The 110,092-nt window shown below is 44.4% G+C and carries 137 protein-coding genes, 2 tRNA genes and 2 pseudogenes (1 of these 141 cut by a window edge); 21 read left to right on the top strand and 120 right to left on the bottom strand.

What is annotated here, in order from left to right; all coding sequences use genetic code 11:
- A pseudogene (locus G590_RS21025) lies at positions 1-175 on the bottom strand (IS5/IS1182 family transposase); the annotation flags it as partial.
- Between the two features lie 183 nt (positions 176-358).
- Positions 359-1,345 carry a diaminopimelate dehydrogenase gene (locus tag G590_RS0107975; protein ID WP_022765142.1) on the bottom strand — a complete coding sequence of 329 codons (987 nt, stop codon included), beginning with the start codon at positions 1,343-1,345 and terminating at the stop codon, positions 359-361.
- A 95-nt stretch (positions 1,346-1,440) separates the two neighbouring features.
- Between G590_RS0107975 and G590_RS0107980 the strand changes: the two genes are divergently transcribed.
- The 3 genes from G590_RS0107980 (at position 1,441) to G590_RS20520 (ending at position 5,240) form a co-directional block, all read left to right on the top strand.
- A complete protein-coding gene (locus G590_RS0107980) occupies positions 1,441-2,085 on the top strand; it encodes an orotate phosphoribosyltransferase (protein ID WP_022765143.1) in 645 nt (214 codons plus the stop codon).
- A gap of 67 nt (positions 2,086-2,152) precedes the next feature.
- Complete coding sequence (locus G590_RS0107985; protein ID WP_022765144.1) at positions 2,153-2,662, top strand: helix-turn-helix domain-containing protein; 510 nt, start codon at positions 2,153-2,155, stop codon at positions 2,660-2,662.
- 91 nt (positions 2,663-2,753) lie between these two features.
- Positions 2,754-5,240, top strand: a complete 2,487-nt coding sequence (locus G590_RS20520; protein ID WP_022765145.1) for an EAL domain-containing protein — start codon at positions 2,754-2,756, stop codon at positions 5,238-5,240.
- Here G590_RS20520 and G590_RS0107995 read toward each other — a convergent pair whose 3' ends face one another.
- The 16 genes from G590_RS0107995 to G590_RS0108070 all read right to left on the bottom strand — a co-directional run bounded on the left by G590_RS0107995 (position 5,241) and on the right by G590_RS0108070 (position 20,366).
- Positions 5,241-5,903, bottom strand: a complete 663-nt coding sequence (locus G590_RS0107995; RefSeq protein ID WP_022765146.1) for a hypothetical protein — start codon at positions 5,901-5,903, stop codon at positions 5,241-5,243.
- Between the two features lie 17 nt (positions 5,904-5,920).
- Positions 5,921-6,928, bottom strand: a complete 1,008-nt coding sequence (locus G590_RS0108000) for a TRAP transporter substrate-binding protein (protein WP_026494020.1) — start codon at positions 6,926-6,928, stop codon at positions 5,921-5,923.
- Between the two features lie 5 nt (positions 6,929-6,933).
- On the bottom strand, positions 6,934-7,710 hold the full coding sequence (locus G590_RS0108005; RefSeq protein WP_022765148.1) for a response regulator transcription factor: 777 nt from the start codon (positions 7,708-7,710) through the stop codon (positions 6,934-6,936).
- Positions 7,711-7,720: 10 nt separating this feature from the next.
- On the bottom strand, positions 7,721-9,223 hold the full coding sequence (locus G590_RS0108010; RefSeq protein WP_022765149.1) for a sensor histidine kinase: 1,503 nt from the start codon (positions 9,221-9,223) through the stop codon (positions 7,721-7,723).
- Positions 9,224-9,298: 75 nt separating this feature from the next.
- On the bottom strand, positions 9,299-9,769 hold the full coding sequence (locus G590_RS0108015; RefSeq protein ID WP_022765150.1) for a YcxB family protein: 471 nt from the start codon (positions 9,767-9,769) through the stop codon (positions 9,299-9,301).
- 21 nt (positions 9,770-9,790) lie between these two features.
- Positions 9,791-11,086, bottom strand: a complete 1,296-nt coding sequence (locus G590_RS0108020; protein ID WP_022765151.1) for a TRAP transporter large permease — start codon at positions 11,084-11,086, stop codon at positions 9,791-9,793.
- Positions 11,086-11,610: a TRAP transporter small permease gene (locus tag G590_RS0108025; RefSeq protein ID WP_022765152.1), complete on the bottom strand. Its 525-nt coding sequence runs from the start codon at positions 11,608-11,610 to the stop codon at positions 11,086-11,088. The genes G590_RS0108020 and G590_RS0108025 overlap by 1 nt, the downstream gene beginning before the upstream one ends.
- A 37-nt stretch (positions 11,611-11,647) precedes the next feature.
- Entirely contained in the window at positions 11,648-12,748 is a 1,101-nt protein-coding gene (locus tag G590_RS0108030; protein ID WP_022765153.1) for a TRAP transporter substrate-binding protein, read from the bottom strand.
- A gap of 142 nt (positions 12,749-12,890) precedes the next feature.
- A complete protein-coding gene (locus tag G590_RS0108035; protein WP_022765154.1) occupies positions 12,891-13,622 on the bottom strand; it encodes a PrsW family intramembrane metalloprotease in 732 nt (243 codons plus the stop codon).
- Positions 13,623-13,654: 32 nt separating this feature from the next.
- Entirely contained in the window at positions 13,655-14,047 is a 393-nt protein-coding gene (locus G590_RS0108040) for a pyridoxamine 5'-phosphate oxidase family protein (RefSeq protein WP_022765155.1), read from the bottom strand.
- A gap of 29 nt (positions 14,048-14,076) precedes the next feature.
- A complete protein-coding gene (locus tag G590_RS0108045; protein ID WP_022765156.1) occupies positions 14,077-14,556 on the bottom strand; it encodes a methylglyoxal synthase in 480 nt (159 codons plus the stop codon).
- A gap of 18 nt (positions 14,557-14,574) precedes the next feature.
- Positions 14,575-16,473: an ABC transporter ATP-binding protein gene (locus tag G590_RS18815; protein ID WP_022765157.1), complete on the bottom strand. Its 1,899-nt coding sequence runs from the start codon at positions 16,471-16,473 to the stop codon at positions 14,575-14,577.
- A 20-nt stretch (positions 16,474-16,493) separates the two neighbouring features.
- The gene (locus tag G590_RS0108055; RefSeq protein ID WP_022765158.1) at positions 16,494-17,387 is read right to left on the bottom strand and encodes a DUF4298 domain-containing protein; all 894 of its coding nucleotides are present in this window, start codon (positions 17,385-17,387) and stop codon (positions 16,494-16,496) included.
- Between the two features lie 10 nt (positions 17,388-17,397).
- On the bottom strand, positions 17,398-18,042 hold the full coding sequence (locus tag G590_RS0108060) for an MBL fold metallo-hydrolase (RefSeq protein WP_022765159.1): 645 nt from the start codon (positions 18,040-18,042) through the stop codon (positions 17,398-17,400).
- Between the two features lie 35 nt (positions 18,043-18,077).
- Positions 18,078-19,517 (bottom strand): MFS transporter, encoded by a 1,440-nt coding sequence (locus G590_RS0108065; RefSeq protein ID WP_022765160.1) that lies wholly within the window; start codon positions 19,515-19,517, stop codon positions 18,078-18,080.
- Positions 19,518-19,538: 21 nt separating this feature from the next.
- Positions 19,539-20,366 (bottom strand): alpha/beta hydrolase, encoded by an 828-nt coding sequence (locus G590_RS0108070; protein ID WP_022765161.1) that lies wholly within the window; start codon positions 20,364-20,366, stop codon positions 19,539-19,541.
- 101 nt (positions 20,367-20,467) lie between these two features.
- Here G590_RS0108070 and G590_RS0108075 point away from each other — a divergent pair, with 101 nt between their 5' ends.
- Positions 20,468-20,758 (top strand): hypothetical protein, encoded by a 291-nt coding sequence (locus tag G590_RS0108075; RefSeq protein WP_022765162.1) that lies wholly within the window; start codon positions 20,468-20,470, stop codon positions 20,756-20,758.
- A gap of 92 nt (positions 20,759-20,850) precedes the next feature.
- On the opposite strand, the gene G590_RS0108080 is transcribed toward G590_RS0108075, so the two are convergent.
- Both G590_RS0108080 and G590_RS0108085 read right to left on the bottom strand, forming a co-directional pair.
- A complete protein-coding gene (locus G590_RS0108080; protein ID WP_022765163.1) occupies positions 20,851-21,681 on the bottom strand; it encodes a permease prefix domain 1-containing protein in 831 nt (276 codons plus the stop codon).
- A gap of 21 nt (positions 21,682-21,702) precedes the next feature.
- Complete coding sequence (locus tag G590_RS0108085) at positions 21,703-22,038, bottom strand: PadR family transcriptional regulator (RefSeq protein ID WP_022765164.1); 336 nt, start codon at positions 22,036-22,038, stop codon at positions 21,703-21,705.
- Positions 22,039-22,650: 612 nt separating this feature from the next.
- Here G590_RS0108085 and G590_RS0108095 point away from each other — a divergent pair.
- From G590_RS0108095 to G590_RS0108120, 6 genes are all read left to right on the top strand, one after another.
- On the top strand, positions 22,651-24,273 hold the full coding sequence (locus G590_RS0108095; RefSeq protein ID WP_022765166.1) for a transglutaminase domain-containing protein: 1,623 nt from the start codon (positions 22,651-22,653) through the stop codon (positions 24,271-24,273).
- 186 nt (positions 24,274-24,459) lie between these two features.
- A complete protein-coding gene (locus tag G590_RS0108100; RefSeq protein ID WP_022765167.1) occupies positions 24,460-25,020 on the top strand; it encodes an RNA polymerase sigma factor in 561 nt (186 codons plus the stop codon).
- Positions 25,017-26,477, top strand: a complete 1,461-nt coding sequence (locus G590_RS0108105; RefSeq protein ID WP_022765168.1) for a serpin family protein — start codon at positions 25,017-25,019, stop codon at positions 26,475-26,477. The genes G590_RS0108100 and G590_RS0108105 overlap by 4 nt, the downstream gene beginning before the upstream one ends.
- 110 nt (positions 26,478-26,587) lie before the next feature.
- Entirely contained in the window at positions 26,588-27,346 is a 759-nt protein-coding gene (locus G590_RS0108110) for a basic amino acid ABC transporter substrate-binding protein (protein ID WP_022765169.1), read from the top strand.
- 9 nt (positions 27,347-27,355) lie between these two features.
- On the top strand, positions 27,356-28,042 hold the full coding sequence (locus tag G590_RS0108115) for an amino acid ABC transporter permease (protein ID WP_022765170.1): 687 nt from the start codon (positions 27,356-27,358) through the stop codon (positions 28,040-28,042).
- The gene (locus G590_RS0108120; protein ID WP_022765171.1) at positions 28,029-28,766 is read left to right on the top strand and encodes an amino acid ABC transporter ATP-binding protein; all 738 of its coding nucleotides are present in this window, start codon (positions 28,029-28,031) and stop codon (positions 28,764-28,766) included. The genes G590_RS0108115 and G590_RS0108120 overlap by 14 nt, the downstream gene beginning before the upstream one ends.
- A gap of 652 nt (positions 28,767-29,418) precedes the next feature.
- Here G590_RS0108120 and G590_RS0108125 read toward each other — a convergent pair.
- From G590_RS0108125 to G590_RS0108135, 3 genes are all read right to left on the bottom strand, one after another.
- Entirely contained in the window at positions 29,419-31,017 is a 1,599-nt protein-coding gene (locus G590_RS0108125) for a putative ABC transporter permease subunit (protein WP_022765172.1), read from the bottom strand.
- Positions 31,010-31,720 (bottom strand): ABC transporter ATP-binding protein, encoded by a 711-nt coding sequence (locus G590_RS0108130; protein WP_022765173.1) that lies wholly within the window; start codon positions 31,718-31,720, stop codon positions 31,010-31,012. The genes G590_RS0108125 and G590_RS0108130 overlap by 8 nt, the downstream gene beginning before the upstream one ends.
- A gap of 125 nt (positions 31,721-31,845) precedes the next feature.
- On the bottom strand, positions 31,846-33,003 hold the full coding sequence (locus tag G590_RS0108135; RefSeq protein ID WP_022765174.1) for a hypothetical protein: 1,158 nt from the start codon (positions 33,001-33,003) through the stop codon (positions 31,846-31,848).
- Positions 33,004-33,216: 213 nt separating this feature from the next.
- On the opposite strand from G590_RS0108135, the gene G590_RS0108140 reads away from it, so the two are divergent.
- Complete coding sequence (locus G590_RS0108140; RefSeq protein WP_022765175.1) at positions 33,217-33,423, top strand: hypothetical protein; 207 nt, start codon at positions 33,217-33,219, stop codon at positions 33,421-33,423.
- Positions 33,424-33,543: 120 nt separating this feature from the next.
- Here the strand turns inward: G590_RS0108140 and G590_RS20525 are convergent, their stop codons facing one another.
- From G590_RS20525 to G590_RS0108165, 5 genes are all read right to left on the bottom strand, one after another.
- Positions 33,544-35,073: a PP2C family protein-serine/threonine phosphatase gene (locus tag G590_RS20525; protein WP_022765176.1), complete on the bottom strand. Its 1,530-nt coding sequence runs from the start codon at positions 35,071-35,073 to the stop codon at positions 33,544-33,546.
- Between the two features lie 16 nt (positions 35,074-35,089).
- Positions 35,090-35,740, bottom strand: a complete 651-nt coding sequence (locus G590_RS0108150) for an esterase (RefSeq protein WP_022765177.1) — start codon at positions 35,738-35,740, stop codon at positions 35,090-35,092.
- Positions 35,741-35,758: 18 nt separating this feature from the next.
- Positions 35,759-36,598: a putative ABC transporter permease gene (locus G590_RS18825; RefSeq protein WP_022765178.1), complete on the bottom strand. Its 840-nt coding sequence runs from the start codon at positions 36,596-36,598 to the stop codon at positions 35,759-35,761.
- A 91-nt stretch (positions 36,599-36,689) separates the two neighbouring features.
- Positions 36,690-37,661, bottom strand: a complete 972-nt coding sequence (locus tag G590_RS0108160; RefSeq protein ID WP_022765179.1) for a hypothetical protein — start codon at positions 37,659-37,661, stop codon at positions 36,690-36,692.
- A gap of 89 nt (positions 37,662-37,750) precedes the next feature.
- On the bottom strand, positions 37,751-38,443 hold the full coding sequence (locus tag G590_RS0108165; protein WP_022765180.1) for a YczE/YyaS/YitT family protein: 693 nt from the start codon (positions 38,441-38,443) through the stop codon (positions 37,751-37,753).
- A gap of 161 nt (positions 38,444-38,604) precedes the next feature.
- On the opposite strand from G590_RS0108165, the gene G590_RS0108170 reads away from it, so the two are divergent.
- Positions 38,605-39,027: a flavodoxin gene (locus G590_RS0108170; RefSeq protein ID WP_022765181.1), complete on the top strand. Its 423-nt coding sequence runs from the start codon at positions 38,605-38,607 to the stop codon at positions 39,025-39,027.
- Positions 39,028-39,133: 106 nt separating this feature from the next.
- Here G590_RS0108170 and G590_RS0108175 read toward each other — a convergent pair whose 3' ends face one another.
- Both G590_RS0108175 and G590_RS0108180 read right to left on the bottom strand, forming a co-directional pair.
- Positions 39,134-41,824 (bottom strand): FtsX-like permease family protein, encoded by a 2,691-nt coding sequence (locus G590_RS0108175; protein ID WP_022765182.1) that lies wholly within the window; start codon positions 41,822-41,824, stop codon positions 39,134-39,136.
- Positions 41,825-41,836: 12 nt separating this feature from the next.
- The gene (locus tag G590_RS0108180; RefSeq protein WP_022765183.1) at positions 41,837-42,544 is read right to left on the bottom strand and encodes an ABC transporter ATP-binding protein; all 708 of its coding nucleotides are present in this window, start codon (positions 42,542-42,544) and stop codon (positions 41,837-41,839) included.
- A 108-nt stretch (positions 42,545-42,652) separates the two neighbouring features.
- Here G590_RS0108180 and G590_RS0108185 point away from each other — a divergent pair, with 108 nt between their 5' ends.
- Together G590_RS0108185 and G590_RS0108190 are read left to right on the top strand one after the other, a co-directional pair.
- Complete coding sequence (locus tag G590_RS0108185; RefSeq protein WP_022765184.1) at positions 42,653-43,228, top strand: DUF3793 family protein; 576 nt, start codon at positions 42,653-42,655, stop codon at positions 43,226-43,228.
- Between the two features lie 12 nt (positions 43,229-43,240).
- On the top strand, positions 43,241-43,483 hold the full coding sequence (locus tag G590_RS0108190) for a Fur family transcriptional regulator (RefSeq protein ID WP_022765185.1): 243 nt from the start codon (positions 43,241-43,243) through the stop codon (positions 43,481-43,483).
- 5 nt (positions 43,484-43,488) lie between these two features.
- Here the strand turns inward: G590_RS0108190 and G590_RS0108195 are convergent, their stop codons facing one another.
- From G590_RS0108195 to G590_RS0108205, 3 genes are all read right to left on the bottom strand, one after another.
- Positions 43,489-44,307, bottom strand: a complete 819-nt coding sequence (locus G590_RS0108195; protein ID WP_022765186.1) for an MBL fold metallo-hydrolase — start codon at positions 44,305-44,307, stop codon at positions 43,489-43,491.
- 156 nt (positions 44,308-44,463) lie between these two features.
- On the bottom strand, positions 44,464-45,411 hold the full coding sequence (locus tag G590_RS0108200; RefSeq protein ID WP_022765187.1) for a helix-turn-helix domain-containing protein: 948 nt from the start codon (positions 45,409-45,411) through the stop codon (positions 44,464-44,466).
- Entirely contained in the window at positions 45,398-45,769 is a 372-nt protein-coding gene (locus tag G590_RS0108205; protein WP_022765188.1) for a heavy-metal-associated domain-containing protein, read from the bottom strand. The genes G590_RS0108200 and G590_RS0108205 overlap by 14 nt, the downstream gene beginning before the upstream one ends.
- 238 nt (positions 45,770-46,007) lie before the next feature.
- On the opposite strand from G590_RS0108205, the gene G590_RS0108210 reads away from it, so the two are divergent.
- On the top strand, positions 46,008-46,295 hold the full coding sequence (locus G590_RS0108210) for a DUF6110 family protein (RefSeq protein ID WP_026494024.1): 288 nt from the start codon (positions 46,008-46,010) through the stop codon (positions 46,293-46,295).
- A gap of 24 nt (positions 46,296-46,319) precedes the next feature.
- The gene (locus tag G590_RS0108215) at positions 46,320-48,395 is read left to right on the top strand and encodes a heavy metal translocating P-type ATPase (protein WP_022765190.1); all 2,076 of its coding nucleotides are present in this window, start codon (positions 46,320-46,322) and stop codon (positions 48,393-48,395) included.
- Here G590_RS0108215 and G590_RS18830 read toward each other — a convergent pair.
- The 12 genes from G590_RS18830 to G590_RS0108275 form a co-directional block, all read right to left on the bottom strand.
- Positions 48,384-48,650: a hypothetical protein gene (locus G590_RS18830; protein ID WP_022765191.1), complete on the bottom strand. Its 267-nt coding sequence runs from the start codon at positions 48,648-48,650 to the stop codon at positions 48,384-48,386. The two genes, G590_RS0108215 and G590_RS18830, sit on opposite strands and share 12 nt — an antisense overlap.
- A 19-nt stretch (positions 48,651-48,669) precedes the next feature.
- On the bottom strand, positions 48,670-50,688 hold the full coding sequence (feoB, locus tag G590_RS0108225; protein ID WP_022765192.1) for a ferrous iron transport protein B: 2,019 nt from the start codon (positions 50,686-50,688) through the stop codon (positions 48,670-48,672).
- A complete protein-coding gene (locus G590_RS0108230; protein ID WP_022765193.1) occupies positions 50,685-50,912 on the bottom strand; it encodes a FeoA family protein in 228 nt (75 codons plus the stop codon). The genes feoB and G590_RS0108230 overlap by 4 nt, the downstream gene beginning before the upstream one ends.
- 131 nt (positions 50,913-51,043) lie before the next feature.
- Complete coding sequence (locus G590_RS0108235; RefSeq protein WP_022765194.1) at positions 51,044-51,658, bottom strand: SOS response-associated peptidase; 615 nt, start codon at positions 51,656-51,658, stop codon at positions 51,044-51,046.
- A gap of 2 nt (positions 51,659-51,660) precedes the next feature.
- Entirely contained in the window at positions 51,661-51,945 is a 285-nt protein-coding gene (locus tag G590_RS0108240; protein WP_022765195.1) for a hypothetical protein, read from the bottom strand.
- 3 nt (positions 51,946-51,948) lie between these two features.
- Positions 51,949-52,494 (bottom strand): prolyl-tRNA synthetase associated domain-containing protein, encoded by a 546-nt coding sequence (locus G590_RS0108245; RefSeq protein WP_022765196.1) that lies wholly within the window; start codon positions 52,492-52,494, stop codon positions 51,949-51,951.
- A 59-nt stretch (positions 52,495-52,553) separates the two neighbouring features.
- Positions 52,554-52,961, bottom strand: coding sequence for a (deoxy)nucleoside triphosphate pyrophosphohydrolase (locus G590_RS0108250; RefSeq protein WP_022765197.1), 408 nt, complete (start codon positions 52,959-52,961; stop codon positions 52,554-52,556).
- A complete protein-coding gene (locus G590_RS18835) occupies positions 52,958-53,254 on the bottom strand; it encodes an HNH endonuclease (protein ID WP_022765198.1) in 297 nt (98 codons plus the stop codon). Before G590_RS18835 ends, G590_RS0108250 begins: the two co-directional genes overlap by 4 nt.
- A complete protein-coding gene (locus tag G590_RS0108260; protein ID WP_026494025.1) occupies positions 53,251-53,484 on the bottom strand; it encodes a hypothetical protein in 234 nt (77 codons plus the stop codon). Before G590_RS0108260 ends, G590_RS18835 begins: the two co-directional genes overlap by 4 nt.
- A gap of 29 nt (positions 53,485-53,513) precedes the next feature.
- Positions 53,514-54,329: a helix-turn-helix domain-containing protein gene (locus G590_RS20530; RefSeq protein WP_022765200.1), complete on the bottom strand. Its 816-nt coding sequence runs from the start codon at positions 54,327-54,329 to the stop codon at positions 53,514-53,516.
- 129 nt (positions 54,330-54,458) lie between these two features.
- A complete protein-coding gene (locus G590_RS0108270) occupies positions 54,459-56,318 on the bottom strand; it encodes a C-type lectin domain-containing protein (RefSeq protein WP_022765201.1) in 1,860 nt (619 codons plus the stop codon).
- 15 nt (positions 56,319-56,333) lie between these two features.
- Positions 56,334-57,932, bottom strand: coding sequence for a hypothetical protein (locus G590_RS0108275; protein WP_022765202.1), 1,599 nt, complete (start codon positions 57,930-57,932; stop codon positions 56,334-56,336).
- 724 nt (positions 57,933-58,656) lie between these two features.
- Between G590_RS0108275 and G590_RS0108280 the strand changes: the two genes are divergently transcribed.
- The gene (locus G590_RS0108280) at positions 58,657-59,640 is read left to right on the top strand and encodes a hypothetical protein (protein WP_022765203.1); all 984 of its coding nucleotides are present in this window, start codon (positions 58,657-58,659) and stop codon (positions 59,638-59,640) included.
- Here G590_RS0108280 and G590_RS21815 read toward each other — a convergent pair.
- From G590_RS21815 to G590_RS0108380, 19 genes are all read right to left on the bottom strand, one after another.
- Positions 59,630-60,946, bottom strand: coding sequence for an NUDIX domain-containing protein (locus G590_RS21815; protein ID WP_081641025.1), 1,317 nt, complete (start codon positions 60,944-60,946; stop codon positions 59,630-59,632). The genes G590_RS0108280 and G590_RS21815 overlap by 11 nt on opposite strands.
- Before the next feature lie 221 nt (positions 60,947-61,167).
- A complete protein-coding gene (locus G590_RS0108295) occupies positions 61,168-61,971 on the bottom strand; it encodes an ABC transporter ATP-binding protein (protein WP_022765204.1) in 804 nt (267 codons plus the stop codon).
- Positions 61,971-62,933 carry a FecCD family ABC transporter permease gene (locus G590_RS0108300; RefSeq protein WP_442852344.1) on the bottom strand — a complete coding sequence of 321 codons (963 nt, stop codon included), beginning with the start codon at positions 62,931-62,933 and terminating at the stop codon, positions 61,971-61,973. The genes G590_RS0108295 and G590_RS0108300 overlap by 1 nt, the downstream gene beginning before the upstream one ends.
- 68 nt (positions 62,934-63,001) lie before the next feature.
- Positions 63,002-64,018 carry a FecCD family ABC transporter permease gene (locus G590_RS0108305; protein ID WP_022765206.1) on the bottom strand — a complete coding sequence of 339 codons (1,017 nt, stop codon included), beginning with the start codon at positions 64,016-64,018 and terminating at the stop codon, positions 63,002-63,004.
- Positions 63,993-65,075 (bottom strand): iron-siderophore ABC transporter substrate-binding protein, encoded by a 1,083-nt coding sequence (locus G590_RS0108310; RefSeq protein WP_022765207.1) that lies wholly within the window; start codon positions 65,073-65,075, stop codon positions 63,993-63,995. The genes G590_RS0108305 and G590_RS0108310 overlap by 26 nt, the downstream gene beginning before the upstream one ends.
- A gap of 83 nt (positions 65,076-65,158) precedes the next feature.
- Entirely contained in the window at positions 65,159-65,896 is a 738-nt protein-coding gene (locus tag G590_RS18850; RefSeq protein WP_022765208.1) for an HAD family hydrolase, read from the bottom strand.
- A 3-nt stretch (positions 65,897-65,899) separates the two neighbouring features.
- Positions 65,900-66,070 carry a hypothetical protein gene (locus tag G590_RS0108320; RefSeq protein ID WP_022765209.1) on the bottom strand — a complete coding sequence of 57 codons (171 nt, stop codon included), beginning with the start codon at positions 66,068-66,070 and terminating at the stop codon, positions 65,900-65,902.
- Positions 66,071-66,081: 11 nt separating this feature from the next.
- Positions 66,082-66,621, bottom strand: coding sequence for an SGNH/GDSL hydrolase family protein (locus G590_RS18855; protein ID WP_022765210.1), 540 nt, complete (start codon positions 66,619-66,621; stop codon positions 66,082-66,084).
- Positions 66,622-66,625: 4 nt separating this feature from the next.
- Positions 66,626-67,408: a hypothetical protein gene (locus G590_RS0108330; protein ID WP_022765211.1), complete on the bottom strand. Its 783-nt coding sequence runs from the start codon at positions 67,406-67,408 to the stop codon at positions 66,626-66,628.
- A gap of 15 nt (positions 67,409-67,423) precedes the next feature.
- On the bottom strand, positions 67,424-67,987 hold the full coding sequence (locus G590_RS0108335; RefSeq protein ID WP_022765212.1) for a rhomboid family intramembrane serine protease: 564 nt from the start codon (positions 67,985-67,987) through the stop codon (positions 67,424-67,426).
- Between the two features lie 73 nt (positions 67,988-68,060).
- Complete coding sequence (locus G590_RS0108340; protein WP_022765213.1) at positions 68,061-68,471, bottom strand: acyl-CoA thioesterase; 411 nt, start codon at positions 68,469-68,471, stop codon at positions 68,061-68,063.
- Positions 68,472-68,496: 25 nt separating this feature from the next.
- Positions 68,497-69,009, bottom strand: a complete 513-nt coding sequence (locus G590_RS0108345; RefSeq protein WP_022765214.1) for a nitroreductase family protein — start codon at positions 69,007-69,009, stop codon at positions 68,497-68,499.
- A gap of 21 nt (positions 69,010-69,030) precedes the next feature.
- Positions 69,031-69,507, bottom strand: a complete 477-nt coding sequence (locus G590_RS0108350) for a YbaK/EbsC family protein (protein WP_022765215.1) — start codon at positions 69,505-69,507, stop codon at positions 69,031-69,033.
- A gap of 232 nt (positions 69,508-69,739) precedes the next feature.
- Positions 69,740-69,937: a hypothetical protein gene (locus G590_RS0108355; RefSeq protein WP_022765216.1), complete on the bottom strand. Its 198-nt coding sequence runs from the start codon at positions 69,935-69,937 to the stop codon at positions 69,740-69,742.
- A 10-nt stretch (positions 69,938-69,947) separates the two neighbouring features.
- The gene (locus tag G590_RS0108360) at positions 69,948-70,169 is read right to left on the bottom strand and encodes a hypothetical protein (protein WP_022765217.1); all 222 of its coding nucleotides are present in this window, start codon (positions 70,167-70,169) and stop codon (positions 69,948-69,950) included.
- A 109-nt stretch (positions 70,170-70,278) separates the two neighbouring features.
- Positions 70,279-70,647: a hypothetical protein gene (locus G590_RS18860; protein WP_022765218.1), complete on the bottom strand. Its 369-nt coding sequence runs from the start codon at positions 70,645-70,647 to the stop codon at positions 70,279-70,281.
- Positions 70,648-70,714: 67 nt separating this feature from the next.
- Positions 70,715-71,050 (bottom strand): hypothetical protein, encoded by a 336-nt coding sequence (locus tag G590_RS0108370; RefSeq protein WP_022765219.1) that lies wholly within the window; start codon positions 71,048-71,050, stop codon positions 70,715-70,717.
- 33 nt (positions 71,051-71,083) lie between these two features.
- Positions 71,084-71,554 (bottom strand): MazG nucleotide pyrophosphohydrolase domain-containing protein, encoded by a 471-nt coding sequence (locus G590_RS0108375; RefSeq protein ID WP_026494030.1) that lies wholly within the window; start codon positions 71,552-71,554, stop codon positions 71,084-71,086.
- 2 nt (positions 71,555-71,556) lie between these two features.
- Positions 71,557-71,898 (bottom strand): arsenate reductase family protein, encoded by a 342-nt coding sequence (locus G590_RS0108380; protein WP_022765221.1) that lies wholly within the window; start codon positions 71,896-71,898, stop codon positions 71,557-71,559.
- Between the two features lie 162 nt (positions 71,899-72,060).
- Here G590_RS0108380 and G590_RS0108385 point away from each other — a divergent pair, with 162 nt between their 5' ends.
- A complete protein-coding gene (locus tag G590_RS0108385; protein ID WP_022765222.1) occupies positions 72,061-72,249 on the top strand; it encodes a hypothetical protein in 189 nt (62 codons plus the stop codon).
- A 96-nt stretch (positions 72,250-72,345) separates the two neighbouring features.
- On the opposite strand, the gene G590_RS0108390 is transcribed toward G590_RS0108385, so the two are convergent.
- From G590_RS0108390 to G590_RS0108425, 8 genes are all read right to left on the bottom strand, one after another.
- Positions 72,346-72,618: an acylphosphatase gene (locus G590_RS0108390; RefSeq protein WP_022765223.1), complete on the bottom strand. Its 273-nt coding sequence runs from the start codon at positions 72,616-72,618 to the stop codon at positions 72,346-72,348.
- A gap of 23 nt (positions 72,619-72,641) precedes the next feature.
- Positions 72,642-72,869: a hypothetical protein gene (locus G590_RS0108395; protein ID WP_022765224.1), complete on the bottom strand. Its 228-nt coding sequence runs from the start codon at positions 72,867-72,869 to the stop codon at positions 72,642-72,644.
- Positions 72,870-72,969: 100 nt separating this feature from the next.
- A complete protein-coding gene (locus G590_RS0108400; RefSeq protein WP_022765225.1) occupies positions 72,970-73,257 on the bottom strand; it encodes a hypothetical protein in 288 nt (95 codons plus the stop codon).
- A complete protein-coding gene (locus G590_RS0108405; RefSeq protein ID WP_022765226.1) occupies positions 73,254-73,562 on the bottom strand; it encodes a hypothetical protein in 309 nt (102 codons plus the stop codon). Before G590_RS0108405 ends, G590_RS0108400 begins: the two co-directional genes overlap by 4 nt.
- Before the next feature lie 267 nt (positions 73,563-73,829).
- Complete coding sequence (locus tag G590_RS0108410; RefSeq protein WP_022765227.1) at positions 73,830-74,411, bottom strand: hypothetical protein; 582 nt, start codon at positions 74,409-74,411, stop codon at positions 73,830-73,832.
- 55 nt (positions 74,412-74,466) lie between these two features.
- The gene (locus G590_RS0108415) at positions 74,467-75,252 is read right to left on the bottom strand and encodes an ADP-ribosylglycohydrolase family protein (protein WP_022765228.1); all 786 of its coding nucleotides are present in this window, start codon (positions 75,250-75,252) and stop codon (positions 74,467-74,469) included.
- A 52-nt stretch (positions 75,253-75,304) separates the two neighbouring features.
- Positions 75,305-75,970, bottom strand: a complete 666-nt coding sequence (locus G590_RS0108420) for a vWA domain-containing protein (protein WP_026494032.1) — start codon at positions 75,968-75,970, stop codon at positions 75,305-75,307.
- A 146-nt stretch (positions 75,971-76,116) separates the two neighbouring features.
- On the bottom strand, positions 76,117-77,208 hold the full coding sequence (locus G590_RS0108425; protein ID WP_022765230.1) for a macro domain-containing protein: 1,092 nt from the start codon (positions 77,206-77,208) through the stop codon (positions 76,117-76,119).
- Between the two features lie 122 nt (positions 77,209-77,330).
- Between G590_RS0108425 and G590_RS0108430 the strand changes: the two genes are divergently transcribed.
- Positions 77,331-78,131: an FRG domain-containing protein gene (locus tag G590_RS0108430; RefSeq protein ID WP_022765231.1), complete on the top strand. Its 801-nt coding sequence runs from the start codon at positions 77,331-77,333 to the stop codon at positions 78,129-78,131.
- A 20-nt stretch (positions 78,132-78,151) separates the two neighbouring features.
- Here the strand turns inward: G590_RS0108430 and G590_RS0108435 are convergent, their stop codons facing one another.
- The 19 genes from G590_RS0108435 to G590_RS0108530 form a co-directional block, all read right to left on the bottom strand.
- Positions 78,152-79,426 (bottom strand): HipA domain-containing protein, encoded by a 1,275-nt coding sequence (locus G590_RS0108435; protein ID WP_022765232.1) that lies wholly within the window; start codon positions 79,424-79,426, stop codon positions 78,152-78,154.
- A 2-nt stretch (positions 79,427-79,428) separates the two neighbouring features.
- On the bottom strand, positions 79,429-79,641 hold the full coding sequence (locus G590_RS0108440) for a helix-turn-helix domain-containing protein (RefSeq protein ID WP_022765233.1): 213 nt from the start codon (positions 79,639-79,641) through the stop codon (positions 79,429-79,431).
- 120 nt (positions 79,642-79,761) lie between these two features.
- Positions 79,762-80,541: a DNA/RNA non-specific endonuclease gene (locus tag G590_RS18865; protein WP_022765234.1), complete on the bottom strand. Its 780-nt coding sequence runs from the start codon at positions 80,539-80,541 to the stop codon at positions 79,762-79,764.
- A complete protein-coding gene (locus G590_RS0108450) occupies positions 80,538-80,951 on the bottom strand; it encodes an EamA family transporter (protein ID WP_022765235.1) in 414 nt (137 codons plus the stop codon). The genes G590_RS18865 and G590_RS0108450 overlap by 4 nt, the downstream gene beginning before the upstream one ends.
- A gap of 24 nt (positions 80,952-80,975) precedes the next feature.
- Positions 80,976-81,437 (bottom strand): HD domain-containing protein, encoded by a 462-nt coding sequence (locus G590_RS0108455; protein WP_022765236.1) that lies wholly within the window; start codon positions 81,435-81,437, stop codon positions 80,976-80,978.
- A 13-nt stretch (positions 81,438-81,450) separates the two neighbouring features.
- Entirely contained in the window at positions 81,451-81,903 is a 453-nt protein-coding gene (locus tag G590_RS0108460; RefSeq protein ID WP_022765237.1) for a rhodanese-like domain-containing protein, read from the bottom strand.
- A 232-nt stretch (positions 81,904-82,135) separates the two neighbouring features.
- Positions 82,136-82,678, bottom strand: a complete 543-nt coding sequence (locus tag G590_RS0108470; RefSeq protein WP_022765239.1) for a TIGR00730 family Rossman fold protein — start codon at positions 82,676-82,678, stop codon at positions 82,136-82,138.
- Positions 82,679-82,690: 12 nt separating this feature from the next.
- A complete protein-coding gene (locus G590_RS0108475; protein ID WP_026494034.1) occupies positions 82,691-83,203 on the bottom strand; it encodes an O-acetyl-ADP-ribose deacetylase in 513 nt (170 codons plus the stop codon).
- Between the two features lie 20 nt (positions 83,204-83,223).
- Positions 83,224-83,982 (bottom strand): DUF4332 domain-containing protein, encoded by a 759-nt coding sequence (locus G590_RS20535; RefSeq protein WP_022765241.1) that lies wholly within the window; start codon positions 83,980-83,982, stop codon positions 83,224-83,226.
- A gap of 49 nt (positions 83,983-84,031) precedes the next feature.
- Complete coding sequence (gene thpR, locus G590_RS0108485) at positions 84,032-84,544, bottom strand: RNA 2',3'-cyclic phosphodiesterase (RefSeq protein ID WP_022765242.1); 513 nt, start codon at positions 84,542-84,544, stop codon at positions 84,032-84,034.
- Positions 84,541-85,233 (bottom strand): hypothetical protein, encoded by a 693-nt coding sequence (locus G590_RS0108490; RefSeq protein ID WP_155828738.1) that lies wholly within the window; start codon positions 85,231-85,233, stop codon positions 84,541-84,543. Before G590_RS0108490 ends, thpR begins: the two co-directional genes overlap by 4 nt.
- Positions 85,234-85,268: 35 nt before the next feature.
- Entirely contained in the window at positions 85,269-85,652 is a 384-nt protein-coding gene (locus tag G590_RS0108495; RefSeq protein ID WP_022765244.1) for a VOC family protein, read from the bottom strand.
- A complete protein-coding gene (locus tag G590_RS0108500; RefSeq protein WP_022765245.1) occupies positions 85,642-86,229 on the bottom strand; it encodes an SGNH/GDSL hydrolase family protein in 588 nt (195 codons plus the stop codon). Before G590_RS0108500 ends, G590_RS0108495 begins: the two co-directional genes overlap by 11 nt.
- A 23-nt stretch (positions 86,230-86,252) precedes the next feature.
- Positions 86,253-86,804 (bottom strand): flavin reductase family protein, encoded by a 552-nt coding sequence (locus G590_RS0108505; protein ID WP_022765246.1) that lies wholly within the window; start codon positions 86,802-86,804, stop codon positions 86,253-86,255.
- A gap of 36 nt (positions 86,805-86,840) precedes the next feature.
- Positions 86,841-87,218, bottom strand: a complete 378-nt coding sequence (locus G590_RS0108510) for a zinc ribbon domain-containing protein (protein ID WP_022765247.1) — start codon at positions 87,216-87,218, stop codon at positions 86,841-86,843.
- Positions 87,219-87,230: 12 nt separating this feature from the next.
- Positions 87,231-87,512, bottom strand: coding sequence for a hypothetical protein (locus G590_RS0108515; RefSeq protein ID WP_026494036.1), 282 nt, complete (start codon positions 87,510-87,512; stop codon positions 87,231-87,233).
- 30 nt (positions 87,513-87,542) lie between these two features.
- Positions 87,543-88,367: an AAA family ATPase gene (locus G590_RS0108520; RefSeq protein WP_334291212.1), complete on the bottom strand. Its 825-nt coding sequence runs from the start codon at positions 88,365-88,367 to the stop codon at positions 87,543-87,545.
- A gap of 36 nt (positions 88,368-88,403) precedes the next feature.
- On the bottom strand, positions 88,404-88,814 hold the full coding sequence (locus tag G590_RS0108525; protein WP_022765250.1) for a peptide deformylase: 411 nt from the start codon (positions 88,812-88,814) through the stop codon (positions 88,404-88,406).
- A 12-nt stretch (positions 88,815-88,826) separates the two neighbouring features.
- The gene (locus tag G590_RS0108530) at positions 88,827-89,138 is read right to left on the bottom strand and encodes a glutaredoxin (RefSeq protein WP_022765251.1); all 312 of its coding nucleotides are present in this window, start codon (positions 89,136-89,138) and stop codon (positions 88,827-88,829) included.
- A 141-nt stretch (positions 89,139-89,279) separates the two neighbouring features.
- Between G590_RS0108530 and G590_RS21900 the strand changes: the two are divergent.
- Positions 89,280-89,477 (top strand): annotated as a pseudogene (locus G590_RS21900) (M15 family metallopeptidase); the annotation flags it as partial.
- Positions 89,478-89,479: 2 nt separating this feature from the next.
- Here G590_RS21900 and G590_RS0108535 read toward each other — a convergent pair.
- From G590_RS0108535 to G590_RS0108555, 5 genes are all read right to left on the bottom strand, one after another.
- Positions 89,480-89,561, bottom strand: a tRNA-Tyr gene (locus G590_RS0108535).
- 48 nt (positions 89,562-89,609) lie between these two features.
- Complete coding sequence (locus tag G590_RS0108540) at positions 89,610-89,864, bottom strand: helix-turn-helix domain-containing protein (RefSeq protein ID WP_022765252.1); 255 nt, start codon at positions 89,862-89,864, stop codon at positions 89,610-89,612.
- A gap of 359 nt (positions 89,865-90,223) precedes the next feature.
- On the bottom strand, positions 90,224-91,441 hold the full coding sequence (locus G590_RS0108545; RefSeq protein WP_026494037.1) for an RNA-splicing ligase RtcB: 1,218 nt from the start codon (positions 91,439-91,441) through the stop codon (positions 90,224-90,226).
- Positions 91,442-91,491: 50 nt separating this feature from the next.
- The gene (locus tag G590_RS0108550; protein ID WP_022765254.1) at positions 91,492-92,961 is read right to left on the bottom strand and encodes a DUF2828 family protein; all 1,470 of its coding nucleotides are present in this window, start codon (positions 92,959-92,961) and stop codon (positions 91,492-91,494) included.
- A 71-nt stretch (positions 92,962-93,032) separates the two neighbouring features.
- Positions 93,033-93,095: transfer RNA gene (locus tag G590_RS0108555), tRNA-Asn, on the bottom strand.
- 165 nt (positions 93,096-93,260) lie between these two features.
- On the opposite strand from G590_RS0108555, the gene G590_RS0108560 reads away from it, so the two are divergent.
- The gene (locus G590_RS0108560) at positions 93,261-94,247 is read left to right on the top strand and encodes a WYL domain-containing protein (protein ID WP_026494038.1); all 987 of its coding nucleotides are present in this window, start codon (positions 93,261-93,263) and stop codon (positions 94,245-94,247) included.
- Between the two features lie 36 nt (positions 94,248-94,283).
- Here G590_RS0108560 and G590_RS0108565 read toward each other — a convergent pair whose 3' ends face one another.
- The 24 genes from G590_RS0108565 to G590_RS0108680 all read right to left on the bottom strand — a co-directional run.
- Positions 94,284-95,066, bottom strand: coding sequence for an FUSC family protein (locus tag G590_RS0108565; RefSeq protein WP_022765255.1), 783 nt, complete (start codon positions 95,064-95,066; stop codon positions 94,284-94,286).
- Between the two features lie 29 nt (positions 95,067-95,095).
- Entirely contained in the window at positions 95,096-95,755 is a 660-nt protein-coding gene (locus G590_RS0108570; protein ID WP_022765256.1) for a DUF3267 domain-containing protein, read from the bottom strand.
- Between the two features lie 38 nt (positions 95,756-95,793).
- Positions 95,794-95,979 (bottom strand): hypothetical protein, encoded by a 186-nt coding sequence (locus tag G590_RS0108575; protein ID WP_022765257.1) that lies wholly within the window; start codon positions 95,977-95,979, stop codon positions 95,794-95,796.
- Positions 95,980-95,984: 5 nt separating this feature from the next.
- Positions 95,985-96,404 (bottom strand): DUF523 domain-containing protein, encoded by a 420-nt coding sequence (locus G590_RS0108580; protein WP_022765258.1) that lies wholly within the window; start codon positions 96,402-96,404, stop codon positions 95,985-95,987.
- Positions 96,404-96,703: a YciI family protein gene (locus G590_RS0108585; RefSeq protein ID WP_022765259.1), complete on the bottom strand. Its 300-nt coding sequence runs from the start codon at positions 96,701-96,703 to the stop codon at positions 96,404-96,406. Before G590_RS0108585 ends, G590_RS0108580 begins: the two co-directional genes overlap by 1 nt.
- A 15-nt stretch (positions 96,704-96,718) precedes the next feature.
- A complete protein-coding gene (locus G590_RS0108590; RefSeq protein WP_026494040.1) occupies positions 96,719-97,315 on the bottom strand; it encodes a sce7726 family protein in 597 nt (198 codons plus the stop codon).
- 21 nt (positions 97,316-97,336) lie between these two features.
- Positions 97,337-97,648, bottom strand: coding sequence for a glutaredoxin (locus G590_RS0108595; protein WP_022765261.1), 312 nt, complete (start codon positions 97,646-97,648; stop codon positions 97,337-97,339).
- Positions 97,645-97,962, bottom strand: coding sequence for a rhodanese-like domain-containing protein (locus tag G590_RS0108600; protein WP_022765262.1), 318 nt, complete (start codon positions 97,960-97,962; stop codon positions 97,645-97,647). Before G590_RS0108600 ends, G590_RS0108595 begins: the two co-directional genes overlap by 4 nt.
- 89 nt (positions 97,963-98,051) lie before the next feature.
- Positions 98,052-98,549 (bottom strand): hypothetical protein, encoded by a 498-nt coding sequence (locus G590_RS20540; RefSeq protein ID WP_022765263.1) that lies wholly within the window; start codon positions 98,547-98,549, stop codon positions 98,052-98,054.
- Between the two features lie 308 nt (positions 98,550-98,857).
- A complete protein-coding gene (locus G590_RS0108610) occupies positions 98,858-99,064 on the bottom strand; it encodes a hypothetical protein (RefSeq protein WP_022765264.1) in 207 nt (68 codons plus the stop codon).
- Between the two features lie 284 nt (positions 99,065-99,348).
- Complete coding sequence (locus tag G590_RS0108615; protein ID WP_022765265.1) at positions 99,349-100,056, bottom strand: hypothetical protein; 708 nt, start codon at positions 100,054-100,056, stop codon at positions 99,349-99,351.
- Positions 100,057-100,085: 29 nt separating this feature from the next.
- On the bottom strand, positions 100,086-100,349 hold the full coding sequence (locus G590_RS0108620) for a hypothetical protein (protein ID WP_022765266.1): 264 nt from the start codon (positions 100,347-100,349) through the stop codon (positions 100,086-100,088).
- Between the two features lie 160 nt (positions 100,350-100,509).
- Positions 100,510-100,998: a hypothetical protein gene (locus G590_RS0108625; RefSeq protein WP_022765267.1), complete on the bottom strand. Its 489-nt coding sequence runs from the start codon at positions 100,996-100,998 to the stop codon at positions 100,510-100,512.
- A 52-nt stretch (positions 100,999-101,050) separates the two neighbouring features.
- Complete coding sequence (locus G590_RS0108630) at positions 101,051-101,245, bottom strand: hypothetical protein (protein ID WP_022765268.1); 195 nt, start codon at positions 101,243-101,245, stop codon at positions 101,051-101,053.
- 242 nt (positions 101,246-101,487) lie between these two features.
- On the bottom strand, positions 101,488-102,999 hold the full coding sequence (locus G590_RS0108635; RefSeq protein WP_022765269.1) for a hypothetical protein: 1,512 nt from the start codon (positions 102,997-102,999) through the stop codon (positions 101,488-101,490).
- A gap of 13 nt (positions 103,000-103,012) precedes the next feature.
- Positions 103,013-104,437 carry a hypothetical protein gene (locus G590_RS0108640; protein WP_022765270.1) on the bottom strand — a complete coding sequence of 475 codons (1,425 nt, stop codon included), beginning with the start codon at positions 104,435-104,437 and terminating at the stop codon, positions 103,013-103,015.
- Positions 104,438-104,465: 28 nt separating this feature from the next.
- Positions 104,466-105,050, bottom strand: a complete 585-nt coding sequence (locus G590_RS0108645; protein ID WP_022765271.1) for a hypothetical protein — start codon at positions 105,048-105,050, stop codon at positions 104,466-104,468.
- Between the two features lie 48 nt (positions 105,051-105,098).
- Positions 105,099-105,899 carry a DUF4253 domain-containing protein gene (locus tag G590_RS20545; RefSeq protein WP_022765272.1) on the bottom strand — a complete coding sequence of 267 codons (801 nt, stop codon included), beginning with the start codon at positions 105,897-105,899 and terminating at the stop codon, positions 105,099-105,101.
- Between the two features lie 115 nt (positions 105,900-106,014).
- Positions 106,015-106,761: a hypothetical protein gene (locus G590_RS0108655; RefSeq protein ID WP_022765273.1), complete on the bottom strand. Its 747-nt coding sequence runs from the start codon at positions 106,759-106,761 to the stop codon at positions 106,015-106,017.
- A gap of 62 nt (positions 106,762-106,823) precedes the next feature.
- A complete protein-coding gene (locus tag G590_RS0108660) occupies positions 106,824-107,492 on the bottom strand; it encodes a PIN domain-containing protein (RefSeq protein ID WP_022765274.1) in 669 nt (222 codons plus the stop codon).
- A 9-nt stretch (positions 107,493-107,501) separates the two neighbouring features.
- Positions 107,502-107,759 (bottom strand): helix-turn-helix domain-containing protein, encoded by a 258-nt coding sequence (locus G590_RS0108665; RefSeq protein ID WP_022765275.1) that lies wholly within the window; start codon positions 107,757-107,759, stop codon positions 107,502-107,504.
- Between the two features lie 414 nt (positions 107,760-108,173).
- The gene (locus G590_RS20550; protein WP_081641028.1) at positions 108,174-108,983 is read right to left on the bottom strand and encodes a helix-turn-helix transcriptional regulator; all 810 of its coding nucleotides are present in this window, start codon (positions 108,981-108,983) and stop codon (positions 108,174-108,176) included.
- A 208-nt stretch (positions 108,984-109,191) separates the two neighbouring features.
- Positions 109,192-109,845: a hypothetical protein gene (locus G590_RS0108675; protein ID WP_022765277.1), complete on the bottom strand. Its 654-nt coding sequence runs from the start codon at positions 109,843-109,845 to the stop codon at positions 109,192-109,194.
- An 8-nt stretch (positions 109,846-109,853) separates the two neighbouring features.
- Positions 109,854-110,092, bottom strand: partial view of a hypothetical protein gene (locus G590_RS0108680; protein ID WP_022765278.1) — the final stretch only. The gene runs 535 nt beyond the window's last position; 239 of the gene's 774 nt are visible here — the last part of the coding sequence; the start codon falls outside the window, past its right edge; it ends in the stop codon at positions 109,854-109,856.

Here is a 110,092-nt window from a genome sequence, read left to right on the forward strand (position 1 = left end):
GATCCATGCTGGGCCTGCCCATGTCGGATGAATACTTATCTTCAACAAGGTCATATATAAATGACCAGTCAATGGCTTTATCGATAAGACGTAGCATGTGGTCCTGGGGAACCAGGTCATCCATGCTCACAAACTGCATCTGTTCGCGTTTTCTTTCGGTATTAGAAGTCATCATAAAGGCAATCCCCATTCCCAACTTTGATACTTCTATTATACCAGAAAAAGTGCCTCAATCCCAGATAAATACTGGGTTCATGACACTTTTACAAAGAAAAATCCACGGCGAATGCCGTGGACTTTGTCTACAGTCTGAAGCGAGGCCGAAAGGCCTCGCCTGTGGTATATCTTCCCAAATGAATTACAGTAGATGTGCTCTGAGCTCTTCAGGGCTCTGGCTTGAGAGATATGCGGGTGGAATGTCGAGCATTGTCTTGCATCCCTTAGCACCCTCTGCCTGGAGCTTAAATGCTGCTCTTGCAACTGCTACAAGAACGCTGGTTGTGAACTCAGGGTTTGAATCGAGCTTTAAGCTGTACTCGATGATGTGGTTGTGCTCCTTGTCGGCGCCGGTCTTGCCGCTTCTGAATACGAAGCCGCCGTGAGCCATTCCGCTGTGGTTCTTAAGAAGCTCTTCTTCACTGATGAAGTGTACTGTTGTGTCATAATCAGCAAAGTAGTTGGGCATTTCTTTGATCTCTTTTTCTACGGCTGCTGCATCTGCGCCTTCCTCAAGAACAACAAAACACTCTCTTGTATGCTTGTCTCTTGTTGTAAGCTCAGGGTTCTTGCCGCTTCTTACTGCCTCAAGAGCGCTCTCTACAGGAATAGTGTACTGCTTGGCATTCTTGACACCCTTTACTCTTCTGATGGCATCTGAGTGTCCCTGTGATACTCCCTTACCCCAGAATGTATAGTCGTTTCCGTCAGGAAGGATAGCGTTTGAATATACTCTTGCCAGAGAGAACATTCCGGGATCCCATCCGCATGAGATAACAGCTACCTTACCTGCCTCTTTGGCTGATGCATCAACATTCGCAAAGTGCTCAGGAATCCTTGCGTGAGTGTCAAAGCTGTCTACCACGTTAAAGAGCTTTGCATACTCAGGAGTCTGAACAGGAAGGTCAGTTGCGCTTCCGCCGCACAGGATCATAACGTCAATCTTGTCCTTCCAATCAGCAGCTTCGCTTACTGAAACAACAGGAACACCGGCAGTTCTGATCTGTAGAGAAGCCGGATCTCTTCTTGTGAAAACAGCTGCAAGTTCCATGTCAGGAGCTGCTGCAACTGCAAGTTCTACGCCTTTTCCAAGGTTACCGTAACCAAGGATACCGATTCTGATACTCATTAAATTTCCTCCTCCAAACTAATAAATCTCGTGCAATTAAAGTGTATTATACATCAAAAAATGTTATACTAAAAGAAAAAAGGGGGTTTTTGGGTATGCTAAGTGAGTACACCAAGATACCAGCATCAATGAATTCGAATGTGGCCCTCAAAATAATTCCCGGCCACTATGCTACCACCCACTCTCACATAACCAATTATATGGAGATTGGTACCATGAAGACACGTTGCAGCGAAGCTCATGGTGTAGCAACAATTCTTGCCATGCATTATACGATCTCTACACCGGTAGACACGATTGTATGTGCTGACGGAACTGAAGTTATCGGAACTTATCTCGCAGAAGAACTCACAAGAGCCGGAGTTCTCAACTACAATGCACACAGAACAGTCTATGTCATTGCACCTGAGTACACAGCAAACGGACAGATCATCTTCCGTGATAATCTCCAGCTTGCTATCAGAGGTAAACATGTACTGCTTCTTATGGGCTCACTTACAACCGGAAGAACCTTAGAGCATCTTATGGAGGGCGTACGCTATTACGGAGCCAATGTATCCGGTGCCTGCGCAATCTTCAGTGCTGTCAAGGAAGTTGATGGAGTACTTGTAAATGCCGTATTCCACCCTGAGGAAATACCTAACTACCAGTCATATTCACCGGCTGAATGTCCTCTTTGCAAAGATGGCGTTCCGATCGATGCACTGGTAAACAGTTTTGGCTACAGCGAGCTAAAATAAACAGCGTATCAGACGGGGTTGGCACTGGAAGCATCAGCGCCAACCCTTTTTATATATGGAGGATGAAATGGGAAAAAAGTCTATTAAAGAGGACAAGAACATTTACTTTGTTGCCAGGGAGGAAGCAGGCCTTACCAGAGCACAGGCCAGTGAGCTCATCGGAACCATCAGTGAGAGCCGCCTTGAGAAGCTTGAAACAGGCAAGACAGCCATCGTTCCCGAAGACGTTGTTGATATGGCTCTTGCTTACAAAAAGCCCGAGCTCTGCAACTATTACTGCACGCATGAATGTCGCATAGGAAAAGACTCTGTTCCGGAAGTTAAAAATGCCAGCCTCTCAGAAATAGTTCTGGGTATGCTCGCTGCCCTTAACTCTCTTGACGACCAGAAAAACCGCCTCATCGACATCACTGCAGACGGTGTCATCTCAGATGATGAGCTTCCCGACTTTGTAAAAATCGAGAAGCAGCTGGACCTTATCGATTCCACAGTAGAGTCCCTTAAAATCTGGGTTGCAAGCACCATCGCCGACGGTAAGATTGACAAGAGCAAGCTGCAGAATCTGAGAAAACAGTAAAAGTATTAAAAAGTTTATTTTTTGTTTATGAACTCCTGCATTTTATGTGCCATGCTCAATATAGCACTAATTTGTTATGGAGATTTCGTAAATGTCATCTGGCGATCAAAACCACCCTGATACCCGTTTGATCGCGGAATACGTGATCAAAAATATCGACGCTGCCCTTGAAAACGACTGGATAAAGGTATATTATCAGCCGGTTATTCGCACGCTCACAGGGCAGCTTTGTGGTGCAGAATCCCTTGCCAGATGGATTGATCCAAAAGTCGGATTTCTTTCCCCAGACAAGTTCATAGGTGCTCTCGAAGCCAGCCGCCAGATACACAAGCTGGACTGCTGGATTGTTGAAAAGGTATGCTCAGACATCTCAGAACGTATAAAAAAAGGTCTCATTGCCGTTCCTGTATCGGTTAATTTTTCGCGTCTTGACTTTGAAGCTACGGATATGCTTAAGCTCGTAGAAGGCGCTGTCGAGAAATATGACATTCCCAGGGACTATATCCACATTGAAATAACCGAGAGCATGATCGTATCAGATGCCGATCTGATGTCCAAAGTGATCGAAAGCTTCAGAAATGCAGGCTACGAAGTATGGATGGACGACTTTGGAAGCGGCTATTCTTCGCTTACCCTTCTTAAAGATTACATTTTTGATACTCTTAAAATGGATATGAATTTCCTCAGTTCTTTTACTGAGAAATCCAAATCCATCATGACGTCTGCAATAAACATGGCAAAAGATATCAATATCATGACCCTGGCAGAGGGTGTTGAAACAGCCGAACAGATTGAATTCTTAAAGTCCATTGGATGCGGAAAGCTTCAGGGTTACTTCTATGGGCAGCCTATGCCTATAGATGAATTCTTTGACCATATTTCGGAATTCGGTATCACAATTGAAGAGAGACAATGGCGCAACTACTACCAGGTAGCAAGTTTTGCCGCAAGGTATACGGATGAGCCTCTTGAAATAATTGAAGACGATGGAACGAACTTCAGGACTCTTTTCATGAATGATGAGTATAAGCGTCAAATTCAGCTAAAGACCTCTATCCCGCTTGAACAGCTTGACAAGCTCATCTACCAGACAAAATCTCCACTGCTCAAGAAATACCGTGAGTTTGCAAACACAATAGAATCTACCAAGAATCTGGAGACCTTCTACTATACATACAACGGAAACATTTTGTCACTTCAGGCAAAAGAGATTGCGGAACATAACGGAAAGCATATCATCAGGGCATCTAACCGCAATATTTCCATGGATACCAACCTTAAAAAGCAAAATAATGTTACCAACAAGCTCAAAGAGCTTAATCATATTTTTGAGTCTGTTTTGATAGTCAATGCCGAAAAAAACACTATTACTCCACTTCTTGGGGATTTTGCCTACTCCGGCAGGGTTGTAAAAGGCTCAAATAATCTGTCAGATCACATTAAAACAATGGCTGATGATTTTCTTGCAATAACAGACAGAGCTAAATTCCTGGAATTTGCCGACTTTAAAACTGTAGGCGAGAAAATTGACAGATCCCAGAAAGGCTATATTGAAAATATTTTCAGGATCAAGCAACCTGACGGAAATTACAAATGGCGTGAAATAGCCATAATGCTTGTTCCGGGCACTCACGGAAAAGAATACATGATAAGCACCAAAGCCACTGCCGATGATGCGCAGAAATTCCTTTCCAGCAACAATAGTGCTTTCAACATAACGGATTATGGAAGCCAAAACATGGATCCTTCACTCTTTACCAAGATGTGGGAAAACATCTTAGCTAATGCTTCCATCAAATTCTTCTGGAAAGATAAAGACCGCAGATTCTTAGGCGCCAGTCAGGCTTTTCTGGACTACTATGAACTTACCATCGAAGAACTGCAGGGAAAGACTGACGAGGACATGAAATGGCACATTAATGATGCAAATTATCAGGACGATGAGTTTGATGTCATTACAAAAGGTTCCTATGTAAAAAACTCCCCGGGACAATGCATTATAAACGGCGTTGTCCACAATATTATGGCCAATAAGAGTCCCATTTATGAGAATGGTCAGATAGTTGGGCTGATGGGATATTTCATAGATGTTGATCATGAACTGGAGCGACTTGATAAGCTCTATCAGGAGCGGAATATTGATAGCGTGACCGGACTTATGAATCTCAATTCCCTGACTGATGTCTCAAAAAGCTATTCCCATAACTATCGGGAAAACGGCGTTGACTATGCCCTGCTGATACTCAGAAACGATACTCATCACCGCATACTCACCGACTTTGGTGAAGAATTTGGAAACAATCTGCTTAAAAAAATAGGGGAGACAATACTTGAAGTCACCGGCGGAAGCTGCGCCGTTGCGAAGTGCCTTGCTTCTGACTTTGCCATCCTGACAAATATAACAGGGCCCTCAGAACTTGATGATCTCAAAAACAGGCTCCTTAGTGAACTGGAAAAAATAAAAGAGCTCAGCGGCAACAGCATAACTCTTAATATCCGCATTGCCACAAAGCTCAGAAGTGATGAAGGCATAACTGATGAAAACATGTATTCAGCAGCCCTTCAGGAGTTTATGTAGTTATTTCAGATTAGCTTTTATATAATTCCACAGTTCCGTAGTCGGCTGAGGAAAATAATGGATGCCATCCTCGGGATTGGCATAAATACTTGTACTGTCACTGATGTAGGAGTAGAGATCAATGATCTTTACTCCTCTTTTATTGGCCCAGGCCACCAGCGAGTTATTATAATTTATCTGATTTGCATTAGGATAATACAGATAGTCTTTTCCATACAAAAGACATTCATCCACGGTAGGGCCAACCGTACATGCCACAATAGTCTTCCCTTTGGCAATAAGTCCGTCATAGTATGGACCATACTCACTGAAATCTCCGAAGTTATTACATCCCATCCAGGTCACCAGAGTATCAAAATTGTCCGTGCCATAGCCATCAATCCAAGTGACCATATTGTTATAATTTGCCGCATCCTGGCAGTAAACCGTCATACCGTCAATACTCTGCCCCAGTATCCTCTCTTCGGATGCCGAGAACATATCCACAGATCTTGAATCTCCAACGAAAAGGATCCTGCCGTATCCCACAGTCTGTGTTGTATCAGCCACCTGCTCTGCAGCTTTCTGCACGGGAGCTTCCTCCACCGGAAGATCAACCATTCCTCCGGTTACGGTTACAAAGCTTACAACCAATGCAATTATGATGGAATAGACTTTTTCCATAAACAGTAATCCCTTTCTCAGTACTCCATTATAGCCTTGAGCACATCCATCTGATCTCCGCAGTATCTGGTATATACAGAAGCCATTGCATTACGGAAGCGCAGCTTTTCCTCAGGAGATAGTTCAATAACGGTTATCCCGCTCTCTTCTGCCACCTCTCTGGAGCTCTTTTCTCTCTCTGCCCAAAGAGTCCTCTCATACAAAGCAGATTCTCTCGCGCATTCCTCCAGGATCTTCTGATCATCCTCTGAGAGCTTATCCCAGACAGCCTTGGAGCAGATCTGAAGCTCGGGTACTCTGGTGTGCTCATCTATCGTATAGTACCTGGCAACTATATAGTGTCTCATGGCCTCGTATGAAGGCCAGTTATTCTCAGCGCCATCCACTATTCCCTGCTCAATCGCTGAATATACTTCGGAATATACGATCTTGGAAGGATTTGCTCCAAGAGCCGATACCATGTCAGCCATCATGTCGGATTCCTGAACTCTTATATTCATGCCTTTAATGTCCTCAAGACATGTGATAGGGCTTGTGCTGTAAAAGTTTCTCGCACCGGCATCATACCAGGACAGTCCCACCAGATCATGTTCACGGGTCTTTAAAAGAAATTCATCCCCAATCTCACCGTCAAGAACCCTCCACATATGTTCAGGTCCGCTGTACAAATAAGGCATCTGAAGAACATTCATCTCGGGGATATACTCAGCCAGCTGAGACAGAGATATTCTGGCAAACGCAATGCCTCCGTACTGCATCTGCTGTATAACCTGCATCTCACTGCCAAGCTCTGCATCAGGTTTAACCAGGATCTTGATCCTTCCATCCGTTCTCTCAAAGACCAGGTCTGCAAACCTGTTAGCTCCCTGAGTTGTGGGGTAATCTGCAATCTGGTTCTCCGCGTAGAGAAAGACATATTCAGGAGCTTCCTCTTTAGCTCTTTTGTCCCTGATAAGATGAATGCCGTAAGGTACAAGAACAAGCAGCAACAAGGCAGCTACGGCTATGCAAATGTATCGCCTTATTTTATTCATATCCCTGTAACCCCGCTTCTGTACTCACTCGGCGTCTTGCCAACCATGCGCTTAAAGACTCTTGTGAAGTAGTTCGCATCTCTGTAACCTGCCAGGGCACTGATGTCCTTGATATTGATCGCAGGATTTGCCAAAAGCTCTTTTGCCTTATTCATCCTGAACTCGTTGAGGAAGGTAATAAAGTTCTTCCCAAAGTTCTGCTTGAAAAGCTTGCAGAAGTAAACGTCCGAATACCCGAAGACTCCTGCCACATCCAAAAGTGCGATGTCCTCTTTATAGTGATTTTCAATGTATTCCTGAACCTGTCCCACAAAGACATTTGGCGGAGCATCACTCTCATCCTGATTGGGCGCCTGCGTAAATGAACTCTCTCGCTCATTACCGGTCCCGGCGCCGCTCCTGTCACAGATATGGAAGGCCTCCTCCAGCACATTTACCAGATCCTCGTCAGAACCGGGCTTAAGCAGGTAATCAAGAGCCCTTATTTCGATAGCTCTTTTGGCATAATTAAACTCGTCAAAGGCAGTCAGAAAAACAACGCTGCTGTCGGGATTAAATTTCTTGATCTCAGCTGCTGCGTCAAGACCGTTCATGCCGGGCATCTCGATATCAAGAATCGCAATCTGGCAGTCTTTTTCCTTGAAGATATCAACCGCCTGTATGCCGTTTTCTGCCAAAAAAACTTCAGCCTGATCCGGGAAGAAATTCTTTATTTTCTTGTCTATGACCAGCCTTTCAATAGGCTCGTCGTCTGCAACCAGTATTCTGTACATTGCTGCTCCTTTAGTCATCGATTCTGTGAAGTGGAAGTGCCATCATGATTGTTGTTCCCTCGCCGAGAACACTGTCTATCTCAAGTCTTCCGCCCTCGTACATACCCTTTATGCGTCTGTTGATATTTCCAAGTCCGATGCCGACAATGTCTTCATCAAGAGGTGTATCCTCACCACCTTCAAGCTTTGCCCTGATCCTGCCAAGAGTCTCTTCATCCATTCCCGCTCCTGTATCAGCCACATCGATAAGAAGCTTATCTTCCTGCTGCCGAACGCGGATAGTAACCTTACCGCCCTCGACTCTCGGCGAAATACCATGAATTATGGCATTCTCCAAAAGCGGCTGGAAAGTGAATGTCGGAACAATTATCTTGTTCTCATCCACGTCACACTCAACTTCAAACTGAACTCTGTCGCCGAATCTCATCTTCTGAAGGTACATGTAGTCCCTGGAGATCTTCAGCTCCTGGGCCAGGATAGACTCTTTTGCCTGAGTCTTAAGATTATATCTGAACAGTGAACTCAGGGCTTCTATCATCTGCTCGGTGGTCTGCGCGCCCTCAAGATTGGCTGTTCCCGCGATGACATTTAAAGTGTTGAAAAGAAAATGCGGATTGATCTGACTCTTAAGAAGCTCTAAGTTCATGGTCTCCATCTGCTTCTCAATCTCAAGATTCTCAAGCTCCTGAACATGGAGCTGATCCAGCGCTTCCCTCTTTTCCTCCATAGCTTTGATGTACTCGCCCGTGGCAAACTTCATCTTGTTGAAGGCTGAGACCATCTGTCCAAGCTCATCCTTGTTGTCCACCACAACATCGTCTATAAAAAAGTCATTGTTGGCAATTCTCCTGGATGCGGTAGCAAGCTTTAAAACCGGCGCTGTAACGCTGCTGTTGAGCATCTGCGAGATCTGGATTATCGCGAAGAATAAAACCGCACTGAGACCCGCCGTTATAAAGGGAACTCTGGTGATCACAGGAAGCATTGTTCTGTAGCTTTCATTGCCCTCCTGCATTGTAAAGTCCACAAATCTCTGGGCATAAGACGATAGATATTTCTGCATGTTGTAAACATCATAGAGTTTGTCTACATATATATTCTCGGACTGATAGTCCGTTATGACCTGATTTCGCTTGCTGCAGTAAACCTCATAGGCGCTCCGAAGAGACTGAAGTACTGCAAACCTTGTATCCCCAAGATGGGTATAGTCGAGCGGAACTGCATTGATAGCAGCCTCGGTGTCCCTGACACTCTTTTCCCAGGCTTCCTGATCTGTGGAGCCGGTACCGCGGATATACTCGTCAAAGGCGTCTGTCTCACGCTTTATGGCATTGACGATCTCTCCGCCCTTCGAGTTGTCTTCCATGATGTCGTTGAAGTCCTTGGTAAAGAGTTTAACGACCCATGCGTCGAAAAGCACCGCCAGAGCCAGTGCCACAAACACGCTGATGGTGAAGACCCTTATTTTGTTTTTAATCGTGAGAGTTTCCCAGAAATTTCGTATTTTGTCCATAATCAAAAAATAAGAGACCGCGTTATAGTTATATCAATAATTATAGCGCTGCCTCTTTTAAATTACTAATTAAAACTAGCCTCTGATCTTCTTACAGATATATTGATAAAACTCCTCCTTTTGATCACCCAGGACTCTGTTGGTGAGCATGTATCCGTGGCTGTCATCTGACATTACCACGATCATATTGTTTCTCCTGATAGCGTTCTTTATTCTGTTCCAACGCAGAAGCTCGCTCTCATCCCCGACGAAGACGCGAACGCCGCCTTCATTAAAGAGAAGCTCCATATCCCTTGGCAGATTCTCCAGCTGCTTGACGCTGTTGCCGTAGATTGCAAGGGGCTGGATGATGGGAAAAAGAATGCATCCCAGCACCATAAGTACTCTGAATAGATCAGATGTCTCGGCCCAAAAACGTATTGTGAGAAGGATCATTGCTATTGTGAAGATAACGTTGACCAGTCCAACAAGTGACTTGTATGTCCTGGTCATTGCCATCTTCCAAAGATCCAAGGCCTTAACATCGCATTTAAATCTGTATTCCATAAAAAGACCTTTCGGAAACCTTTATTTGCTCAGTAAATTCGGGAGGAACATACTGATCTCAGGTATGAATGTAAGCAGCATAAGAACAACGATCATGCACAGATAGAATGGCAGTGTTGCCTTAACTACTTTCTCCATCTTAACTTTTCCAACCGCAGAACCAATGAACAGTACCGCACCTACAGGAGGTGTTAAAAGTCCGATACCACAGTTAAGTATGATCATTATACCAAACTGGATAGGGTTGATGCCAATTGATGTTGCGATAGGAAGAAGGATAGGTGTTGCAATCAGGATGATTGGCGCCATATCCATGATACAACCAAGTACAAGAAGGATCAGGTTCAAAAGAAGTGCGATAAGAACCGGGTTTCTTGTAAGGCCGATGATTGCGTTGGCAGCAAGATCCGGCACGTGCAGTGTTGTCAGGCAATATCCGAAGATACTGGAAGTTGAGATGAGGATCATGACGATTGAAAGTGTGTCTATGCACTGTTCAAGGGTCTTCCAAACGCCTTTCCAATCCAGTCCCTTATAGATAAATACACTGACAATAAGGCTGTAGATAACAGCAATAGCTGCTGACTCGGTAGCTGTAAACACACCGCCTACAACGCCCACTACAACGATAATGATAGCCGCCAGAGCCCAGAAGGAAATACTGAGCTGTTTAGCAAACTTCTTAATACTGAATGCATCTCCCTTGGGATAGTGACGTCTCTTTGAAATAATGTAAGAGCCGATCATAAGAGATGCTGCAAGGAGTGCTCCCGGGAGATATCCTGCAAGGAACAGACTTCCTACAGAAACGCCGCCGGCACTCATGGCATAGATAACCATGTTGTGGCTGGGCGGAACAAGCAGTCCCTCACAGGATGAGGTAATTGTAACCGCCGTTGAAAAATCATCATCATATCCCTGTTCAACCATCATAGGAATAAGGATACTTCCGAGAGAAGCAGTATCTGCAGCAGCAGATCCTGAAATTCCTCCGAAGAAATATGAAGCAACGATGTTAACCATCGCCATTCCACCTGTCATCCATCCTACACAGGAGTCAGCAAGGTCAATCAGCTTCTCGGATATACCACCGCTGCCCATCAGGCAACCCATTGTGATAAAGAAAGGTACAGCCATAAGACTGAATGAGCTGATGCCCTTAACCATCTGCTGACATACTGTTGTAAGGGGAAGTCCCTGGTACAAAAGGCAGAAGATAGATGAAAGTGCTACCGCATAAGCGATATGAAATCTTAGAAAGATCATTACGATAAAGCTGACCAGCAATATCGCAATGGCAGTTGAATTCACAGCCATCACTTATCCTCCCCCTTTATAAAAAATCCTTTTATATGGTTGTAAAGAGCTTCCAGCTCGAAGATGATCATAGCAAATCCCGCAATAGGAATAGGGAAATACATCCAGAACTTTGAAAGCTTCGGCAGTGATATATAGGATGCCTTGGCACCCAGTGTAGTTGCATACTGCCAACCAACAATAAGCATTACAAATGCCAGAACCATAATAAAGGCATCTGCAAGCAGATCTAATATTTTAATAAGCGTTTTGGGGAGATAAACATCAAGCGCGGTCATGCGAATGTGGGCTCCGCGTCTGATTGCCAGGGCCGCTGACAGAACTGCCATGTAAGACATAAGTGTGAGGACGATCTCCTCACTCCATGCAGGGTCCGGAACAAAAGACACGTATCTTCCAAGGACGCTCATGCTGGTGATCAGAATATCCGCCACCAGCAAGAGCTTACATATGAAAAGTACCACCTTATAAGCAACATCGTATATAGGCTTGATCTTATCTACCGCAGCAAAGAATTGTTTCATATAGCCTCTTTTCTGTGGTTTAAAATTCGAAAGTAAATTACTTCATGTCTACGATCTGCTGATAGTAATCCTCGAGACCCTTGATGTTCTCTTCGATTACAGGCTTAACTGCTTCCTGCCAAGGTGTGATGTCATCAACTTCGATGATGTGAACACCGTCAGCCTTGAGCTCTTCGAGAACCTCGTTCTCCTTCTCTTCTGAGATTGAACGGTTGTACTCTGAAGCTGCCTTGCCGGCATCTACAAGAACCTGCTGCTGCTCAGCAGAGAGCTTGTTCCATGCTTCGTCTGTGATAACTACCTGGATAGCACCAAGTGTGTGTCCGTCAAGGATCATGTAAGGTGCAACCTCAGGGAATGCATTTGACTTGTAGTTTGCGATAGGCTGCTCAGCACCATCAACAACACCGGTCTGAAGAGCTGAATAAAGCTCACCGAATGCTACAACTGTAGGAGATGCTCCAAGGCCTTCAACAAGACCATTCATGATAGGGTCGTTAGAAACACGGATCTTCTTGCCCTTGAATGAGTTGATGTCTGAAATCTCATAAGATGTGAAGAAATGACGGAAACCTTCCTCACCGTAGAAGAGACCTCTTACACCTGAACCGTTCTCTGAAGACTCTCTGAGGAATTCCTGTGCAAGATCTGATGTTGCGAAATTCCAGAAGTGATCACGGCTTGTGAAGATGTATGGAAGTGAAAGAAGCATTGACTTCTGTCCGCCGTAACTTGTAAGAGCGAAAGCTGAAATACGGGACATATCGATTGTTCCGCCGCCGCCAAGCATTGAATCAAGCACGTCGTTCTCTGATCCAAGAACACCACTAGCCTGAAGGTCGATCTGGATAGATCCGTTTGATCTTGCCTCAACCTCTTCCTTGAACTTCTGGTCTGTCATACCAACGATTGTGTCAAGAGGGTTAACCTCTGCCATAACCAGTGTGATCGCATCAGCTGCAGGCTCTGCAGGTGCTTCTGCTGCGGGTGCCTCTGTTGTTGCCTCTGCTGCAGGTGCTGCTTCTGTTGCAGCGGGTGCTTCTGTCTGTGCAGGTGCTTCAGGAGCCTGAACGCCGCAGGCTGCAAGTGAAAGAACCATAGCTGCTGTCATGATTACTGAAATAACTCTTCTTTTCATTACAAAACCTCCCTTTTCTCAAAAAAATAATGACATTATCCTGTCTTGATAATGTCATTATAAGTTAGGTTTTATTTACAAAAAATCGGACATTCTTAGCATTGACTAGCACATTCTTAACAAAAATTTTATGCTTTCTTAATTAATATATTATAGGTCTGTCCTTTTTTGCCTGCTTGCCAATGAGGATATAACTGATGACAAACATGATGATTATGAACACAATGAAGGACCAGTCATCACCCTCTACATCCATGGTTGCAATGTAATCATATGCTCCGTGCAAAAGAGCCGGTACCAGTATTGCCATGCATCTGAAGAACGATGCTCCTGAAGTATTTCTTCTGTAATCACAGCGCTTGGCTATGCCATAGAAAACACCCATGAACACGCCAAAGCACGCATGTCCCGGAATCGCTGTGACAGCTCTTATCAGCGCCGTACCGAAGCCATAGCTGATCACATAAGTGATGTTTTCAAAAAGTGCAAAGCTAAGAGATGTTATCACTGCATATACAACTCCGTCATACTGGCAGTTGAACTCAGGATTCTTCCAGGTCTTTCTGTACATGAAAAGATATTTGGAAGTCTCCTCGGCAAAGGCCACAATAACAAAGAACATGATGATGTTATAAAGCGATGATTCCACCGGCACAAAAAAGCCAAGTATCAGTGAAAGTACCGTTTCCTCTACCAGAGCAAGAAGCACCGAAAACAGTCCGGCCCAAATAAGCTTTTTGATAAGATACGGACTCTCCTTCTCAAGTCTGTCAGAACGATAAACTTTGATCATAAGAAACACTGCAGGTATAGCTGCAGCTGCAACAAGCATCCCGCTGTACATAACGGCAGGCTGCATCAAAAAGAACAACATATCCGGTTAAATCTCCTTAAATATTTTTTTGATCAGAATGTAACAGTCTCAGGTGCTTTTGTAAATGAGCTGAATGTAGCTGTAGCGTTCTTGAAGTAGAATACTTCTGTGTTTCCGTCATCAGCTTTGTACATTCCCTGAAGTGACGGATAAGCATCCAGCATGGACTGTCTTGCTTCTACTCTGTCATCCTCAACAAGCTCTCCGGCTACTCTGAGCCACTCTCCGTTGTGGAAAGCACAGATCTCAACCTTGGGATTGGCATGGATCTGTTTGGAAACGTCTTTTACCTTACCTGTCTGAATGTAAAGCTTGCCTTCAAAAATATGTGCTGTTCCAAAAGGCCTTACTCTTGGCTGATCTCCGTCAACTGTTGCAAGGTAATATGTGTTTGCTTCTTTCAAAAAATCTACTACTCTCTGCATAATCTTTCTCTCCTTTTTTTAAATTTGTTTTACATCTGTGTAGGAAGAGTTTCCGCTCTGTTAGCAATATTCTGCTTGAAATTGATAACTTCGTGGTCGTACTCCTCATCCATAAACCTGGAATTGATGAGGAAATCCGCTGTTGCCTTGTTGTTGGCAAAAGGAATGTCATAGACCTGTGCAATTCTCATAAGCGCCTTTACATCAGGGTCATGAGGAGCTGCTGTAAGCGGGTCTGAAAAAAATATTACAAAGTCAATCTTGCCCTCAACTATCTTGGCACCGATCTGCTGATCTCCTCCGAGAGGGCCTGAATTGTAGCCTCTTACCGGAAGATCTGTCGCGTCGGTTATCATGCGGGCTGTGGTACCTGTTCCGCAGAGAAAATGTCTTTTTAATATTTCTGAATTGTCCTTGCACCACTGAATAAGCTCTGCTTTCTTGCCATCGTGGGCGATAAGAGCAATGTTCTTCTGCTTGCCGATTGTAAGTGTTACTGTTTCGTTCATAATAAATCTCCTTTGTGGCTAGAAGCCGATTGTATCTTCCTCTATATTACCCCAGTAATCGGTTTTCTGCACGTCTCCCTCGCCCTCCATATCAAGGACCAGTCTGAACTGGGTTTCATAGAGTTCTTTGTATATCCCGTTAAGAGCAAGAAGTGATTCGTGAGATCCCTGCTCGGCGATGACGCCATCCTTGACTACCAGTATGGCATCTGCCTTTAGAATAGTCGAGAGTCTGTGGGCGATCACTATGCTGGTCCTGCCCTGCATCAGGAGCTCCAAAGCATCCTGTATTGCGTTCTCGGAAATTGAATCAAGGGCACTGGTGGCCTCATCTAGAATAAGTATCTTGGGGTCTTTCAGGATTACCCTCGCAATTGAGAGCCTCTGTTTCTCACCGCCCGAGAGTTTTAGTCCGCGGTTGCCCACCATGGTGTTGTAGCCTTCTGGCTGGGATGCGATAAAGTCATGGATATTGGCGTTTTTGCAGGCCTCGATCAGTTCTTCGTCGGTGGCATCTTCCTTGGCATACAGGAGGTTCTCTTTTATTGTTCCGTTGAAAAGATATGTCTCCTGAGTCACCACTCCGATATTCTCTCTAAGGTATGAGAGATCAAAGTCGCGGACATCAACGCCGCCTATCTTAACGGATCCCCCAAGCACATCATATAGCCTCGGGATCAGGTTTACAACGGTGGATTTACCGGAGCCTGACGGACCAACGATGGCATACATCTTGCCTCCCGGCACCGTGAAGTTAATATCCTTAAGGATCGGAACCTCCGGATCATAGGAGAATTTCACGTGGCTGTACTCAATATCTTTGCAGCGGACATCAGGTCTTTTGCCGTTTTCAGGTGAAACAATATTGCTCTTCATATCGAAGTAGGCAAATATCCTGGTAAAGAGCGCAAGGCTTCTTGTGAAGTCAACCTGAAGATTTAAAAGCTCCTGAACCGGGCGATAGAGTCTGTTTATCAGGGCAACCATGGCCGTGATCATGCCGACTGTAAGGCTCTCATCCATTTTGGATATGATAAGGTAGCCGCCGGCAAAGTACATAAGAAGCGGTCCTACCTGAGTGAACATCCCCATCACGACTCTGAACCAGCTTCCGCTTCGCTGCTCTTTCAGGTTTAACGCCGTGAGCTCTTCATTTGTCTTTTTAAACTTCTCAAACTCCCGCTCTTCTCTGGTAAAGAGCTTGACCAGCATGGAACCGCTGACGCTCAGTGTCTCATTTATCAGCTGATTCATCTCATCGTTCTTGGCCTGAGAATCTGTGCGGATCTTCCACTGGTTCTTACCTACTCTCTTGGTTGGAAGTATCAGAAGCGGAATGATGATAACTCCAACAATAGCCAGCTTCCAGCTCATGGCAAAGAGCGCAACCAGTGTAGTTATCAGCGTCGCTGCGTTTGAAACAACACTTGAGAGTGTTCCGGAAATCACGCTGCTGACTCCGCTTATATCAGTATTCATGCGGGTTATGATATCACCCTGTTTCTCTGTGGTAAAAAAAGAATGTGGCATGTACTGCAGATGATGATACATCTCGTTCTTCATGTCATAGATGATGCGCTGTGCGATCCATGCGTTTATGTAACGCTCCAGCACCCCTACGATCTGCGAGGCTGCAAGAGTTGCAAACGCCATGAATAGAAGGCGGATGAGCAACGCCATATCTTTGTTTATAAGGGCCTCATCCACAATCTTACCTGTGATGATTGACGGCAAAAGACCTACCACAGCGCTGATAAGTATCGCCACAAAGACAAACATAAACTGAAGCCAGTATGGCTTCATATATGAAAGAATCCTCAGCAGGAGCTTTTTGTCCACCTGCGGAAGATTCTTTTTTTCTTCATCAGTTAAAAAACCTCTCGGTCCCAATCCCCCATGAAAACCCGGTCCCGGCATTTTTCTCCTCCTGCTTGCTGTTAAAATCTGATAGAAAGTACCTCTTCAACTATATTCATTACTTCCGAAACAAGCTCTATACTTCTGTTAACATCCGGGCACTCCAGAGAGTGATTGGCATCCGGATACAAAAAGCAGTCAAACCCCAATTTATCCTTGGCCTTCTCAACAACCCTATTGTCACACCAGGGATCGGAAAGGCCGTGAAAGACAACGCTCCTATCCCCATCCAGATAATCAAAAGTCATCGGCACCGGAGTAAATACCAGATGATCGGCTCCTATTCCCAACTGCTTGTCCACCCTGGCTGCAATGGCTGTTCCGATGCTCTTGCCCACAAACAGCACTTTGGAATACTGCTCAAAATCGGTGTTCGTAAGCTGCTCAAGTGTCTGCTCCGTAAAAAGATCTATAGCCTGCGCCATCTTCTTTTCGTCGTTTTTGATCTCCGGAATTGACCAGTTCATCTTATACTGTACTTCAGTTATCTCATATCCGCTTTGAAGCGCAAGCTTTTTGGAATAGTAAAGAAGCGGCTTGTCCGAATGATAACCAAGCCCCGGGAAAATAACACAGAGCTTGGATGACTCTTTTTGCTCTTCCAGTAGATTATAAATTCCGTCCTCGGAAAGTACTCCCCTCTTTAAGTCGTCAGGAAGAAGTCCCTCTTCATCAAGGGCGAAATCTCTTTTCCAGACATGGCTCGTATAATAGGCATCAAGCGCAGTGATAAGGGCTTTCATCTGCTGCTGCGACTCTTTTTTGAGCTGCGGATTTTTCTCTGCCATCAGCTCTTTGGCCTTATCAAAAGCCATCTCCATGCGGGTGATACGCTCTACCGCTCCTGCTATATCCCTGCCGCCGTCTGCTGCTTCTTCATTGTTATCTCTCAGATTGTTATAGTTATCTTCCATCTCTTTTGCCTCAGTCAAAATACTGGATCTTGGTGACAACCTGTACCGGTTCCTTGACAAGACCGGCGAAAGTATCGGCATCATGAGGTTTACCAACCACGCTTCCATAGTGGGTCGGAATCGCAACCTCAGGTTTAATGGTGTTTATGAGATCTGCTGCCTTCTTGGCATCCATGGTGTAGGTACCGCCGATTGGCACAAGTGCGATGTCACACTTAACAATCTTGGATTCCTTAGTCAGTCCTGTGTCGCCAGCGATGTAAATGCGCTTACCGTCAACTGTCAGGATATAGCCCACCCATTCAGCTCTCCTCGGGTGGAAGGGCTTGATGTTGTTATATGCAGGAATTGCTTCCACACTAAGACCTTCGATATCAACCGCTGTACCCGGCCTTACTGCCGCAATCTCTTTTACCTTTCTCTCAATTTCCTTGGCATCGTCGATCATGCTCTCGGGAACCACTAAAATGGTATCATTTGTGGCGACCTTTAAAATGTCCTCAATGGAAAAATGGTCGTAATGCGAATGTGTGATAAAGATATAGTCAGCATCCCGGAATTCCTCTCTTATCTTAAAGGGATCGATATAAATAGTTGCAGAGTTTCCTTTTATCCTGATGCTGCTGTGTGTAAATACTTCAATTCTGTCTGTCATGCTCTCCTCCTATCTGTTTCCGGTTTCTTACTCCATTATAATTGTCTTTTGGCTATCTCCGCAACGATTCTGTCGTACTCTTTCTCATCAATCTTGTACTTTGCTCTGAGTATAAGATACGCTCCTGTCATCATCAGAAGCGGAACAAAGACCATACCGAATCTCAGCGTCAGGGTCTGGGACGGAAGGACCGTACTGATAAAGCCATCCGCCTGAACAAGAGCTGTTTCTCTGTCCATGGTACCTGCACCGACTTCCATCTCCAGTGCGCTGATATTCTGACTTACGGCATAGATTCCGCTGATTATCAGTATCAGAGAAGCCGCAGCCTGATTCAGGGCGTTGGATAATTTTACGGCAAAGGACCTGATGGCTGAGATTATACTGTCGTGGCGCTCTCCATGTTTGTACTCATCGTACTCAATGGTGTTGTTTACCATAACGATGACAGCCAGGTTATAAAGTCCCTGTGAAAAGAAAATCACAAAGCCGAGGATGTTCAGAAGAATTATATTCGCCGGAATAACATAGCCATACCCAAGGAATATCAGGTAGCATATCACGAGGCATATAAGCGCACAGGTGATGATCCTGTTTCTTGAAAACTTCCCGGACAGGATCGGATACGCGAACTGCGCAAGGAGCGTTCCAAGGCCATACATAACAGTAAATATTGTCACAAGGTTTCCGCTGGCGGAATAGCCGAACTGGAAATAAAAGAAGTTAAGCGCAAGAAGAAACAAAAGCTGCTGCCCCACGCAGAAGAGGATATATGCGATTCCCACCGCGATGAGCTGATCGTTCCTTGCAAGGATCCCAGCCATGCCCTTTAAGCTAACCTTGTTATTGTCGTCATGTCTTTTGGTCTCAGTTACTCCAAGATAGGTCAGGGTCTGGAACGCAACGAAGCCAAGGGCAACAATAAGGGCTGTGACCCTGAAGGCCATTACCGCGTTTCCTGCGATGACTATGGGTACTATTCCCGCAATCAGGAACTGTCCGACGCATACAAATATTCCCATGAGTGTAACAAGGCCATCCCTCTCCTTGGGATCGCTTGAAAGGCTTGGAAGCATACCCCAGTAGGCAATGTCGTTGACAGTGTAGGTCATTCCCCAGCACAGATAAATGAAGCTGAAGAAAAAGACAAAAGCCCAGCCCGTCGGTCTTACCGTGAACATCGTGATTATCACGACGGCATTCAGAATGGCTCCGACTATTATGAAGGGCCTGAACTTACCGCTCTTAAAGTGACAGTTTTCTATTATTGTGCTCATCAGCAGATCGTTCACCGCATCCCATACCATGCATACCACCATGGCTGCAGATATTACGGAGAACTGTGCCACTGTGAGTTTCATTGTGTACTGGACGTAAGTCAGAACAAACATGCTCACCAGTACATATGCTGCATCCCGGCCTGTGGCGCCCACGCAGTAACACCACTTGGTCCTTTTATCAATTCCGTTCCCCATACTTATTCCCCCGATTGTTTTTTACAGTGACTGGTCTGTGATCTTTACGTTTCCGCTGCCGAGGCCGTTCTGCGCCTCCTCCAAAGGAAGCCAGTCAATGAATTTCTTTATCTGACTGTCCCAGAAATCCCAGTCGTGTCCGCCTTTTTCTTCATTCCAGGTGACATCTGCTCCGTTTCTTATGAGATTGTCGCGAAGCCTTATGTTTGCGTCATATAGTCCGTCTTCCGTGCCGCATGATAAGTAAAATCTTGGCTGGGGTCTTTTTTCACTTATGAGTTCTTCAAAGGCGATGCCCGGATTTACGTTGGTCTTTTTCGCCTTATCAAGATCAGCAAAAAGAGATTCCACCATGAATCTCTCTTTATCATCTTTTTCAAAATGATGAACCGCCGATGAAAATCCGCCGATATGGCTGAAGGTGTCGGAATAAACGATTCCGTTTCTCACAGCGCCGTAGCCTCCCATGGAAAGGCCGGCGATATAGGTATCCTCTCGCTTATCCGATAACGGGAACATCATCCTGGTTACTTCAACAAGCTCTTTTCCTATAAAGGTTGCGTAGTCGTTATATCTGATATGGCTGTTGACATAAAAGGCGTTATCGCCCGAGGGCATTACAACCGCCAGATCCTTCTCCTCTGCCCAGCGCTGGATCCTGGTTCCGCTGACCCAGTCGGTGTAGTTGCCTAAAAGCCCGTGAAGAAGGTACAGGGTCTTGAATTTATATCCCGCCTTGTTTTTGTAAGAAAGTGATACAAAGTCTATCTTGTCCACAGGAAGTATCACATTGAGCGGTACCGTCCTGAAAAGAGCTTTTGATAGATAATTTACCTGTAACAGTGCCATTTTTTATCCTCCCACATTTACTGTTTTTCACAAATAAAATTATAGCAAATGTGATAGAATAATAGTGTAAATTCATTCATTAATTGGGGAGGCAATCGATCATGGTAAAGAACGAACAAGAACTTCTGGAAGCAATCAAGCACGAACACCACATCACCAAGGAAATCACTGATACACTCATCGAGCTGGATCAGTTACCGAGCACCGGAACTCAGGTTTTTCTAAATGACCTGATCGTTGCTTTGTACAAGAGGGTTGTGGATGTTAACGATGACATTGTTGTAGAGATTTTCGCAGACAAGGTGATCACTCCCAAGGAGTACACTGCCTGGGTAGAAGATAATTTCACCGAGTATTCGGCAAATCTTTTCAAGAAAACAATTGATGAATAAAAAATGGTCCCTGGGGACGGAGTCAGCGGTTCATTTTCAGAATATTCTGAAAATGAACCGCTGACTCCGTCCCCAGGGACCATTTAATTTATTTACTCTGCTGTGTTCTCATTCAGTGAAAGAAGTCTCTCATAAGCTGAAACCTTTCTCGATGAATTAAGAATAAAGAACACTCCTATTCCAACCAGCACAAAGAGCAGTGATGGTCCGACAGCACTTGCAAGAACCGCTATCTTCATCGCTCCCAGAACCGTAACGGGTATTACACTGCAGATGCAGCATCCGACGCCAAGCGCAAACATAAAGTTCTGACTCGTATTGTTCTCAGCAATTTCTCTTTTTACAAATTCCTCTGTCTCACTCTCGAGGCCGCAATTTCCTTCATCCAAAAACTCCCAGCCTTTTCTCTTGGTCCCTGAAAGAAGTATCAGCCCGACACCGATTGCAACTGAAAGGAACAGGAATGCAACGCCGAAGCTTGAAATGAAGTTTGTTATCGGGTTGCTGCCGAAGAGTTCTTCAAATCCGCTGAAGAACACAGGTCCTGCCGGTGAAAGGATGCAGAAGAATACGCCCAGGCCGAAGATAAAGGTGCAAAGAGCATTATCCATAGCATAATCATTGGCCTCATCTATGGTAAGCAAGCGCTTGCCTGTATTCTCATATGTAACGTCTTCTATTGTCGCAACTGTCGTTACAGGCTTGGGCTCTTTCCCAAAGCCAAGGGATTCCTTGAGCTCATCGATATTCCCAAACTCTGTTATTATGGTTCCGACGATGGCATTCTCAGCCATCCCCTGCGCTTTGAGCTCATTGTACTTATCTTCCATCATGGAAAGAAGCTCACTCTTAGCTCTGCGTGTTTCCTCTGTGTCCGGTAAATTCGCAAACATTGTTTCAAGATAATTCTTAATTGTTTCCATATCACTTTTCTCCCCTATACTTCAATTCTTCTCAGAAATAAATCTCTCAATTACATCCTTGGTCAGCTGCCATTCTTCACATTTTTCCCGGTAGTACTCAAGGCCCGAATCGGTTATCTGATAATAAGTTCTGCGCTTACCGTTCTCTGCCTCCTTACTGAAGGATGTGATGTAGCCGTTCTTCTCCAGTCTGGTAAATGCCGAATAGAGAGTAGTCTCTTTGATAAGATACTTGTTCTCCGACAGGGTCTTTATATTCCTGGATATCTCATATCCGTAGGAGGGTTCTTCCCTCAGGAAAAACAGAATAATGGTGTCATTGTAACCTCGGATCACATCGCTGCTGATCTCTTGCATATTCGATTCCCTATTCCTGTTTGTTATACTACGACCATCGTTACTACGACTGTCATAGTAAATATAATACGACAGTCGTAGTATGTCAATAGTCCGTATAAAAAAGTATAAAAAAAGAGCGATATGTATAATGACACATACCACTCTTTTTCCAATATTAAAAAGGCTCCTTGCCCAATTGAATCACTTATTTTTCTTCTTTTTCTTTGTCTGCTTCCATTGCCTTTATGAGCTTATCAATCTCCGTCTGTGAAAGCATAACATTTCCGTTCTCGCCCATTTATTCCTCCTACAAAAAATCCATCCACATAATTTTGCAACAGGCATACTTATATCATATTCAGGTCGGGATAGGAATACTTTTTTAACAAAAAATAAACGATTCTATATTCCGTATAAAAATATCTCTTTGCCATAAAAAATCTTTGTGACAAATATACTGAAAACAGTGAAATTATGCTGCAAAAAAGAGCATTTGGCGTTGTGTTTTTATTTCAGAAAACAGGCCAAATGGTAATAATAATGTAATGATGTCTTTATTGTTTTTTTACTTTTTAATGATAAAATACAATTGAAAAATTGTACTGTTTTTGTGGATGCACGGAGGCACAGATGAAAATAGTCGATAAGCTTTTACATTTTATTCTAGGGGTGATCGTGCTAATTGTGGCGCTCATCCTTCTTTGTGCTGCAAATCCCGGAGTGCGGGAGACAGCTTCAGGTATAGCTCAGAAAATCGGGCCTATATACGTTCCGCCACAAGAGGAAGATGAAGCTGCGACTCAGCAGGCTAATGCCGGGGATGAAAGCGAAGAAGAACCCCAGGAAACCAAATACACCGTATCAATGGATCCAAGCCTGTTCGTCTATGCAGATGAGCTTGAGCATGTCGTAATCGAGGCGACGGATGATAATACAGCACCATCATACAATGACTACAACGATAAGCGCGACCTGTCGGATACACTGGATGAGAGTGCAATATCCGATTACAACACCGGAGATGATGAATATAAGAAGCTGGTCGAAGAAGGCGATGACGGACTTTTGCAGCTTGATGACTACCTGAACCAGGCCATCAAAAAGAGCGATGCCAAGCTGGCAGAGCCTGAAGTGACCGAAATCACAGACCCCCAGGAAGCACAGACCATAACTGATACGGTTCCGCTTGGCGAGACCGGTGAAGATGCGGAGTTCGACGAGCTCTTTTACCCTTATTATCATATGCTCGGGGAGAAAGAAAAGAAGCTGTACAAGCAGATATATGCCAACGCAAATGCTCTGACCGCTGAGTTCAGACCTGTTGAAGAATGCACTCCAAAGCAGTGGATAGCTGCCTGGGACTGTGTTTTCTATGATCATCCCGAGCTCTTCTGGATGGATAACACCAAGTACTACGAGTCTGATTACAACGGATCCGTCATAAAAGTCGGCCTTAAGTTTTATGATGAAATTCCTGATGTCGACAAAGCAAAGACCAGATTTAACAGTGTTGCCAATGAGATTCTCGCCGGAGCCAACGGGCTTGAGACGGATTATGACAAAGAGAAATATATCCATGATACACTTGTAAATAAGATCACATATATGTTCAACTCCATGGACCAGAGCGCCTTCAGTTCGATTCCAAACGACTATACTGTTTGCTGCGGATACGCCAAGGCCTTCCAGTACCTGATGCAGAAGCTTGGAGTACCTACCTACTTTGTGATCGGATGGGGCGGCGAGATGCACGCCTGGAACATAATAAAGCTCGATGACGAATACTACAATGTCGATGTTACCTGGGACGACACCGACCCCATGACCTACGATTTCTTTAACGTGACCGACAGAAAGAACCTGATGCACACAAGAATGTATCAGTCAAGATACCTTCCCGCCTGCAACGGAACGACATACAGCGGACTTGAAAACGCTGCACCCGATCCCAAGAAGCTCGGTGCAGCCAATGATAAGATCTACACCGATATAGACGAATATGTTGAAGATCTTATAGGCTTGCTGGACAAAGTTTATACCTCCAAAAAGAAAACCGGAGAAGTAAAGCTTGTCATCAGCAGGGAATTGTTCCTAGAATGGTATAGCCAATTATTTGGTGACCAATATCATGATGGCGACGATAGAACTGCCTATCTTACCAGTTCCGATGGAACAAGCAGTCTCACCATGATGTTTGAACGCCTGGACAGCGGTGATTATCTCATCACCCACCACGTAGATTTTGGCGAATGATTTTGGCCCCTGGGGACGGAGTCAAGGGTTCATTATCTGAAAACGAACCGCAATGGAGACCATTGTCAGATAATGGTCCCCTGACTCCGTCCCCGGGGGTCATTTATTTTTTCAAAACTTTGTAACCATCCCGGTTCATTTGTCGCTATTTAGAGTGAAGGCCTTAAAAAGGGAGGAAAATTCGGTATGGATGATGCCGTAATTGTAGAGCTCTACATAAAAAGAGATGAATCAGCGATTTCTTTTACATCGGAAAAATACGGAAAAGGACTGAGAAAAATAGCGAATAATGTCCTGGGGAATGAGGAAACAAGCAAGGAGTGCGAGAACGATGCATACCTTGAAACCTGGAATCTCATCCCGCCCAACGAGCCAAAGACCTATCTGTTTGCCTTTGTCGGCAGGATCATAAGACATCTGGCAATCGACAGATTAAAGGCAGCGGGTGCGCAAAAGAGATCTGCCCTGTACTGCGAGCTTACAGATGAGCTTCAGGAATGCATTCCCGAACAGAGCGATGTCTTTTCCGAAATAAGTGCCATGGAGCTGACGGATATGATCAACAGCTTTCTGGAGGAATATCCGGAGGCGCAGCGAAACATCTTCGTCCGCAGGTACTGGTACTTTGATTCCGTTTCCGAAATTTGTAAGAGATACTCCCTGACTCAGAGCAATGTTAAGACCACACTCTTCAGAATGAGAGAAAAGCTGAAAGACAGATTGAACCAGGGAGGATATGAATTATGAATAAACACGATTTTCTCGATGCCGTAGGAGGCATCGATCCGAAGTATGTAGAAGAAGCCGGGAAGCCCGCGAAAAAGAGATTTAAGATAGCCCATTTTGAAAGATATGCTCTGGCTGCCGCAGGACTGATACTTCTTATTGTTGCAGGAACCGTGATCACAGTAAGGCGACCGGCCACAGTATCTGAAACAGAACCCGTCGAGACCGACGAAAGCGTAAGCACCTTGATGATGTCACCTTCAGATACCACAGCAGGCGGAATAACAACCGAAAGCGCTACCGAAGAAGCAGTAGAAGAGGCAGACAGCCTTGAAGGAGAAGCGGTTATGAGCAGTGACTTCAATCAGAGCCTCATATCCTTTATCGAAGATAGTGGCTATGAGAGCGAGAACTTCATGATATCTCCCACCTCCTACAGAGCAGCTCTGGCGCTGGCTGTAGCAGGTGCAGACGGCGAGACCAAGGACAAGCTGATAAAGGCCATGGGCTTTGAAACCATGGAGGAAGTAAATGCATGGTATGCTTCCGTGACAGAATCCGAGGATGCCTTTAACGAGTGGCTCAAGTGCGCAAAAGAAGATTTTAAGGAATACTCAGACTATTATGGTGATGATGCCAAAGAGCCTGACGGCGCCTTCGATATTCAGAATTCCATTTGGCGCAACACCAAAGCAACCGGCAAATTATCCGGCAATTACAAGAAATATGTAAAAGAAAACTTCGGCGCAACAGCTGATAACGTGGCTCCGAACAAGATCACAGAAAAAGTAAACAGCTGGATAAACAAGAGCACAAACGGCATGATCCCAAGCATCAGCAGCGACCTCTCTTATGCTGATCTGGTTCTTGTAAATACGTTGTATCTGCGCACCTCATGGACAAATGAATTCTTTGAGGGTACAACACACAAGGGAACATTCCATGCACTGAGCGGTGAAGACATCGAAAAAGATTTCATGAACAACCAGGACCACTACCTCTACTATGAAGATGATTCAAGCAAGTTCGTCGTACTTCCTATGAACGGCGGAATTCGTGCAGTATTTGTACTGGGTGATGCAGAAAACGTCATGGAGAACCTGAATAAAGCCACCTATGAAACCGTAAATGTAACAATTCCGAAATTTGAGAATGAGACATCCTTTAGCAACAACGAGCTTATAGATTATCTCAAGGCACAAGGCGCAGAAATCGCATTCACACGCGATGCCGATTTCTCACTCATGAGCGATGAGATGTCTCTGATGATAACCGATATCATCCAGAAGACCAAAATCAAAGTCGATGAGACCGGAATCGAAGCCGCTGCCGCAACTGCAATAATGATGACAGAGGGAGCCTTCCTTGAAGATCCTGAAGAGCCCAAAGAGTTCACAGCAGACGAACCCTTCAAGTACATGATCCTCACAAGCGGCGAGAATCCCGAGATGCTCTTCTACGGACAGATTGTAGAATAATTCTTGTATTATTTTTAATTTAGGACTTGATATATTTTAATATCCTTGCTATATTATACATAAATTGTGAATATTTATGCATTAAATGTATAAAAGCAGGAGGAAATATTATGAAAAAGAAAATTATAGCAGTAGCTCTTACAGCAATTGTAGCCCTTGGTTCTCTCGTTGGATGCGGAAGCAGCTCAAACGGCAGCACAGGCGATGCACTTATCGTTGGTACAAACGCAGCATTCCCACCTTTCGAGTATGTTGGAGATGACGGTAAGCCCGACGGATTCGACATTGCACTTATCAAGGCAATCGGTGAGAAGGCCGGCATGGAAGTTCAGATCCAGGATATGGAGTTTGACTCTCTCGTATCTTCAATCGGAAACAAGATCGACGTTGCCATCGCAGGTATGACTGTTACCGAAGAGAGAAAGAAGACTGTTGATTTCTCAGATTCTTACTACGAAGCTGTTCAGGATGTAATCGTTCCTAAGGGATCAGCAATTGCTACAGCCGATGACCTCAAGGGTCTCAAGATCGGTGTTCAGCTCGGAACAACAGGTGAATTCATTGCCGATGAGATTGAAGGAGCAGAAATATCCGCTTATAATAAAGCAGTAGACGCTGTAAACGACCTCAACAACGGACGTGTTGACTGTGTCATCGTCGACAAGAACCCTGCTGAAGTATTCGGCGCTCAGTTCCCTGATCAGGTTGATGTTATTCCCGGAACAAACTTCGACTTTGAGCCTGAGAACTACGCAATCGCACTTCCTAAGGGAAACACAGAGCTTGCCGAGAAGATCAACACAGCACTTAAAGAGCTCAAGGAAGACGGAACATACGACGCCCTCGTTAAAAAATACATTGAGGAGTAATACTTATAAATGACTTTATCTGAACGCTTTATTGCAGCTTTCATAACCGGCGACCGCTGGAAGCAGTATCTTGCAGGACTTGGCATAACTCTTGAAGTTGCCATATTTGCAGGAATACTCGGTATCATAATCGGAACCGTTGTGGCCCTTATGAAGCTATCAACAACTGAAGACGGAAAGCCTACGATCCTTAACTACATTGCTACGGTTTACGTGGATATTATCAGAGGAACTCCCAGTGTACTGCAGCTCCTCATCATGTGGTTTATCATCATGGCCTCTTCCAACAATGGAATACTGGTGGCATCTCTTTCCTTTGGTATCAACTCGGGAGCCTACGTTTCCGAGATTGTCCGTGGAGGAATCCTTGCAGTTGACAAGGGACAGATGGAAGCCGGCAGAAGTCTTGGACTTTCCAAGGCAGCTACCATGCGCTACATCATCCTTCCGCAGGCCATCAAGAATGTCATTCCGCCCCTGGGGAACGAGTTTATTACTCTGATAAAAGAGACTGCGATCGTAGGTTACGTTTCTCTCGCAGACCTTACCCGTGTGGCAAACCAGGTAGCTTCAAGGACCTATGATGCTTTCATGCCCCTCATAGGTGCAGCTGTTGTTTACTTTGTGATAATCAAGCTGCTGACCATACTCCTTGGAAAACTTGAAAGGAGGATGCGTAAGAGTGATAAGCGTTAAGAATCTCCATAAAGAATTCAAGAATACCGACGGATCCGTAACCAAGGTTCTCTCAGGTATCACATATGAAGTTGCAAAGGGTGAAAAGATTGTTATCGTAGGCCCTTCAGGATCAGGAAAGAGCACCTTCCTCAGATGCCTCAACCTGCTTGAGAGGCCCACATCCGGTGAGATTTACTTTGATGCTCAGGAGATCACCGATCCCAAGATCAATATAAACAAGATCAGGCAGCGTATGGGAATGGTTTTCCAGAACTTCAATCTCTTTAACAATCTCACCGTAATGGATAACATCATCCTTGCACCAGTCAAGCTTAAGATCATGAGTGAAAAAGAGGCCAGAGAAAAGGCCACAGAGCTCTTAAAGAGGGTTAATCTTCTTGATAAAGCCGATGTCTATCCGGTTTCGCTCTCCGGCGGACAGAAGCAGAGAATCGCAATCGTGCGCTCTCTGTGCATGAATCCCGAGATGATGCTCTTTGATGAGCCGACATCAGCCCTCGATCCCGAGATGGTAGGCGAAGTTCTCGACGTTATGAAACAGCTTGCCGACGAGGGAATGACCATGGTTGTCGTAACTCACGAGATGGGATTTGCAAGAGAAGTTGCCACCAAGGTCCTCTTTATGGACGAAGGCAAGATCCTTGAAGAAAACACACCCAAAGAGTTTTTCGAAAATCCGCAGAGCCAGAGGCTTAAGGATTTCCTTTCAAAAGTTCTATAATATCAGATATATCAAGGCCTCCTTAGACATTGTCTAAGGAGGCTTTCTTTAGACAATAAACAAGATTTGAACCCTCAGATGTAAAGCGTGCGCCTTGCCGTTTGCATATGTGCGTTATATTGCACGTTTGAGTCATGCAATGACGCAACAATTCTAATGCGCATGTCTCACCAATTTAGCCAAACATGCGCAAGAAGCATTTTCGCGTATAGCATGACAAAAATCTCAATAAAAATCATGCAAAAAGACCATTTTTCCTTTCCGCATGACCTCAAAGTCACGCGCTTTCTGTTTTTTCTGATCCGCATGACTTTGAAGCGCCTCAAAAGTCATGCAAAAAGAGAAAAGTTGCTCATAGCGTGACTTTAAGGCTGATGAGGTCAATATTTTTCTACATATACAGAAAAAAGTGGACTATGGGCGTAGAAAATACCGCAGCAGTTTACAGCAGTTTACATGGGCGGAAGAACCAATGCTCTGCTCATCCCCCTACCATGCCCGCCTTAGTGACCAATACTCTTGAAAAAACACCGGAGTCAAGGGACAGTACGCTGGGCGCCGCTCTTTGGCGCCCGGGCAGCCCTTGGCTCCGGTGTTTTTTCAAGATACAATATTAAGGGTGCGGGCTCGTAAACGAGTCTAAACCCATCCCCTATTTCTTAGCCAGCGCCAGCACTCTTCTATAGCTCAGTAGCGCCAGAACTGCTGCGATTGCCATAAAGACAAGTGCCAGAATTTTGTGATCTATGCGCAATCCAAGGAATACTACAAGCACCACGAGTATCATAACCACGAACATGTTAGGAAGCATGTACCATGCCACTCCGGGACCCTGCTTAATAACTTCCACTTCATTCTCCCAGTCAAGCCTCATGTGCTTTATTCCGCACACGCAGCCCCAGGCTGTAGAGAAAGCACAAAGGGCAGTTCCAAGTATCAGATAAAGTACAGTATTTATCAGAGGCACCCTGGCAGAAATGCACAGGCACAGGGTCGTAAAGGCCATCACAGGAACCGACAGACACATGTTAAAGAGCATCTTGCCCTGATAGAGCGTCTTCTTTTCAATAGGCAGGCTCTGGACTATCCAGTAGTTCTTGCCCTCAAGTGATGGGGAACAAGCTGTGGTTGCCATCATTCCCACCATAAAATACACGATCAGTGGGATAGCCGGTTGCAGAATTGCAGAATCAACCGGTGCATTCTGAGTCACAACTGCAATTAACTTATCAAATCCGATGATCAGCGTTGCCACACCCAGTATTACGGCAAGCACATCTCCCACCGCCGCATTGGTGATATAGGTCGTCGAACCGATCATCCTCCTGAATTCCTTGTACGCAATGGCGGTAACGAGACTTCTCTTTTTCTGAGTTGTCATCTTGTATGTACCGCGTGCAGCGTGAGACTTAAGAGCCGAGTTGATATTTCTGTAAGACCTTCCCACTATGTGGAACAGAATGATGAAAAGAGCTGACGACACCACTATAAGTAAAAGTCCGCAGACAATACTTCCCTTCGTCACTGCATCTGAGAACCATCCCATGGGAAGGTATACACCGGATGCCTTCTCTACTGCCCCGGACATATTCTCAAGAGTCTGCTCAGCTCTTCCGTCTCTGAACAAGCCCTCAATTATATATCTCAGTGAAAAACTGAAAATGATAAATGCAAAAGTTATTATCGTATGGATCAGATTATTCTTCTTAAATCCCGAGCTGATCCTGGCAATTATAAATCCTATGAATGATGCAGCCAGCATAGGTATAAGCGGAATAAACAGCGATAACACTATCCAGTACAGGTAGATCAAAACGCTGGGATGAGCAAATATGCCATAGCCGATGAGCATTGCAACTGATACACTCATGTACCACGGCAGTGAATTGATGTACATGTAAAGAAACTTGCATCCCGCGATAGTGCTGCTCTCAAAAGGAAGTGACATCAGCATGTCATATTCCTTAAAATTAAAGAGATATCCGTTTGTCTTGAACACAGTGAACACAAATGCAAGTGAGCTGATCACCAGTGCACACATGGCGGGAGCAGAATCAATCATTCCCATCGCTCCGTAGCCTATACACATCAGCACGCTGTAAGCCATCACCATCGCATAGAGGAAGAATAATCCCACATACGCAGCGACTATCTTATTCTTCTTCTTTTTGTCTTTTGTATGTTTAAAGACGTTCATCCTGCTGGTTGAAACAAGAAGCGCCTTTAAAAGTACCATGCTCCTCTTATCCATTGTCAGCCTCCAAAAATGCCTCTTCAAGTGATTGGCCTTCGGTTAATTCCTCCATTGTTCCGGAAGCGATGATCTTGCCTTTTTTGATAATAGCTACTTTGTTGCAGAGCTTCTCAGCGACATCAAGGACATGGGTCGAGAAAAATATGGCTGTTCCGCGGTTGCACATTTCATGCATTATCTCTTTTAACGTAAACGTCGCCTTGGGATCGAGACCAACGAAGGGTTCGTCGAGAACCAAAAGCTTCGGATCATGGATCAGAGCTGAAATTATCGCAACCTTCTGCTTCATACCATGGGAATAGGAACTGATAAGATCTCCGAGTGCATCGGTTATTTCAAAGAGATCGGCGTATTTCTTTATCTTCTCCTCTCTCTCCTGCGCACTTATGTCAAAGACATCAGAAACAAAATTCAGATACTGGATCCCTGTAAGATTCTCGTACAGATCCGGGTTATCAGGAATATAAGCTGTTACCTTCTTGCACTCCATGGGCTCATCTTTTACGGAGTGTCCGTCAATAAAGATCTCGCCTTCGGTAAAATCAAGTACTCCCACAACTGCACGGATAGTTGTTGATTTGCCTGCGCCGTTGTGACCGATAAAGCCGTATATATCTCCGCTCTCAACGGTAAGTGTCACGTTGTCAGCAGCTTTTTTCCCTCCGTCGTATGACTTAGAATAGTTTTTTATCTCCAACATTTTCTACTTCCTCCATAACAAACTCCGTATCTAACTGTATCTAATATAAAGATATCATAGCATTTACACATAAAAAAGACCGATATCACACGGATATCGGTCCATTTTACACCTGTTTTGGCGAATTACTGTACGGTATTAAACTCTATCATATTTGCAGCTTCGTAATCTGCATAGAACTGGTTAAGTATTGTGTCGTCCGCAACCTTAGCCTCAGGATCATCATTTACAGTACGAATATCAGACGTATGATAGTATGTTCCGTTTCCATCTCCGTCATACTCAACATAAGCATTCTCATCAATTACAAGAAGATCAGACTCTGTGATTATCATCTTCTTCATGCCATGATTGTTTCCGACATAGAGGAGTTTGCCGTCGCTTGCAAGAGGATAGGCTGTACCACCGCACTCTACATAACCAAGGTACAGAATATTTCCGTCTGCATCATACTCATAAACATCAGCATCGATTGCTACAAACTTCTTGCCATCGCCATCATAATCATATGTTCCTGAAGCAACCAAAAGAACATCCTTATCTCCTACAGTAACATTTGCATAACCCTGGCCTGCCTGAAGCTTATCAACGATCTGTGTGAAGGTGTCGCATCCTGTGATATCCATAGGTATGTGTGAATCTTCATCATCGGGAATACCTGCGCTTGCCTGCTTGTTTGGATCGTAGAGAGCCTCTGCGATAGCCTGGGGATCAAAGCCGTCAAGGTCCTTTGCAACGGTAGAAAGTGAGTATGCAATACCAATCTCAACATCATACCATCTTACAAGGTCTGCGCTCTCGCTCTCACCAACAAAGCGTGAAGCTGTTCCGGTCATGTTTCCTTCGCCCCAGTTTGCAAGTGTTATATCATCAGTAACTGTCCACTCATAATTCATTCCGGAAATATCCTGGTTATTATCGCCAACAACCTGCTCTCTTGCAGTAAAGTTCATTCCGTCGAGATCAAAATCAAGCTCTACAACAGGACCCGGTACTTCAAAAGATGAAGGGTCTGTGTTACCCATTGCTCGCCATACCACATTGGTTGCACCCTCCGGAGCACTAAAGCCGTTTGGTACCAGTGCAGAAGCCTCATCCTCTGTGATCTCTTTCCATGGATTTGCAAGCTCTGTACTCTCAGTAGTCTCAGTTGTCTCTGCAACCTCTGCTACTTCTGTAGTCTCTGTTGTCTCAGTCTCGGCAGGAGCTGTCTCTTTTCCGCATGCTGCCATCTGAAGTGCAAAGACACTCATCATCATTACAATTAAAATTCTCTTCTTCATAATTCCTCCTCTTTAACGCATTATTCTTCAGTCGTAAACTCACAACAGTGTCATTATAGCACCGTTACTGCACCATAAATCTTAAGCTTCTCTAAAATAGGCGTGTGACAGTTTTGTGATAAACAGTTTGATAACATACAATCAACAAAACAAACACAACACAAACACAAAATACAAAGAGAGAGAATAGAAGACATTAAGGAGGACAAACATATGACAACTATAATCGCAAAAATCTTTATTATCATGACACTGGTATTTGAGGTAATCACAATCACAACCGGATCAGCTCTTTATCCTGTATTCACAGCAGCCTGCGTTATCATCTTCGGATGCATCGCACTTCAGATCATCATCGGAAAGGTACAGAGATACAGCTTACAGCACAAGGCAATAAGAAAGATGTTCTTACTTGGATGATAATTACCTCTTATATAAAAAAACTAAATACAGGCAATACAATATAAAAGAACAGGAAGATGCCCCTCCTGTTCTTTTCTTTTATGCCATATCAATTTTAAGTGCTTCTATTAGATCTGTTTATGTCCCATTATACTGGAAAGCCAGCATTGTGATGTCATCAAACTGCTTGGCATCCCCCACGTGCTCCTTGATGCCCTGAGAAACATTCGTAAGAAGCCTTACGGGATCTGCATCAGGATCCTTGTTCAGAGCATCCAGCATCCTCTCTTCCCCAAAGAAGACGTTGTCTGCGTTGGCAGCCTCTGTAACTCCGTCTGTATATACAAAGAAAGTATCTCCCGGCTCAAGCTTAAACTCATGCTGTCTGAACTTCAGGCCTTCCATGGTGGCAACCGCAGGAGAATGTTTGTATTCAACCAGTTCAAATTTCCCGTCCTTGTGCTTGAGTACAGGATGCTCATGGCCTGCATTTACCGCAAGTCCCTCTCCTGTGGACAAAGACACTACCGCAAGCCATACTGTCACGAACAGTTCCGCTTTATTTCCTTCGCAGAGCTGATTGTTTACTTCATACAGAATCTTGGCGGGATCCTCACACAGAAGCGCTCTGTTCTTGATAAGGGTCCTTGAAACCATCATGAAAAGAGCTGCCGGAATCCCCTTACCTGATACATCAGCCATAACAAGCGCCAGGCGGTCATCATCAACCATAAAGAAATCATAGAAATCGCCGCCAACCTCTCTTGCCGGAGTCATGGTGGCATAGAGGTCAAACTCTTTTCTCTCGGGCATGTACGGGAAGATCTTGGGCAGGATGTTCTCCTGAATAGCCGAAGCCACCGCCAGATCCCTGTCTGCCGCAGCTTTCTCCCTGCCCTGATTGACATTGAGAATTCCGTAGATCAAAAGGATTATCAGCATAGTTACCGATGCGCTTGGAGAAAGGCCATACATGGTCGCCGTAAGGGCTCCTATAACCAGCGGTACAACAGCATACGCAAAGAAGGTTACTATCTGAAATCTCTGAAGCTTCTTTCTCTGATAAACAACTCCGATAAGAGCCAGGATCATAACTACATATGCGTAGATCAATGACAGAAGATACGTGGAACTTCTGTGATAAACACCGGCTGCATCCACTGTGAAATAGACCCCTGTGAAAAGATTGATGAACCTCATGCTAAGAGGTCCTATAAGTCCAAGAACAATGACTCTTCCCACAAGCCTGATATATTTGTCATCGAGCTTTAAGTAAGTCATGGTGTAGAGCCAGAAAAAGCATGCTTCCAGAGGTGCACAGAGATAGTACACCGTATTGTCCAGTATATTGGCCCATCTGAGCTGCGGGATTCCATCCACCAGCCACGCACAGGCATCAGTAAAGCAGCCTACATAGGACACGATAAGGAGCAGCATCAGATAACGCAGGTCCGATCCATTCTTCTGTACATCAATAACAAAGCACACAAAAAGCATGTATCCCATCATCATGCTGACCATGTCCATTCCGATGTTGAGCACGTACATTGGCTTTAAGTTTGCCACTCCCCTGATGAAGGTAAACTGGGCAGTCAGAAACATCATCAATAAGCAGAAAAGTGATACCCACATTACTCGTTTCATCTGTGCTTTGCTGATATACTGCATGGTATTCCTCCAAAAATTATTTTACGTTTATTGTGTCATTCTTATCTTCATTGAGCAGCCGGGCGAAAGCCTTGGCAGTTCTTAAGTCCGCTTCCCTGAAGTGATTGCCCGGGTTCCATTCAAAGGTGACCTTTGTGCCTGCGCTTTCCAGAATTTTGCAGGCATCAGCCATGCGATCCGCAACCGTTGCCATGACAGGGTTTCTGGCTTTGGCTTCCTTATCCCCCAGGCTTAAGTAGACTGCTTCACAACGGATGGAGCTCTTTTGCATATATTCGGTAAAATCCGGGAACCACATGGATGGCGATGCCGCAGCAACTCCGCTGAATGTGTCTGTCTGATAGGCTGCCCACAGCGCAAAGAGCCCAGCCAGTGAATAGCCGCCGATGTAATATGTCTTTTCCCTGTCAGAACACATGGGTAAAAGAGCTTTAAGAAAAGCCTCTGCTCCGTCGCCAAAATCTTCCCTGCCGAATACTGCCGGGGCCTTCCAGGGTGATAAGTCTTTATTCCAGCTGATAACCTTCAATGCGACAAGATAAAAATCTGTGCCGGTCATCGTCTTTATTAAACTGAATTCGCTCTCCAGAAACTCCAGGTCATGCTCATCAACGGGCTGGATGAGGACTCTTTTTGCTTCCGGATTACCAAGACAAAATGTTTCCATTCTCAATGACTCCTTCTTTTAATTATTCTTTTTTCTGCGGAGGTCTCTGACCCTGTCTTTGAGGGCTTCTGCTGCATGCATAATCGGGATATGTTCAAGGTCGGTCTCATCTATTCCTGGCTTTGGTATAAACTTCTGTATGCCGAGAAGGATTCTCTTTTGGTTGAGGGAGAGCTTTTCTGCATAGGCCTTGGCAAGCTGGTCGTGACGAGCCTCCATCTGCTCTTTTTCCTCTTTGATCTTCTGCTCAATAACCTTTGGAGCTGACGTAACCTTCTCGTAGCGCTCCTGAGCTTTCAGGTTAAACTCCTCATGCATCTTCTCAACGTCTTTGAGCAGGGCATTAAGGCTTGCTTCAGTAAGGGCAAAGTCTGCACCGAAAATCATGGCTATCACGATGGCCAGGATTTCGTAGACTATGGGGTTTACAGCAGCATGTACACCCTCTACCGCAGGAATCAGGAATTTGACTACCGCTACTCCCGCAAGGCCAAAGGCTATGCTCACCGGCACACAAATTCTTCCGTTTATGTTGAGCGGAAGCTTGCTGTAATCCCACCACCTTGCGTGGAATCTCTTTTCCAGGACCCAGGATGTGCCGTATTCTGCAATTGCGCTGCCGATATAGCAGATGATAAATATGCCCCATATCGGAAACGAGGGGTCTGAGAGGGGTTTTATAAGCGAAAACAGTATTGAAACTCCGACTACGCAGGAGCCGTATATCGGACAGATCGGTCCAAAGAGGAATCCCCTGTCCGCCCATTTCTTCTCATTGGCCGAACAGTAGATGGATTCCCAGACCCATCCTAAAAAACTGTAGAATATAAATTCAACAAAGTATTGTGCAATTAACATGATTCATATGCCTTTCTTATTTCTTAGTACCACAACAATATATTCTAGCACAAAAAAAGATGTCCGATTTCCCGGACATCTTTTGCAGATCTTACTCAAAGTCAAAAGTCAGTGAATTAAGGACACCTGTGAGGGCTGCGTGAACCTCAGTGTTCATCTCCTCATCATTTCCGTCATGCCCGTCGGTTTCAAAGATCAGTGCTCCATCCATGTAGTCCCTTGCAAAGGCTGTCATATAGGATCCGGATCCTTCCTTGTCTACAGGAACAGAAACGTTGTAACCTGTAACATCGCTTACGCCGGGGAATGGCCACTCTGTATACTCGGCCTTATCGCCGTAGGCCTTTCCAAGCTCTTTTATCGCTGCTTCTGCCTTATTGTCAACAGTATAGGTAACAGTGATAAGGTTTGATCCTGCACAATCGCCTGTGTATACGATAAATACCTGAGGCCCGCTCTGGTTGATCTCAAACTTGGTTGCGTCATACTTGACACTCCAGCCGTTGGCGTCATGATACACGCTGTTCTCAGGGCCGTTTACATAGTTCTCGGAGCTAAAGGTCTCGGGATCCTGTCCCTCTACAAGCTCAAATACCAGCTCTATTCCATCATCGAAAGAACCGGTTATAATGCCGTCCTTGCAGGATGAAACCGTAAATACTTCAGCAGGTTCCGTCGCTCCACCGAAAGTAAACGAAGCGGATCCATCATTCTGAGTTATTTCAAAAGGAAGTCCTATTCCGTCATGTTCGCCGTCCTCTGTGTGTCCGTAAGTCTCGTCATTGAACACATAGAAGTAGGTCTTTGCGGGATTCTCAGCTTCTTTTGCATAATTAACATATACGCCTTTCATAAAATACGGCGCTGCAGGAATCTCAGCTTCCGGCTGCTTGGATACTCCCAAAACTGCCGAAGATGCATTCTCAGCTGATGCACTCTCCACTGTTGTATCGTTTGCCGCCGCATTCTGCGCTGCCTTATCCGCGCATCCCATCATAAGCGTTCCGGCTATCGCGCCCGCAATCAAAAGCACCGTAAAAATCTTAATCCCATTCTTTTTCATAATCCTTCCTCCTCAAATATAACGTCACATAAAATGTTACATTACTTTTTGCACCGAAAGAATTAAAAAAGCATAAAATTTGAAATGGGTCAGGCTGCTTTGTGGGCGGAGAAGACTTTGACTGAATCAAAGAGATGCTGATGGTGGACATTCTTGGCGTCGAATTTGACGGAAGTAAAGGCCATCTGCATGATGGGGCCGGTGGCGAAGGCACAGATAAGGGTGCCGATGCCAACGGGGCCGCCGAGAAGCCAGCCAATGAAGGTAGCAAGGCTGAGAAGTGTTATGCTGACTGCGCCGATAGGTATCTTGCCGGCGCGTTTTGCAAGCGCAACAAGAAGCGTATCTCTGGGGCCACAGCCGAGAGAAGCGCTCATGTAGGTGTACTGAGTGTAAGCCATGATGACAAGTCCCAGGATCATGACAGGGATTCCGGTAACAAGGCTGTCGCACTTAGGCACAAGATTTATCCTGTTAAAGAGATCAACTGCCTTACCAACTACGAAGGCATCGATAAACATTGCTATTCCGATGGGCTCTTTTAACGCAATATCAATTCCAAGTATCGCATACGAAACCGCAACCGACGCTGTTCCGTACAGGATGCCGAAGGTCTTGGAAAGTCCCAGATTCAGGACATCCCATGGGCCGGCTCCTATATTGGCCTGGATTGTAAGATAAACCCCAAATCCGTTTATAAAAAGACTTATTGCAGCAATTACCATATTAAGCAGAATGTCTCTGCTTGTTCTGTTCTCTTTTAATCTACTGTTCTTAAACATTTCTTTTGACTTCCTAAATAAAATTATATTGTGCTCAATTCGGATTTGATTATAGCACAATTAATTCTTTTGAGATATTTTATCAACGAAACGCCTTGACTGTGGCCTCCTAAAAAGATATTGTTAGCATATGCTAACCCATTCAGCAAAAGGAGGAAAGTATGAGTAAAATAGCGGTAGTATATTGGAGCGGTACAGGTAACACACAATCAATGGCAGAAGCTGTCAAGGCAGGTGCTGAGAGCAGCGGAGCTTCAGTTGATATGTTCACACCATCAGAGTTCAGTTCATCACTTGTTTCCGGATATGATGCAATAGCTTTCGGATGCCCTGCCATGGGTGCGGAAGTTCTTGAGGAGACAGAATTCGATCCGATGTTCACATCAATCGAAGGTTCTCTTTCCGGAAAAAAGGTTGTTCTCTTCGGTTCTTACGGATGGGGAGACGGCCAGTGGATGCGCGACTGGGAGGACAGATGCAAGTCTGACAACGCAACACTTGTCACAGACAGTGTTATCGCCAACAATGCGCCTTCTAGTGATGATCTGGAGAACTGCTCAGCTCTCGGAAGAGCAATTGCATAACTTATAAAAGGCATCAAAGATTTGCACAAATCTTAAGCACAAATCATGTAAAGGGCCGGGCTTCTGATCATTCAGAAACCCGGCCCTCCTCTTTTTATACAATTCCTTATTCTATATTCTTGAGCGCCACATCCAGTGAAATTCTCTTGATCCTCGCAAAATCGATCAGCGATACAAATGCATATCCGATGAGCAGATAAACAACTGACAGCACCATGGATGACCTCTTCATATAAAAAGCAAAATAGCCGTCCATCTGCAGCATAAATGCATGGAATATCCAGACCATCAGATAGTATCCGACAACAAAGGCAACGGCTGCAAACACCACCACTACAATGGATGTCGGGATAATGTAGAGCGATCCGATCTCTCCGTTCTTAAATCCCAGGATCTTGGCCAATGAGATAGAGTGTTCATTCCTTTCAATGATAATCTTAGCCAAAAGATATATCAGCGAAGCCGACAGTACTATAAGAGCATTTTTGAATACTCCCATAAATCCGCCCATGGAGTGCATAAGCTGATTGGTGACCTTCAAAATATCTTCAGAAGTAATTACCGTAGCAATATACTGATCATCTATATCAGTGATCTCTTTTCTTGAAAAATACCCCGAGAAGTCATCGCTGTCTTTCTCAAAGGCCTTATTAAAGCTGTCTGCATCAAGAAACGCTGCAATTCCTCCATCATAGTCAATCACACCCAAAACACTGAACTCATATGACTTATTCTCATACTCCTCATGAAGCGTGATCATATCCCCCGATTTAATTCCGAATTTCTTTGAAAAAGCACTCGAGATATACAGCGCATCCTTCGAAGTGTCTTTCCCCAGAGATATATACTTGCTTCCCTCACTGATTCCGTACACTGTTACGCTCTCATCTCCGCCGCTGCCCATTCCCTCCCGGAAGGTGCTGCTCTTCTTGGGATACATGAGCTCGGTCATACTAAATCGCTCAGCAGACTCTTCGTCAGTCTCTATGATATTTCCATCGTCATCTTTACTGCCCATGAGCATGTACTGATACTCTGCAAACATCATGTCCGGAGCTTCTTTTGCGTAATGATTCAGGGAATCCGGAAGTCCAAAAGCAAAGCACATCATAAGTTCTATGAAGATTACTCCGAATATCAGAACCAGATAATTTGGTATATTCTGGAAAAGAATCCTCAATCTGAACCTTTTGAGGAACGACCACCTTGGGAGCCTCATGGCCTTGGTCCTTCGTGTCTTAACAAGGTCGTGGCGCAGGAACTTCAAAGGACTTAGCTGAAGCTTTTTCACGATCACAAAAAGGTTTATGAAAAACATCAGAAGCAGCGGTATTATTGTGGTCTTTATCAGAGCAGTGCTGCTCCATATCGTATGGCATTTGGGAAGGCTGTAGCTGTTGAAATACAGGTAGACCGCCAGATTCCTGAAAGCCGTATACCCAAGCACATTTCCGATAATCGCCCCGATCAGCGTAACAACAACCGGCATTGACATGTAATGTACCACAAGCTCTGACCTGCTGTAGCCCGAAGCCCTCAAAGTCCCGATGACCGATGCTTCTTTTTCTATGGTGTTACTGATTATGATTGCGAAAATAAATGCAATAACACCGATAAGTATATAGCAGAGGATGCTTGCACCAACCGAATCCCCTTCAATATCAGTCACAGCGAAATTGCTTGCCTGCCTCATATACTCAGGAAGATAATCCTCAATTTCATTGTCATAAACCAGCGACTGCGTGATCAGCGCCTTCATGAAATTCTCTGAGTAATCTTTCTGCTCCACCTTTGACTCGGGCGCCTTATCATACTTATAAGCATAGCTGTAATGCACCCTTGATTTCAGTTGACTGAATGCCTCAGGCGTCACCATACCGACATCAAACCCGAACGCATCAAACATCAGATCCGTGTTGGACTCGTGGAGCGTCAGATAGTTGACATATGAAAGAAGACCAACCACCTTGAACTCTTTTCCACCAACACTGATAGTATCGCCAAGAGCCACTCCAACGTTGTCAGCATGCATCCTGTCGATGGCGATCTCATTATCCGCCTCGGGAGATCGTCCTTCGTTAAAAGAGGCTTTGTCTATCTCAGAGTCACTCTTATAAATCCTGACAGTGGCATCCTCTGTGCCGTCGCCGTTGTTGTCCTCAGATTCTTCCCTGTAAAAATGCTCATATATCTTAACCGAAACCGGATTGAATTCATCATTAAGGTTGTATCTGTCTGCGACTTCATCCCACTCCTCATCAACCTTTTTTACCACTTCTTCGTGTGCTTCATCGTAGGCCTCATCTACGGCTTTCCTGTACTCTTCCGACTCCTTTGCTTCTTCGATTGCTTTGTCAAAAGAGCTTTCAACAGCCGCATCGATCTGCCCCTTTATAAGCTCTTCATCCGTGATTCCGAAAGCAGCACACTGAGCCCTGACAGCTTCCTCGATCTTTTCAGTCACCTGCTTATTCAGCTCATCTTCGACTGCCTCAGCCACCTTTTTATCGGCTTCCTTGTTACCTTTGTCGATGTAGTAGCTTCTTACATCAGCTTTTTTACCCGAACTTATACCATCAAGAAGATCCTGCGATGCCCTCTTGGACAGTTCAAAGCTTCCGTCTTCAAGATTTAAATCCTGCCTTCCTGCATAAACTGCCGCCAGCATGCTGTCATGTCCGACATACATTCCTGAGATAACTCCGATCATGATGACCATAAAAACTATGATAACGAGATACTTGTGCCAGTCTGACTTAAGCTCTCTGGGAATCCTTTTGATAAGAGGATTTTTCATAACATCCACCTCCTACCATTCCAGATCCATTGCTGAGATCTTGTTCTCGTTAATATCATTATGGCGCACCACACCATCTCTGAGCTTGATGACATGATCCGCCATGTTTCTGATTGCCTCATTGTGGGTCACCATGATCACAGTGCTTCCGAACTTGTTGTTACAATCCTCAATTAGAGCCAGTATTTCTTTTGATGTCTTGTAATCCAATGCGCCGGTAGGCTCGTCGCACATAAGGATGTCGGGATTTTTAACTACAGCTCTTCCTATCGATACCCTCTGCTGCTGTCCGCCCGATAACTGATTGGGATACTTGTACTTGTGCTTCTGAAGTCCAAGTGTCGTCAGTACCTCCTCTACATCCAACGGATTGTCGGAGAGATAAGCTCCGACCTCGATATTCTCCTTGACGTTCAGATTAGGGATAAGATTGTACATCTGAAATACATATCCCAGGTGCTTTCTCCTGTACAGGGTAAGCTCTTTTTCATTCATCTCTTCCAGCTTGTCACCGTTTATGCTGACAAATCCCTCATCAGGTGTATCAATGCCTCCGATGATGTTGAGCAGCGTTGACTTTCCGGATCCGGACGGTCCTAAAAGAACGCAGAATTCACCTTTTTTCACAGTGAAATTCATCCCTCGAAGGACATCCTGTCTGGCCTCTCCGGTGCCAAAGCTCTTTTTTAAATCTTTGATTTCCAGAAACTGTTCACTCATAATTCCTCCTCACAGCACAAAAGTTACCTATTGCTAACAGGATTATAATACGCTATAATTGCGTTAGCAATAGCTAACGTTCTAAAAATTTTTTGGGGAGTCAAGTAAATGCCTGACAATATCATCGTTGAGAACTGCTCTCCCACACTGGCTGGGATAAAAACAGGGAACATCTTTACTATAGACAGAAGTCTTATTTCCGATATAGGCGAAGAATTTCGCGAACTTAATCAGTGCTTTGCAGGCAAGGGTCTGCGCGCAATTCCTCTTAAAATTTCTGAAAAAAATGTCCTTATCTATCTCTACAGACCCGACAAACTAAGAGCAGACCTTTCCTGCAAAGAAGCCAGGGATATCCTCCTCTCAAAGGGATACAGCTGCGAATCTGTTGAGAGCGACATTGTCCATCTCATCAGGCAGATATGCAGCCAGAACACTTTCCCTCATGAGATAGGTCTTTTCCTGGGCTATCCTCCTGTGGATGTAAAAGGCTTCATGGAAGATACCAGAAAAGGCGTTAAATGTGTGGGATACTGGAAAGTCTACGGTGATAAAGAGAAGGCGGAAAAGACCTTTTCCAGCTACAAGAAATGTACAGAAGTATATAAAAAGTGCCTGTCCGGAGGCAGACACTTATCTCAGATGATCGTTAATACTACTTGTAACAGATGCGTCGCATCTTAAAGAAAGGCTGACATGAGTAACGAATACGTCATTTCCCTGCTAAAAGAGAAGGGATTCAGGATTACAAAACAAAGAAGACTTATAATAGATATTATTCTTGGCAGTGATGGTGCTTCCTGCAAAGAGATCTATCACAAAGTCATTTCAAAAGACAGCACCGTCGGCACCGCCACTGTATACCGTATGATCAGGCTCCTTGAGGATGTCGGGATCCTGAAACACGTCGACATGATCACACTTACCGGCAACTACTAAACAGATCAGAACTCCATCTGATAACCGACCTTCATCTGGTATATCTTATCTCCGAGTTCTTCTTTCAAAATGCCGAAGGCACGCCCCTTGGTGCAGTGCCCCGTGCACACATAATCAATCCCTGTGTCCATTATCTTACCGGCCACATCTCTTATCTCTTCACCTGATTTGTTGAACAGGTGGAATCCACCGATAAGCCCATATACATGCTTGTCAGGAAAAGTCTCTTTTACCTCATTTATAATATTGGCAGCTCCGCCATGTGAGCATGAATTGATGATAACAAGGCCCTTATCCGTATCAAGGACAAGGCTCTGTTCGTGTGAAAAATCATCGGGAACCCAGCGGTGATTCTCTTTTCTGTACATGAGCTCGCGCTTTCCGATCTCCGAAAGCCCCGCGGTCTTGTGAGGGATCAGGTATGCCCCTTCCATCAGTTCATAGTCGCCCGAAACCATCTCTATCCTGTCGGGATATTTCCTTAGCATGCTTCTGGGAATTCCGATATATTTCCTGAAAATCTTCATCTTGTGATAGCAGTTTGCAGCCGTACCATCCCTTAAATAAAACTTCGCCTTACTGTTATTCTCAAAGAAAGCCGGGATTCCGTTGGCGTGGTCATAGTGTGCGTGACTGAGTACGCCGTAGTCAACATCAGCTACATCAAGCCCCAGCTTTTTCATGTTCCCAAGAAACAGCTTGGAAGCTCCGGCATCCACCAGGATCTTCTTCCCCCTGAACTCTACCAGCAAGCAAAGTCCCCACTCACCGGTGATGCCTTCGTTTGAAATATTATCTACTACAACTGTAAGTTTTGTCGTCATGTCTTTTGCCTGCCTCACTCATTGATGTTTTCAAACCATACACTGATTATACCAGAGAATTTTGGTCCCTGGGGACGGGGGTAGCGGTCCATTTATTTGTCCCTGGGGACCAAAAAATGGACCGCTACCCCCGTCCCCAGGGACCAAAATTCTCGGTTAGAGCATCGCGGAGTAATTTCTTCTCTTATATTCCATGGGGAGGACTTTGTGATATTTAAAGAATGCTTTGGAAAATCTGGACTGGCTCTGGTAGCCCACCTGCTCAGCTATCTCCCCTAGGCTATCTTCGCCCTTCAGGATGAGCTCTGCAGCTTTTTTCATTCTGATCTCGGATATCATATCCTGATACCCCTTGCCAAAGACCACCCTGCAGTAGTTTTTAAGCGATGACTCACTGACGCCGAAAGAGGCAGCAAGTTCCTCAGCCGAGTGCCTCTTCGAAAGGTCTCCGGTGATGATCTCCACAGTCTTTTTGGCGATATCGACCTGAGAAGGAGTGCAGAAGGTTCTTCGTTTTTCGTCCTTAAACGGCAGGTCGTTCAGCAGAAACAAAAGCCTTACAACATCATTCATAAGGAGCTTCTCGTCAGCTCCGGAAATAATATCGTCCTTGAAATCCTCCATGCACCTTCTGATCCGCGCGTTCGATACGGTTATGAAGGGAATGCTTCTGTCGCTGAATTTATCCGTAAGGCCCGAGATCAGCTCTTTTCCCCCGTAAGGAGAAAGCTCTTTTTCCAGGGGTTTCGCAGGAATCACAATCAGCTCAACGCCCTCATACTCAGATGTCGGGTAAAAGAACGCCTTCCTCCCCTCACAGGAAGTCCCGTAGTCTACGGCAATCTCGTCCCCAACCACAAACGTTGTCGCGCCTTTATTGAGCATCACTTCGCACCTGCCGCGAAAGCAGTAATTTATCTTGATGGGCGTAATATCAGCTCCCTGTATGTAGGAAGACTCAAAGACACACTGAGGCAGATCTCTCGACCGGATATTAACATAGCCGGCATAGAGATATTGGCTTAAGATCATCCAGTTCATCTTCCCATCCTGTGCGCTGTCAGCAGCAGGAATGGTATATTCAATGCTCTTACACCTTGCCATAGCAATCAGTCACCTTGTATCCAAGGTCCTCGATCTCTTTTGTGATAACGTCATCATCTATATCCTGCTCGTAACGAACAACAGCCTCTTTTTTGCGAAGATTGACCCTGGCCGAAACTCCGTCCAGTCTGTTTATGGTGCGTTTCACTCTGTTCGAGCAGTTTTCACAGTGCATTCCGTCTATCTTGAAGACTCTGGTTTTTATTATGTGGCCGGAGAGCTTTTTATCAGGTTCCTTCTTAACGGAATCGCCGCCTCCGCAGCAACCGCCCTCGCCCTTAAGGTGTTTGATGCATCCCTTAAGAGCTATAAAAATCACCACCGCCAGTATCACAATGACAATTACATTTGAAAGCATTTAAGTTCCTCCTGTGGACTTTTTGTCCACGCTTATTTGACCGCAATATGTTAGCAATCTCTAACAATTATATCAGCCGCACCCCATTTTGAACACCTCTGATTTTATTGAGAAATCTTCTCACTTTCACAGGCTCTTACTGTATTACTTTCAAAAATCCAAAGTTTTATAATTAATAATTACCTATAAAACCAATTTATATGCACGTTGATAGGTGCGTGCGGAAAGGAAACAACAAATGATCAAATGGAATACAATCGGAAAGGTTGCCTGCGGATTTCTGCTCGGAACAACCGGCGTCAAAGTTCTTGGAAGCAAGGATGCCAAGAAGTGCTACACACATCTGACAGCTGCCGCATACCGCTGCAAAGACTCAGTGATGGAGACTTATACAACCATTAAGGAGAACTGCCAGGATATAAATGCCGATGCAAAAGAGATAAATGAGGAGCGCTACGCCAAGGAAAGAGAGCAGGAAATTGCCGATGCAAAGGCTGTTCTTGAAAGAGCAGAGGCAGAAGCTTAAGAGCTCCTGAGAGCGAGGCAACATATGAAATGTAAGATACTCCACGAATCAAAAGACAGAATGAGAGTCCATGTATACCGGTCACACATGACCCCGGCCGAGGCAGACAGGCTGGAATACTACCTGGGCTCTTTTGACTATGTAAAAAAGGCGAGCGTAAGTGAACGCACATCAAACGCCATCATATACTATGATGACAGTCACAGGGAGGATATACTCTCAGCCTTCTCTTCCTTTGACATTGTGAACACGCAGGTGTCTGTGCCGGAGCATACAGGAAGAGAGCTTCGCATAGAATACGAAGACAGAATGTTCTTCCACATTGCGCAAAAGCTCATCAGACAGCTGATCATCCCGACTCCCGTAAGACATGCGATAGTACTGTTTAAATCAATCCCGTACATTCTGAAAGGCCTAAAGACTCTTCTGGAAGGCAAGCTCGAAGTCTCGGTGCTTGATGCAACCAGCATCGCAGTTTCACTCATCCGCGGTGATTATGATACAGCCGGAAGCGTTATATTCCTTCTGAAAGTCGGCGACATCATGGAGGAGTGGACGCACAAAAAGTCCGTTGATGATCTTGCCAGAACCATGTCCCTCAACGTTGATAAGGTCTGGATGCTCAGTGATGACGGTCAGGAAGTACTGGTCAATATCTCTGATGTCAAGGAAGGTGACAACATCATTGTCCGCACCGGAAGCATGATTCCTCTGGACGGAGCTGTAATGCGCGGCGAAGCCTCAGTAAATCAGGCATCCATGACCGGTGAGTCAGCCCCAGTCCACAAGAGCACAGATGCACTTGTCTACGCCGGAACTGTTGTCGAAGAGGGCGAACTCACAATAACCGTGCAAAAGACACATGGACTTGGCAGGTATGATCGAATCGTCGCCATGATCGAAGAATCCGAGAAGCTTAAGTCAGAGACCGAAGCAAGAGCATCACACCTTGCAGACAGGCTTGTTCCCTACACCTTCGGAGCAACTCTTTTAACCTGGCTTATCACCTGGAATGCGACAAAGGCAACTTCAATCCTGATGGTGGATTTCTGCTGTGCACTCAAACTCTCAATGCCAATCGCTGTACTCTCAGCAATGCGAGAAGCCGGTGATCACAAGATTTCCGTTAAGGGCGGTAAGTTCATGGAAGCTGTGGCAGATGCAACAACAATTGTCTTTGACAAGACCGGCACTCTAACCCACGCCAATCCAAAGGTTAACGATGTGGTTACTTTCGGTGATAACGACAAAGACGAAATGCTAAGACTTGCAGCGTGCCTCGAGGAACACTACCCCCATTCGATAGCCAATGCTGTTGTAAAAGCTGCTGACGAGAAGGGACTCACGCACGAAGAGAAGCACACCAAAGCCATCTACATCGTGGCCCACGGCATTTCCAGTACCATCGACGGTCAGAAGGTCTGCATAGGCAGCCACCATTTCATATTTGAGGATGAGGGATGTACCATTCCGGAATCGGAGCAGGATAAGTTCGATAAACTGCCCGATGAGTACTCTCACCTGTACATGGCCATCGGCGGCACATTGGCTGCCGTGATACTGATAGAAGATCCAATAAGGACTGAAGCTCCTGCGGTTATTCAAAAGCTCAAGGAAGTCGGTTTTGAAAATGTGGTCATGATGACCGGCGACAGTGAAAGAACAGCAAGATCCGTAGCTGCCAAAACAGGCGTGACAAGGTACTTCTCGGAAGTACTTCCCGAAGACAAGGCAGCTTTCATCAAAGCCGAGCATGAAGCCGGCAGAAAAGTGGTAATGGTTGGTGATGGTATAAACGACTCTCCCGCTCTCTCAGAGGCCGATGCCGGCATTGCTGTCAGCACCGGTGCATCAATCGCGAGAGAAATCGCCGATATCACCATTTCATCAGAAGACCTCTCAGGTCTTATAACTTTAAAGAAATTAAGTGCAAAGCTAATGGACAGGATTGATTTCAATTACAGGACCATCATAGGTTTTAACTCACTCCTGATCCTTCTTGGCATGTTTGGAGTCCTTACTCCGACAGCCACATCTCTTTTACACAATACTTCTACGGTAGCACTGGGTATAAGAAGCATGACAGATTTACTTGAGTAATACCTCGTACATCTCGCCCATGTTCTTAAACCCGCCCTCCGGCAGGCAGGAACTGCAGCTGTTGCAGCCATCGCTGCTACAACCTCCGCAGTTTCCGCCGCAGCCGCAGGACATATCTACTTTCTTTATCACTCCGATATTGGTAAGATATTCAACCTGTCTTTTAACATCTTCCACAGAAGTTCCGAGTTCAATGGCAAGAAGCCTTACCGTCCTGGCATTGCCGTCTCTGAGAAGTTCAATAAGTTCTTTCATTTAAGCTCACCCTCATGATTTACCAGATCAGTAATCCAATGTGATATGCGATCGTAGCCAGTAAAAGAGCTGTCGCTGTGTAGTAAATTGCAATCCTTGCTGTCCACTTAACAGAAGCAGTCTCCTGATAGGTTGCTGCCAAAGCTACAACACAAGGCATGTTGAAGGTTATTGCAAATATGAAAGCAAGAGCCTCAGGCTTTGATACATTTGCAAGAAGGATCTTGCTGAGGTTAGATGCTCTGGATGCGCCGCTCATAGCTGCATCGAATGCGCCCGAGAGATTCTCTCCTGTAAAGAGTGCACTGATAACACCAATAGCTCCCTCTTTTCCGACGGACGAAGCAATAAATGCTATGAACATCTGCCATCCAAGACCAAATACTCTGGTAACGGGCTCGATTGCCTGTCCGAATCTTGTAAGGATCGGAATGCTGCCCGGTGTGAATGAATAGCTGAGCAGCCAGAACAGGCCGCAGACAAGGATTACAACGCTGCTTACTCTCTTGAAGGTATCAACGCATCTTCCGAATACATAGCGTAAAAGCGCTCCCCACTTGGGTTTGTGATATGGCGGAAGCTCCATGATCATTCCGTAGCGCTCTGACTTTTTAACGAGACGGCCGCCAAATACCAGTGAAGTAAGGTACATGTGCAGGATCATTGTAAGGAGTATCACTGCAACAACCAGTATGGCTCCGGGTCCAAAGAACATTGCAGAGAGCATTGGAACAACCGACCATGCTGCGCCACATGGAACTGCCCAGGCAAGCGCAATTGTAAGAACCTTCTGTCCCCAGTTATCGATAACTCTCGCTCCTGCTGCACCACCCATGGTACATCCAAAGCTTACAAGGAATGGCATAACTGATTTTCCCTGAAGTCCGAGCTTACCCATTGTGTTGTCAAAAACATAGGAGATTCGCGCCATGACACCGACTTCCTCCAAAAGTCCGAAAACAAGCGTAACTCCGAATACAAAGCCCAGCATCTTAAAGACATATGAGAATGACTGAATGATGACTGTGCAAATTGCGGCGATTATGACTTCAGGACATCCTATTGATGTCAAAAGAGCTGTAACAGGCCCTTTCAGTGCTGCAACGCCTTCACCCACAAACATCAGCGGCAGAGCCGGAATGAATGATGCAATAAGTCCCAAAAGAACTGTAAGAACAACTGCAGGTTTACCCCAGGTTTTGTTCAGGTATATCTTGTCGAGTTTTGATACGGAGAGCTGATTTTCTTTTGACTTAACCGAACCCTCCAGCACATCGTCGATCCATCTGAACTTGGCACTGCCCGTAGCTATGGCGCCTTCAGATCTGGCACAGATGGTTTCAATCTTCTTCATCACATCAGCCGGAAGCTTTTCCTTGAGCTGTTTCATGACTACTCTGTCATTTTCCAGAGCCTTGATAGCCATCCATGTCGATGAAAAACCGTGGACGAGATTCTCGGGGATAAGTGCCTTGAGTTCCTCGTAGCCCTCTATCTTCCTGTACTCCTCTTCGATAGCAGCGCTGCTTAAAACAGTCTTTTCCTTGACTGCACGCTCCATGATCTCATAGTACGGCTCATAATTTTTGGCGTCTGTTGCCGAGAAAAGAAGCACCGGAATGCCAAGCTTTTTCTCAATAGCTTTTACATTGATCTCTTTTCCCTGATCTTTGGCAACATCTGCCATATTGAGAACGAGAAAGCTGGGAACTGTGATACCCGCATAGTCCGCAGCCATAAAAAGACTTCTCTCAAGCTGAGAGCTGTCTGCCAGAATGCAGACTACATCTGCCCTTCCGGAGGCGATGAAGTCCCTTGTGATAACCTCTTCGTCGGAATTGGCTGTGAGGGAATATGACCCCGGAAGATCCGCCACAGCGCACTCCATTCCTTTATATGTGAAAAAACCTTCTTTCTTTTCTACTGTTTTGCCCGGCCAGTTACCCACGTGCTGGCGCAATCCCGTAAGGGCATTAAACATGGTTGATTTGCCCGAATTGGGCTGACCTAAAAGAGCAATAGCAACCGCCTGACTCATGCTGTCACCTCCGATACCTCGATCCCCATGCACTCTTTTCTGTTGAGAGCGATCATGGTATCTCTTGAAAATACCAGCATAGGTCTGTTCTTGTCGTTCCGAAGGACTCTCACGCTGCATCCCGGTGTGAGTCCGATAGAAGTGATCCTGCTGATAAAGCGCTGATCACCGTTTAAGCTTTTGACTACCGCGTCACTGTTTTGTCTTAGTTCACTTAAGCACATACAACTCTCCTCCTGCCAAAGGCATTTTGTGTTTTTGTTAGCTTTTGCTAACACCTCCACATGATTGTATTTACTGTGCTTCGTTTTTTCAATGTCAAAACAGCATTTTTAGCTCTTTTAGCAACGGATTTTCAGAAAAGACTCAACTGCTCGTAGTCACTGCCGCGCTCAAGCTCGGGCATTGGCTCTTTTAACATGTCCAGCGCAGAAGCGGTATCCTGCAGATAGTCCTGTGCGTTTACTGCGTCGATCATCACGGGCATGCGATCGTGGACCGGTTCCATGGACTTGTTGGCCGCAGTTGTTAATATGACAAAAGAGTCTTTGTTGGCGCTAAGATCGTAGAATCCTGCCAGATACATGGGCTTTCCGTCAGGTCTTTTGAAGACAAATCTGGTCTTGTCCCTGTCCCACTCATAAAAGCCTGCTGCCGGAAGAAGGCATCTTCTGCGCATGATACTCTCGGAGAACATGGGCTTGCCCTCTGCAGATTCAGCTCTGGCATTGATGATGAGTTTGCCGTCGCCGCCCGTCAGGCCCCAGAAGAGGTCCTGCACGTCAATCTCTCCAGCGTTGCTGCTTTGCGTGCCTTTGTTTCCGGCGTTGTTGCGTTTTCTGACGATTCCGGGCAGCATCATACCGGGAGTCGCATCACCAAGGCGCGGACTAATAGACCCGGGCCGAAGTCCGAGCTCTTTTTCCACCTCATCTGCAGTTCTGTCGCCAAAGAAGTACCTTCCGCACATTATCAGTCACCAAGTCTCATCATGAAGATCGAGTACTCATCATTCTGGAACTCAAGGTCCGGCGAGTTCTCGCCACCGCCGTTGGTGCTGCGCTTGATCTCGGCGTAAAACTCCTCGCCCTGGTTGACGATGTCCATTACTGAGACGTCAACACCGTTCTCCTGTGCGATCCTGCAAAACTCCGAGAGCTGGTCATCGGCCTTCCTGGTATCAAGGAGCCTCTGTTTCAGCTCTGCATCTGCCTTGGCTTTGCTTAGAAGTATCTCCAGTTTGTCAGCTATACTCATATTTCAGTCCTCCCCTACGAGGTGAACAATCTCCGCTACATGCCCTGTTGCAGGCAAAAACTTATCGAAAATATCCGATGTCTTTATCTTGAGGCTCGATGTGTTTACACACGGATGGCATCCTATGTACTCGCCGGCCTTGACGTCCTCATCAACAAGGAGCCTTACGGCGTGGTCCTTGTCATTCATAAGCCCCATCACGCTTACCGCACCGGGCTCGATATCCAGATATTTCAGCATATCTTCTGCTTCCGCAAAAGAGAGTCTGGCTGAGTTTATCTGATTCGAAAGCTCTTTTGTCTTGAACTTCTTGTCCCCGGGCATCAGAAGCAGATAAAAAGCGGTCTTCTGCCTGTTGCACAAAAAGAGGTTCTTGCACATAAGTGTGCCCAGGGCTACATCTATGGCCTCGCAGGCCTCCATTGTCATCGCTGCTTCATGATCGACTCTGCTGTATTCAATTCCGAGTTTGTCCAGCATGTCGTAAACTCTGATCTCCCTGTCGAGCCTTCCCTCAAGACTTTCAGGTCTCCCAACTACTAATTCCATGGTCTTCTCCTCTGCTTCATTTATAAAAAAATCAACTTTTTTGCATCGTTGTTCCAACTCTACTGCATGGCTGCGGATAGCTTTGGAAGTAGCTCAAGGTCCGCCGGCAGCCAGTCAACACTTTCAAAGTCTGCTCTTCCAAGCCACCTGGCAGCCTCATGCTCAAGGAGCTTAAGTTCTCCTCCCGACAGCGTTGCCCAGTAGCAGTTCATGTGCAGATGAAAGGTCTCGTAGTCATAGTCTATGACATCGATGAGGTCATGGACTTCAATCTCTGCACCCAGTTCCTCTCTTATCTCCCTGGCTAGAGCCTCCTGCGGGGTTTCCCCCTCCTCGATCTTGCCTCCGGGAAATTCCCAGCCGTCCTTGTAATCTCCGTATCCTCGCTGCGTTGCAAATATCTTTGTCTTTTTATTGTAATCGTCGCAGATCACGGCTGCGACTACGTTAACTGTCTTCCTGTTCATGTTCCTTGCTTCCACTCCGCCTTGTATTCATCAGCTTCCAGACAGTATGCGTTCTTCAGGAACGGATAGTACTCTTCGATAGCAACCACCCGGGAGCCCTTCTGTTTGTTGCAGTTTTTGCACAAAGGAAGCAGGTTCCTGTCGTCATTGCTACCACCGCGGTATTTGGGGACAAAATGATCGATCGTCACTTTTTCAAGCGCTATCGGCTTTCCGCAGCGGGCGCAGACTCCACCTGTCTTTTCCAGAATGATCCTCTTTACGTCAGCTTTTTTGCGCTTTTGTCCCTTCATACCTTATATCCGCAATCTGCCTTCTCAGGCCCATCCACTCCGGATTCGTAGTGTGCTCTAAATTCCATGTTGATCTCGCGTATCTCTTTTTTGCCGTCAATATAGTCCTGATACATGTCAGCAAGACCGGACATGCATCCGTCGCAGGATCCGCTGATATTACCGATAGACTCGGCAACTATGCGCTCTCTTTCTTCTCTTGTCGTATCTTTTATCAAAATTGAACTCATACTCAATGTCCCTTCGTTTACTACGCCGGTCACAGCAACCTCTTATATATATCCAGCATGCTCTCTATCTGATACTTCAGCAGCCACGCTGCGTTGTTGTACTCGGTGGTCTCCTTGATCACATCCAGAAGTCCGGGATAAAACTCCTCAGTCTCTTTTATCATTCTGTAGATCCTCTCGCGGGAAAGCCCCCAGGACATGGTGGTCAGGTTGTTGCACCGATCCATGCACTTGATAAGAGTCGCCTTGGGATTGGTCATGATCTGCTTGTAGTATTTGCTGATGATCTCGTGGCGATTATCGTCATTTGTCTTTTCACAGGTAAGGAGCCTTACCAGCTCTTTTGTCCCGTCGTTCACGGGAAGCTCCGAAAGACCAATCTTGCAGTCTTCTATCACATCGTGCAAAAGACATGCTGCAATCACTTCATCCTCATGAATGTCCATAGACAGTGCATGGCAGGCGAGGTTCAGCGGGTGATATATGTAAGGCGTTGTCGAGCGCTTTCTGTTCTGTCCCTCGTGCGCCTTGACCGCAAAGTCCACAGCCTTCAATGTGTTAGGCATCTTGAGGTTGTGCGCTGTAGTCTTGACGTACGTCTTCATGTGCTTCCAGTTGTAGATGGTTTCCTTGGTCTTGAAGATTTTCTGCTTCTCCTCAACCAGGGCCGAAACCGACACGCCCAGCACCTCTGCCAGCCTTATCAGCTTGTCCGTATCCGGCTTGTACTCATCCCGCTCCCAGGAAGATACCGCCTGGAAAGAAATCCCCAGTGCCTCCGCAACCTGCTCCTGCGTAAGCTTTCTGTCCTCCCTGAGCGCCTTGATATTTGAACCGATACTCATCTGCATCCTCCAATCTCAATTACGTTTTTGTTAAAAGAGATCTCTATGCCCAAATGATATTCCGTTAGCTATTTCTATTCTATATAGCAGAGGTTTAAGTTTCAATGATTTATTCAAGTCTGACTTGAGTTAATTGTACTCGCAAATATATCCCATGCATCCCTTATATGACGGATAGTAGCCGATAACGTCATTTGGAATATCGTTCATATAGAATTTATCCTCGGACTTCCTGTAGAAATATTCCACATATTCCTCATCAATTTCCGTGCCGTCAGGGAGCTTATCGGAATAGCTTGGCATTCCGTCAAGCCAGTGTTTCCAATAGCCTTCACCGGTGCACTCAGTCTGTGTCAGATCGGGATCTGTCCAATGATAGCCGAATTTATCCACACGGTTTGCACCTATGTAAAAGACATTGTTCTCCTTGCCTTCGGATCTGATGAGATCATCCACGATCTTAAACTCCTCATCGGTTGTAAGGCAGGCAAGATATCCGCCTTTTTCCTCACACTTTTTGGCCGCCTCTTCCCAGGTGCAGTCCTCGACAAAAAGCTCGTACCTGTGCCCATCGGAAACATACTTTCCGGTGGTAAGAAATGATTTTAGATCATCAATGCGAAGGTAGCTCAAAGGCTCTTTTGCCTTATCAAGGTCATAGGCTTCCCTGAGCCTAACCATATAGGTCTCTTCGTCAGTTTCCTCGCCATCAATGGTATAGTGCAGCGTCCTGAACCTTCCGGTCTCTTCATTGTACATATCCTCTGTGGCGTTTTCATCCAGCTCGTAATAATCTCCGAGAAGTTCGTTCTTCCACTGCCCCTTGTCAAGCTTGTAGACATAGTCGTAATAGTAGCCCATATGTCCTTCTGAATTGCACAGGAGCCCGCTCTTTTCAATATAGGTAAAGTACAGCCTGCTGGTCTGGAGTACTCTTACAGTGCCGTCATAGAAGGACAATATCTGGCATCCGCCGGCTTCAAAGCCTGTATCCACCACCAGTTCAGGCACATCGTCATCATCTACATATATTAGGGCAAAAGACATATCGGTGGAATTTTCAGGCATGCTCTCCTCAAGATAAGCCAGGTAAGCCTCATTCCATGAATTGTAGCCGCTTCCGAAGGTGGAATATGCATTGCCGTCGTAGTAGTCTTCAGGATTTTGGGGATCATAAGCAGAAAAAGCTGTAAACGCCGGTGCTATTCTTCTGTCTTTGTACTCGGCAATGGCCTTTTCCGCCTCATTTTCGGATATCGAAAACTCTTTTCCCGAAACATCTGTCTTGGTCCATACAACGCTGTCGTCATCGCCCTTATCAGACTCAACTAATGTGACAAGCTTGGTCCAGGGCTTTGCGGGTGTAAACTCATACAGCCCGTATTCGCTGAACATCTTGGATCCTGCGTTCTGCTCATAGCCGATAAACTTGCCGCTGCACAGGTAGTAGTGGGTGTAATCCGTGCTCGAAAGAACGCAATATGGCACATCGTTATTCTTTGTGTAAACAGCATAGATCATCTTTTCAAGATTTGGATCGTCCGAGAGATTACCGACGATAAGCTCGTTAGTCCCATCGCCGTCCAGATCCTCAAAGCCATAGCCGGAATATTCCAGAGCCTTTGTCTTATCGTATCCGTCCGCAGAATACGCATAGGTAAGCATAGCTCTAGGCATATAAAAATCTTCGTGCTCTTCCTGATTAGCGAGAATATAGTAATCCATGTCCAGGATCTCTGCGTAGAAATCCTCATCGGAGAGTTCCTTATCTTCCTCGCCTCCGACCTTCGCATCAGCAGATGCATCTGCGCTTTCTGCATCCTGTCCCGCTGCATCCTGCGTTGTCTCTGCTGCCGCATCACCTGCTTTCTGCGTCTGCTGCTCCCCTGCGTTTTCAGGCGCATCAGTTGTCGGCGCTTTCGCTGCGCAGCCCACAACTGTCATCAGTAATATGCCGGTTAAAATACATTTCAGCGTTCTGTTTTTCATATCGCCTCCTGATCGTCACTTCCTCTGTATCCTGAATCCCCTCTCAAACTCTGTTTTTCCTGAAACAAGTTCATCCATGCGTTTTTTCACCTTCTCATCAGGCTCGAGTTCCCGAAGCGTAAGCAATAGCTTATGAATCTCCGGAAGGAGCTCAGAAAGGGGAGTGCTCTTCTCTTTTACCCAACTCTCAAGCGTGTTAAGCGCCATATTTCTGCACCTGATAGGTTCAGACTGAAGGACTGTCTCGACAAAGTCAATTCCCTCCAGCGGATATGCCTTAAGCCCCTGCAAAACAAATTCAGCCACGCTCTGTTTCCAGTATTGCTGTCCCAGCCCAAGTGACGTGCCGGGCGCAGTCTTCATGTCAGGCAGGGAGAGCTCTTTTCTGAACAGCTCCAGGACCTTGTCCCTATATTCCGGATCACCCATCAGATAAATGCACAAATGGCTCAGGCCCTTCACATCTGCCTTAATCGCGCAAAAGACATCTTCCCTGTAATCAAGGCCCATCTCTTGTGCCATATCAACATATTCGCCGCGCTTTACAGCCTCTGCAACCAGCGCCTTGCATTTATCCGAGCCAAGAAGCTCATTGCACATAGCCATTATCTTTGGATCTGCGTTTTCATCATCTTCGTAGGTTGCTTTTATGTTGCTTATTACATAATAATCCCCTGCTGACTCCGAGAGCTCTTTTGCCTGCTCAAGGAAACGCACCAGCATGTCTTCTGCATTATCCAGAAGCGATATGCCTGCGCAGGGTCCCTCGTCCAGGAGGCCTTCGATAATGTCCCTGATCCCCTCAAACTCCTCTTTTGTGGGGCCGGCCTTGAGCACCTCTTCCGCACCGGACTTGGACCAGCACTCATAGGCTGAATATGCCGGGATTATGTTGTTGTGAACGCCGTCCAGTAAGAGCCATCTCTTTATCTCCTCAGTCTCGGGTTTAAGCTTCTCAATAGCTTCTATGCGTCCCCAGCCGTGGACTTTCTGCGCCATCCTGAACAGCTCGTTGTTGCCATCCTGCCAGGTGAGCATGATGAACATGGCAAACTGCGAGAATTCCTCAGACAGCCCCAGGGTACGAACAACCTTCTTCAGCTCCTCGTTGGTATCGGTGTTGAAGAGTTCCAGTATCGACATGCCGTACTTGACGCATTCTTTGTCAAAAGACCTTGTGACAGCATACACAGCGTACTTGTAAACATTAGTCGGATCCAGCTCTTCTCTATGCTCCATGATATATTTCTGAAAATCATCAATAGCAGAGCGCGCCCTGGCAGCCTTGCCAAGCTCTGTAAAAAGAGCTTCAGCCTTATTGTTGTCTCCTGCTGCCGCTGCACGAAGGGCTTCTCCCATCTTGTTTTTTATGTTTTCATCCGCATTCTGGCCGGCCGTATGGAAGATCCCGATGCCGTCCATGGCGCCGTCTGCAAACATCAAACCATTGGTATTGTCCGATGGCAATGAAAAGTCCCGCGGAAGTTCTCCGTCCACGATCGATTCGGAGATCAGGTCGTATAGGGACTTGGTGGTTGCTGTATTGGTAGCTGCTGTAGCATCAGCGGTGTCGGCGCTGTTGTTCTTTCTTTTAAACAAATCAAATATGCTCATTTAGGGTTTTCTCCTGTTATGTTGGTTACTAACATTTAATCTCATTTCGGGTAATTAGGCAAATTTGTGGCAATATCCCCGCTTTCTACCTCCGAGACATGACTTTTTCATGTTCAGCGCCCTACTCCCGGATAGAATCTGTGGCAATATCCCATCTTTCTGCCTTCGGGACATAACTTTTTCATGTTCAGGGCTCTACTCCCGGATGAGATTTGTGGCAATATCCCATCTTTCTGCCTCCGGGACATGACTTTTTCATGCTCAGTGCTCTACTCCCGGCTGATATCTGTGGCAATATCCCATATTTCTGCCTTCGGGACATGACTTTTTCATGTTCAGCGCCTTACTCCCGGACAGAATCTGTGGCAATAGAGTCACCGGGGACGTTTCACTTTGACTCATTGCACACAAGCTTTTTACCTGTCTATGAGCCGATAAAGGCCCTCCCTGCCATAAATTAAGGCCTGGAAAAAGATTTTGTGCAAGCTTTTACCTGTCTAAGAGCCTATAAAAGCCCTCCCTGCCATAAATTGAGGCCAGGAAAAAGGTTTTGTACAAGCTTTTTACCTGTCTACAGGCCAAGAAATCCCCTCCCTGCCATAAAATCCGCGTGAGTCAAACTGAAACGTCCCCAATGACTCAAATTTGCGCAATGTCCTTATAAGTGCTACCCTTTTTTAAGCATGAGTTTTGCAAAAGAAATTAATGCGAGGAGGAAAAAATTGTGAAAAACAAGATAATACTGGCGCTGATTGCCACAGCATTTGTTATGAGCGGATGTGGCAAAGATGCATCTGTACCGGCAGATAACAGCAGCGTATTTGAGAAAGTCGATCAGAACACAGGAGCAAATGCAGAATCCGGTGACGGTGCAGGCGAAAATGCAGCAGAAAGCGGCAATGAAAACGCTGATGCAAACGCCGCAGATAACAATTCAGAAAATGCAGCCGACAGCACCGCTGACGAATCAGCAGCAGACACAGATGATTACACAGAGCAGATCAAATCAGAAGTAGCAGCACTTGCACAAGATTCTCTTTCAGACGAGCTCGCAGCCGTAAACAAACTTTATGACAAATATGCTGACTTAACAGCAAACGCCCCGGACCAGACAGCGATGAACTGCCTTTGCCAGTGGGGAACAGTAGTATGGGAAGATGAAGTGACCAGTCTCCTGGACAGATTAAAAGAAGAGGACGGCGGCAACTACGACAGCCTTCATTCCGAGTATGAGAACTGGCTTAAATACGTGCCTTCCATGTCAGAGAAAATGACATATGTGTACGAAGGAGGCAGCATCTATCCGACAATGCACTCCTACAACGAAGCTATGCTCTTTAAAAGAGAAGCCTATGTCCTTGCAAGTACTCTCGCAGATATCAGAAAAGATGTAGCTTTCTCATTCCCTGATAACACACCTTGCGGATACTACGGTGACTATGCATCTGACACCTACCTCATCATCACAGAGGGCATGGAGAGCGGATCCTACAATATCCGCATTCACTTAGACGGTGACAAGGATCTCCGCGGTTGGGGCTCACAGGAAGATGCACCCGAGTCTTCGTTTATCACCTTCACAAGCGATGACGGAACAGTAGAGGGAAGAATCGACTGCTTCGCACTTGGCGCATCCTTCTATGCATCAGTGTCTGACGGAGCGATCGTAACCACTGACGAAACCTACGAATTCACATTCAAGTATTAAATAGCTCCTTTCTGGTTTCCTCAAGAGCTCTTTTGGTGCTCTCGTTCCTGGTGGGGAATTCGAACATCTTATCAAGATATCCCTGCGAACGGGCAAGCTCCCGGCTCTTTGGATAAACCAGTTCAAAAACAAGGGCAATATGCCCGATCAGATGCTCGGCGGGAGATACCATAACATCGCGGTTTACGGCGTGATGTTCTCTCACCTGCTGCATGACTTTTTCAGAGACCCCGGATGTAAACAGGACTTCTTCGGTAACATTGTAGATCTCCTCCATCGGGGTCTCTACGTTTACCCGAAGGATATCGACCTTATCCGCGTCACGGAGAATATTGCAAAAGACAAGGGTCTGTCCCGATACAGCTTCATCAATCCTGTACTTGTTGTGCTGTCTTATCACGGTCTCGAGCTCTTTATCCCTGGATCTGTCGTCAACGTAACTCAAAATCAAATTGTCTTTTCCGAAAAGAAGATCTGCCCCGAACTCAGCGTGATCAACGGACTCGGAATCAATGAACGTGCTGTATCTCTTCACCTGCTCAAATCTTCCGATATCATGAAGCATTCCCGAAAGCCAGGCAAACTCAACGTCATCGTCGGAAAGGCCGATAGATCTTGCGATCTGCTCGCAGTGATCGGCAACCCTGTAGGTGTGCGCGATCTTAAGCGCAATCTTGGGATCCGACGGATCATAGTTTCTTGTATAGGCAGCGAACTGCTCTTTTACCCTTTGTCTGTCGACATCATATTTCTTATCAAGCCCCAGATATTTAAGTACGATCTCCAGCCCTTCCGTGGGCACGCAGAATGTCCCGTCGCGGTGCTCACAACCCCTTATAACTTCATCAAGGTCAAACCACTTAACACCATCAACCTCTTCTTCCTGAAGCGTGAGGCTCTCAGCGTCCACGGGCTTTTCGTAGACATAAACAAATGCCACTTCATTGTCGTTAAATAACTTCCCATGAAATGACATCGCATACTTTATATGAAATGTTCCTGCAAATGTCAGATCACCGTCTCCTGCCTTAATGCCAAGCTCCTCATACAGCTCTCGCTGCGCGGATTCCAGGGGCTCGTCCCCCGCCTGGATATGCCCGGCCGACGAAGTGTCATACATACCGGGAAAAGACTCTTTCTCAGCGCTTCTCTTCTGAAGCAGTACCTGATAGGAATCCCCCTCTTTTCTAACGATCCAAACATGTGCAGTTCTGTGCGGAATTCCCTCGGCGTGAGCCTTCGATCTTGTCACAGTCTCTCCTGTGGGAACTCCGTTATCATCGGTTATATCAAATATTTCTTCCATGTCATCCTCCGGTTCAACCACTATTCTACACCATGACAGCGGTCTTACAACAGGAATTCTTCATGAAATGAGCCCCGGGTCTGCCAAAGCCAAATGGTCCCTGGGGACGGGGGCAAGGGGTCATTATCAGATAATTCATCGCAAGAAAGACAGTTTCAGATAATGACCCCTTGCCCCCGTCCCCAGGGACCATTTGGCTTTGGCAGACCCTAGAGACCATTTCAGCTTGCCTTACTCCTTGGTATCACGTAAGGGTCACCTGTTGCCGGATCAGTGATGATATCACTTTCCATGCCGTAGACATCTTTCATGAGTCCTGTTGTGATGATGTCCTTTGGCTCGCCCTCTGCGATGAGACGCCCTCTCTTCATTGCGAAGATGTGGTCCGCATACCTGATGGAAAGGTTGATATCGTGAAGAATCGCCACGATTGTCGTCTTCTTGGCTTTGTTGAGTGCAGCGAGACAATCAAGGATCTCTACCTGATACGCAATGTCAAGATAAGTCGTAGGCTCATCAAGAAGCAGAATATCCGTATCCTGAGCAAGCACCAGCGCGATCCACACTCTCTGCCTCTGTCCGCCGGACAAAGAGTCCACCGGCTTGTCCGCAAGGTCCGCGATGCCCATGGCCTCCATGGCGCAGGCAATGGCCTGATAATCCGCCTTGGAGAGCTGACCGAAGAGCTTCTGATATGGGAACCTTCCCCTGGCTACCAGATCCGCCACGGTAATCCCCGCCGGAACTATAGGTGACTGGGGCAAAAGACCTATCTCCCTCGACAGACGCTGTGTCGGAATGTCATAGATCGACTTCCCGTCAAGAACCACGTCGCCGCTCTTTGGCTTAAGAAGGCGTGCAAAGCTCTTTATAAGAGTTGACTTTCCACAGCCGTTCTGACCTATAAGAACGCTGAACTTTCCTGAAGGAATTATGATGTCCAGGTCTTTGATTATTGTATTGTCTTCATATCCCACGCTGATGTTTCTAGCGCAGAAATCATGACTTTTTGCCAGTGCCTCCATTAGATCTTTTCTCCCTTTCTATTGAGGTTTAAAAGCAGGAACAACAGGTATGGCGCGCCGAGAAGTCCTGTAACGACGCCAACCGGGTACTTTGTTTCAAACATATTTTTGCCAACAAGCTCTGCTGCGTAGACAAGAATGGTTCCGATAAGTCCCGCAACCGCCATGGCGTTCTTGCCGTTTTTCGTACATTTGCCGGCAATCGGTCCCGACAAAAATGCCACCGATGCGATGGGTCCGGTGATCGCTGCTGCCGTTGCACTGAGCACCAGCGCGCACAGCATACAACACAGACGAACCGCCGAAAGCGGAACTCCAAGAGTGGTTGAATACTCATCTCCCAGCTGCATCACTCTGAGATACCTGTTACATATGAGCAGCAATGCACTGCAGATAATTGTGACAAAAGAGATTGAGAAAGCATCACTCATCTCCACAAGATTAAGGCTTCCTCTGAGCCACCTGAGGGCTGTTGAAACGTCATACTCAGAGCCAACCAGCAGCATCCAGGAGATAAGGGCGTTCAAAACCGCCTGCATACCGATTCCGATGAGGATCATCCTGCTGCCAAAAAACTGCCCTTTCCCGGAGAGGATAAAGATCAGCGTAGTCACAACAAGTCCCGCAGCTACTGCGAATATCGAAACCACAGGTCCGCTTATCCCAAGTATCAGGATGCAGAAAACCGCTGCTGCAGAGGATCCTGCCGAAACTCCGATGATGTCGGGGGATGCCAGAGGGTTCCTTAAAAGGTTCTGGAACGTATATCCTGAGATTCCAAAGGCAAATCCCGCAAAGCCGCCAACAATCAGCTTTGGAAGCCTGATGGTCTTTATGTTGTAAGCTGCGCCTTTTGTCTCATCACTCAGAAGGTATGCCAAAACCTCTTTTACCGAATAATTAGTATTGCCCATGGTCATCATAAGCACGCCAAGCGCAACAATGATCCCCAGCAAAGCCACAATACACAAGGTATTAAGGCGAGCATGTTTTCTATATATATTTTTTAAATCATGTTCAAGATTGCGCGTCATATACTCTTAGCCTTTGTTTTGCAAACGATCCAGATAAAAACAGGTGCTCCCACGATGGCAGTGATGATGCCGACTTCCAGCTCTCCGGGACGCCCCAGAACTCTTCCGAGGACATCGGAAAATGTCAGAAGTCCCGCTCCGCCGATGGCTGACATCTGAATCACGATCCGCATATCTCCGGAAAAGAGCTGTCGGAACACGTGAGGTAACATCAGGCCCACAAATCCTATGGGTCCTGCCAAAGCTGTCACGGAGGCGCATAGAATGACTCCTGCAAGTGCTGCAAAGAGCCTGACAACGCCAACCTTTACTCCCAGAGATACAGCCATCTCATCCCCCAGCGCCATGGCATTTAAAGGAGATGCGCAGATAACTGCGAGGATAACTCCCACCACCAGAAACGGCACAAGGAGCTTTATGTCATCCCAGGTTGCTCCGCTTATGCTGCCCACCTGCCAGAACCTGAACTGTTTCATAACCTGTGAGTCGGGAAGCATGATCGTGTTTACAAGAGCGCCAAGCGCCGTTGAAACAGCAGCTCCCGCCAGCGCAAGCTTAATGGAATTGGCTCCGCCGTAACCAACCGAAGCGATCCCATATACGAACAGTGCTGTTAAAAGAGCTCCTGTAAAAGATAAACCTATTAACCTGATACCCGATGAAATATTTAGATAGGCGATACCTACAACCACGAACAGAGCCGCCCCGGTATTGACTCCGAGGATGCTTGGATCTGCTATCGGATTTCTGGTAATTGCCTGCATAAGAGCTCCGGATACCCCTAAGGCAGCGCCGGCCAGAAGCCCAAAGACTGTCCTTGGGATTCTGGCTGCGATAACCGCCCTGAAAAAGTCATCATTCAGATCATCAGTAAAATACCCGATAATGTCGGTTAAGGGGATACTTTTGCTCCCATAAGAAATGGAAAGAAAAAGACTTAGAATGACAAAAACAATTTCTATAATAAGGCCTATAAATATACGGTTGTTACTGTATCTTTTGTGCTGCATCATTTAAAGCTTTCAAATAATCATCAATTGCATAAGGTATGGAAAGAACTGTAGGTGTGCTTGCTGCTGCAAGAACATCGTTTGAATCAAGAAGGACAAATGCTCCGTCCTTAACTGCAGGAATGTTTGCAAATCTGCCGTCTGCCTGCATTGCTTCAACAAGTGACTCAGTTCCGTAAGTGATGATGATATCAACATCATTTAAAAGGTCTGCATTCTCAGCACTTACTGTGATTGAGAAGTCCTGATCACTGGTGATAAGGCTCTTTACACTATCAGGCATTACAAATCCAAGATCTGAAAGGAACGCTGCTCTTGGGTCATTGTTTGTATAAATATAAAATGTTCCGAGGTCGTCCTCTGAAAGCCATGCAAATGCTACTCTCTTGCCTGCAAGATCAGGATACTGGCTGAGCTTGTCAGCGATGAGCTTCTCTGTCTCTTCCACAAGCTCTTTTCCCTCGTTCTCAAGTCCAAGAGCCTTGGCATCATTGATGGTCTCTTCCTGCCATGTTGTTGTCCATGCGATCTCCGGATAAGCTACAACAGGAGCGATCTCTGAAAGTCTGTCATACTCTTCCTGACTGAGTCCCGAGTAAGCTGCAAGGATAACGTCAGGGGCGCAATCCGAAATTGCCTCGTAGTCCCATCCGTCTGTGTCATCGAAGACGTTAGGTGTCACGCCTGCATCCGCAAAAGCCTTAGCTGTCCATGCAAGAAGGCCGTTCTCGTCTCTTGGTCCGAAGTTCGCCTCTGAGATTCCGGCAGGGATAACTCCCAGAGCCAGCGGTACATCAGGGTTTCCCCATGCTATTGCCACTACATTCTCAGGCTTTTCCTCAAGAGTGATCTCTCCGAGTCCGTGCTGAATTGTCATGGGAAAAGAGCTGTCGGTAAGCTCAGCTGCGTCAGCTTCCTCAACGTTGGCTGCCTCTGCAGTCTCTGCTGTTTCCTCGTTTACAGTTACATCAGTTGTTGTATTTCCACTCGCACTTCCGCAAGCTGTTGCTAACACGCAAATAGAGGCTGCGAGTATTGTTGATAAGAATTTATTCTTCATTTTATGTCTCCTTCCGTTAGCAATCGCTAACCATGACATATTCTCACATATCAATTTAATTGACAACAACTATTTGAGGGAAGTCAAAAAATACACTTCCTGATGTCCCCATCGTCCACAATAGTGACTCTGTCAGCATCTGCATGGCACAGCTTCAGATCTCTTTTTATCTCTTCCGCGGTATGGGCGTAGGTGTTCAGGTAAATGGCATCAATGCCCACAGCGCTTGCCACTCCAACATCCGCAAGGACCTCATTGCCGACCATTACACACTCCTCTTTTTTAAGGCCGTGCTTTTTGATCAGTGCAAGAAGAAAGTTTTTATCAGGCTTTTTTATCTCAAGATCGGAGGAGATAAAAATGTCGTCAAAGTACTGTGTCAGACCGGTCACCTCAAGCTCTTTTTCCGTAAAGAGCCTCTGGGCATTGGATAAGAGAAACACTCTTCCGCCGGATCTTTTTATAGCCGAAAGAGTCTCGGACACGCCCTCGTACTTCACCAGTTTGTCCCGGGACTTGTCTCTGAAAGCGTTACAGAGCCTTCGCATATCAGCCTCAGGGCAGGGTCTGCCGATAAGCCTGCTCCATACCCACTCAATCTTAATTTCGGGGTACTTGCTGCCGTTCCGCTCTCCCAGGCGCTTTTCTTCATCTGCGCAAATCCTGAGATAGTCCTTCCTGAGCTCCGCCGGCTCATACGCAGTCCCGAACTCAGACTCAAGATAATCCGCCATGAATTCCCAAAGCACGGGCTGCTCCTCATCGGTGTGTATGTCTATAAGCGTCCCATATAAATCAAAAATGTAATTCCTGTATTTCATATCTCACACTATGGAGTACTGCATAAATTCATATTTCAGATTAGTTCCTTCAGCAATGCCTTCCGGCAAAAGAGCTCTCGCCACGAGTTTCAGGTCGTCGGACTCAATGTCTGTTCTCTTTAAATTGGCGTAGTCGCCGTCAATGCTGACAACTGTGTAGTACCAAGTCTCCATTTTGTTTCTCCTTATTTTCTTTCGTTCAGCTTCAATGTCTCAAATATCGTCTGTGCAACAAGCCTTGAGCCGGCAGGTGATGCATGTCTTCTGTCTGTAAAGAACAGATCCACCTCAGGGTGTTTGTGAATCTCTTCCCACCATCTTTCGCCAACGGGCGCAACAAGGCAGTCGTGTTTTTCGGCGAGCTTTCTGTATCTTGCTGACATCTCCGGCTGAAAGCCTTCATTGTATTCCTCAGCCCAGGTCATGTAATAGCATGGGACCGCCTTGGTCTGCCTGATCCAGCCCATAATCTTGTCCGCAGCTTCTTCCATGACTTCAAACTCTCCCATGGGATGCGCAACGTGCTGCAGGATAATGAAATCGTAATCCCCGAAAAGAATGTTGAACCTTGTCTGCTCATTCTCAGCGTGGTAATCGAAGCCCATTCCGCCTTTTGTCAGCATTGTTACCTGCATGTCGATGCCGTTCTCAGCGCAGATGTCTTTAAACATTTTGGGCATGTCATTGTAATATGTGTGGCTGTTTCCGATAAAAAGTGTTCTCATCCCCTCATCCTTCCGTCTTGCTTGTATCAAGTTTAAGCGTATCCAGAACCGCCATAGCCTCTTCCCACTGGTAGCTCATCCAGGACTCGCATCCTATGCTCTGTACTATTATCTGAGTTTTATCTTCACCGATAATGATGAAATCCCAGTTCTCATGATCATCATAGGTTCCGACATGCGCTTTCTGCCCGGCCAGATCTATCTCTTCACTCTTTAGGCCTGTCCCGCATACACCGAAGTTTTCTGAGCAAAAGACCTCTAAGTGCCCATCATCTGCACTGTCCGGCGTTATAAGAAATCCGTAATTACCGCCCACGAGCTTGTCATCATCAGCTGTTGAGACCTCAGCGTTCCACGACTCCGGAAGGGTCACAGAGAGTTCTCCAAGCGCCCCTCCTGCAGTCAGCGTTTTCTTTTCATAGACACTGCCTTCTGCAAAAGAGCTCCAGTCACCATATACTCTCTCGGAATCATTTCCTTTAAACGCCCTGACCTTTATCCTGAAATCAAAATAATCCTGAGCGCCGCCAACATAGAGCGGATCAGTTATCTCAACTGTCTCGGCGGGTTCTCTGTACTCTTTTTCCGCAAAGTACTTGTTCTGTACACTGACTTCATATCCGTCAGCTCCCTCAACAGGGTCCCACTCGAAATGTACCTCTACCGCATCCTCTCCGGGCTGCATGACTCCGTCTTTTACCTGCGGAATGCCGAGAGTTGCTGCATTCCCACAGCCACTTATTGCCAGCGCAAGAACAACTGACACAATTACACTTACTCTTTTCATAATTTCCTCCTCTTATCACTTCTTGTTGAGTCTGAAGCCCGCAACAGCTCCGATCAGTCCGCCAAGGATATGTGACAGATTGGAGATATTGTCATGCATAAGCAGGCCTTCATACACCTGCTGCCCGATGAAAACAAAGGCAACAAGTATGAATGTCAGCGGAATTTCACCGCTGTGAAACTTGGTAAAAGAAGTCATGATAATGAACGCAAATACCACACCACTGGCTCCGCAAAGGGCCACATTCCAGAACAGAACGTAGTTCACGATTCCGGTGACAAGTGCAGTGATCAGTATTGTCTGAATGATATGCTTGGATCCGTATTTCTCTTCAAGCATAGGCCCCAGCAGCAGGATATAAGAAGCGTTGCCTATGTAGTGTCCCCATCCGCTGTGTCCCAGCACATGAGTAAAGAGCCTTAAGTATGTAAGTGGATTTTTTAATGATGAATGATACGTCATAAACAAAAGCTCATTGCTCTTGCCAAGCGTCAATATGTTGACCACCAGAACCACAAGGGTGATGAATACGAACCCTAGAATTACAGGGGAATTGAATGTTATCTTTAACTTTTTCATTTTCCTTTTCTCCTCCATTTCTCCCTATTATAACAAAAACAGCCACAGATTACTCCATGGCTGTCATTTTTATTCATTCGCTTTGCTGTAAGCTGCAGAGCGTTTCATATAATTCTGGAAATTCCTGCTTCATCCTGATCGGCTTACCTTCAGTATTAAGGAACGCGTGGGAAGTTGTTCCGGAGCAGACGATCCTGCCTTCCTCATTTTTCATTTCGTAATCGAGAAAGAGCTTTACGCCTTTAAATTCCCTGACCGAGACCCTGATGGAAACCTTCTCCGAAAACTTGGTTGGGTACTTGTAATCACAGGTCACACCAAGGACCGGCGAAACAATGCCCATTGACTCAAGTCTGGCAAACTCCCATCCTATCTGAGAAAGGAAGTCAACTCTGGCTTCCTCCATCCACCTGATATAGTTGGAATGATGGGTTATACCCATTTTGTCGGTTTCATAATACTGAACGGTATGAATGTAGTCCATTTTATCGTCCTCTTCTTCCACTAAATTACAGATAGCTGACTGTCTCTGAGAGCTCTTTTCTGCTGGAATGATTCTCAAGAGGGCCTGCGCCTTCTGCTGCATAGCCAAGGTCAAGGAGCATTAGGATCTCCTCATTCTCGGGAAGGTCAAGGGCCTGTGCGAGCTTGTCCGGATCAAAGAAATTGATCCAGCAGCTGTCAACCCCCTCGTTGTATGCTGCAAGTGTCAGGTGAGTAGCCACAATTGCAGCGTCCTCTACACCGGAATCTCTTTTCCCACCGGGATATGTGAATACATTGTTCTTGTCAAAAGCAACGACAAGAACCGTTGAAGCACCGTATCTGCACGGAGTTGCCTCGTCAATCTTGGCAAGAGCCTCCTCGGACTCGATAACATAAATGTGCTGCTCCTGCAGATTCTTGGCTGTGGGAGCAAGCCTTCCAGCCTCAAGAATGTTATGAAGATGCGCCTTGTCAACCTTTCTTCCATCATACTTCTTGCATGAATAGCGGTTTTTTACTACTTCTCTGAATTCCATTTCTTTTCCCCTTTCTGTAAATTATTCCTCTTCCCATCCTTTGCAGATGTCGCACCAGCCCTGAGTCTGCGTAATAGACTCGAGCTCATCCGGCGTTATCTTAACAGAAGTGAATTCATTTCCTCCTGCCGGGTGTACATACTTAAATCTCTTCATCGAGACATCAAGCCAGATCGGTATGTCTTTTGGCACAGCAAAAGGGCACACTCCGCCGGGTTGAAATCCTGTAATATCTACCACCTGCTCCCTGGGGATCATGTGTGGTTTTGTATGAAAAACCGACTTAAACTTCGAACTGTTGACCTTGCCATCTCCGGCCATCACGACAATCACAGGTTTTTCATCAACGATGAATGAAAGCGTTTTGGCGATCTCAGGCTCCGTGCAGCCGATCTGCTGCGCTGCGTGCTCGACAGTATCTATCGTCTCGACATGCTCTGTAAGCCTGTCACCAAATCCTTTTTCATCAAGAAACTCTTTTACCTTTAAATTGATCATCTTGCTTACCTTCTTCCGGTTTAATATTCATCAAGGAAATTGTGATATTTCTTTCATATTCTTTCTTGCTTTCACAAATTGAAAACAGAACAGTCCTAATCCTATATGAGAATTATGACTGCCCTGCTGTTAAATTAATGGTAGTTCACTGACAGGTCTTTTACCAATTCGTTTTAGTTATAGCTTGCTATAACCGATGAGTCATTGGGGACGTTTCAGTTTGAATCTCTTTTTATCTGTAATATGCAGAGACTTCCAAAAAGGATTTCTCTCCGTCGATATACTCCTTATAAGCCGTCTCGGCGTCTTTACCACGAAAGACCTTGCACAGTCCGCACATATCGCAGTCTGCAATGCAAGGAAAGCGCTGCTTGATATATGCTCTGCGCTCTTCTGCTGTGGATTCGGATATTTCAGGTGCAATGCCCATAGTGACCTCCTTAGTGGATCTGCCTGTCCTGACGGTACTTCTCCATGTACTCCATGTTGATCTCGCGAATCTCTTTTTTGCCGTCGATGTAGTCCTGATAAATATCCCAGGGATTTCCACCGCCCAGCCAGCATGAAGAACAGTTCTCACAACCGCCACCACAGTCCAGGGAGTTCTTGATTATCTGCTCGCGTTCTTCTCTTGTTGTGTCCTTGATCAGAATAGATTTCATAGGCAACCTCCCGGCAGGATCTGCTTACAAGTTAATGTTGTAATTATCATATATTCTTTCGGTCAAAATAAAAAGCCCCAAAATGGTCCCTGGGGACGGGGGCAAGGGGTCAAAAAATTGAGCAGATCCATGCTGCCAAAGCGGAAGCTGCCGGGAATATCACAAAGAGCTTCAAAAGCTGGCTTTTTATGTTGTAGCCGTACTTTCTGTTCGCGTAAACGCTCTCAACCTCCGGAAAATAGAACTGAAAGAACTTATACTTCATGAGCAGGAAGTAATCAAAGCAGACCATGTCATAGATTTTGTAAACGCTAAAAATGAATACGAATCTCACGAAGAACTGCCAGAACGTAAACCCGCTGCGAAAGCCATCCCATATGGAGATGACACCAACGCCCAGGATCATCAGAAAACTGAACACCATCAGCGTCCAGCCTATGACCCTCGCCCCGTAGAACAGCTCCTTATCCCTCGGCACAATGGCCTCCTGAGCCTCTTTCGGCGCCGAGGAAAAGAACTTTTTGTCCTGAATAAAAAAGAGGGCCTCAGCCCTCTTCCAGATACCTTACCTCTTTCCCGTGCGCGATCGCATACTCAATCTCGCTCCTGGTGCTTGATCCAATGTAGCCACCGACATTTATGACAAATATTGAATCTGCCATATCGATCTTGGCCTTGTGCATTTCATCAAGCATCTCTTTTGTCCGGGTCAGTGTGCCCTCGTCCATATTCTCCCAGACTTCGCTGTCGCCGGAATGCCCGAACAAACCTACGCTTATGACAATGTTCCCCTCAAGGGTAAGTCTCTTTTGCGCCTCCATGAACTGGTCCTTGAATCTTGTACTACCGCAAAGTGTTACTACCGGATATTTCCCCTGCATTGCAAAACTTCTCCTCTCATTTACATGATATACTCAAAACCCTTTTCTCTCTCTGGCCCTTTGGATAAGCTCTTCGGCCTCCCTTAAAGCTCCCGGAAGATAGTCCGCCTGCCATTCCTTGCCCTCTTTTTCCTTGCGCTTGATCTCGGCCCAGGCAGCGTGAAGTTCCTCATCTGTCGCAAACTTCATGTCACCGAAAACGTGCGGGTGCCTCCTGACCATCTTGTCTGAGACAGTCTTCGCAACATCTTCAAATGTGAAAAGACCTTCTTCCTCAGCCATCACTGCATGGAACATGATCTGCAGTAAAAGATCTCCCAGCTCCTCTTTCAGGTTGTCCGCATCTCCGGTCTCTTTAAGTATGTTGATCCCGCCTAGCACCTCTGCTGCTTCCTCAATGCATCCGGGCTTTAAACTCTCATGAGTCTGCGCCTTGTCCCAGGGACAGCCGTCCTCACTTCTGAGCTTCTCCACAATAGTCTTTAATCTTTCAATCTCACTCATACTCATTCCCACTTCTTCCACACATCAGGCTGATAGCCGAGCGTAGATAACTTCCCGTTTCTTACAACCGGAGTCTTTATTATCTGCTGAGTCTCCAGGAGCTTCTCCAGCTTATCCTCATCAGCGATGTACTGAATCAGCGCCACTGCGTCTTTATCCTTGGCATCCGGATTGACCATTGCCATGATCCCGCCGTTGGCGTTTGCTACAGAAGTAAGCTCTCCTTTGCTCATGCCCTTTTCCTTCATGTCTATAAACTGATATTTTATTCCGCGCTCCTTAAAGAAACGCTCAGCCTTCTTGGTGTCGTTGCACTTTTTGGTTCCAAAAATCTGTATGTTCATATCTTTCCCCAGCCTCATCTTTCTAAAATTCATTATAAAACAGATTAGAAATATTTAATATTTATTTATGCTCATTTTAGAATATGTTGTATATAATAAAATCAAAAGATACAAGATTTAGTGGTCGCAAAGCTCTGAACGCTTCGGGCGTTCGCGGAGGATATGCCATTGAACAACGAACAGGCAACATTAAGATGCAATGGTAAACCAATTCCCAAGACCTATGACGCCATGTACCTGCTTGGCCATTACAAAGATCCAAGAATTGTAATGAAAGGAATAACGAGTATACTGTCAGCGACGCTGATTGCCGGAATACTGGCCCTTCAATTCCTTTATTTCTTCAACTGAATTCGAATGTTTCAGGACCATGTCTCCTGATTAGCCATTTTAAAAAGCCCTGTGTACGTATATCATACAATATACCTACACAGGGCGCCTCCATTTTTAGAATCTTACTTCAAAAGACCTCTCGTCCGGAATCACATCCAGTTGCTTTTTATCTATGTCTGATATGTCGATAAATCTGCCGCTTCTGATGATAGCCACAAACCTGTCTATCGACTCATCATCTCCCTGAACTTCACAGGTCACAGAACCATCGTACTCGTTTCTGACATATCCCGTAAGCCGGCACATATTCGCAGCATGTCTGGCAGTGAATCTAAAACCGACTCCCTGCACCATTCCGTAAAAACAAAGCCTGTATCGCTTTACCAATGCTTAAATACTCCTGATTTCTCTTATTTCTTGAACAATCCCCCTGCGAGATTCTTGAGGTCTCCAAGATCAAGCTTGCCGTCTGCTACTGCAGCCTGAACTTTTTTGATGTCATCTTCGGATACGTCAATGTTGGCTTTCTTGAGCAGTTCTACTCCCTGCTTCGGATCAGCCTTGGCAATCTGTGCCATCAGCTCTTTGTTCCCATTGATCTGCTTGATGATTTCAGCAACGTCTAATACACTTCCCATACTTTCTGTCTCCTCCAATCTCTAAATGTTGTCTGTGGCTGTTAAACAACCTGTTACTCCAATTATACTCAATGAAACGCAAACGCAAAACAGTTAATATCTATCTTTTTCCGCCCAATGCCTTAAGCATTTCCATTGCCTTCTCATAGGACTCTCTCATCTTAATGGGGCTGTTGACAGAAATCCCCCTGTCCTGCGCTTTAGACAGCAGCGCCTTATCATCACTTATGAAAAAGACATCCTGACCACCCTCTTCAATGCAGCTTTCTGCCTCGGCAAAAGAGATTCTCTTCACCTTTGCATGATGTCTTTCACTCAGCATTGAGATCTGTTTGGCAAGCACCTCATCCTCTTTTCCCTGAAGGCAAACTAATATCTCTTTTATCACAGCTCATCTTCCTCCGTGCCAAGCCCGTAATACAGCATCTCGTTATATTTTGCATTGGCTTCTTCCGCGGCCTTCTTGTCTCGCCAGGCATCAATATCACTGCAGATGGCAAGCATCTCATCCACGATCAGCTCCGCCGACCTTGGTTTCACATTATATAAATAAGCCATCATGCGCTCCATTGCCTTAGGGCTTCCAAGCTGCCTTGCAATCTGTTCGCCCAGTGCTCCGGGAAATCCTAGCTGCTCTATGGCTGCAACAAGTTCGTTGCGCTTATCCGACCATTCTCTTTTATTATCAGACATAAGTATCTTCACATTTCCTTCACAAGATTTTTAGGTTCGTTTTAAGTTAGGGTTTTATTATAAGATCATCAAGAAGAACAAAGCTTCTTGAACCCCCACACTTTTCATAACACTTTTCATAACACACTTTCATAACACACACAGCCCTTCGGGTCTATACCCGGAGGGACCTCTCTAAAGCAACGCCGCAGCATTTCAACAAAAATGCTACGGCTTTATTATACCTCTTTCCTGAGCAATCCAATTACGCTGTTTCAAGCTATTAGTTCATTTTTTCTTTTTCCTGAAACATTCCTGTATTTTTTCGATTTCTTTAAACTGCTTAACTTCATCTATTTGAAAGTCTTCAAACTTCTGATTCTCAAATACTTTTCCGTTTCTCCAGTATAAAGAATGATAGTCATGCGCAATCTCTATTTCATGCCTGGTCATGCTCGCATTAGTTTCATCTGTTCCATCATATGCAAAAACAAATATCAGATCATCATATTTCTGCGCCAGGAAAGGATATAAGCACTCCTGGGTCTCTCCTGTGTTCCAGTTAAACCCACATCCCTCTCCAAATTGATTGATATACGGCAGCTCAGCCTCGTCAGGCTCTGACACATAAGTCAGACAGCTCATGTCATAGAGTATCTCACGGCCGACATCAACTGATTTCCCCACATTAAGGCATACGTAATTTTCTAACTCTTTATCTTTGCCCCAAAGAGCCCAGATGCCTTTTTGAGCAAGAAAAGACCTGTCAAAGTCATGCTCAGTATCAACTTTAAAACAAGACTTGTCCCCCTTCTGCTCTTCTTTTATGAGTCTTACTATAATATTGCCTGTTTTCGTTTGAGTCCCCATTATCATTCTCCCCTATGGCCATTTTATACTAATTTTACACTAATTTTCCGCCACATTACATCACAAGTATCTCATACAGCTCCTCAGTCAGGTACTTTTTCAAAATCCCATCCGCATCCACATCGCCGAATCCGCCATAGAACTCTTCTGCGACTCCGCCGGCGATTGCTCCGAAGGTATCAGAATCGCAATCCAGGGAAAAGACATTTCGCAAGAAGCTCTCGTAATCACTGCTCTCATAAAAGCACCTCATAGCCGCAGGTACTGAGCCCTGGCAGCTCTCGTTCCACTCGTAGCGCGGCCTTATCTCGTCAAGGCTGTAAGCTATGCTGTACTCGTAGTCATCCTTCGGATACTGTTCAAGTACATAGTCATAGATTTCCTGCTTGCTCCTGCCATGCCTTGCCATCCAGATGCAGGTTGCTGTTACAACTGCGCCTTTGATTCCTTCAGGGTGATTGTGCGTGACTGCCGCTGTAGCTTCAGCCATCCTTTGCATCTCATCGAAGTCGTCATAATACTCACCGACAAAAGACACTCTCATAGCCGATCCGTTGCCCCAACTGTTGTACGGTTCCTGCTTCGGACCCATGATCCATTTATAAAACCTTCCGCCATAGCCTGAATTCGGATATTTCCTGCCAATTGTCACCATAGTTTTCACAAGATCTTCTCCGGTCACCAAAGCCTTCTTGATAGCCAGCGTCATTACCGAATCATCAGTGAACCCTGCCCACTTATTCGACAAAAGCGGAACATTCTTCCAATCCAGATCTTTGGGTCTGGCAAATTCGTACTGCGCACCAATTATATCTCCTAAAACTGCACCTTTAACTGCCATATATTCTTCATCCTCCTATTCCAAAATGGTCCCTTGACTCCGTCCCCAGGGGTCATTTTCCGCGTCTTTCGTAGTCTTCGTTTATTTCATCCGACCATCCTGTGGTGTTAAGATCGCAGTCAATTCCATCAGAGATTGACATGAATCCGCAGACTGCCTTTGATACACCTGCATATAACTTGGCCGTTCCGACTTCGTCGTGAACGTAATTGACTGCTCTGTCCTTCCTGACGCCAATCCTCTGAGCTTCCGCATATGCATCGATGTTAGCTCCGATGAAGATAAACTCCCAACCATGCTTACTCTGCTGCTTCTTGACCATCTTCCGTATCTTCTCGTATGTATAGTTCCTGCTTGCATTCTCCATACCATCTGTAGTTATGACAAATATTGTTTTTGCCGGTCTGTCTTCCTTGCGGGCGTATTTGTGAACATTGCTGATGTGGTGAATAGCTCCGCCCACAGCATCCAGAAGAGCTGTGCAGCCCCTTACGTAGTACTGCTCATCTGTCATCTTCCCAACTTTATCTAGCGGAACTCTGTCATGAAGCACTTCGCTCACATTATCGAAAAGAACTGTCGACACAACCGCCTCTTCACCGGTCTTTTTCTGCTTCTCCATCATCGAGTTAAAACCGCCTATTGTATCCTCCTCAAGGCCGCCCATGGATCCTGATCTGTCGAGTATATAAACTATCTCTGTAAGATTCTTATTCATTCCCTTACCTCCATCATACATCTGTAGTCCCCTGCAGTGGACTGTATCCTTTGTTCTGATGTAATAATACTTTTTTGGCAAAAGAAATAGGTCAACCCGAAGGCGACCTATATAAATCCAGTTTCTATATGTGTTTACACTTCAAATCAGCCGGAAAGCGGATCCAATCCATAATCAAACAGCACAATGTCTATCTTCATAACATTGTAATCTTCATGCCTTATGAAATACTCGACGATCACATCCGTCTGAGACACAGGAGACAGTGCGTACCCTGCGAATCTCAGGAAATCAACAGCCTCATCCGTGTTGAGCTTAAGCCCTACTGCCAGAGCAAGAACCTTTTCTTTTGAAGGCTTGACCTGTCCTTTAATGAGTTTGGAAAAATACTGCTTGGATATGTTGGCAGCTGCATAAACCTCCGAATTCTTCAGACCTTTCTTGTTGATAAGCTGCTGCAGATGCTTTTCAAAAGAGTCTGTGTACATCTCCTTCAGTGTATCTTCCAGCGACATCGATGCATTGAGCATCGGAGCCTCTTCACATGCTGATGTTCCGACTAATTCATCAGAAATATCATCAAAGTTCTCAGGCTTAGCAGCCTCAGGCACTGCCTTGTTCTTTCTGAATAACCCGAAAGCTCTACGTGGCTCACTGTAGCTGCTTCCATGAAATACCTGATCTCTATATTCCTCAGCAAGCTTCTCTTCTACATACTTGTCATCAATGAAGTGCTTAACATCAAGCGCCAGTTCACCGGAAATCTGTACTGCGGAGTTCCCGAACACCACCAGTGTGATGTCCATCTCATTCTCTTTAAGGAAGTTCGTAAAAGAATCCACCGCGATCTGAATACCTAATCCCTTCGGAAAGCCATAAGTACCGGTAGCCAGAAGCGGAAATGCGACAGACACGCATCCATAATCTTTTGCCAATTCCAATGACCTGTCATAGCATTGCCTAAGAAGCTGCGCCTCACCATGTTCTCCGCCATTCCACCATGGTCCGCTGGCATGGATGATATACCTGGCATCAAGATTAAATGCAGGAGTAATCCCAACTGTTCCGGGGTCCAGCTCTCCTATCGCCCTGCGCGCTTCCAAAAGCTGCTCTTCACCTGCAGCTTCATATATGGCAGAATCAACGCCTTCTCCGATAGCAACATCCGGATTAGCCGTATTAACTATGGCATCTGCTTTAATTTTGGTTATATCAGCTCTGACAATTTGAAATGGCATAGTAGCTCCTCCAAAGCCTCTCCTTAAATTATAAAATCATGGAAAAATCATCGCAATAATCAAACGCCAAATTAACGATATCCAGTTTTCATGTTATCATTAAAATATAGGAGGCAATGAGTATGATAAGGACAGTTTACATTGAAGATATGGACCATCTGTATGAGCTCCTTAATGAGCAGGAATTTAGATCTGACCTGAAGAGGAACCGAAATCTCTTTGTTTACCGCGGCCAGCCGGATGCTTCCTTCAAGCTGACGACGAGCCTTGCCAGAAACTGTAAGGATAAGCAAAAAGTCCTTGAGCCATGTATGCTCAGGAACTTCACAAAATATGCGGTTCTGGAGGAACCTTCGATTGAGAATTCAGTCTGGAGACAGATGATATTCGGACAGCACCACGGCCTCCCAACAAGGCTTCTTGACTGGTCCTTCTCTCCCCTTATTGCCCTGCACTTCTCATGTACGGAAGGCGATCTGGAAGATATGGAGAAAAGAGACAGCGTAGTGTGGCGCACTGATATCCACGAGCTGCATGATCTCCTTCCCGATAAATATAAGGCAATTTCCGCCAAGTACAATACCACTGTCTTTTCTGTAGATATGCTTACAGAAGCCTGCGAAAGCCTTGACATGTATGACAAAGACATGGGATCATCTGCCATGCTCATGATTGAGCCTCCGTCCGTGGATGTCCGCATTGTCAATCAATATTCGTTCTTCTCAGTAATCCCCACAGATATGCACAATATCGAGGGATTCCTTGATGAGCACACAGACAAGACCGTTCGCTATATTATCAAGAAAGAGATTCGCTGGCAGATCAGAGATATGCTTGATCACCAGAATGTCTCCGAGCGTATCGTTTACCCCGGTCTTGACGGCTTATCAAAATGGCTCGGAAGGCATTATTACGTCCGCTGATCATCACTGCCTACTCTTTCTCATATGATTGTTTTACGGGCAAGAAGTATTCTTTCAGCAATATCTCTTGCATTCCCAAAACCAATTTCCTGCAGCTCTCTTCCGGACTCTCTTATTGCATTTTCAAATTTATCAAGCACCTTGTTGTAATTGTCCATTGCCACCTTGGAGGCCATGCCAATCCTGTCTGCCAGGATCTTAAAGCTTTCTTCTTCCACGCTGTCCAGGTTTCTTGTTCCGCCGATGTTAAAAGACATCTCCCTCGTTGCACTGTCATAGATCACCGTGCTGATCATATCGTAGGCAGGTGCGAGCCTGATACCTTTCATGTCAGCATCGTAAAGAAGAGAATGATTTTTAATATGAGCATCCGTATTACCAAGCGCAAAATTATATACAATTCTGTTCCAAAGCCTTAACTGATCATCCAATGGTCTTCCGGAATATCTACGTATTATTTCAAACATCTTTTCTGCGTAGTTCTGACCGTCTTTCTCATATTTATCGTATGAAGAAATTCCCATTGCCTGCGCAAAATCTTCCTGATGAATTCTGTTAGGTCGTCTCAGATTCCTAATGATTTCGGATGACTCATCCATGATCCTGTCGAATCGCTTTGTAGCAAACAGTACTTCCGAATCAATGCCTTTTCCAACGTTTATGATAAAACTCTCAGGGATATCAATTCCGCACTTTTGGGCCGCAAGCATTGATAGCTGCTCATTGGTAACTATTCCATCCAACCTGATGTGGCTTTGCTTTACAATATGAGTGCTAGGTGCCAGTCCTGAAGGCAAATACCAGCGCTGATTTGGCTCGTCAAAATACAACCCCACTTTTCCTGATGCACCTGTAAGTGATAAATGCGTTTTGATTACCAGTTCAGTTGATTTTGTAGTTCCCTCAGAAGCAAGAGCCTCTACCTGTGCATCAGAAATAGGTTCATAATCTGAATCCCTCTCATTATCTGTTTCATCAATCCTCAATGCACCAATACATTCTTTGCCAAGATTATACAGGATTGAAAGATAATCATCCTCGTCAAAATGCATGTTAGAGGCAATAGCCTTTCTCATAAATCCTTCCGGAAGAAGTCCATCGAAAAAGACCTTTGTCTGCTCAGGTGAAAAAGGCTCATCCTGAGTCGGAAGTGAAACTGATATGGCCTTGGAACCACTCTGTGAAACATATTCTTTTGAATATGAAAAGCTGGCATCTTCAGAAGAATTTCCCTCAATCGTGCCGACTCTCACCTGTTTACCGTGTATTTCAAGGAAAACAATGTATTTTCTCATTGTCACGCCCTCGCATTCACTGAAATATCGAGTCCAAGCATATTTGCAAGATAAATAGCCTTGCCAAGTTCTGCTGTTTTCTTACCGTTTTCCAGATCTGAAATGAAGCTTATACTGAATCCGGTAAATTCAGAAATATAACGCTGGGTGTAGCCAAGCTCCTTCCTTCGCTTCTTCAATGCCTGCCCGAAATCTGAAGAACTGTTTATAAGCATAATAACTTCGCCTCCAAAATAAGCCGTTCGAACAATTCTGTGCATGGCCAGTAAAATATTAGCCGTTCGGCTCTTTTATTATACACCTAGTATATTTCGAGCCGTACGGCTAAGTCAAGTTCAAGACTCTCTTTCTTCTATGCCAAACGTCTTACTGAACCATTCCGTAAATCTCCGCCAAATCGCTTTAATGGGGTTACTATCAACTATCTTGTCCGCGTCCGGCGCCAGCTTGTTGCTTCCATCTCTATAATCTATATCTACACCCGGCTGTACGTTGTAGCAGAATACGTTAAAAGAGATTCCTCTTCCCTTATCCTCCACAGAGTAAGCTTCAATCTGTACTCCATCGCACAACAGGTTCTTATCTGTAAAGACAGGCGTAGCCCTGTACATCACATGTCTTCCGGTGCTCTGTACATATTCTGCGACCTCATTTTCATAAGGCAGCATTCCCATCAAATTCATATACCTTGTGCCGGTGATCAGGTTTTTCTCATTGGCATTCTCGCCGGTCAGCTGGAATCCTATCATATGGCATCTGTTGTAAAGGAATGGCGGATCGGAGTCTATTATCCCAGGATACTTGTTCTGCTTCCATCCTGTCGGCCGCACATCACTGATATCCTCGCGCTCCTCCGTAGGCATCAGATCCTTTCCCATACACGCAATAGCAGCCGTACATCTTCCCAATCGGTCAGGTTCACCATATTGTTCAAAAGAGCTTGTGGTAATCTCATCAGCTGTGAATCCCGGAACATTGTTGTTTAAAACAACTGATGGCGCCCCATTGTACGCCGGAATCTCCTCCGCGGCATAACTCTCAACGCTCCGAAAAAGACATATTCCGGCAACCAACAGCGCTACAAATATTCTGTTTCCCACTCCTATTTTCTTCATAATACCATCAGCAGTGTTCCTGCTCCGATTAGAACACATCCAAACACCGACTTCACTGTAAACTGCTCATGCAGAAACACAAATGCTAGTATCAGTGTGATAACAACGCTTAGTTTGTCTATTGGTACAACCTTGGACGCATCTCCAACCTGAAGTGCCCTGTAATAGCAGAGCCATGATGCTCCGGTTGCCAATCCTGAAAGAATCAGGAATATCCAGCTTTTCTTACTAATCTCAGAAATCCCTGTCTGAGCATTGGTCAAAAAGACCATTCCCCAAGCCATCACAACAACGACAACCGTTCTGATGGCAGTGGCCAGATTAGAATTAACACCTTCAATTCCAATCTTTGCCAGAATTGATGTCAATGCTGCAAATACTGCCGAAAGCAACGCAAATATGAACCACATATCTAATCCCCCTTAATCAGCTATTTACAGTCCAAATTCCTTGCAAAGAGCATCATACCTCTTCTGCTCTTTTTCTTTTACAGGCTTTGACGAATCCTTAAAGCAGTGGTCGATAACATCAGCATCCTTCAATAGTTCATCCATAGGGCTGTCCACTGCAGCTTTGTCGTCATGATGATAGATTGCCGAGCAGATTATGTCAGTCTCTTCAGGAGTAGTCAATTCCAGCTTGCCCAGCACTTTTCTGGCAAGGTCTGCCCCAAGATGAGCGTGATCATCATATGAACCTGTTTTATAAGCATGTAGATCGTGGAGCATTCCTGCCATGGCAGCCAGCTCTGGATCCAGTCCTCTCTTTTTGGCCAGTATCTGCGCCGCAAGGGAAACCCCGTACAAATGCGCGGTTGCACTTGTCCTCTTGTCCTCATCATCAATCTTGTTGATCTTTTTGTCTACATATGCTCTAAGTTCTTTTAATCTGCTCATGTTATCCCTCCACTTAGTCAGTAACAACATCTCCGGTCCAATCAACGATTCCGCCAAACTCAAAAACATTTTTGTATCCAATATCATACAGCTTCTGAGAAGCTTCCTTGCTGCGCCTTCCGGTTCTGCAATACACCAGGATCACCTGATCCAAATCCGGCAGTTCTTCAGGCTGTGTGTCTGTAATACTCTCATTTGGGATGCAGATTGCTCCCGGTATATGCCCCGCGTCATACTCATCCTGCCTTCTGACATCCACGATCACATGTCCGTCGTCCACCTCCATCATGAGCTTAGCCGTCTCCTGATCAATCTGCATATAGCTGTCAGACTCACTTATTTTATCACTAAGAAAAATGGACGTCGGCCCATCAGCTCCACCTATTATATGCATTTCTTTCTGCCCACAGCCGGTAAGCGCCAATGTAATGAACAGCATTCCCGACATCAACAACTTTTTATTCATTCAGTACACTCTGACCCTTCACATTTCTTTCACAACATTTTTAGATTCGTTTAAGGTACAAGTCTTATGATAAAACCATCAAGAAGAACACAGCTTCTTGATTCCTCATATTCATATATTTTTTTCATAACACTTTCCCTTCGGCCCAGCACCGAAGGGTCCTCCCTAAAACAATGCCGCAGCACTTTTCATTTAAGAGTGCTACGGCTTCATTATACTTTAGCGCCGTTTGTCAATCACTGCTGCCTCCCAAAAAGCCTGCAATCTCCTGAATATCCTCCGACAGGAGCACGTTCTCAAAGTACTCGCGTCGTCCAAATTCTGCACTCAGTATATTGTCTAAAACAGCTTTTAACGGTCTGTAATAACCGTCCGTATCATAGAGAACTATAGGTCCTCGTTTTATGTTAAGGCTTGAAAGTGACATAACTTCAGTGATCTCATCGAGAGTTCCGATACCTCCCGGCAGTGCAATAAAAGCATCTGCCAGCTCAATCATCTTGGACTTTCGTTCTGCCATCGACTTAGTTTCTATCAACTGCGTTAATCCCGTATGCTTTCTTGCCTGAATGATAGCAACATCGGGAATAACTCCTATCACCTTGCCTCCGGCCTCAATAACGGCATTGGACACTGCTCCCATAAGGCCTTTACTGGCGCCTCCGTAAACAAGTGTATGCCCATTTTCTCCGATCCATTTTCCTAAAGTCTTGGCCGCCTCAGTAAAACCGGGATTATTGCCAATGCTTGAACCGCAATAAACTGCAATATTCATACTCTTTACTCCTCACGTCAATTCTGCAGCCACAGTCTGATATACCAGGTAATCTGCTTCGTTGAAATTCACAATGGTAATATCCATCTCATAGCCGGCGTTCTTCTCCAGCCACTCCATCACTGTTGTCAGAGCAATCCTGGCTGCATCCTTCTTGGGATACCCATACACGCCAGTGGAAATTCCCGGAAAAGCAATACTGTGAAGATCATTTGCTTTCGCAACTTCAAGTGAATTCCAATAGCAGTTACGTAGATCTTCCGGGTCAGATGTCCTTCCGCCATATATTGGTCCGACAGTATGAATCACGTGTGCTGCAGGGAGATTATAACCTCCCGTAATCTTAGCTTCTCCGGTTCTGCAGCCATGTAAAGTTCTGCACTCGTCAAGAAGCCCCGGACCGGCAGCCCGATGTATAGCGCCATCAACACCACCGCCTCCAAGCAAACTTGTATTAGCAGCGTTAACTATTGCATCAACTTTTAGTTTTGTTATATCTCCCGAATGATACTTGATAGAACTCATACTCCAGCCTTCTTTCTTTATCATCTGCGCCGGCCTGTAGCATTTCCTGTACCGGAACTCTCAGTATTGGATGAACTGCTGTCATTGGTGCCACTTCCACCTGTCATGCCGGGATGATCCACCCTGGATGATGGTCTTGGTGTAGTATATGTTCCTTTACCGGTGGGACGATCCACTCTGCCGGATGCGCTTTCACTGCTAACAGAAATACTACCACCATCACATTGAATACCCGGAAATGTAGTGGTATTTTCATAGGTCTGTCCGTTCGCAAAAGTAACCGTAACCGTAATCTTTGACACACCATTAGCTCCTGCCTGACTTCCGGCAAAAAGATGTATCGGCTCCGGATCGTTTTCGTCAAAAACCGGAATAGTGCTGCTTGAATTTACGCCGACGTTTTGTGCTGCAGTTTTTAAGGCAGGTAGCTTTGACTCATCATATTGATGGTCCGGATGTGCATTTGATACAGCCTTTAACGCAATCTTTGTTGCGCCGATATCAATCTTAGCAAGATCCAAAGCGCAGCGAATGCCTGCGACAATCAGAAGATAAGCATAGTCTTCTGTCATCCCGTCAACATCCCAAAGAGCTGCCTGCTTGACCCAAATATCCACATATCTTCTGTCAATCTTGAGTTTGTCCGCAATTATCTGCCTCTGCTCCGGAGTTCTTCCACCTGAAAGAAGACCGGCTATGTCACTGATGTCACAACTGCTTTTTAAACTTCTTTTTTGTGCCAGACTGATGCCTTTGATCGGAATTAACGAAGTTCCCATGATTCTCCTCCTATGTCTTTTATGAGTTAATTGTTATTAATCATTCACACTAAAACGCTCTCACATACCCGATTTCTGTATACACCATCCCATGCTTGCCACGATCAGATTTCATAAGTGATATTCCATTTACACGCATAGATTCGCTTTCCTGAAACTCAGGTAAAAGAGCTTTTCCTTTAGTACATTCTGCCTTCCTGATCAGCGTGACATGAGGCAGAAACTTCTTTCTGTCAAACGGAATCTCCTCATCCAAAAGAGCTTTTCTAAGTCTCTTAACATACTCACGTAAATCCGGATTTTCTTCCATGTCCGCAAAAAACATATCCTTAAAGGGCCTGAATCCACTAAGTTTCAACGAAAATGACCTCAGAGGAACATTCCGCATAACTTCCTCGATCTGCTCAGGATCATCATACTCTCCGATAAATGCAAGGGTCATATGCAGATTCTCACGAACTGTATAATTTCCCTTTACACCGCATCTCATCAGATCGTCCTGAATCTCCGTAAGTGAATCAAGCATGTTTTCATCAAAACAGATTGCTATGAAAAGTCTCATATCGGACCTCCATTCATCCTGTTACTAATGATCCTCCCAACCTCTTCATCAGCGGTCAGATCATAGACCATTCGGTAACAATCGATAGCCTGCTGCCCATCACCGGCTTCATCAGCCTCCTGTGCAGCCTTGTAAAGAAGCGCCAGTGTGACCGGATTAGCCTCAGTGGGAATATCATTATTCTTCAGGATTTCCTGTATCTGAGCAATACTCTTATCAGATACTTCTTTGCCAACAGCCTTCTCCAGAAACTCAAGCTCAGCATCGGCCTGCTGGGAATCTTCAAAGAGTTTGCTATACAAATAGCATGCAGCCGAAACCTGTGGTTTATACTTCTCCAGGTAATACCATCCCATATTTCTGTAGAAAGCTGCTAGTTCAGCTCTGGTACAACAATAATTATATGACTCCGTAGTGTAGGAATATTCCCCCTCAGAGTCACCAAGCTGTTTGCAGCACAGAATTATCCCGAGAATAGTCTCCATGTCTACAGGATTCTCAAGATGGGCATTCAGCCATTCCTGCTGTGCTTTAGCGTAATCTCCGGCTAGAAGCAGCTCTTTTGCCTTAGTCTTATAAGGCGTCAGCTTGTCCTCATCGGAAATTACATATTCATCATTGCCCAGACAGTAGTATTCATATAAAAAGACCTCTGAAATGTGTTTCAGACACACATTCATTCTACTCATTTTTTCCATCGCCTTTATAAAATAGGCACTTCTCCTCAGACCGTTATCTCTACCTGGTTTCCCTCGATGCCGACAATACAGCTCTCGTAATAGCCGTCTCCGGTTGTACGCGGACCACTGATTACTTCATAGCCATCTGCTTTGAGCTTCTCTGTAAGTTCATCCACCTTTTCTTTGCTGCCTGCAGAAAACGCTATATGCGCATACCCTGTCCTGTTCAAAGGCTTCTCATCATCTATGATCTCCGGTTTTGTCATGATTTCCAATCTTGCTCCGTCTTCAAAAGAGATAAAAAAAGAGCGGAAGTCTGTTTTCACGTTGTGATAGCCATCATTCGAAACACCCCCAAGATATTTAACAAAGAAATCTCTTGCTCTCTCAGGGTCAGTTACATACATTGCGATATGTTCAATCTTCATCAAGTCTCACTTCCTGTATGATTTTCTCTGCAAAATGCAGATGAGCTTCTTCTGTAAGATGTACCCCGTCATAGCATAGCGGAAGCTCCCACTCACATGCATTTAGAAATCTAAGACGTTTTTCACCTGCTATGGATTCATACACCGTTCCAAACTTATGTGACTCTTTGACAGTATCCGGATCAGTCCAATCTCCGAGACTCATCCTGGGCGGTGCCACCAGTACCATTCTCTGAACATATTCAGGGATATAGTTGCATAACGCTGCTAGAAACTGCCGCATGCGAATCCCTACTTTTTCACATGATGCCGGCGACATATTTAACAGGTCATTTGAACCTATCATTATTAAGATCAGATCCGGGCTCCATTCTTTGATGCTTCTGCCAATTGAAGCGATAGCACTGTCTGAGCCCGGAATTGAAAGCCCGTTATATCCCTGATTGTTCACCTCGTACTCAGGCATCAGGTCAAGCACACCCGTCCATCTGATATCCTTGGGGTATCTTCCCATGCCGCCCAATCTTGGGTCAAAGCCATATGTATTTGAATCACCAAAGGCATAAATTCTCTTCATATCCAAGTCGTCTCACAACAGCATCACTTCAGCTTTGCTCCATCCTTAAAAGCATCTCCAACCTTTACTCCGATTCCGAAATATGCATTGCCAAACGGATCAAAGCTAATAGGTCTTACTTTTGTGACGTCAACAGCTCCATCTGTCACTACGCTTTCATCTGCGGAAACATTTACAATCTCTCCAATGAGAATACCGTCTTCAAAACTCTTCACTTTACACTCAAGAGCAACAGGCAATTCTTCAATTAACGGCGCATTAACAAACTCGCTCTTTACCGCATGGAATCCGGCTTTTTCAAATTTATTCGGCACCTTTCTTCCCGATTCGATACCGACATAATCGCAAGGAATCACCTGCGCCTCTGTAGCAAGGCTTACTGTGAAAGCACCTGTCTTGGCAAGGTTGTCAGTAGTCTTGTGTTCAGACAAACTGATTGTTATCTCTTTAAAGTCAGTGGTTATACCCCATGCTGCATTCATCGCATTTGGCACACCATTCTCATCATATGTTGCGATGATAAGAACCGGCTGTGGGTACATAAGTGGTTTTGCTCCAAAATTTACTCTGCTCATTTGTTTACTCCTTTGCATATGTCTTAGTTCAAGTCCTCAAAACCTCGTTCCGCATTTAGGACAAAAATCAAAATCCTCTGTTGTCTCATATCCGCACTGTCTGCATTTCTTGTATCCGGAAGTAAATCCTCTTCCGCCACTTACCTGTGTCAGATGGCATGGCAGTATCTCCACCGCTTCGCCTCCGGCTATCCGCTTTCCGATCTCCGGGTCAAGCTCGTAAACAGTACCACAGCAACTGGTCTGTACATAGTAGTGCTTGTTCCACTTTAATGTCGGTATGAAGAAAAGAGACAGCACAGTATATGTCATGAATACATTGAATCGTCCATATTTCCCGCAGATAGCGCAGGTTATCAACTGATTGAAATCAAAGTCTTTCCTGCCATCTGATATTCCCATAATGAAAAACATATTATGTCCCCTTCAATCACAATCAAATATTGCCTTGTTCTCAAGCTTGTCACCATAAGTAGCTTTCCACTCTTTGTGGACATCAGACGCATCAAAATTCTCCAGACCCTCATGTGACAGATTCATCTCAATCATGATGCTGTATCGATTGTCCCTGGTACTGTTTGACTTATGGATCATTAAACTCTCAACACCTTCCAGTTCAAGTGCCTTTTGGAAAAGAGATTTAATCTCCGGGAACAGTTTTTCTGTATCATTTCTGTCTTTAAACTTAGCTATAATATAGTGTTTCACAATACTCTCCTCTCTCATTACAACAGCTTCTCAAAACTCCCCTTTATGCGCTTCAAAGAATTCGAAGTATGTCCTTACTCCCTCAAGCTCCGTCCACTTCTTAATATCAACAGGGCTTTCGTCCAGGTCATAAATTCTCGCGCCTCTAAGCGCCAGCAAAAACGGCGAATGTGTTGCTATTATAAACTGACATCCGAAGAACCTCGCCGAATTCTGGATAAACTCAAGCAATTCCAACTGCCTCTGTGGCGATAATGAGTTTTCAGGCTCATCGAGCAGGTACAAACCATTATCTTTAATCTTCTCAGAAAAATACTGCAGAGCACTTTCTCCATTGCTGTGCTCTATTATGTTATTTCCAATAGTATCTCTGACATATTTTGACTGTGTCTTGGACCTGGCATCCACAATTTTCTTAAGCTTCTCATAATCATCCAATGACTTCATCTGAAACTTCGAATGCTTATTTTCAATCCACTCAGCAAAAGCCTGCTCTCTCTTACGATCAACGCCATCGTTCAGAGCCCTCAGGTTAAGCATGAAGTCAAACACATCGTCACTTGTGATCATCCTGATTTCTTCCGGACTGCCTTCAAATGTCATCTCGTAATTACACATGCCTATGTAATCGCCAAAGAAACTACTTCTGTTAAATAAGGTATCCCTTTCAGCCTTCAGTTTCTCTGCCATAATATTCAGAGCAGTGCTCTTTCCTGATCCATTGTTTCCATACAGAATTGTTATCTCTGAGAAAGATAACTCCCGCAGCTGATTCTCAGCAAACACTCCAAAAGGGTAAAAGGATGTATAGCACGTTCTTCTTATATAGTTGACAAACTGTTCTTTATTTTCCACTCCGGGAAATTGAAACGAGTCTATATATCGCATCTTCTAAATCAGTATTCCTTCAAAATGATCCACTTCGTGCTGAATTATCTGCGCCGTAAAGTCCTTATACTTCCCATGCTGAGGCTTGAAGTCCTGATCCAGGTAATCCACTTCAATCTCTTTATACCTGGTGCAAGGTCTTACACCTTCAAGAGAAAGGCAGCTCTCCTCTGTCTGATATTTCCCAATCCTTTTGGTAATAACCGGATTAACCATAGCAAAGTGGAACGGGCCCATGGCAACTACGATTATTCTTTTCTTCACACCGATCATGTTAGCTGCCATGCCAACGCAATGATCCTGATTAGCTCTTAGTGTATCAAGAAGATCTGTAATAACCTGTTTGTCTGCCTCTGTTGCGGGCTCCGATTTCTGCTGTAAGAACATGGGATCTCTAACAATCTTTTTTACCATTACTCACTGTCCTCAACATCCTTTTCTTCCGCTTTTGTGATCTTCTATAGAACAGGCATCAGGTGTTCCGTACTCAACAAGTCCCACAACTGCCGGATCCAGTGTTATACTTCCGTCTTCAAGAACAAAGGCAGGTATACCGACATCGCCAATTTCCTTGGAATGATCGAATGCCGGATTTGTATCACGAAGCCTGGTAAAAGCTCCCATATTTCTGATATTCTCACCGATGTTAATGTACTCAAATTCATTCTCACGCCCAACTATCTGCTCATGAATGTAGTCACAGTATGGACATGTAGGCATTCCGTAAATCTTGATCATATCGTTCCTCCTTCAAACAACCGCCTTTTATATCCGTTAGATGATTCCGATTTCTCACTATTACTGTCATTATACACTATATCCATGATCTGATGGACAACTCCGAAGTACCGATATTCTTCGAAAAAAGACACTTTTCGCGATATAAGCCATTTTGATCACCCTGATCTTACGGATGCTCAGCGCACTAACCGCGCCATGTTACGTGATGTCATGATGAATGCCGGCTTTGCCCCCTATGAGTATGAATGGTGGCATTTCACACTGTGTAACGAGCCATACCCGGATACTTTTTTTGATTTTCCGGTGAGAAATGATAGTATGAAACAACCATATTAAAGTGGGCAAGATGGGTGTCGAGCCCATTACCTCCGAAGAGAGCGGATTTACAGTCCGCCGCGTTTGCCGATTCGCTACTTACCCTCATCCGGAGCTGCGGATGCCCACAGCTCCTTTATCCAATTTAATCGTTCAAGCACCTACCTGTGTCTGAAAGCCGTTATCAACGATGATTATGTCATCGATTGCCACATTAAACACCACTGCCAATATCACCAGATTATCTAAGGTTGGCATTGCAGTGCCGTGCTGCCACTTGTAAATAGCCTGCGGTGTTGCAAACCCAAACATCTCCTGCAGGTCTCTAACGGTCAGACCTGCCTCCTTACGCAGCCTTACTATATTCTCACCCGTTGCCTCCATATCTATTGCCGGAATTGTAACCATCTTTTTGCTCCTTTCCAAATCAGTAAAAAAACCGCCTACCTTTCACTTAAGGTAAGCGGCCTACTAAACATGTTAATCTATCTGCAAAATCCTGGTCTTATTCCCACCGGGTTCGCATGTCAACAACATCTTCTCGCATTTGCCTATCCTTAAATGAAAGCATGAAATATAAGCCATACTCGAAATATTTCTCAAGTGTTGACTGATAACTTTCACTATAGAGGCAATAACTGCGATTCATTGTTGTCATGTTTTTTCCTTTCCCGAAGCACTTGTTCTGCTCCGCTTATCACTTTCTATATCGCATAGTAACACCGAAAATCTTAGCTGTCTACTATACTCATAGTATAAAATCCACCTCAGTCAGAAGCCTTGAAGTTATATATTGGCTTCATCACATCGATTATCTCCACTGAATCCTTGATCACATCGATGATGTCCTCCAGTGACTTGTAAGCCATTGGCGCCTCATCGATTGTAGCCTCGCAGACAGATGAAGTGTAGATTCCCTTCATGGACTCCTTGTACTCCTCCATTGAGAGATTGTGCTTGGCTGCAGTTCTGGACATGATTCTTCCTGCACCATGAGGAGCTGAGTAATTCCACTCAGGATTTCCCTTACCTATGGCAAGGACAGATCCATCCCTCATGTTGATTGGGATAAGAACCTTCTCGCCCTTGTGAGCGGCAATAGAGCCCTTCCTGAGGATCATCTCCTCGGTATCAATGTAGTTATGTATTGTGTGAAAAGACTCCCCGGCTGAGAGACCGTTCTTTTGCAAAAGAATCTCTGCCATCTTCTCACGGCTTCTCTTTGCAAATCTCTGGCATATCTCCACGTCATGGAGGTAGTCCTCAAGGTACTGGCCTGACAAGTAGCACAGATCCTCAGGCATTGTGGATGGGTGCTCTACGTACTTTTTGTCATAGAGTTCTTTTAACGCTGCCTGGATCTCAGTGCGTCTGCCCTGCTCCTTGTACTCTTTGATCAGCCGGTCTCTTGCCTCGAGATAGTCTCCTATTCCCTTGGCAAGGTCAATTGCAAGTGTCTGGTACAGCTCAGCCACCTGCTTTCCAAGATTTCTTGAGCCTGAATGTATCACCAGGTACTGCGTTCCATCCGCTGCCTTATCAATCTCAATGAAATGGTTTCCGCCGCCAAGTGTTCCCAATGATCTCTCCAGACGCTTTGTCTCCTTTAACTGTCGGTAGCAGCGCAGCTCAGTAAGATCAAATTTCTCAACTCTGCCATCCCAGACCTCTCTTCCTGAAGGGATGGTGAGAGCCGCCATGTCAAACTTCTCAAGGTCAATCTCCTGCTTGCCAAGATTAACAGTATACATTCCGCAGCCGATATCCACGCCCACCACGTTAGGAACTGCCTTGTCCGTGATAGTCATTGTTGTTCCGATTGTGCAGCCCTTGCCCGCATGAACGTCAGGCATGATCCTTATCTTTGAGCCCTCTGTCATGGGATAGTCGCACATTCGTCTTATCTGCTCTATTGCCTCGTCCTCAACAACCTTGGCATAGCAAAGAGCAGTATTTACCTTACCCTTTATCTCAATTGTATTCATTATTATCCTTCCAATCCGGCAGGAAGTCTTCATACTCCCTGCCTCTTATATTAGCTTGCTATCCTTTCATATCGTGCAGATGAAAGGACGCTCATCATGAATTTATATGGTTCCATATTGCCGTCTTTTAGCATTGAAAAGACCTGTGGGCTGCAGCCTGATACCAGCGCCACACCCTGATCATTCATCCTTACCGGCTGCTGCATGTTGCGGCTGTTAACATTCCAAAAGATCACCTGAGGAAGCCTGTAGCCTCTTTTTTCAAATTCTCTTTTGGCATATTCAAAGTTAGTAGCCTCTGAATCACCGGCACAGCAGTCAAACTCCATATCAGAGATTATATAAAGCTTTTCCGGCATATCAGACTGTCTGAGCCTGTTTTGCACTGCAGTCTGAAGTAAAAGCATAAATGTCTTTTCAATATTTGTATTGCTGCACTCATTGAAGCTCATGCAGTAACGCACCTTATCGACTATGTCTCTGCCCTTGATCTCGATGAGTCTTGGGTTTGTAGAGAAAGTTATGAAGTGATTATGGAATGCGCCGGTATTTCTTTCTGCAAAGTAGATGCCCAGTGACTGTGCAACTGCTGCAGGACTTGGATTAGCATTCCAGTACATTGAGCCTGAACCATCGACTACAACAAGAGAATTATCAGCACCGGCGTAGTTCTCAAGCGCATTCCATGTTGCATCCATGGCACGTCTCTCGGCTTCAGAGAGCTCTTTTCTCCTAAGTACAGGCGCGATAACATCATAAGGTGTAAGCGTGCCGGTATGCATTACTGAAGGATCTTCAGCCGCCCTTTGGATAAAAGACTCATACCTTTCCCTGTCGTTTCTGATGAATGCCTGTCTGTATTTGTACAGAGCTTTTGAAGGCTGCTTCGCATAGTCAAAAGAGTAGTCTCTCTCGCGGAGGTTGTTCTCTATGATCCTGATCTGAGCTCTGAGTGCAGACAACGCCTTACGGTACTCAGCATCAGTCATCCCCATGGCTCTTGCAATCTTCCTTGCATTTCTTACAGCTTCTTTGTTGCTTGTATTTACTGAAGGAAGCCATTTAGCCAAAAGAGATACTCCCGCATTTTCTTTATCTGCTGCCAGAGCTGCCATATCAGCTTTGAGCGCTTTGTCGAAATATGCCAGTACTTCTTTTTCTACCGGTGTATCAAGCAGCGCCAAAAGATCATCGTATCTGCCGTACTCAGCAACGTATGCGATATTCTTTTTAACTGATTCAGGCTCGCACTCAGCCAGGTATTTAAGGATAACCTTGAACACTCTTCTCTCACCAAGACCTCCTCTTATATCTCTTGCAAAGAAAAGCATCTTCATGGCAAGATCAGCATCCTCTACATAAGCTCTTGTGAATCTGAGAATGATATCTTCATCAGATGCGTGTCTGAGTGCGCCGATTGTTGCAAAGAGATCCAGGCAGTCAGACTTTGTTGAAACGTAAGTTGCTGCGCCGTTCTCTGTATATGTTTTATTTGCATCTCTCTTTAAAAAGTTTAACATCTTTATTTCCTCTAAGTCGCGGATTGTATTAGTTGCTGTATGCACCTTCAAGACACATACACCCCGAAGGGTTGGAGCGGGATTCGAACCCGCGTTTCCGGATCAATGATCCGGTGCTTTACCACTAGCCATCCTGTATTGATTGCTGTCTGTGTCTTTGTTGTGATTTAATCATAGCTCCTGCAATTGGAGATATAAAGATGCAGATTGACGTTATACTACAACCCCAATATAATTGAATATATACCGATAATTACATTAAATTGCTATAATTCGCAACCCCAATTAAGAGGTGTAACATGACAGAGAAGTACAAAATTTATCTTTCAGACGATACTAAAACAAGACTTATAAATGACGCTGAACTCTTTGAATTCACAAAGAAGGATGAGTCTGTTAACCTCAACTCATTCCTGAAGACGCTGATTGTGAACTACTTTGACCGTTACAGACATGACAGCGAAAACCTGCTTTCTAATATCAAGCAGGATCTGACCAGTATCACATCAATAAGCGATAAGGACGCTGCACTTCTGGCAGACAAGATTATAAGTACATATATTAAGACAGACAGCCTACAGAGCAGCAAGAACTCTGCTCTCACTCTTACTGTGAGCGGGGCTTCATATGAAATCCTCAAGATCATAGAGAACAACATGTTAAAAGACACTTCTCTGTCCCAATACCTCAAGGACATGTTCAATTCATATCTGTCAATTCCAAGAAGTGAGAGAGAAACCATCATATTCAAAGACACCTATGAGGATATCTCCAGGGCACTTAAAGAGCACAGAATTCTCTCTTTTACCAACACATCCTCCGATGAAGAAAAAGCTTTCCGAGTTGAGCCATATATTATTGCCCCATCAAAAGAAGAACAGTGCAACTACCTGTTATGCAAGGATAGAAGTTCACGAAAACCCAGAACCTTCAGAATATCAAGGCTCAGGAGTGTCTTTGTAACTCCCGACACCTTCCCTGTAGATCCTGACATACAAAAAGAGCTTCAGGAAAAAGCTATCCGAAGCCCTCATTCAGTGTCATTGACAGTTCAGGCAGTAGTTCGTCTGAACAAATATGGAGTTAAAAAGTTTAAGGTAATCACCAAGAACAGGCCTATCGTTTCAAAAGTCGAAGGAGACCTGTACTACTTTGATTGGCCTGAACTTCAGCTGGAAGAATACTTCAAGCGTTTTGGCAGAGATGCAATAGTTATCGAGCCTGCATCTCTTAAGGAGAAGATCAAGAAATTCTATTACTATGGGCTCAGAGAATATAACAAGTGAAACGGATGTTTCACCTACATCTGCCCTGATTAGCTCTTAGTTAGCCTTGTCTTCTTTGCATCCGGCAACATATATGGCTAACCCCATCGGCAAAAACAACACAATAAAAAATCCAAAGATTAACTTCATGAATAAATCGTCGGGAAGCATTGGCCAAAATGCCACGAAAGCCAGCGCAACTCCCATAAATGTAAATCCGGCAATCTTAAGCGTATTGAAGACCTGCCTGCAGGTAGCTACCAGGTATAATCCCATAAGGAAAAACACTGCCATATAAGCCCAGAGCGCCCTCGGCAAATAAGGGATGAGCACTGAAAGGATTATTCCTAATATTATCGGAAAGACCATAAAAGCAATTCCGGTCCATAGGCGTGTAGGTGAGTAAAAACTCAATCCCTTGCTCTTAAAGTACTCCCAAACAATCTTTTGAACATTAAATTCACTAACCTCTCCGGCTTTTTCTTCCTGGCATCCACTTTCAGTCTTTTTTCTTAGATCCATTCGATAACTGAAACTTCCGCTTTCGCCAAGGAACATACTCTTTGAAATCTTTGCCTTTCCAATGCCGACTACATTTTCCTCAGTAACAAACATATCGTGATCAATAACCATTCCGTTATTCTTTATGATGACAATATGTCTGTATTGCCTCTCTTTACTGGATAACTGATGTCCGTTAAATTCTTTCCAGCTGAATGCATTTAGCTGTATTATCAGTGCTCCGTCTTTTATGGTGCATATCCACTCCGGATGGCTCTCCTTGAAATCCTGCACTGCTCTCAGGTAATAATTATTTATCTCGATATCTGTAAGTTGCATGACTGATCCTCTCAAATGTTTCTGTTACATCATCGCTCAAAGACGATACTCCCGGCCTGGGAAGGGTGATCAAAAATTATAACATCTCTGCTTGCAGCTTTGTACTTAAGGAGCATCAAAACAATGAGTATGTCTCCGCCGGCGGAGAGTATCATTACCAATCCCAGAAGGAATATATCCATTGAGCCAATGGCCATTGCCAACAGCGAAGGTATCAGCCCCAGAACAATAAGAGGCATAAGCGCTCCCAAGATATAATGCCCCTTTTTAAGAGGTGTCTTGCATACACAGTACGGTGTAAGAAGTTTCCATTTGACACCAAATTCTATGTCCTTAAATCCGTTTTCGCAAAAAAGGCTCCATGTCAATCCATGTATTAACTCATGCAATGCAATAAGCAGAAAAAGCAGTATTAAAAAAATCGGCAGAGCAAGCGGACTTGATGCCATAATGCTGTTTCTCACGCCATAATTCGGGTTAACGATAAAAAACAAAATAAAAGCGACAATTATAATAGGCAGTGATATCAAAAAAGTAAGCACATTGGCTTTGATTATCCCAATAGTCAGGTCATTCCTTTTGTACCCTTTCTCCTCAAGTCCTGCTGCGATTTTTTCAAAGTTAGCCTGTCTTCTCTCCTCAGCAGGAGACAGCGCAATACTTTTTTCTTTTTCATCTAGTTTCCCCATAACACTCTCCTCTGTATTATTTAATCAACAAAATTTTCTCATACTCCAAGCGGCCACTCAGAGCCAACATCTAAACCATTCTCTGTAAGCCAGTCATCTTCAACTGACACAAGCTTCTCATTACCTGCATCATCCACAAGAGTAACCGATACCTTAGGCTTTTGTCCCGGCTGCAGCTCTTCGCAGCCGTAATCTCCATCAAATATCTGCTTAATCTTCCACATAAGTCTTAGTCCAAATCCTCCACATCAACCAGCTTTATCGATGTTCCACTTATCATCTGCGCAAATACTCCCATGCCAGGGATCTTCTTGCCGGTAAAAGAGCCATCGTAAACCTCTTTCACTCCGCAGCTCGGGCTTCTGGATTGAAGAATGCAAACTTCAGCACCGGCATCAATTATCTTCTTAAATGCCACCTCTGCTCCGGATCTGAATTCTTTATCTACAACCTTGCCTTCTTTATTGGTGACAACTCCATCAACTATCTCAGCCGGAACTCTTGGTGTAGGAAGTCCTCCCATCACTTCAGGGCATACAGGGATCACTTCGTGGCCTTCGCAAAAAGCCTTAACCTTCTCACTGTAGTTGTTCCCGCCGTTATATTTGCAGTTCTCACCTAAAAGACATGCACTGACAGCTATTACCATTACTGTTTTCCGTCCTTAACTCCATTGGCTATGACAACATTATTGTTATCAACTTCTATCTTATCCCAGACTTTAGCAAGGACATAAGGCTCATTAGCAAGGTAATCATCCAGTTCCTTGCGACTGTCAAACTCCATGATCAGTGCTGATCCCTGCATCTTCCCTTCATCATCAAGAAGTCCGCCTGCACAAATAATGTGATCATTAAGCTTGCTCATACCCTCAAGATGCTTTGGACGAACTTGCATCCTTTTGTCCAACATTCCTTTTCCATCATAGGCTTTGATCAAAAACTGCATCACTTATCCCTCCTACTATACTTTTCTCTTGTTCTTCCTATATGTCTCAATTTCTTCCGCTATCGTGTTGTAGTCTCTCTCAAACAATTCCTCATATGCCTGCTTCCATAGTATATCACCGGGCACTTTTTCAATGAGCTTTTCCTGAACGAACAGCTTGCTCTTTTCTTTATATTTAGGAAGATCATTTCTCTCTAAAAGGTGATTTAACTCTGTCCTCCAAAGGATTGTGATTTTCCTCTTGTCCTTGACTCTGGGATTTACATCCGCCTGCCTCATAACATAAAAGTCCGGAGTCCCGTTTTCGTCAGCTTCAACTGTAATAACGCCCCACCAGTCCGGTACATGCTCCTTCACATGCGTAGCATGCGATGAACCCACCACAATGATATTACGGTCATAATACCAGTTGTAGTTCTTGACCTGTTTCTCAAGCCTGGCATAAGTATCTGCATCACTTTTGATCTCTATGCCGTAAAGGTAATCCGGTGTGATCATGACAACATCTGCTCTGGCGCTTCCGGTTCTTTTCTCCTCAAGGATCCTCACTTTTCCAAATGAAGTTTCAAGAAAATCAAACAGTGGCTCGCGAATATCCTTGTCATAAAATATGTCCTTACTCATCCAACATCCTTAGCAGCCTTTTCTTCCGCTTTTGTGATCTTCTATAGAGCAGGCTTCAGGTGTTCCGTATTCAACAAGGCCCACAACCGCCGGATCCAGTGTTATACTTCCATCTTCCAAAACAAAAGCAGGTATACCAACATCACCTATTTCCTTTGAATGATCAAAGGCAGGATTAGTATCACGAAGTCTGGTAAAAGCTCCCATATTTCTGATATTCTCACCGATGTTGATGTACTCAAATTCATTCTCACGCCCAACTATCTGCTCATGAATGTAATCGCAGTATGGGCATGTAGGCATTCCGTAAATTTTGATCATTGTATTTCCCCCTTATAAGATGCTATTCCACCAATGCTCTTAACATTACTGTAGCCCATCGCCTTCATTTTGCTCACGGCCTGGGCACTTCTGCTTCCTCTGAGGCAATACACAAAGACAGGTGTATCATGATCTCCAATAGTCTTCTCAACATTAGCGATATCGCCTAAAGGTATATTTATGCTCCCGGGAATGTGTCCGTCTTTATACTCGTCATCATTTCTGACATCAAGCAACACAGCGCCTTCAACGCCTTTCATATTCTTAACTTCTTCATTGATATCAACCTTCTTAAAAGCATCCAATATTCCCATATCGTCTCCTTAGGCTACAGCCACTTAAGTGTGCATTCTCAGTTCCATCTACATGCGTTAAATTTAACTTGTCCAATTCCCTTCTATTTTTAACGGTGAATGAAAAACCTTAGATAAGAACCGATCATCTCGAATAATCGAAGAAAAGACAAACTGCCTTTCATATATGGTTCACCATTTTTAACTCCAAGAGTTATCTTTAAAGGAAGTCCCGAATCATAATAGTACCCTGAAATCTTACAGTCTGTAGGAGTTGCTTCACTGATGTACTTCTCCAACTGCTTAGCTGCCATAACAGCATTTTGATCTCCCGGATCCCCTCCGATCGCCGGACCCGAAGGCCCACAATATGCCGTCAATATCAGTTCATTTCCATCCTCATCCGCAGCAATCAGACAATAGTCATATAAGCATTCCAAATCCTTTGATGTGTGCATCGGTTCGCCAAATCTGGTCTTAAGCTGCCCATAGGCCAAAGCATAATTTCTCATGAAATCATCCAGCCCATCACCAAATTCATATAGATTGCAGATCTCAGCTGAACCAGCCATCAAGTCTTCATCACATTTTCTGAAAGTGTATGTCATAATAAACAACCCCCTATACAAAACTTTTCATCAATTTCTTATTCTACAGGTAAACTGGCGAATTTCCCACAAATATAGCCTTGTTCACAGAAAATTCGAGATTGATTATGACATCCAAACTGTTCATTATCAATTTACAATCTATTAACAATACTTTTAATTTGGCTTAAAGTTCTCTATGTATTATAAATCTATCAAGAGGAACACAAAACCTCCTGATAACTCACAACCATAAATTCTTTTTCATAACACCTCTCCGGCTGATACCCGGAGAGTCCTCCCTAAAACAACGCCGTAGTTCTAATGAGCTACGGCGTTAAATATTTCTGCATGTAATCAGACATCCTCAGCCATTCTATTTCTACTTGCCTCGATTCCCACTCTTTCATCAGATTCTCACATTCCTTTTCTGATATCTGGCACTCGGGCACTTGCAGAGCGCCTTCTATACCTTCGGTAGAGCCAATGATATAAACTGGGCTTCCTAAATATCCAAGATATTCATCTTCAACCAAGCCTCTGTTGCCCCAATCGAGTTCCTCATGTCTTCATTGAAGTCACCTCATTTTATAATTGTCCGGTAAGACAACTTTTTACTAGTTACAGGACAATTATAAAGCATTTTTGTTGTTATATTCGTCCTGTAAGCCATTTTTTATTCGTTACAGGACGATTATAATTCATTTTTGTTGTTATATTCGTCTTATATGGGAAAGAGGACGTAAAAAGAACCAGCCCACAATTGTTAGACTAAAAATCTATCGATTGTAGGTTGGTTCTTTTTGACCGTCTCTGCTTTTTAACTCAAAAACATTTCTTCTGCAGTTTTCCCCGGATAAAATTGACGTTCTTCCTCTCTATCAGAATCGCGTAATTTGATAAAGTGTTCGTCCATAGAATCAAAAATCTTATTAACAAGATTCTCTTTTCCATGCTTCAGCAATCCCTTGATCAGCTCATCATATTCAGAAAAGACTGTTAGCCTCTCGCCATCTTCATATATGAGATCAATATGCGTATCTTTAAAAAGGTGATTCTCGACAATATACTTATAGCTGACATCTACAACATTAGCTGTATCTATCCAGTGATAAATACCTCGCAGCTTTATTCTTGTATATGTATCTTCCGGTGGTTGATTTTCGTATGCATCATAATCATATGTAACGCTAAAGCCTTCTTCATCACATTCGTCATCATCTTTATTATAGTAGTATAAATTACCTTGATAATTAGGCGCTCCGGCATATGCACGAACACCCTTCTCCCCTATCCACGTTAGCCCGAAGAAATCAGTCCATTCCACATAATCCAGCTCAAACTGCCCGGCATCACGCTCTATAGAATAAAAATCCGGAAGAAGATCATAATTCTTACCAATACTGCCCTTACTCCTTCTAGCCCTCGTACGCATATATAATTCATGCTGATCCGGTGAGCTTTTTAAATTCCAGCTCCACTTATCCGGGAAGCACTTTACATAATCCTCAAAATATTCTCTTATCATAAATGTGTCCCCCTATCCAACTTTTGAAGTCACAAATACAGCTCCGTTCGCCCTCTTCTCATCTCATCATTATCAGGTTCTATTGATAGAACATAATTAATTCTGCCGAGAAGCTTCCTTGCATATGCCTCAACACTTTCAGATAATCCAAGTTTTTTTACATGCTCATCAATCCCAAATTTACGACAATAAAAGAGCTCCTGCCTTATTTTCTTTTTATACCTTGCAGGCACAGAAGCCTTTTCATTGACAACAATTCCTGTAATTTCTTTGCGTTGTCCATTTCGAAACACAGTCGTTTTCTTGGAATTAAGAAAAAACTACCGCTTGATATAGTCTTTGGTTCCATCAATGGTCAGTTTTCAGTCGACTGCAAACGCTGTCTTTTATCGACATTCTTATCTTGGCTGATTATTCAAAGCTTGGAAATGATTTTGAACACTGCAATCCAGCTCAATCCCAAAATAATCTATCCGCCTTATCAAAAGGCAGCTTACACTTAGGACACATTAACTCCTCTTCATCAGAAACTATATGCATATCACCACCGCATTCTGCGCACTTATGCTGATACTTGGCATATTCCTTATAATGCTCTTCCAAATCCCAGTTAGTTACATAACTTGCTTCCTCGAAAGGCATTCCTACAGTCCATCTTCCGTGTTCTATATCTTTATAGTTCTCATCATTAGGTATGTACATTGTAAGATCCTTACCCTGAGCAAGATTGCCACATTCATTGCAGCACAAGGTCACATTTTCTGCATTGATTGCGCCATTAGTGTGTTCATCAAAAAAAGTTTTTATCGTTTCTCCAAGCTCACCTGCTTTAGCTTTTTGAACAGTTTCCTCATAAATAACCGGAAAGCTGAAGCCAAAGCCATTCATTGCTGTGAACGAATAACCACACTTTAAGCATTTGTATCTGCATCCACCGCCCATTTTCATACCTCGCTTTCATTTATATAAATTGTCCCTTTTCGGGAAAGTGTCTCTAATGCCCATTATATATTTTATTCCAGCCCACAAGAATGCTCTCTCCCGTGTCTACAATTCTTTTGAGAATAACGACTAATTTTTCTTGTGATATTCCTTGGGGTAAAATAGTATAATCAACCTTTTTGCCCCAGTTATGCTCATATTCAAGTTCAAGAAGTTCTATTTGTTTTATTGCTTCCTCATTTATCATAAGTGATACCTCAGACCCACAATTCCGAAAAAAGAGTATAAATTAAGGGCACATGGGCAGAAAATAATATCTGATCATCCCCTGCCCCAACTTATGTTATAAGCTTTTCAATCATACAGATCAGTTTCTCCAAGCATTCCACATTACAACTGCATTCTTATTATTGTTTGTAATCAAGAATGCTTCTCTTTTCATCTGTTTGTACAGTTCAGGATTAGAGTGTTTGATTGGAGCAACACCAATCAAAATCCCAGATACTTTTTTCTAAGTTCCACATTAGCCAACAAGGCCAGATATCTCCTCAAATTCATTCTCCCGCGATTACAGGTTACATTTTTACTTGCAAGATCCCAGCTCCAACTGACCTTTTCAATAATCTTTCCAGCCTCAGCGTTATCGTCGTAAAGCTTTCTTAAAACTTCCATCGCTGCGCGATACTCTTTTTTACTAGCATTTGCTATAAACTCATAAAACATATCCTGAAATGCAAAGACCCGCTTATATCTACTTTCCACATCAAAAAGCAAGTCAATTAACTCTTTAACAAATTGTTGTGTATCACATTCATCCGGAGTATTCTTCAACGCTTCCTTATACTCCTCGACTCTTTTGTTAAGCCACTTTTCTGTTTTCTCGGTTATTTCCACTTCATCAGAACCATCCCACCAGAATAACCTATCAGCATCAGAAAGATAGTAATTTGGATAACCTTTTAATTCATCCGGCGTATCATAGAACGCAAAATAGCCATCATTCTTTAAAAACTCTGAAGTTTTTATCTTCTTTATTGGACGTTCGCGCCCTTCTTTTCTAAAGGACAATAATAGATCTGAAGCATATTGGGACATCTTTTCATCACTATACGCCGTATCTTTTACACTCTTCCATTCAACCCAAAAGTGCTTTTCAAGCAATTCGCAGGCAAGATACAGGATTGTCCTTGCATGTAAGTGAAGCGAGCACTCAGCCAAGGCACTAATGCACTCCTGCTGCTCACCTTCTCTCGCACAATATTCCTTTTTGAGCATTTCAAGAATCAGAGAATACGCTTCATCTGCACCATACCGTTCTATAACGGCTGCCACAGCCTTTTTGCACTTTAGAACATCTGCCGGATACGATCCAGCTATAGCCTCATCTTCACATAAAGTCTCTGTCCCATTATTTATATAAAGCAAATCACTGAGATCCACACCTCCGGCATACCGCATTAAATATCTTGGAATAATATCATCCATCACATTTCGAGATTTCAAAGGTTCATCATAATATTCCAAGTGTTCAAAAGCATAGCTTTCCGCAACTTCCCATAAGTTAAAGCGCCTGTTGATAGAAAAGTTCGCATCCAACAAATGATTTATCCATCCGGTATAATATGCGCTAGAAACTATATCTCCATTAACATCGGCAAGGCCTACGCCTTCATCATAAAGCTCATACAAGCAACGAACCGCCGTTACGACATAATTAAACTCATTAGATCCTATCTTATTAGTATAAAAATGCTGTTTACCATAGATATATCCAGCGGTTTCCCATGAGTCTTCTTCAAAATAATTGTAATGAAAATGAACATCCTCCCCTGTTTTAATAGTTACAGGATCAAGCAAAATAATCTTTTTGCTATACATTTCAACGTTACGAAGATGCATCATTCCACCATAATAGAGAATCTTAGAAACCGCATTAGAAAACTCTTCTATCTTATCAACACTAATTATCTCCGGACCAGAGTATCCTCCAAATGTTCCCATACCTTTTTCTCCTTTAGAATCCCAATAATTCCATTCTCTTTTCCTTGTTTGCCAAAATCCCTAGAAGTGCATTTAGCTTCTGTTTATCAAAATCACTCCTACTTCGTTTCAAAACCCATTTTTTTGCCTGGCCCTTAGTTAACTCAGGGAAAAGCCACAAGCCCTCATCCAGCATTGTTTTCAGCAAAAGTAGTGCCTTTTTTGTACCTTCCGAATCAGGTTTTCCCTTTAGTTCTGTAAATAAAGCTGCATCCATCCTTCGTGAAGTCCAATCATTCATTATCTCTTCCATAACAGCCTTGAGTTCATCTGCAGAATCAAAATTCCCCAAGCAATCTTCGCTAGCCTTCTCTTTCCATTTACCTATTTCATCTCGCATTTCATCAGATAACTGCAGCTCCCTGTCACCAAATTCTCCAAGAGCTTCATCATCATCATTTCTCTGTATTGCCTGGTAAAAATGAAAGACTCCATGCTCTTTTTCATCAGACTCATCCATATCATCTATAGAATCCACATAAAAACCATTTGCAGCTATTAGTTTCCACTCTGACCAGAAATCTGTACCCTTTACAAGTGAATAACATTTCACCAATACCTGCGGAGACAAGTACCTGGACAGTTCTGCAACAATCCCATAATCGCTATGTTCCTCCGCCAGTTTCGTTCTTTCTTCCAATGACATCAGCATCAGCTTTTGAATAAATGCACCATAATCTTTTTTCTCTCGTTCCAACGATAAAAATTCACTATACAAAATGCAGCAACGATCCATATATTTTGCCGACTCTATCTGCCCCCGATCAAAAATAACTTCTTTTATTTTTTCTGCCAGAATAGAATCCTTTTCAACTATAAGAGCATTGTAAAATTGCGCGTAGTTAATCTGCTCAAAATCCGAAGGAACCTTGTATATAAGATCGATTCCTTTTATTTTCTCCACCTCTTCACATTCTTTGCAAAACACATACATCGTCCAAATATCTGCTCTGTGAGGGAATCTCAGTCTGATGCCAATCAGGTCCTCTACCATCAAAGCATACCTATTTATCTCTATGATCTTATTTTCTCTAGCAACATAGCATGGTGTAACCGAATATGATTCCAACAATGTCATTACCATAACCATGACTATGCCCATTTCATTAAAGTCAGATTCATTCACCTCAAGTGCGCACGTATCTGTATCATATGAAGACACCCCTCTTACGCAGTTTTCGTATATAGAATAGTCAAAGAATACCTTACCGTGATTATTTCTTTTTACACGCTCGGCTACCTCTGTGTCTAAGTCCCCAATCTTTACTTTTTTAATCTTTCTGACACCACTTCTGTCAAGTAGCTTTAGCACATAGTCGTTAAGCTCTTCTCTCTTTTCCTCAGGTATTGTTACTTCTCCAACCAGCTTATAGAATTCATTTAAAGCCATAGTTCCCATATCTATCATCCTCATTTCATATGATTACTTATGTTAATCTTTCATGTATCTGCGTAGCATATTTCAAATAGTCCTCACAGCTTGACTCAAGGCCATAACGAGTATTCATAAAGTTCGACATAGCCGTAGCAATCTCCCACACATCGCTTTCACGAGTGATATTCTTTGCTATCCATGATGCCTCAGAAGTCCAACAATCAGGTATTCCGTGACCAATAAGTGTCCATGGATCAATTTGATCCAATACTTCTTTGACGATCGGCACTATTTCTTCCTTAACTTCCTTGCTTAAGACAGGAAATGCAACCAGAGGCTCATCCCACTTTTCCTGCAAATCAGTTGGAGATGCCCACTCCATCCATACCTTTTTTCTCAATGTTTCATCTTTTATAAGCCGAGATATTATGTCCTCACATGCATTCCATAAAGAATTCAGATCATAAATTCTAGGATCAACCAGATTATTACCTGTGACCTTGGCCACAATCCATTTCCCATCTTTCATGAAAATGCATGTTTTATCTCTAACGCTTTTATCTATGGCATACCCTGAAATATGATTTCTCCTAAATGCGCTTTTCAAATTGCTAAAATAAACGTTAGATGGTACCATAATCGTTTTATCCTTAAATTATTGTCGCTAGCCCTATAGTTTAATATCTTAATCCCACCACAACTGCCATGTATGTTTTCCGATGATTTCTTTGACGGTCAATTCATAGTCCGGATAACAGTCATCATCAGCTATTATCAGAGTTTTGGCAGCTGCTTCCAGCTCATCTCTTTTCAGTAATGGTTTTTCAAGGTAATATGTCAGCCTATCCAAGCCTATAAACATTATTCTTGCCCTATACTTGTCGTAAAGCTCTTTTGCAAGTGCTATCTGGCATTCCGGAGAAGGGCACGAATTAAAGCTGCCCATCGGGAAATAAGCTAATGCTTCCCATGGATTGGTTATAGGAAGAAGGACTATAATATAATCCTCAAAATGGATGAATTTTTGAGCATATGCCGGATTCATTTCATAAGCATCAAATAAACCAAAATCTGATATCTCTCTTGGGTTGTCAAACAATCGGTTGTACTTATCCGAAACCGGAAGAATTAAATCTTCCATGTATTCTTCATAGTCTTTTGTATTTTCACAGCAATCAAGCTTATAATCATAAAGCATTCGCCCCTGCCATACTTCGAAGCATCGCCTATTAACTTTCTCTAACAACCAAGCAGCCGACTTTCGATATGTCTCCGAATCTTTGACTCCACGATCACTGAGCCTCAACCAGAAATAATCAAATTCATAGTCCTTCTTTACAAAAAACGGATACAATCCCGTTTTTTCTCCATCCTTCAGCAATTGCCGATAAAGCCCTGCATTAGCAATATTATCTTCACGTAAATTGCCGGTACTAATAGCGGGAATCGTATCAAATCCGCCCAGTTCAATAAGTTTCTTACTCATGAAATCCCCCCAAAAAAGAAAAATGATAGCAGCAATATTGCTACTATCATTTTATTTCTTTATGAAACACATTTCATTCATCGCGTCGTTGAAAAAAGCTCTCCGGTAAATGCTTCTAATCCTGTTCTTCCCGAATTTCCTTATAACATCTTTTGGCTGCAGGTAACATATAACGATATAGATTAATTGTCACCTGCTGCATAATGGAAATCATTCCATTGTATAAATCCCTATCAAAGGTCTTGCTTGTAAGTTCATTCTCCTTTGCAGCAGTATAAATGTGCATATGATTTCTCAACCGATAGGCATCTCTTATTCGCTGGTATTCTTTATCATTCAGCCGTAACATATCATATTTCATGATCTTATCCAGCTTATCTGAGAATTGCTGCTTCTTTGCAAAAAAGTACTCACACTCATTATGATGCTTGCACTTCGCACAATACGCATGCATATCATCTAGAGTCTGCCCCATCAATGATTCTATAATGCTAACACAGTTAACAGTGGCTGCCTTATAAACCATAGTATTAATCGATCCAAATATCTTAAACCTATTAACAATAAAGTTATACAGGTCTGACATCTGAAGACTATATGCCACATTGCTCACAGTAACAGGATCTTTAAAAAAATATCTTAGTTTGTATTTTTTTACAAAATAGTCTTTAGTTCTAATATAGTTACTCGGAAACTTTATTCGAGCATTATTATGAAGTGCATAGTTTTTAGCCGGAGGATCAAACCCGGCACTTCTTAAAAGCTCTTCATTTTCTGCCAAGAGCCTTGTTATCTGTGCGTTGTTTTTCTTGATCTTTTGTTCTATATAATCTTTCTCATTGTGCTCGGGGTTACTGTTCATACACTACCTCAGCTTAAAAAAATGACAGTTACACAATAATTATATCAGAACTGACCATTGTATTATGACGCCAATTCAACAATCTGTTTCATTTTTGCATAATTCTTCTTTAGACACGTATATAATTGCTGTCCCTGTTCCCGTCCCATTTTATAGATACAAAAGGTATAAAACTCAGCTTTTTCATTACTGCTTTTGAGACCATCTATAACCAAGCGCAAATATTCCGAAGATGGTGGTATACCCATTTTCTGTTCTATTTCTTGAGAAATCTCCAACGCTGCCGCTTTATCAATTCCGTACTCATCACATTCTTTTTCACATCTGGAAACAAAGATAATATTCTTAATCTTCTCTTTAGGAGTGTATTTTTTTACTTCATCTTCCTTTGCCTCTTTAATGCTTTCATACATCTCGATCATAGCTCCATATTCCTTGGCCAACCCCATAATCGATGTATAGCCCTTATCCTTGGAGATGATAAAGTATTTTCTGCCTCTTCTAAGCTTCCGAAAAAGAAATCCAACAAGCTGAAAATCCAAAGCGTTTGGTTGTCCGTTTACCGCTTTGACAAACTTAATTCTGGCTTTACAGCTTACAATCTGATCAATATCGATACTTTCAGCAGCATCACTGTAGAAAAGAAATACTCTGTCAAATCTGGAGAGGGTTTCAATCCCCTCCAGACCAGACTTATGTACATTTTCAAAATCAATGAAAAAGTCTTTCATACTACCCCCTCAGACATTGATCTTATTACGCACAACTATATCTTCTATAGAAACCCCCAATACATCGGCCAAAAGAAAAAGTGTATCAGTCGAAGGCATTCCCTTACAATTAGGTTTGCCTTCAGCAATAAACTTCCACTTGTATACCCCCTGAACAGATGCAAAGCCTATTCCTTTCTGGATATCAACCGGTGTTAATCCCTTTTCTTTCATAATTCTGAATATATTGGCACAAGTAGCCTGCTGATTAATAACTTTAATACTCATAGTATTTTCTCCATTTCTATTTAGCTTAATTTGCCACCGCTAACTGTGCTCAGAAAATCAGAGTCCACGATTAATCCTTCAGATTCCCAAAGGTTAGAGGTATTCTTATCCGAACACAGTCGCTATGGCGGACACAATATTCAGTTGTAAAAATGGGAAAATATTCTTGAAATAAAGATATTACTCTACCATTTTCGCTAGCCTTAAACTTCACGTTGTATTGCAAAAAATAAAACTAAATGGTAAGGTGTAGATATGAAGTGAACACCGTGCAGGGTTCAAAAATACTTCATACTTCAGATGCTAGAACATCTGAAACCTTTATTGCAAGAGAGGCGTTTTGCAGAACGTCTCTTTTGTTATTTCCCCATAATTCGCGCTTGCATTAAGCATCACCTCCTTCAAATTGCCGTTTTAGGCCATGTAAAACTCATCACTATAATCATCCAAGAAATAATTAGAAAGATATACCTCGTCCAATATCTTCTGGGCATTGATATCAACAAGAATAACGGACAAATCTCCCCTAAAGGCTAATGCATGTTCATATTTTTTAAAGTATGCAAAGCTCCATGGATCATTTGTAACTACGGAAAACTTCATCTCCTTCGTGTTAGAATATTTCAAGAAGTGGATAAAAAGCATATTTGCATTCATTCGCGTAGATCGTTCTCCGTCAGGAGTACATAAAAACTGTATCTTCCATGTCCTGATTCTTCCTTTATCAATTGATAGAAGCAAATCGTTTCTTCTAAACAAATTCGCTTTTTCATCTGAAATCTCATTGCTAAAGGTCATACCCGACTTGGCTAAAGCATAGAAAACCAAACCTCTTGCACGATCATTAAGCTTATCCATCAACAGTCTACGAGCTTCATATGACAATCTCCTAAAACTGCCTTTTTCAGCGTTACTATTAACCTCTATAATGATCTGCTCTGCCATTTCGCGAGCTTTTTCATCAACCTTGTCCTCATCCCGCTCAGTCTTGTATCCAGCTGCATTCATGACATCTTCATATGTAATACCATTCTGAGGATTAGCCTGCTTGGAAGTAAGCTTTTGTATCATCTTAGGGCTAGGAGTATACTCGCCTTTCTCTATAAGATAAACCGTAGTATAGCTTACCCCTGCATCTTTAGCATACTTTCTCAAAGATCTATTGCCTCTAGCCAATTTGATCATGCTTCCTAATTCAGTTTTTCCATCAATCTTTTTGTTCATAATTTTAGTTAAATATCATTTGACAACATGTTATTAAACTATCCGCTGAATATTTTTCTAGGATGGATTTCTTTAGACGAATTCTGCTTATTTTCTAGTGATTTACACCATAATTATATCATAATAACATATAATGTCAACGTAGCATAACAAAACAGGTGTTTGTTTAATATTATTAAACAAACACCTGTATCTCACCATTTCTTCACTAATCCCATAGATCCCAAAACCACTTACTAAACAAGCTAAAGGCCTTATCCTTGCACTCATTGCGATATTCTTCTATCTTTCTGTTCTCGTCATAATAGTTCTTATCGATATAGGCAAACTCTGGGACATCTGCCATAGTGTACATTCTATAGCCGCGATGCTCCAATGTGTCGCGCTTCTCCTTCTCTGTTCGAAGCTTTTCACCAAAAATCCCATACTTTGCTTCGAACTTTTCCATAGCAGAATCATATTCAGCCTCATACTTATTTCGCTTAGTGCAGGTTTCCTCATTAGCTTCTCTAAAAAGAAAAATCATCTCAGAAAGAACATCTTCCCATGCTTTGGCTCCTTCATCGTCAACATCTTTAGGGGCTCCGGTCCCATATATAGCATGTGGTCCGGCTCCGGGAGTGCACGGATAACTACTTGTGTTTTCCATTAACCTTTCTAGCATCTCTGGAACAACAGATAAAAACCAATAGTCTATCGACCAAGTATCGCTATCACAATAACCATATTTAGCACGCTGATAAATATATTTAATACTACGTATCCATCTATCTATTACATCTATTGGTTTCTCATGTCTCTTATATTTCTTTACAAAGCAAGAGTATCCCCTTTTCATTACCTTTTCTTCTTTTCTTCTCATAAACAACCTCAGCAAAGGAATCTATTACCATATTCTTGTTTTACAGCATCAATAAACAGTTGATGGTTCTCATCATTTATCTTTTCAGCATAACGCCGTTCTATCTTCAGAACCTTTTTCTTGAATTCTTTTTCAAGCTTCCAGTATTCCCTTTCATCCTCACTTTCCTCCGAGAGCAGTTCATCTTCGAGCTCATCAAAAAGATCCTCGGCAGATATATATTCCCCTTCATCAAGATTATTCATAC

The organism is Butyrivibrio sp. XPD2006 (assembly GCF_000420865.1).
Lineage (GTDB): Bacteria > Bacillota > Clostridia > Lachnospirales > Lachnospiraceae > Butyrivibrio.

Excerpts from the sequence above, each read along its gene's own strand:
- G590_RS0108660 (WP_022765274.1), bottom strand. The coding sequence starts at position 107,492 with ATGAAAGACTTTTTCATTGATTTTGAAAATGTACATAAGTCTGGTCTG.
- G590_RS18825 (WP_022765178.1), bottom strand. The coding sequence starts at position 36,598 with ATGTTAATTGCACAATACTTTGTTGAATTTATATTCTACAGTTTTTTA.
- G590_RS0107975 (WP_022765142.1), bottom strand. The coding sequence starts at position 1,345 with ATGAGTATCAGAATCGGTATCCTTGGTTACGGTAACCTTGGAAAAGGC.
- G590_RS18830 (WP_022765191.1), bottom strand. The coding sequence starts at position 48,650 with ATGAAAGAACTTATTGAACTTCTCAGAGACGGCAATGCCAGGACGGTA.
- G590_RS0108150 (WP_022765177.1), bottom strand. The coding sequence starts at position 35,740 with ATGGAAACATTTTGTCTTGGTAATCCGGAAGCAAAAAGAGTCCTCATC.
- G590_RS0108180 (WP_022765183.1), bottom strand. The coding sequence starts at position 42,544 with ATGAGTGAACAGTTTCTGGAAATCAAAGATTTAAAAAAGAGCTTTGGC.
- G590_RS0108175 (WP_022765182.1), bottom strand. The coding sequence starts at position 41,824 with ATGAAAAATCCTCTTATCAAAAGGATTCCCAGAGAGCTTAAGTCAGAC.
- G590_RS0108580 (WP_022765258.1), bottom strand. The coding sequence starts at position 96,404 with ATGGTAATAGCTGTCAGTGCATGTCTTTTAGGTGAGAACTGCAAATAT.
- G590_RS0108600 (WP_022765262.1), bottom strand. The coding sequence starts at position 97,962 with ATGGGAATATTGGATGCTTTTAAGAAGGTTGATATCAATGAAGAAGTT.
- G590_RS0108295 (WP_022765204.1), bottom strand. The coding sequence starts at position 61,971 with ATGGAGGCACTGGCAAAAAGTCATGATTTCTGCGCTAGAAACATCAGC.
- G590_RS0108190 (WP_022765185.1), top strand. The coding sequence starts at position 43,241 with ATGAGTAACGAATACGTCATTTCCCTGCTAAAAGAGAAGGGATTCAGG.
- G590_RS0108405 (WP_022765226.1), bottom strand. The coding sequence starts at position 73,562 with ATGTCTGATAATAAAAGAGAATGGTCGGATAAGCGCAACGAACTTGTT.
- G590_RS0108640 (WP_022765270.1), bottom strand. The coding sequence starts at position 104,437 with ATGGGAACTATGGCTTTAAATGAATTCTATAAGCTGGTTGGAGAAGTA.
- G590_RS0108355 (WP_022765216.1), bottom strand. The coding sequence starts at position 69,937 with ATGGGCATTGCACCTGAAATATCCGAATCCACAGCAGAAGAGCGCAGA.
- G590_RS0108045 (WP_022765156.1), bottom strand. The coding sequence starts at position 14,556 with ATGAACGAAACAGTAACACTTACAATCGGCAAGCAGAAGAACATTGCT.
- G590_RS0108245 (WP_022765196.1), bottom strand. The coding sequence starts at position 52,494 with ATGGAATTAGTAGTTGGGAGACCTGAAAGTCTTGAGGGAAGGCTCGAC.
- G590_RS0108130 (WP_022765173.1), bottom strand. The coding sequence starts at position 31,720 with ATGTTGGAGATAAAAAACTATTCTAAGTCATACGACGGAGGGAAAAAA.
- G590_RS0108215 (WP_022765190.1), top strand. The coding sequence starts at position 46,320 with ATGAAATGTAAGATACTCCACGAATCAAAAGACAGAATGAGAGTCCAT.
- G590_RS0108165 (WP_022765180.1), bottom strand. The coding sequence starts at position 38,443 with ATGTTTAAGAACAGTAGATTAAAAGAGAACAGAACAAGCAGAGACATT.
- G590_RS0108380 (WP_022765221.1), bottom strand. The coding sequence starts at position 71,898 with ATGAACATACAGATTTTTGGAACCAAAAAGTGCAACGACACCAAGAAG.
- G590_RS0108615 (WP_022765265.1), bottom strand. The coding sequence starts at position 100,056 with ATGATAAGAGAATATTTTGAGGATTATGTAAAGTGCTTCCCGGATAAG.
- G590_RS0108055 (WP_022765158.1), bottom strand. The coding sequence starts at position 17,387 with ATGGAAGATAACTATAACAATCTGAGAGATAACAATGAAGAAGCAGCA.
- G590_RS0108140 (WP_022765175.1), top strand. The coding sequence starts at position 33,217 with ATGACAACTATAATCGCAAAAATCTTTATTATCATGACACTGGTATTT.
- G590_RS0108260 (WP_026494025.1), bottom strand. The coding sequence starts at position 53,484 with ATGAGTTCAATTTTGATAAAAGATACGACAAGAGAAGAAAGAGAGCGC.
- G590_RS0108065 (WP_022765160.1), bottom strand. The coding sequence starts at position 19,517 with ATGGGGAACGGAATTGATAAAAGGACCAAGTGGTGTTACTGCGTGGGC.
- G590_RS0108115 (WP_022765170.1), top strand. The coding sequence starts at position 27,356 with ATGACTTTATCTGAACGCTTTATTGCAGCTTTCATAACCGGCGACCGC.
- G590_RS0108075 (WP_022765162.1), top strand. The coding sequence starts at position 20,468 with ATGGTAAAGAACGAACAAGAACTTCTGGAAGCAATCAAGCACGAACAC.
- G590_RS18835 (WP_022765198.1), bottom strand. The coding sequence starts at position 53,254 with ATGAAGGGACAAAAGCGCAAAAAAGCTGACGTAAAGAGGATCATTCTG.
- G590_RS0108440 (WP_022765233.1), bottom strand. The coding sequence starts at position 79,641 with ATGCTTATAAACAGTTCTTCAGATTTCGGGCAGGCATTGAAGAAGCGA.
- G590_RS20540 (WP_022765263.1), bottom strand. The coding sequence starts at position 98,549 with ATGACATACACTTTCAGAAAATGTGATGAAGACTTGATGGCTGGTTCA.
- G590_RS0108500 (WP_022765245.1), bottom strand. The coding sequence starts at position 86,229 with ATGAAGAGAATTTATGCCTTTGGTGATTCAAATACATATGGCTTTGAC.
- G590_RS0108330 (WP_022765211.1), bottom strand. The coding sequence starts at position 67,408 with ATGAAAAGAGTAAGTGTAATTGTGTCAGTTGTTCTTGCGCTGGCAATA.
- G590_RS0108025 (WP_022765152.1), bottom strand. The coding sequence starts at position 11,610 with ATGAAACAATTCTTTGCTGCGGTAGATAAGATCAAGCCTATATACGAT.
- G590_RS0108185 (WP_022765184.1), top strand. The coding sequence starts at position 42,653 with ATGCCTGACAATATCATCGTTGAGAACTGCTCTCCCACACTGGCTGGG.
- G590_RS0108110 (WP_022765169.1), top strand. The coding sequence starts at position 26,588 with ATGAAAAAGAAAATTATAGCAGTAGCTCTTACAGCAATTGTAGCCCTT.
- G590_RS0108540 (WP_022765252.1), bottom strand. The coding sequence starts at position 89,864 with ATGGTTACAATTCCGGCAATAGATATGGAGGCAACGGGTGAGAATATA.
- G590_RS0108010 (WP_022765149.1), bottom strand. The coding sequence starts at position 9,223 with ATGGACAAAATACGAAATTTCTGGGAAACTCTCACGATTAAAAACAAA.
- G590_RS0108135 (WP_022765174.1), bottom strand. The coding sequence starts at position 33,003 with ATGAAGAAGAGAATTTTAATTGTAATGATGATGAGTGTCTTTGCACTT.
- G590_RS0108375 (WP_026494030.1), bottom strand. The coding sequence starts at position 71,554 with ATGAGTGAGATTGAAAGATTAAAGACTATTGTGGAGAAGCTCAGAAGT.
- G590_RS0108490 (WP_155828738.1), bottom strand. The coding sequence starts at position 85,233 with ATGAGTAGAATGAATGTGTGTCTGAAACACATTTCAGAGGTCTTTTTA.
- G590_RS0108040 (WP_022765155.1), bottom strand. The coding sequence starts at position 14,047 with ATGCAGAGAGTAGTAGATTTTTTGAAAGAAGCAAACACATATTACCTT.
- G590_RS0108320 (WP_022765209.1), bottom strand. The coding sequence starts at position 66,070 with ATGGAGACTTGGTACTACACAGTTGTCAGCATTGACGGCGACTACGCC.
- G590_RS0108450 (WP_022765235.1), bottom strand. The coding sequence starts at position 80,951 with ATGTGGTTCATATTTGCGTTGCTTTCGGCAGTATTTGCAGCATTGACA.
- G590_RS0108420 (WP_026494032.1), bottom strand. The coding sequence starts at position 75,970 with ATGAATAAGAATCTTACAGAGATAGTTTATATACTCGACAGATCAGGA.
- G590_RS20530 (WP_022765200.1), bottom strand. The coding sequence starts at position 54,329 with ATGAGTATCGGTTCAAATATCAAGGCGCTCAGGGAGGACAGAAAGCTT.
- G590_RS0108275 (WP_022765202.1), bottom strand. The coding sequence starts at position 57,932 with ATGAGCATATTTGATTTGTTTAAAAGAAAGAACAACAGCGCCGACACC.
- G590_RS18815 (WP_022765157.1), bottom strand. The coding sequence starts at position 16,473 with ATGCCGGGACCGGGTTTTCATGGGGGATTGGGACCGAGAGGTTTTTTA.
- G590_RS0108205 (WP_022765188.1), bottom strand. The coding sequence starts at position 45,769 with ATGCTTTCAAATGTAATTGTCATTGTGATACTGGCGGTGGTGATTTTT.
- G590_RS0108235 (WP_022765194.1), bottom strand. The coding sequence starts at position 51,658 with ATGTGCGGAAGGTACTTCTTTGGCGACAGAACTGCAGATGAGGTGGAA.
- G590_RS18865 (WP_022765234.1), bottom strand. The coding sequence starts at position 80,541 with ATGAAGAAAATAGGAGTGGGAAACAGAATATTTGTAGCGCTGTTGGTT.
- G590_RS0108230 (WP_022765193.1), bottom strand. The coding sequence starts at position 50,912 with ATGTGCTTAAGTGAACTAAGACAAAACAGTGACGCGGTAGTCAAAAGC.
- G590_RS0108575 (WP_022765257.1), bottom strand. The coding sequence starts at position 95,979 with ATGTGGAAGATTAAGCAGATATTTGATGGAGATTACGGCTGCGAAGAG.
- G590_RS0108085 (WP_022765164.1), bottom strand. The coding sequence starts at position 22,038 with ATGCAAGAGATCAGCAGCGATGTGATCCGAGGTTACAATGACACCATT.
- G590_RS0108310 (WP_022765207.1), bottom strand. The coding sequence starts at position 65,075 with ATGAAGAATAAATTCTTATCAACAATACTCGCAGCCTCTATTTGCGTG.
- G590_RS0108655 (WP_022765273.1), bottom strand. The coding sequence starts at position 106,761 with ATGAACAGTAACCCCGAGCACAATGAGAAAGATTATATAGAACAAAAG.
- G590_RS0107985 (WP_022765144.1), top strand. The coding sequence starts at position 2,153 with ATGGGAAAAAAGTCTATTAAAGAGGACAAGAACATTTACTTTGTTGCC.
- G590_RS0108195 (WP_022765186.1), bottom strand. The coding sequence starts at position 44,307 with ATGACGACAAAACTTACAGTTGTAGTAGATAATATTTCAAACGAAGGC.
- G590_RS0107980 (WP_022765143.1), top strand. The coding sequence starts at position 1,441 with ATGCTAAGTGAGTACACCAAGATACCAGCATCAATGAATTCGAATGTG.
- G590_RS0108525 (WP_022765250.1), bottom strand. The coding sequence starts at position 88,814 with ATGGTAAAAAAGATTGTTAGAGATCCCATGTTCTTACAGCAGAAATCG.
- G590_RS0108385 (WP_022765222.1), top strand. The coding sequence starts at position 72,061 with ATGCCATTGAACAACGAACAGGCAACATTAAGATGCAATGGTAAACCA.
- G590_RS0108100 (WP_022765167.1), top strand. The coding sequence starts at position 24,460 with ATGGATGATGCCGTAATTGTAGAGCTCTACATAAAAAGAGATGAATCA.
- G590_RS0108035 (WP_022765154.1), bottom strand. The coding sequence starts at position 13,622 with ATGTTGTTCTTTTTGATGCAGCCTGCCGTTATGTACAGCGGGATGCTT.
- G590_RS20550 (WP_081641028.1), bottom strand. The coding sequence starts at position 108,983 with ATGAACAAAAAGATTGATGGAAAAACTGAATTAGGAAGCATGATCAAA.
- G590_RS18855 (WP_022765210.1), bottom strand. The coding sequence starts at position 66,621 with ATGAGAACACTTTTTATCGGAAACAGCCACACATATTACAATGACATG.
- G590_RS0108585 (WP_022765259.1), bottom strand. The coding sequence starts at position 96,703 with ATGCAGTTTTTGATCAAAGCCTATGATGGAAAAGGAATGTTGGACAAA.
- G590_RS0108430 (WP_022765231.1), top strand. The coding sequence starts at position 77,331 with ATGATAAGGACAGTTTACATTGAAGATATGGACCATCTGTATGAGCTC.
- G590_RS0108270 (WP_022765201.1), bottom strand. The coding sequence starts at position 56,318 with ATGAAAAACAGAACGCTGAAATGTATTTTAACCGGCATATTACTGATG.
- G590_RS0108030 (WP_022765153.1), bottom strand. The coding sequence starts at position 12,748 with ATGAAAAGAAGAGTTATTTCAGTAATCATGACAGCAGCTATGGTTCTT.
- G590_RS0108395 (WP_022765224.1), bottom strand. The coding sequence starts at position 72,869 with ATGGGAAGTGTATTAGACGTTGCTGAAATCATCAAGCAGATCAATGGG.
- G590_RS0108560 (WP_026494038.1), top strand. The coding sequence starts at position 93,261 with ATGACAGAGAAGTACAAAATTTATCTTTCAGACGATACTAAAACAAGA.
- G590_RS0108570 (WP_022765256.1), bottom strand. The coding sequence starts at position 95,755 with ATGGGGAAACTAGATGAAAAAGAAAAAAGTATTGCGCTGTCTCCTGCT.
- G590_RS0108530 (WP_022765251.1), bottom strand. The coding sequence starts at position 89,138 with ATGATCAAGATTTACGGAATGCCTACATGTCCATACTGTGACTACATT.
- G590_RS0108630 (WP_022765268.1), bottom strand. The coding sequence starts at position 101,245 with ATGATAAATGAGGAAGCAATAAAACAAATAGAACTTCTTGAACTTGAA.
- G590_RS0108335 (WP_022765212.1), bottom strand. The coding sequence starts at position 67,987 with ATGAAAAAGTTAAAGATAACATTCAATTCCCCTGTAATTCTAGGGTTC.
- G590_RS0108625 (WP_022765267.1), bottom strand. The coding sequence starts at position 100,998 with ATGGGCGGTGGATGCAGATACAAATGCTTAAAGTGTGGTTATTCGTTC.
- G590_RS0108005 (WP_022765148.1), bottom strand. The coding sequence starts at position 7,710 with ATGTACAGAATACTGGTTGCAGACGACGAGCCTATTGAAAGGCTGGTC.
- G590_RS20525 (WP_022765176.1), bottom strand. The coding sequence starts at position 35,073 with ATGCAGTATATCAGCAAAGCACAGATGAAACGAGTAATGTGGGTATCA.
- G590_RS0108170 (WP_022765181.1), top strand. The coding sequence starts at position 38,605 with ATGAGTAAAATAGCGGTAGTATATTGGAGCGGTACAGGTAACACACAA.
- G590_RS0108505 (WP_022765246.1), bottom strand. The coding sequence starts at position 86,804 with ATGAGCAGAGTAAATTTTGGAGCAAAACCACTTATGTACCCACAGCCG.
- thpR (WP_022765242.1), bottom strand. The coding sequence starts at position 84,544 with ATGAGACTTTTCATAGCAATCTGTTTTGATGAAAACATGCTTGATTCA.
- G590_RS0108305 (WP_022765206.1), bottom strand. The coding sequence starts at position 64,018 with ATGATGCAGCACAAAAGATACAGTAACAACCGTATATTTATAGGCCTT.
- G590_RS0108425 (WP_022765230.1), bottom strand. The coding sequence starts at position 77,208 with ATGCCATTTCAAATTGTCAGAGCTGATATAACCAAAATTAAAGCAGAT.
- G590_RS0108645 (WP_022765271.1), bottom strand. The coding sequence starts at position 105,050 with ATGGTACCATCTAACGTTTATTTTAGCAATTTGAAAAGCGCATTTAGG.
- G590_RS21815 (WP_081641025.1), bottom strand. The coding sequence starts at position 60,946 with ATGGAAGAAATATTTGATATAACCGATGATAACGGAGTTCCCACAGGA.
- G590_RS0108675 (WP_022765277.1), bottom strand. The coding sequence starts at position 109,845 with ATGAGAAGAAAAGAAGAAAAGGTAATGAAAAGGGGATACTCTTGCTTT.
- G590_RS0108565 (WP_022765255.1), bottom strand. The coding sequence starts at position 95,066 with ATGCAACTTACAGATATCGAGATAAATAATTATTACCTGAGAGCAGTG.
- G590_RS0108550 (WP_022765254.1), bottom strand. The coding sequence starts at position 92,961 with ATGTTAAACTTTTTAAAGAGAGATGCAAATAAAACATATACAGAGAAC.
- G590_RS0108370 (WP_022765219.1), bottom strand. The coding sequence starts at position 71,050 with ATGCAGGGGAAATATCCGGTAGTAACACTTTGCGGTAGTACAAGATTC.
- G590_RS0108095 (WP_022765166.1), top strand. The coding sequence starts at position 22,651 with ATGAAAATAGTCGATAAGCTTTTACATTTTATTCTAGGGGTGATCGTG.
- G590_RS0108470 (WP_022765239.1), bottom strand. The coding sequence starts at position 82,678 with ATGAATATTGCAGTTTATTGCGGTTCAAGCATTGGCAATAATCCCGGT.
- G590_RS20545 (WP_022765272.1), bottom strand. The coding sequence starts at position 105,899 with ATGAGTAAGAAACTTATTGAACTGGGCGGATTTGATACGATTCCCGCT.
- G590_RS0108665 (WP_022765275.1), bottom strand. The coding sequence starts at position 107,759 with ATGAGTATTAAAGTTATTAATCAGCAGGCTACTTGTGCCAATATATTC.
- G590_RS0108460 (WP_022765237.1), bottom strand. The coding sequence starts at position 81,903 with ATGAATAAAAAGTTGTTGATGTCGGGAATGCTGTTCATTACATTGGCG.
- G590_RS0108070 (WP_022765161.1), bottom strand. The coding sequence starts at position 20,366 with ATGGCACTGTTACAGGTAAATTATCTATCAAAAGCTCTTTTCAGGACG.
- G590_RS0108200 (WP_022765187.1), bottom strand. The coding sequence starts at position 45,411 with ATGGCAAGGTGTAAGAGCATTGAATATACCATTCCTGCTGCTGACAGC.
- G590_RS0108210 (WP_026494024.1), top strand. The coding sequence starts at position 46,008 with ATGATCAAATGGAATACAATCGGAAAGGTTGCCTGCGGATTTCTGCTC.
- G590_RS0108105 (WP_022765168.1), top strand. The coding sequence starts at position 25,017 with ATGAATAAACACGATTTTCTCGATGCCGTAGGAGGCATCGATCCGAAG.
- G590_RS0108060 (WP_022765159.1), bottom strand. The coding sequence starts at position 18,042 with ATGACAGACAGAATTGAAGTATTTACACACAGCAGCATCAGGATAAAA.
- G590_RS0108475 (WP_026494034.1), bottom strand. The coding sequence starts at position 83,203 with ATGAGTTCTATCAAGTATCATTCGGGAGATATAACAAAACTAAAAGTT.
- G590_RS0108020 (WP_022765151.1), bottom strand. The coding sequence starts at position 11,086 with ATGGCTGTGAATTCAACTGCCATTGCGATATTGCTGGTCAGCTTTATC.
- G590_RS0108455 (WP_022765236.1), bottom strand. The coding sequence starts at position 81,437 with ATGAGCAGATTAAAAGAACTTAGAGCATATGTAGACAAAAAGATCAAC.
- G590_RS0108080 (WP_022765163.1), bottom strand. The coding sequence starts at position 21,681 with ATGGAAACAATTAAGAATTATCTTGAAACAATGTTTGCGAATTTACCG.
- G590_RS0108250 (WP_022765197.1), bottom strand. The coding sequence starts at position 52,961 with ATGAACAGGAAGACAGTTAACGTAGTCGCAGCCGTGATCTGCGACGAT.
- G590_RS0108435 (WP_022765232.1), bottom strand. The coding sequence starts at position 79,426 with ATGAGAAAATACATTGTTTTCCTTGAAATACACGGTAAACAGGTGAGA.
- G590_RS0108510 (WP_022765247.1), bottom strand. The coding sequence starts at position 87,218 with ATGTTTTTCATTATGGGAATATCAGATGGCAGGAAAGACTTTGATTTC.
- G590_RS0108595 (WP_022765261.1), bottom strand. The coding sequence starts at position 97,648 with ATGATCAAAATTTACGGAATGCCTACATGCCCATACTGCGATTACATT.
- G590_RS0108345 (WP_022765214.1), bottom strand. The coding sequence starts at position 69,009 with ATGGAATTCAGAGAAGTAGTAAAAAACCGCTATTCATGCAAGAAGTAT.
- G590_RS0108350 (WP_022765215.1), bottom strand. The coding sequence starts at position 69,507 with ATGATCAATTTAAAGGTAAAAGAGTTTCTTGATGAAAAAGGATTTGGT.
- G590_RS0108635 (WP_022765269.1), bottom strand. The coding sequence starts at position 102,999 with ATGGGAACATTTGGAGGATACTCTGGTCCGGAGATAATTAGTGTTGAT.
- G590_RS0108340 (WP_022765213.1), bottom strand. The coding sequence starts at position 68,471 with ATGGACTACATTCATACCGTTCAGTATTATGAAACCGACAAAATGGGT.
- G590_RS0108240 (WP_022765195.1), bottom strand. The coding sequence starts at position 51,945 with ATGAGTATAGCTGACAAACTGGAGATACTTCTAAGCAAAGCCAAGGCA.
- G590_RS0108160 (WP_022765179.1), bottom strand. The coding sequence starts at position 37,661 with ATGAAAAAGAATGGGATTAAGATTTTTACGGTGCTTTTGATTGCGGGC.
- feoB (WP_022765192.1), bottom strand. The coding sequence starts at position 50,688 with ATGAGTCAGGCGGTTGCTATTGCTCTTTTAGGTCAGCCCAATTCGGGC.
- G590_RS18850 (WP_022765208.1), bottom strand. The coding sequence starts at position 65,896 with ATGAAATACAGGAATTACATTTTTGATTTATATGGGACGCTTATAGAC.
- G590_RS0108410 (WP_022765227.1), bottom strand. The coding sequence starts at position 74,411 with ATGGGGACTCAAACGAAAACAGGCAATATTATAGTAAGACTCATAAAA.
- G590_RS0108495 (WP_022765244.1), bottom strand. The coding sequence starts at position 85,652 with ATGAAGATTGAACATATCGCAATGTATGTAACTGACCCTGAGAGAGCA.
- G590_RS0107995 (WP_022765146.1), bottom strand. The coding sequence starts at position 5,903 with ATGGAAAAAGTCTATTCCATCATAATTGCATTGGTTGTAAGCTTTGTA.
- G590_RS20535 (WP_022765241.1), bottom strand. The coding sequence starts at position 83,982 with ATGGGAACTTCGTTAATTCCGATCAAAGGCATCAGTCTGGCACAAAAA.
- G590_RS0108125 (WP_022765172.1), bottom strand. The coding sequence starts at position 31,017 with ATGGATAAGAGGAGCATGGTACTTTTAAAGGCGCTTCTTGTTTCAACC.
- G590_RS0108415 (WP_022765228.1), bottom strand. The coding sequence starts at position 75,252 with ATGGCAGTTAAAGGTGCAGTTTTAGGAGATATAATTGGTGCGCAGTAC.
- G590_RS0108545 (WP_026494037.1), bottom strand. The coding sequence starts at position 91,441 with ATGAATACAATTGAGATAAAGGGTAAGGTAAATACTGCTCTTTGCTAT.
- G590_RS20520 (WP_022765145.1), top strand. The coding sequence starts at position 2,754 with ATGTCATCTGGCGATCAAAACCACCCTGATACCCGTTTGATCGCGGAA.
- G590_RS0108360 (WP_022765217.1), bottom strand. The coding sequence starts at position 70,169 with ATGAAATCTATTCTGATCAAGGACACAACAAGAGAAGAACGCGAGCAG.
- G590_RS0108015 (WP_022765150.1), bottom strand. The coding sequence starts at position 9,769 with ATGGAATACAGATTTAAATGCGATGTTAAGGCCTTGGATCTTTGGAAG.